Origin of the sequence: Vibrio sp. Vb1755 (assembly GCF_033338635.1) — a bacterium.
Lineage (GTDB): Bacteria > Pseudomonadota > Gammaproteobacteria > Enterobacterales > Vibrionaceae > Vibrio > Vibrio alginolyticus.
On the sequence record NZ_JAWOTA010000017.1, the window covers coordinates 1 to 99241 of the forward strand.

The 99241-nt window shown below is 45.5% G+C and carries 96 protein-coding genes and 2 pseudogenes; 45 read left to right on the forward strand and 53 right to left on the reverse strand.

What is annotated here, in order from left to right; genetic code table 11:
* Positions 1–161 precede the first annotated feature (161 nt).
* Positions 162–710 (forward strand): gamma carbonic anhydrase family protein, encoded by a 549-nt coding sequence (locus R7E00_RS15065; RefSeq protein WP_005379096.1) that lies wholly within the window; start codon positions 162–164, stop codon positions 708–710.
* 7 nt (positions 711–717) lie between these two features.
* Here R7E00_RS15065 and R7E00_RS15070 read toward each other — a convergent pair whose 3' ends face one another.
* The 4 genes from R7E00_RS15070 to R7E00_RS15085 form a co-directional block, all read right to left on the reverse strand.
* Positions 718–981 (reverse strand): DUF1488 domain-containing protein, encoded by a 264-nt coding sequence (locus R7E00_RS15070; protein WP_005379090.1) that lies wholly within the window; start codon positions 979–981, stop codon positions 718–720.
* A 3-nt stretch (positions 982–984) separates the two neighbouring features.
* Positions 985–1818, reverse strand: coding sequence for a shikimate dehydrogenase (gene aroE, locus R7E00_RS15075; protein WP_213906207.1), 834 nt, complete (start codon positions 1816–1818; stop codon positions 985–987).
* A gap of 101 nt (positions 1819–1919) precedes the next feature.
* Positions 1920–2837: an oxygen-dependent coproporphyrinogen oxidase gene (gene hemF / locus R7E00_RS15080; RefSeq protein ID WP_158157066.1), complete on the reverse strand. Its 918-nt coding sequence runs from the start codon at positions 2835–2837 to the stop codon at positions 1920–1922.
* A 47-nt stretch (positions 2838–2884) separates the two neighbouring features.
* On the reverse strand, positions 2885–3442 hold the full coding sequence (locus tag R7E00_RS15085) for an L-threonylcarbamoyladenylate synthase (RefSeq protein ID WP_005379084.1): 558 nt from the start codon (positions 3440–3442) through the stop codon (positions 2885–2887).
* A gap of 199 nt (positions 3443–3641) precedes the next feature.
* Here R7E00_RS15085 and purE point away from each other — a divergent pair, with 199 nt between their 5' ends.
* Positions 3642–4127 (forward strand): 5-(carboxyamino)imidazole ribonucleotide mutase, encoded by a 486-nt coding sequence (purE, locus tag R7E00_RS15090; protein ID WP_005379082.1) that lies wholly within the window; start codon positions 3642–3644, stop codon positions 4125–4127.
* 4 nt (positions 4128–4131) lie between these two features.
* Positions 4132–5265 carry a 5-(carboxyamino)imidazole ribonucleotide synthase gene (locus R7E00_RS15095; RefSeq protein ID WP_186584568.1) on the forward strand — a complete coding sequence of 378 codons (1134 nt, stop codon included), beginning with the start codon at positions 4132–4134 and terminating at the stop codon, positions 5263–5265.
* A gap of 66 nt (positions 5266–5331) precedes the next feature.
* Here the strand turns inward: R7E00_RS15095 and R7E00_RS15100 are convergent, their stop codons facing one another.
* From R7E00_RS15100 to R7E00_RS15115, 4 genes are all read right to left on the reverse strand, one after another.
* Entirely contained in the window at positions 5332–5901 is a 570-nt protein-coding gene (locus tag R7E00_RS15100) for a type I DNA topoisomerase (protein ID WP_262606374.1), read from the reverse strand.
* Between the two features lie 76 nt (positions 5902–5977).
* The gene (locus R7E00_RS15105) at positions 5978–6457 is read right to left on the reverse strand and encodes a DUF494 family protein (RefSeq protein WP_005379074.1); all 480 of its coding nucleotides are present in this window, start codon (positions 6455–6457) and stop codon (positions 5978–5980) included.
* A 2-nt stretch (positions 6458–6459) separates the two neighbouring features.
* A complete protein-coding gene (dprA, locus tag R7E00_RS15110; RefSeq protein WP_053350676.1) occupies positions 6460–7569 on the reverse strand; it encodes a DNA-processing protein DprA in 1110 nt (369 codons plus the stop codon).
* The gene (locus R7E00_RS15115; RefSeq protein ID WP_258474640.1) at positions 7553–8647 is read right to left on the reverse strand and encodes a LysM peptidoglycan-binding domain-containing protein; all 1095 of its coding nucleotides are present in this window, start codon (positions 8645–8647) and stop codon (positions 7553–7555) included. The genes dprA and R7E00_RS15115 overlap by 17 nt, the downstream gene beginning before the upstream one ends.
* Positions 8648–8785: 138 nt before the next feature.
* On the opposite strand from R7E00_RS15115, the gene def reads away from it, so the two are divergent.
* The 6 genes from def (at position 8786) to R7E00_RS15145 (ending at position 15155) form a co-directional block, all read left to right on the forward strand.
* Positions 8786–9304 carry a peptide deformylase gene (gene def / locus R7E00_RS15120; RefSeq protein WP_005379068.1) on the forward strand — a complete coding sequence of 173 codons (519 nt, stop codon included), beginning with the start codon at positions 8786–8788 and terminating at the stop codon, positions 9302–9304.
* A gap of 33 nt (positions 9305–9337) precedes the next feature.
* On the forward strand, positions 9338–10285 hold the full coding sequence (fmt, locus tag R7E00_RS15125) for a methionyl-tRNA formyltransferase (protein WP_054579447.1): 948 nt from the start codon (positions 9338–9340) through the stop codon (positions 10283–10285).
* Positions 10286–10365: 80 nt separating this feature from the next.
* Positions 10366–11649, forward strand: a complete 1284-nt coding sequence (rsmB, locus tag R7E00_RS15130) for a 16S rRNA (cytosine(967)-C(5))-methyltransferase RsmB (RefSeq protein ID WP_206949716.1) — start codon at positions 10366–10368, stop codon at positions 11647–11649.
* 63 nt (positions 11650–11712) lie between these two features.
* Positions 11713–13089 (forward strand): Trk system potassium transporter TrkA, encoded by a 1377-nt coding sequence (gene trkA, locus R7E00_RS15135; protein WP_005379062.1) that lies wholly within the window; start codon positions 11713–11715, stop codon positions 13087–13089.
* A gap of 9 nt (positions 13090–13098) precedes the next feature.
* Entirely contained in the window at positions 13099–14544 is a 1446-nt protein-coding gene (locus R7E00_RS15140) for a TrkH family potassium uptake protein (RefSeq protein WP_017821575.1), read from the forward strand.
* Between the two features lie 26 nt (positions 14545–14570).
* The gene (locus R7E00_RS15145; protein ID WP_132937259.1) at positions 14571–15155 is read left to right on the forward strand and encodes a DUF3157 family protein; all 585 of its coding nucleotides are present in this window, start codon (positions 14571–14573) and stop codon (positions 15153–15155) included.
* Positions 15156–15188: 33 nt separating this feature from the next.
* On the opposite strand, the gene trhA is transcribed toward R7E00_RS15145, so the two are convergent.
* Both trhA and R7E00_RS15155 read right to left on the reverse strand, forming a co-directional pair.
* Positions 15189–15842, reverse strand: a complete 654-nt coding sequence (trhA, locus tag R7E00_RS15150; RefSeq protein WP_005379047.1) for a PAQR family membrane homeostasis protein TrhA — start codon at positions 15840–15842, stop codon at positions 15189–15191.
* 70 nt (positions 15843–15912) lie between these two features.
* Positions 15913–16719 (reverse strand): sporulation protein, encoded by an 807-nt coding sequence (locus R7E00_RS15155; protein ID WP_005379045.1) that lies wholly within the window; start codon positions 16717–16719, stop codon positions 15913–15915.
* 296 nt (positions 16720–17015) lie between these two features.
* On the opposite strand from R7E00_RS15155, the gene R7E00_RS15160 reads away from it, so the two are divergent.
* From R7E00_RS15160 to R7E00_RS15180, 5 genes are all read left to right on the forward strand, one after another.
* A complete protein-coding gene (locus R7E00_RS15160; RefSeq protein WP_005379043.1) occupies positions 17016–17183 on the forward strand; it encodes a hypothetical protein in 168 nt (55 codons plus the stop codon).
* Positions 17184–17349: 166 nt separating this feature from the next.
* On the forward strand, positions 17350–17616 hold the full coding sequence (locus R7E00_RS15165) for a YihD family protein (RefSeq protein WP_005379040.1): 267 nt from the start codon (positions 17350–17352) through the stop codon (positions 17614–17616).
* A 308-nt stretch (positions 17617–17924) separates the two neighbouring features.
* Positions 17925–19346 carry a cytochrome c oxidase accessory protein CcoG gene (gene ccoG, locus R7E00_RS15170; RefSeq protein ID WP_005379038.1) on the forward strand — a complete coding sequence of 474 codons (1422 nt, stop codon included), beginning with the start codon at positions 17925–17927 and terminating at the stop codon, positions 19344–19346.
* 48 nt (positions 19347–19394) lie between these two features.
* The gene (locus tag R7E00_RS15175; protein WP_182016927.1) at positions 19395–20381 is read left to right on the forward strand and encodes a serine/threonine protein kinase; all 987 of its coding nucleotides are present in this window, start codon (positions 19395–19397) and stop codon (positions 20379–20381) included.
* Between the two features lie 34 nt (positions 20382–20415).
* Entirely contained in the window at positions 20416–21018 is a 603-nt protein-coding gene (locus R7E00_RS15180; protein ID WP_005379036.1) for a thiol:disulfide interchange protein DsbA/DsbL, read from the forward strand.
* A gap of 46 nt (positions 21019–21064) precedes the next feature.
* On the opposite strand, the gene R7E00_RS15185 is transcribed toward R7E00_RS15180, so the two are convergent.
* A complete protein-coding gene (locus tag R7E00_RS15185; protein WP_005379035.1) occupies positions 21065–21943 on the reverse strand; it encodes an acyltransferase in 879 nt (292 codons plus the stop codon).
* A 149-nt stretch (positions 21944–22092) separates the two neighbouring features.
* Between R7E00_RS15185 and R7E00_RS15190 the strand changes: the two genes are divergently transcribed.
* Complete coding sequence (locus tag R7E00_RS15190) at positions 22093–23049, forward strand: DUF2860 domain-containing protein (protein ID WP_005379034.1); 957 nt, start codon at positions 22093–22095, stop codon at positions 23047–23049.
* A 55-nt stretch (positions 23050–23104) separates the two neighbouring features.
* On the opposite strand, the pseudogene R7E00_RS15195 reads toward R7E00_RS15190, so the two are convergent.
* Positions 23105–23743 (reverse strand): annotated as a pseudogene (locus R7E00_RS15195) (ATP-binding protein); the annotation flags it as partial.
* Between the two features lie 336 nt (positions 23744–24079).
* On the opposite strand from R7E00_RS15195, the gene R7E00_RS15200 reads away from it, so the two are divergent.
* Together R7E00_RS15200 and R7E00_RS15205 are read left to right on the forward strand one after the other, a co-directional pair.
* Positions 24080–24334, forward strand: coding sequence for a hypothetical protein (locus tag R7E00_RS15200; protein ID WP_318124441.1), 255 nt, complete (start codon positions 24080–24082; stop codon positions 24332–24334).
* 109 nt (positions 24335–24443) lie between these two features.
* On the forward strand, positions 24444–24656 hold the full coding sequence (locus R7E00_RS15205; protein WP_262659215.1) for a hypothetical protein: 213 nt from the start codon (positions 24444–24446) through the stop codon (positions 24654–24656).
* A gap of 27 nt (positions 24657–24683) precedes the next feature.
* Here the strand turns inward: R7E00_RS15205 and R7E00_RS15210 are convergent, their stop codons facing one another.
* Positions 24684–25676, reverse strand: a complete 993-nt coding sequence (locus tag R7E00_RS15210) for a hypothetical protein (RefSeq protein ID WP_318124442.1) — start codon at positions 25674–25676, stop codon at positions 24684–24686.
* 246 nt (positions 25677–25922) lie between these two features.
* Between R7E00_RS15210 and R7E00_RS15215 the strand changes: the two genes are divergently transcribed.
* The 5 genes from R7E00_RS15215 to R7E00_RS15235 all read left to right on the forward strand — a co-directional run bounded on the left by R7E00_RS15215 (position 25923) and on the right by R7E00_RS15235 (position 30518).
* Positions 25923–26249, forward strand: a complete 327-nt coding sequence (locus R7E00_RS15215) for a hypothetical protein (RefSeq protein WP_262658701.1) — start codon at positions 25923–25925, stop codon at positions 26247–26249.
* A gap of 275 nt (positions 26250–26524) precedes the next feature.
* Positions 26525–27331, forward strand: a complete 807-nt coding sequence (locus tag R7E00_RS15220) for an SEL1-like repeat protein (RefSeq protein ID WP_318124443.1) — start codon at positions 26525–26527, stop codon at positions 27329–27331.
* 373 nt (positions 27332–27704) lie between these two features.
* Positions 27705–28169 carry a DUF6932 family protein gene (locus tag R7E00_RS15225; protein ID WP_023624310.1) on the forward strand — a complete coding sequence of 155 codons (465 nt, stop codon included), beginning with the start codon at positions 27705–27707 and terminating at the stop codon, positions 28167–28169.
* 10 nt (positions 28170–28179) lie between these two features.
* Positions 28180–29412, forward strand: coding sequence for an ImmA/IrrE family metallo-endopeptidase (locus R7E00_RS15230; protein ID WP_318124444.1), 1233 nt, complete (start codon positions 28180–28182; stop codon positions 29410–29412).
* Entirely contained in the window at positions 29412–30518 is a 1107-nt protein-coding gene (locus R7E00_RS15235; RefSeq protein WP_023624312.1) for a beta family protein, read from the forward strand. Before R7E00_RS15230 ends, R7E00_RS15235 begins: the two co-directional genes overlap by 1 nt.
* Here the strand turns inward: R7E00_RS15235 and R7E00_RS15240 are convergent.
* A complete protein-coding gene (locus R7E00_RS15240; RefSeq protein WP_023624313.1) occupies positions 30463–31053 on the reverse strand; it encodes a sce7726 family protein in 591 nt (196 codons plus the stop codon). The two genes, R7E00_RS15235 and R7E00_RS15240, sit on opposite strands and share 56 nt — an antisense overlap.
* Positions 31054–31609: 556 nt before the next feature.
* On the opposite strand from R7E00_RS15240, the gene R7E00_RS25445 reads away from it, so the two are divergent.
* The 3 genes from R7E00_RS25445 to R7E00_RS15250 all read left to right on the forward strand — a co-directional run bounded on the left by R7E00_RS25445 (position 31610) and on the right by R7E00_RS15250 (position 33708).
* On the forward strand, positions 31610–31810 hold the full coding sequence (locus R7E00_RS25445; RefSeq protein WP_411978688.1) for a DNA cytosine methyltransferase: 201 nt from the start codon (positions 31610–31612) through the stop codon (positions 31808–31810).
* A 142-nt stretch (positions 31811–31952) separates the two neighbouring features.
* A complete protein-coding gene (locus tag R7E00_RS15245) occupies positions 31953–32216 on the forward strand; it encodes a hypothetical protein (RefSeq protein WP_318124445.1) in 264 nt (87 codons plus the stop codon).
* Positions 32217–32550: 334 nt separating this feature from the next.
* Positions 32551–33708: a hypothetical protein gene (locus R7E00_RS15250; protein WP_318124446.1), complete on the forward strand. Its 1158-nt coding sequence runs from the start codon at positions 32551–32553 to the stop codon at positions 33706–33708.
* A 71-nt stretch (positions 33709–33779) separates the two neighbouring features.
* Here R7E00_RS15250 and R7E00_RS15255 read toward each other — a convergent pair whose 3' ends face one another.
* From R7E00_RS15255 to R7E00_RS15280, 6 genes and pseudogenes are all read right to left on the reverse strand, one after another.
* Positions 33780–34013 carry a hypothetical protein gene (locus R7E00_RS15255; RefSeq protein WP_318124447.1) on the reverse strand — a complete coding sequence of 78 codons (234 nt, stop codon included), beginning with the start codon at positions 34011–34013 and terminating at the stop codon, positions 33780–33782.
* A 411-nt stretch (positions 34014–34424) separates the two neighbouring features.
* Positions 34425–35789, reverse strand: coding sequence for a tyrosine-type recombinase/integrase (locus R7E00_RS15260; protein WP_318124448.1), 1365 nt, complete (start codon positions 35787–35789; stop codon positions 34425–34427).
* Positions 35789–36319 (reverse strand): hypothetical protein, encoded by a 531-nt coding sequence (locus R7E00_RS15265; protein WP_029802061.1) that lies wholly within the window; start codon positions 36317–36319, stop codon positions 35789–35791. Before R7E00_RS15265 ends, R7E00_RS15260 begins: the two co-directional genes overlap by 1 nt.
* Positions 36320–36330: 11 nt before the next feature.
* Positions 36331–38742: a hypothetical protein gene (locus tag R7E00_RS15270; protein WP_029802062.1), complete on the reverse strand. Its 2412-nt coding sequence runs from the start codon at positions 38740–38742 to the stop codon at positions 36331–36333.
* Positions 38736–41078, reverse strand: coding sequence for a hypothetical protein (locus tag R7E00_RS15275; protein WP_318124449.1), 2343 nt, complete (start codon positions 41076–41078; stop codon positions 38736–38738). Before R7E00_RS15275 ends, R7E00_RS15270 begins: the two co-directional genes overlap by 7 nt.
* Before the next feature lie 150 nt (positions 41079–41228).
* Positions 41229–42140 (reverse strand): annotated as a pseudogene (locus tag R7E00_RS15280) (YifB family Mg chelatase-like AAA ATPase); the annotation flags it as partial.
* A gap of 465 nt (positions 42141–42605) precedes the next feature.
* On the opposite strand from R7E00_RS15280, the gene ilvG reads away from it, so the two are divergent.
* From ilvG to ilvA, 5 genes are read left to right on the forward strand one after another with little or no spacing between them, the layout of a single operon-like run.
* Positions 42606–44252 carry an acetolactate synthase 2 catalytic subunit gene (gene ilvG / locus R7E00_RS15285; protein WP_005378960.1) on the forward strand — a complete coding sequence of 549 codons (1647 nt, stop codon included), beginning with the start codon at positions 42606–42608 and terminating at the stop codon, positions 44250–44252.
* An 11-nt stretch (positions 44253–44263) separates the two neighbouring features.
* Positions 44264–44548, forward strand: coding sequence for an acetolactate synthase 2 small subunit (gene ilvM, locus R7E00_RS15290; protein WP_005378958.1), 285 nt, complete (start codon positions 44264–44266; stop codon positions 44546–44548).
* Positions 44549–44560: 12 nt separating this feature from the next.
* A complete protein-coding gene (gene ilvE / locus R7E00_RS15295) occupies positions 44561–45499 on the forward strand; it encodes a branched-chain-amino-acid transaminase (RefSeq protein ID WP_005378953.1) in 939 nt (312 codons plus the stop codon).
* 13 nt (positions 45500–45512) lie between these two features.
* The gene (ilvD, locus tag R7E00_RS15300) at positions 45513–47354 is read left to right on the forward strand and encodes a dihydroxy-acid dehydratase (protein ID WP_053308105.1); all 1842 of its coding nucleotides are present in this window, start codon (positions 45513–45515) and stop codon (positions 47352–47354) included.
* Between the two features lie 2 nt (positions 47355–47356).
* Positions 47357–48904 carry a threonine ammonia-lyase, biosynthetic gene (gene ilvA, locus R7E00_RS15305; protein WP_215810514.1) on the forward strand — a complete coding sequence of 516 codons (1548 nt, stop codon included), beginning with the start codon at positions 47357–47359 and terminating at the stop codon, positions 48902–48904.
* 54 nt (positions 48905–48958) lie between these two features.
* Here the strand turns inward: ilvA and punR are convergent, their stop codons facing one another.
* Complete coding sequence (punR, locus tag R7E00_RS15310) at positions 48959–49861, reverse strand: DNA-binding transcriptional activator PunR (protein ID WP_005378948.1); 903 nt, start codon at positions 49859–49861, stop codon at positions 48959–48961.
* 152 nt (positions 49862–50013) lie between these two features.
* On the opposite strand from punR, the gene punC reads away from it, so the two are divergent.
* On the forward strand, positions 50014–51219 hold the full coding sequence (gene punC, locus R7E00_RS15315; protein WP_054579443.1) for a purine nucleoside transporter PunC: 1206 nt from the start codon (positions 50014–50016) through the stop codon (positions 51217–51219).
* 44 nt (positions 51220–51263) lie between these two features.
* On the opposite strand, the gene R7E00_RS15320 is transcribed toward punC, so the two are convergent.
* A complete protein-coding gene (locus R7E00_RS15320; RefSeq protein ID WP_170890920.1) occupies positions 51264–52040 on the reverse strand; it encodes a transporter substrate-binding domain-containing protein in 777 nt (258 codons plus the stop codon).
* 115 nt (positions 52041–52155) lie between these two features.
* Here R7E00_RS15320 and R7E00_RS15325 point away from each other — a divergent pair, with 115 nt between their 5' ends.
* On the forward strand, positions 52156–52896 hold the full coding sequence (locus R7E00_RS15325; protein ID WP_005383852.1) for an amino acid ABC transporter permease: 741 nt from the start codon (positions 52156–52158) through the stop codon (positions 52894–52896).
* Between the two features lie 80 nt (positions 52897–52976).
* Here R7E00_RS15325 and glmU read toward each other — a convergent pair whose 3' ends face one another.
* From glmU to R7E00_RS15440, 23 genes are all read right to left on the reverse strand, one after another.
* The gene (glmU, locus tag R7E00_RS15330; protein ID WP_047102566.1) at positions 52977–54338 is read right to left on the reverse strand and encodes a bifunctional UDP-N-acetylglucosamine diphosphorylase/glucosamine-1-phosphate N-acetyltransferase GlmU; all 1362 of its coding nucleotides are present in this window, start codon (positions 54336–54338) and stop codon (positions 52977–52979) included.
* Positions 54339–54487: 149 nt separating this feature from the next.
* Entirely contained in the window at positions 54488–54910 is a 423-nt protein-coding gene (locus R7E00_RS15335) for a F0F1 ATP synthase subunit epsilon (RefSeq protein WP_005378937.1), read from the reverse strand.
* Between the two features lie 18 nt (positions 54911–54928).
* Complete coding sequence (gene atpD, locus R7E00_RS15340) at positions 54929–56332, reverse strand: F0F1 ATP synthase subunit beta (RefSeq protein WP_005378933.1); 1404 nt, start codon at positions 56330–56332, stop codon at positions 54929–54931.
* A gap of 35 nt (positions 56333–56367) precedes the next feature.
* Positions 56368–57234 carry a F0F1 ATP synthase subunit gamma gene (gene atpG, locus R7E00_RS15345; protein ID WP_005378932.1) on the reverse strand — a complete coding sequence of 289 codons (867 nt, stop codon included), beginning with the start codon at positions 57232–57234 and terminating at the stop codon, positions 56368–56370.
* A 44-nt stretch (positions 57235–57278) separates the two neighbouring features.
* The gene (atpA, locus tag R7E00_RS15350; RefSeq protein WP_005378931.1) at positions 57279–58820 is read right to left on the reverse strand and encodes a F0F1 ATP synthase subunit alpha; all 1542 of its coding nucleotides are present in this window, start codon (positions 58818–58820) and stop codon (positions 57279–57281) included.
* A gap of 13 nt (positions 58821–58833) precedes the next feature.
* A complete protein-coding gene (gene atpH / locus R7E00_RS15355) occupies positions 58834–59367 on the reverse strand; it encodes a F0F1 ATP synthase subunit delta (RefSeq protein WP_017635596.1) in 534 nt (177 codons plus the stop codon).
* A gap of 14 nt (positions 59368–59381) precedes the next feature.
* On the reverse strand, positions 59382–59852 hold the full coding sequence (atpF, locus tag R7E00_RS15360; RefSeq protein ID WP_005378929.1) for a F0F1 ATP synthase subunit B: 471 nt from the start codon (positions 59850–59852) through the stop codon (positions 59382–59384).
* A 74-nt stretch (positions 59853–59926) separates the two neighbouring features.
* On the reverse strand, positions 59927–60181 hold the full coding sequence (atpE, locus tag R7E00_RS15365) for a F0F1 ATP synthase subunit C (protein ID WP_002540812.1): 255 nt from the start codon (positions 60179–60181) through the stop codon (positions 59927–59929).
* A 56-nt stretch (positions 60182–60237) separates the two neighbouring features.
* The gene (gene atpB / locus R7E00_RS15370) at positions 60238–61050 is read right to left on the reverse strand and encodes a F0F1 ATP synthase subunit A (RefSeq protein WP_005378922.1); all 813 of its coding nucleotides are present in this window, start codon (positions 61048–61050) and stop codon (positions 60238–60240) included.
* 8 nt (positions 61051–61058) lie between these two features.
* The gene (locus tag R7E00_RS15375) at positions 61059–61448 is read right to left on the reverse strand and encodes a F0F1 ATP synthase subunit I (RefSeq protein ID WP_005378921.1); all 390 of its coding nucleotides are present in this window, start codon (positions 61446–61448) and stop codon (positions 61059–61061) included.
* Between the two features lie 189 nt (positions 61449–61637).
* On the reverse strand, positions 61638–62519 hold the full coding sequence (locus R7E00_RS15380) for a ParB/RepB/Spo0J family partition protein (protein WP_005383840.1): 882 nt from the start codon (positions 62517–62519) through the stop codon (positions 61638–61640).
* Between the two features lie 24 nt (positions 62520–62543).
* Positions 62544–63317, reverse strand: a complete 774-nt coding sequence (locus R7E00_RS15385; RefSeq protein ID WP_005383838.1) for a ParA family protein — start codon at positions 63315–63317, stop codon at positions 62544–62546.
* Positions 63318–63327: 10 nt separating this feature from the next.
* Positions 63328–63963, reverse strand: a complete 636-nt coding sequence (gene rsmG / locus R7E00_RS15390) for a 16S rRNA (guanine(527)-N(7))-methyltransferase RsmG (protein ID WP_130546159.1) — start codon at positions 63961–63963, stop codon at positions 63328–63330.
* A complete protein-coding gene (mnmG, locus tag R7E00_RS15395) occupies positions 63963–65858 on the reverse strand; it encodes a tRNA uridine-5-carboxymethylaminomethyl(34) synthesis enzyme MnmG (protein ID WP_318124450.1) in 1896 nt (631 codons plus the stop codon). Before mnmG ends, rsmG begins: the two co-directional genes overlap by 1 nt.
* A gap of 477 nt (positions 65859–66335) precedes the next feature.
* On the reverse strand, positions 66336–66770 hold the full coding sequence (mioC, locus tag R7E00_RS15400) for an FMN-binding protein MioC (RefSeq protein WP_005378900.1): 435 nt from the start codon (positions 66768–66770) through the stop codon (positions 66336–66338).
* Positions 66771–66870: 100 nt separating this feature from the next.
* The gene (gene mnmE, locus R7E00_RS15405; RefSeq protein WP_005383836.1) at positions 66871–68232 is read right to left on the reverse strand and encodes a tRNA uridine-5-carboxymethylaminomethyl(34) synthesis GTPase MnmE; all 1362 of its coding nucleotides are present in this window, start codon (positions 68230–68232) and stop codon (positions 66871–66873) included.
* Positions 68233–68362: 130 nt separating this feature from the next.
* A complete protein-coding gene (yidC, locus tag R7E00_RS15410) occupies positions 68363–69985 on the reverse strand; it encodes a membrane protein insertase YidC (protein ID WP_053350669.1) in 1623 nt (540 codons plus the stop codon).
* Positions 69986–69987: 2 nt separating this feature from the next.
* Complete coding sequence (gene yidD / locus R7E00_RS15415; RefSeq protein ID WP_005378822.1) at positions 69988–70245, reverse strand: membrane protein insertion efficiency factor YidD; 258 nt, start codon at positions 70243–70245, stop codon at positions 69988–69990.
* Complete coding sequence (rnpA, locus tag R7E00_RS15420) at positions 70212–70535, reverse strand: ribonuclease P protein component (RefSeq protein WP_005394102.1); 324 nt, start codon at positions 70533–70535, stop codon at positions 70212–70214. The genes yidD and rnpA overlap by 34 nt, the downstream gene beginning before the upstream one ends.
* A 46-nt stretch (positions 70536–70581) precedes the next feature.
* Positions 70582–70716 (reverse strand): 50S ribosomal protein L34, encoded by a 135-nt coding sequence (gene rpmH / locus R7E00_RS15425; RefSeq protein ID WP_005378825.1) that lies wholly within the window; start codon positions 70714–70716, stop codon positions 70582–70584.
* Positions 70717–70958: 242 nt separating this feature from the next.
* Positions 70959–71696 carry an amino acid ABC transporter ATP-binding protein gene (locus tag R7E00_RS15430; protein WP_053350668.1) on the reverse strand — a complete coding sequence of 246 codons (738 nt, stop codon included), beginning with the start codon at positions 71694–71696 and terminating at the stop codon, positions 70959–70961.
* Complete coding sequence (locus tag R7E00_RS15435) at positions 71693–72364, reverse strand: amino acid ABC transporter permease (protein WP_005378829.1); 672 nt, start codon at positions 72362–72364, stop codon at positions 71693–71695. Before R7E00_RS15435 ends, R7E00_RS15430 begins: the two co-directional genes overlap by 4 nt.
* 114 nt (positions 72365–72478) lie before the next feature.
* Complete coding sequence (locus R7E00_RS15440; protein WP_005378831.1) at positions 72479–73225, reverse strand: amino acid ABC transporter substrate-binding protein; 747 nt, start codon at positions 73223–73225, stop codon at positions 72479–72481.
* 412 nt (positions 73226–73637) lie between these two features.
* Between R7E00_RS15440 and dnaA the strand changes: the two genes are divergently transcribed.
* The 6 genes from dnaA to R7E00_RS15470 all read left to right on the forward strand — a co-directional run bounded on the left by dnaA (position 73638) and on the right by R7E00_RS15470 (position 81459).
* Positions 73638–75044 carry a chromosomal replication initiator protein DnaA gene (dnaA, locus tag R7E00_RS15445; RefSeq protein WP_005378835.1) on the forward strand — a complete coding sequence of 469 codons (1407 nt, stop codon included), beginning with the start codon at positions 73638–73640 and terminating at the stop codon, positions 75042–75044.
* Between the two features lie 63 nt (positions 75045–75107).
* Positions 75108–76208, forward strand: a complete 1101-nt coding sequence (gene dnaN, locus R7E00_RS15450) for a DNA polymerase III subunit beta (protein WP_005394106.1) — start codon at positions 75108–75110, stop codon at positions 76206–76208.
* 9 nt (positions 76209–76217) lie between these two features.
* Positions 76218–77297, forward strand: a complete 1080-nt coding sequence (gene recF / locus R7E00_RS15455; RefSeq protein WP_005378839.1) for a DNA replication/repair protein RecF — start codon at positions 76218–76220, stop codon at positions 77295–77297.
* 13 nt (positions 77298–77310) lie between these two features.
* Complete coding sequence (gene gyrB / locus R7E00_RS15460) at positions 77311–79728, forward strand: DNA topoisomerase (ATP-hydrolyzing) subunit B (RefSeq protein ID WP_005378841.1); 2418 nt, start codon at positions 77311–77313, stop codon at positions 79726–79728.
* A 343-nt stretch (positions 79729–80071) separates the two neighbouring features.
* A complete protein-coding gene (locus R7E00_RS15465) occupies positions 80072–80488 on the forward strand; it encodes a GreA/GreB family elongation factor (protein WP_025768940.1) in 417 nt (138 codons plus the stop codon).
* A 533-nt stretch (positions 80489–81021) separates the two neighbouring features.
* The gene (locus R7E00_RS15470; RefSeq protein WP_005378857.1) at positions 81022–81459 is read left to right on the forward strand and encodes an Hsp20 family protein; all 438 of its coding nucleotides are present in this window, start codon (positions 81022–81024) and stop codon (positions 81457–81459) included.
* A gap of 127 nt (positions 81460–81586) precedes the next feature.
* On the opposite strand, the gene R7E00_RS15475 is transcribed toward R7E00_RS15470, so the two are convergent.
* The 4 genes from R7E00_RS15475 to glyQ all read right to left on the reverse strand — a co-directional run bounded on the left by R7E00_RS15475 (position 81587) and on the right by glyQ (position 88369).
* Entirely contained in the window at positions 81587–82840 is a 1254-nt protein-coding gene (locus tag R7E00_RS15475) for a valine--pyruvate transaminase (RefSeq protein WP_025768941.1), read from the reverse strand.
* 229 nt (positions 82841–83069) lie between these two features.
* Positions 83070–85154: an alpha-amylase gene (locus R7E00_RS15480; protein WP_053350667.1), complete on the reverse strand. Its 2085-nt coding sequence runs from the start codon at positions 85152–85154 to the stop codon at positions 83070–83072.
* 217 nt (positions 85155–85371) lie between these two features.
* Positions 85372–87438, reverse strand: coding sequence for a glycine--tRNA ligase subunit beta (glyS, locus tag R7E00_RS15485; RefSeq protein WP_171345100.1), 2067 nt, complete (start codon positions 87436–87438; stop codon positions 85372–85374).
* 13 nt (positions 87439–87451) lie between these two features.
* Positions 87452–88369, reverse strand: coding sequence for a glycine--tRNA ligase subunit alpha (glyQ, locus tag R7E00_RS15490; RefSeq protein ID WP_005383818.1), 918 nt, complete (start codon positions 88367–88369; stop codon positions 87452–87454).
* Positions 88370–88853: 484 nt separating this feature from the next.
* Here glyQ and R7E00_RS15495 point away from each other — a divergent pair, with 484 nt between their 5' ends.
* Together R7E00_RS15495 and R7E00_RS15500 are read left to right on the forward strand one after the other, a co-directional pair.
* Positions 88854–89408: a TMEM165/GDT1 family protein gene (locus R7E00_RS15495; RefSeq protein ID WP_005378877.1), complete on the forward strand. Its 555-nt coding sequence runs from the start codon at positions 88854–88856 to the stop codon at positions 89406–89408.
* A gap of 160 nt (positions 89409–89568) precedes the next feature.
* The gene (locus tag R7E00_RS15500) at positions 89569–89829 is read left to right on the forward strand and encodes a hypothetical protein (RefSeq protein ID WP_005378878.1); all 261 of its coding nucleotides are present in this window, start codon (positions 89569–89571) and stop codon (positions 89827–89829) included.
* Positions 89830–89873: 44 nt separating this feature from the next.
* On the opposite strand, the gene tusA is transcribed toward R7E00_RS15500, so the two are convergent.
* Complete coding sequence (gene tusA / locus R7E00_RS15505) at positions 89874–90122, reverse strand: sulfurtransferase TusA (RefSeq protein WP_005378879.1); 249 nt, start codon at positions 90120–90122, stop codon at positions 89874–89876.
* 133 nt (positions 90123–90255) lie between these two features.
* On the opposite strand from tusA, the gene R7E00_RS15510 reads away from it, so the two are divergent.
* Both R7E00_RS15510 and R7E00_RS15515 read left to right on the forward strand, forming a co-directional pair.
* Positions 90256–90438, forward strand: a complete 183-nt coding sequence (locus R7E00_RS15510) for a hypothetical protein (RefSeq protein ID WP_005378880.1) — start codon at positions 90256–90258, stop codon at positions 90436–90438.
* A gap of 167 nt (positions 90439–90605) precedes the next feature.
* Positions 90606–91550: a LysR family transcriptional regulator gene (locus tag R7E00_RS15515; RefSeq protein WP_005378881.1), complete on the forward strand. Its 945-nt coding sequence runs from the start codon at positions 90606–90608 to the stop codon at positions 91548–91550.
* A 52-nt stretch (positions 91551–91602) separates the two neighbouring features.
* Here the strand turns inward: R7E00_RS15515 and R7E00_RS15520 are convergent, their stop codons facing one another.
* The 3 genes from R7E00_RS15520 to fadB all read right to left on the reverse strand — a co-directional run bounded on the left by R7E00_RS15520 (position 91603) and on the right by fadB (position 96195).
* The gene (locus R7E00_RS15520) at positions 91603–92583 is read right to left on the reverse strand and encodes an MDR family oxidoreductase (protein WP_262606375.1); all 981 of its coding nucleotides are present in this window, start codon (positions 92581–92583) and stop codon (positions 91603–91605) included.
* A gap of 250 nt (positions 92584–92833) precedes the next feature.
* A complete protein-coding gene (gene fadA / locus R7E00_RS15525; protein WP_006743176.1) occupies positions 92834–94009 on the reverse strand; it encodes an acetyl-CoA C-acyltransferase FadA in 1176 nt (391 codons plus the stop codon).
* Between the two features lie 14 nt (positions 94010–94023).
* Positions 94024–96195 (reverse strand): fatty acid oxidation complex subunit alpha FadB, encoded by a 2172-nt coding sequence (gene fadB / locus R7E00_RS15530; protein ID WP_054579435.1) that lies wholly within the window; start codon positions 96193–96195, stop codon positions 94024–94026.
* A gap of 261 nt (positions 96196–96456) precedes the next feature.
* Between fadB and R7E00_RS15535 the strand changes: the two genes are divergently transcribed.
* The 3 genes from R7E00_RS15535 to hemG are packed head-to-tail and all read left to right on the forward strand — an operon-like array spanning position 96457 to position 99121.
* Positions 96457–97080 (forward strand): YigZ family protein, encoded by a 624-nt coding sequence (locus R7E00_RS15535; RefSeq protein ID WP_005378891.1) that lies wholly within the window; start codon positions 96457–96459, stop codon positions 97078–97080.
* Between the two features lie 46 nt (positions 97081–97126).
* Positions 97127–98584 carry a TrkH family potassium uptake protein gene (locus R7E00_RS15540; protein WP_005378893.1) on the forward strand — a complete coding sequence of 486 codons (1458 nt, stop codon included), beginning with the start codon at positions 97127–97129 and terminating at the stop codon, positions 98582–98584.
* Between the two features lie 9 nt (positions 98585–98593).
* Entirely contained in the window at positions 98594–99121 is a 528-nt protein-coding gene (hemG, locus tag R7E00_RS15545) for a menaquinone-dependent protoporphyrinogen IX dehydrogenase (protein WP_005378894.1), read from the forward strand.
* Positions 99122–99241 lie beyond the last annotated feature (120 nt).

Consider the following 99241-nt stretch of genomic DNA (forward strand, 5'->3'; position numbering starts at 1 on the left):
TCAGCGAGGTGGCATTATAGAGATTGCGATCACATTGGCAAGCCCTTTTTCTCGTTTTTTTTGATTTTTTTATCGTTTGGGTGTTTTTTATTCTAAAAGGCGAGTTTTCACTACTATTCTACCTCCATACACCCTGTAATCGCCCTGAATAAGGAAAAAAGATGAGCTCAATGAGAAGCTACAAAGGTATAAAGCCTGAACTTGGTGAGCGTGTTTACGTTGACCCAACCTCTGTTTTAGTCGGTGATATCCGAATTGGCGATGATTCTAGCATTTGGCCACTGGTAGCAGCGCGAGGTGATGTAAACCACATTCACATTGGTGATCGAACGAATATTCAAGATGGCAGTGTTTTGCATGTCACCCATAAGAACGCCGAAAACCCAAACGGCTACCCATTGATTATTGGTAATGACGTTACGATTGGCCACAAAGTGATGCTGCACGGTTGTGAGATCCACGATCGTGTTTTGGTTGGTATGGGAGCTATTGTTTTAGATGCTGTTGTAATTGAGTCAGAGGTGATGATCGGAGCAGGCAGTTTAGTGCCACCTGGGAAAGTATTAGAAAGTGGCTACTTATATGTTGGAAGCCCAGTAAAACAAGCTCGCCCTCTATCAGAAAAAGAACGAGCTTTCTTGCAAAAGTCTGCCAACAACTATGTGCAGAACAAAAACGACTACTTAAATGAAGTAAAAGACTTGAACTAAAACCCTGTTAACCGATGATGATATGGCCTTCTTCGTTGAAGGCTTCATCTTCTATTAGCTCTTCAGCCATTTCTTCTAGGTCGAATCGGTAATCAGTAAACACTTTAATTGCCGCTTGCTCAGTTTCAATCAGTGAACCACTGAGCTTTTCTAACTTTTGTTTCGTCACAAAGCACTCTATTAGTGCGCCTGATTGTTGCGCCGAAAAGTTTACCGATTGTGATACTTCATCCCATGATTGAATATCTGGGAATAAGATGGATTGATTCATCGCTTATTGACCTTCAAGGTTCTTTCTTAGTTCTCTGAGAATTTGTTTGGCACCAGGACGTAAGCCACGCCAGAGCATAAAGCTTTCCGCAGCCTGCCCAACTAACATTCCAAGACCGTCATACGCATGAGCGGCACCATTCTCTTTTGCCCATAAGTTAAAGCTCGTCACCCCTTTGCCATAAATCATGTCATAGCTTGTACTGTTAGCGGCAAAGATGGAGGATGAAATAGTCGGCAGTTCACCACTAAGAGAAGCGGATGTGGAGTTAATGATGACATCATACTCTTCATCAATACTTGCCATCTCTTTGACGCGGATAGGACCGTGAGAGACAAACAGCTCTGCAAGCTCCTGTGCTTTACTAAAGGTACGGTTGGTAATGGTTAAAGAGGTCGGCTTTTGATCGAGTAGTGGCTTAATAACACCACGAGCTGCACCACCAGCGCCAATAATTAGGATTCGCGCGCCTTCCAATACAACCTGATGCTGAAGCAAATCTTGCACTAAACCTGCACCATCAGTGTTGTCACCGATGATTTCACCATCGTCTAACTTCTTGAGGGTATTTACCGCGCCTGCTAACTGAGCCCGTTCTGTCAATCGACTAGCAAATTGATAAGCATCTTCTTTAAATGGCATAGTGATGTTGCACCCCTTGCCACCTTCAGCAAAAAACACCTTCGCCGCGTCAATAAAACCATCAACAGGTGCACTTTCTGCGGTATACACCAAAGATTGATTAGTTTGACGAGCAAACAAAGTGTGAATGAATGGCGACTTACTGTGTCCGATAGGATTACCAAACACGGCATAGCGATCGATTTGCTGGGTCATTTCCTTACCTTTGTTCCTTACTTAGATATAGAGAAAACAGGGCCACCTGATTACAGATGACCCTATCACTATCTATCTATATAGAAAAGGAGATTCCGTGCTTACCACTCTCGTGGCGTTAGGTATCGCTCGTAAAGTTCAGCTTCTGGCGATCCCGCTTCTGGCTCGTAGCAGTACTCCCAGCGAGCGAGCGGCGGCATTGACATCAGAATCGACTCAGTACGCCCACCACTTTGTAAACCAAATAAGGTGCCACGGTCATACACTAAGTTGAACTCTACGTAACGGCCGCGACGATATAGTTGGAATTCACGCTCACGCTCACCATACTCGATCTCTTTACGACGAGAAACGATCGGCAAATAAGCCTGGCAATAGCCTTCACCGACTGCTTTGATGTAAGCAAAACACTTATCAAATTCCCACTGGTTTAGATCATCAAAGAACAAACCGCCAACACCGCGAGTTTCATTACGATGTGGTAGGAAGAAGTATTTGTCACACCATGCTTTATGCTCTTGGTAAACATCGTCACCAAATGGTGCACAAAGCTGTTTTGCAGTGTCGTGCCATGATTGGCAATCTTCTTCAAATGGATAGAACGGCGTTAGGTCAAAACCACCACCAAACCACCAAATTGGGTCTTCGCCATCTTTTTCTGCAATAAAGAAGCGGACATTGGCGTGTGAAGTCGGTACATAAGGGTTTTTAGGGTGAATAACCAAAGAAACACCCATCGCTTCAAAACGACGACCCGCTAGCTCTGGACGATGCGCTGTCGCAGATGCTGGCATTTCTTTCCCTTCCACATGCGAGAAGTTCACGCCTCCCTGCTCGAAAACAAGGCCATCACGCATAACACGTGAGCGCCCACCGCCACCAAGACGTTCGCCCGGTTCACGATGCCATGCATCCTCGACAAAGACGGCCTTTCCATCTTCTTGTTCTAACTGCTGACAAATGGAGTCCTGAAGTGACATCAAGAACTGCTTTACGGCGTGCTTATCGATCGCTGACATACGTTATTACCTATTACGTGAAACCTAATGATGGCTGGCTAGCAGGGTTAACCCTGTCTTAATATTTGTGAAGTTTTGGCGTCACGAATCTCGCTGGGTTTATCACGACCGCTGGTCTCGCCACGAAGAATGGCGACCAGCTTATCACCCAACTGCTCTTCGACTTCTTCCGTGGTCATACACGGTGGTAAGCCGGAAAGATTCGCGCTGGTAGAGGTTAACGGCTTTCCGAATGCATTACACATTTTTTGCACCAAAGGATGATCAGTCACACGAACCGCAATTGAATCAAACTGCCCTGAAACCCAGTTGGATACTTTATCGCTCGCTGGCATGATCCAAGTGTATGGGCCTGGCCAAGTGGCATGAACAGTCTGTAATTGTTCTTCAGTCAACTGAGATTCATCAATATAAGGCAAGAGCTGATCATAACTTGCCGCGATGAGAATCAGCCCTTTTTCTACCGGACGCTGCTTGAGCTCTAATAGCTTTTGAATTGCTTCTGGGTTATCTGGATCACATCCGACACCAAAAACCCCTTCTGTTGGATAGGCAATCACTTCGCCTTGCTTGAGTGCGTTGAGCACTTGTTCAAAGTTATCCACCGATTACTTCCTATTTGTTTGACTGTGTTGTTTTCACTAAGTGTACAAATATTCATTCTCAGACACTAAAGCAATTTTTTTATAAAATGTATCAATAGCGCCAACAACAAGACGCAAACGTTTGCTTGAGATAAAAATCCCCGTATAATGCGCACAAATTTATAGCTCACCTAATTTTTGCAGCTTAAAGGAGTTTGAGATGAAAGTCGGTATCATCATGGGTTCTAAATCCGATTGGCCAACCATGAAACTAGCAGCGGACATGCTAGATCAATTTGGCGTGCCTTACGAAACAAAAGTCGTGTCAGCACACCGAACTCCTCAATTACTGGCTGACTACGCTAGTGGCGCAAAAGAACGCGGCATCAAAGTTATCATCGCAGGCGCTGGTGGTGCAGCCCACCTACCAGGTATGGCGGCGGCGTTTACTAGTTTGCCAGTGCTTGGGGTTCCCGTTCAGTCTCGTGCACTGAAAGGTATGGATTCACTGCTTTCTATTGTACAGATGCCAAAGGGAATTGCGGTTGGTACATTGGCGATTGGCGAAGCGGGCGCAGCAAACGCCGGTATCCTAGCTGCGCAAATCCTAGGCACTCATGATGAAAACATCATGGCGAAGGTAGAAGCATTCCGTAATGAGCAAACGGAAACAGTTCTCGCAAATCCAAACCCTGCAGAGGATTAATCAGATGCATGTACTGGTTCTTGGTGCGGGTCAGTTGGCTCGTATGATGTCTCTGGCTGGTGCGCCACTGAATATTCAAATTTCAGCTTACGATGTCAGCAGCGGTGATGTCGTTCACCCTTTAACTCAACAGGTACTTGGCCATGGCTTGGAAAATGCGATTACGCAAGTTGATGTGATTACTGCCGAGTTCGAGCATATTCCACATGACGTGCTCAAGGTTTGCGAAGCGAGCGGCAAGTTCCTACCAAGTACGCAAGCCATCAAAGCAGGTGGTGATCGCCGTATTGAAAAAGCACTGCTTGATGATGCCGGCGTGCGCAACGCGAAATACTACGTCATTGAAACTCGTGAAGACTTTGACCGCGCAATTGAACACGTTGGTATGCCAATGGTTCTGAAAAGTGCATTAGGTGGTTACGATGGTAAAGGCCAATGGCGCTTAAAAGAAGCTTCTCAAGTCGACGACATTTGGACTGAGATGTCGGAGTGCATCGCGGCAACACCAACTCAAGCGATTGTTGCTGAAGAGTTTGTTCCTTTTAACCGCGAAGTATCACTGGTTGGTGCTCGAAGCAAAGATGGCAGTGTGGAAGTGTATCCTCTGGCAGAGAACGTCCACACCAACGGTGTATTGAGTCTTTCTACTGCGATTGATGCGCCAGGGTTACAGGAACAAGCAAAGCAAATGTTCACGGCAGTCGCAGATAGCCTAGATTACGTTGGCGTATTAGCGCTTGAGTTCTTTGATGTCGATGGGGCACTTTTAGTGAATGAGATTGCTCCACGCGTGCACAACTCTGGTCACTGGACACAGCAAGGTGCAGAAACGTGTCAGTTTGAAAACCATCTGCGCGCAGTGTGCGGCTTACCATTAGGCAGTACGAAATTGGTTCGTGAAACCTCAATGATTAATATTCTTGGTGAAGACACACTACCAGAAGCATTGTTATTAATGGATGGTTGCCACATTCATTGGTATGGCAAAGAGAAACGTGCAGGTCGCAAGATGGGACACATCAACGTGTGTGGCGACTACCCAGGAGAATTGCACCGTAGGTTGTGCGCTCTGGCAGACATCTTAGACCCAATAGCTTTCCCAGCCGTGCAAGCGTTCGCTAAACAGCCTCAACACTAACGTTTGGCAGCAAAAAAATAAAAAAAGGGTCGCACGATGCGACCCTTTTTAATTCCTTTGATGTATTTACCCTTGTTGGGTGTGCTGGCACTTACGGTTGGCACATTGCAATTTCACACCACTGGCGAGTTTCTTCTCCACCAACAAAGTAAAACCACATTCTTCGCATCGCCCCTTGACCGGAGCAAGGTTCACAGCAAATTTGCATTTAGGGTAGTTGTCACACGCGTAGAATGTTTTGCCAAATCGGGTTTTACGCTCAACCAAATGTCCTTTGCCACATTCAGGGCAAGCGTGTTGCTCTTGTGACTGCGCCTCTGGCTCTGGTTGATTAATCGACTTAATATGATGACAAGCCGGGTAATGGCTACAACCAACGAACATACCGTAGCGCCCTTGGCGGAGAACCAACTCATTGCCACACTCAGGACAAGGCACACCCAACTCTTTCACGATGTGACCATCATTGCTGTGTAGCGGTTTAATGTAATCACAGCTTGGGTAATGGTTACAGCCGAGAAATGGGCCATGTTTTCCGTGCTTGAGAGTCAGCTCACCACCACATTTTGGACACGGCTCGTGTTCCAAAGCGTGTTCATGGGCAGAGAAAAGGGTGTTGTCGATTTTACTACTCATACTTACCGTTTCGTGAAAAACACACAAAAAGACAAGCTCGCGTTTATTCTAGTTAAACTCGAACTTGCCCAGATGGTTAGTGAAGAATCCCTTGTTCCTTGGTGTACAACAGCTCTTCCATTAGCGTGTAAGCGTTTTCGTTGCCAGGCACATTAAACAGCACCATCAGAATGATCCATTTGAGATCTTCAAGCTCAAACTCACTCGTTTCTAATCCCATCACTCGGTCAATCACCATTTCGCGAGTTTCTGTGGTTAACACATTGATTTGCTCGAGAAACAATAGAAAACCTCGGCATTCCAAATCTAAACGCTGCATCTCTTTCGCTGTGTAGATACGAGTTGATGACGAAGCCATGCAAGTCGAGATTGCAGAAGAGGTGTCACTTTGCTGCAATGCGGCAAGCTCTTCTAACCAGACAAGGGCTTTGTAGATATCTTTTTGTTGGAAGCCTGCACGAAGCAACTCTTCTTCCAACTCGTCTTGTTCGACCTGTAACTCTGCATCGCTATGGATGTAGGTTTCGAATAGATACATCAGTATATCCATCATCATAGCTAGCCCCTCCCCTTTCGAATATAGCCACCTGAAACCGCAACGACATGCCCAGAGAGTTCTAACTCTAAGAGCTGCATCATGACTTCTTGGACAGGTATATTGGTCCTGTTTGCAAGAATATCAACCGGTGTAGCTTCACTTCCTACGTTAGCTAACAGCTGAGGAAATGGCAATTCTTCTTCATCATTTAACGTAGAAAATAAATCGGTACTCTGATTAATAGACCAATCAAGCAAGGACTGTATTTCATCTAAGACATCTTTCGTCTTTTCTACGAGGCAAGCGCCATGACGTATCAACTGGTTTCCACCGCAGGCATTGGGGGCATTGATTGACGCTGGCAGCGCAAATACTTCTCGACCTTGCTCAAGCGCGTAACGAGCTGTAATTAACGAGCCGCTCTTTTTCGCCGCCTCGACGACCAGTACACCAAGCGATAATCCACTAATAATACGATTACGACGCGGGAAGTTTTCTGGACGCGGCTTGGCATTAGGCCGAAACTCAGACACCAAGGCCCCATGTTCAATAACACGTTGCGCTAAACCACGATGACGTGCCGGATAAATATTTTCTAAGCCAGATCCTAGCACCGCAATCGTCTTACCACCCGCTTGCAACGCACCATCATGCGCATGACCATCAATGCCTAAAGCGAGACCACTGGTGACAATAAAATCGTGCTGAACAAACTCTGCAGCAAACTGACGTGCATGCTGTAATCCATCAATACTCGCATTTCGACTGCCAACCATCGCGATTTGTGGCTGAGAGAGACAAGTAGGGTTTCCTTGAACAAAAAGTAGAGGTGGCGGTGCAACGATTTGTTTGAGTTGAGGTGGATAACGCGGGTCAGTCAGTGTCAGGATATGATGATTTGTAGAAGCCTCAAGCCAGCTTAAACAAGCATCGACTTCTTTATCTGTTGAAGCCCAAGCTTGAATTTGCTTAGTTGTTAACCCAAGTTGTTGTAGCTGTTCAGGAGAGAAGTTTACGATGTTACGTGGCGTGTCTCTTGCCAGTAGCTTATTCATTTTGACGCCGCCAATGCCTGGTAAACAACTCAGTTTTAACCAGGCAGCGAGATCATCGTTATTTCGTCGATTCATCGATGGTTAATTCGTCCGCCAACGGTGACACCACCGAAATATCTTGGTTAATGGGTTTAGTACTGTTAGTGATCAGTGCCAAGCTAAAGTACTCATAAGGACGAATGACCAGCAACTCACCAACTTTGCTTTGAGGCAAAGTAATTTTCTTATCAAGCACGCCAAACTCTTTCTTGAACTCATCGCCGTCTTTGTAAACTGGGTGCGCGTCTTCTTTTAAATCAAACACACTGCCTTGCTTCAGATTGTCTGACGTGCCTTTATCAATCACCACGACTTGGTTAGTTGAACTAAAGCGAATACCTTCGGTATTACCTAGCAACTTTGCCGAACTGCCTTGTGGCGACGGCAGCGGGTAGAACGTAGTCGTGAAGTCAGTATTCTCAACCGATTGATTTGGCAACGCGATATCGTTACGTAGAATTTCTTGCATCTGCGATGTAAGCTTCAAACCTGAATAATCACTCGAAGCTTCAACGAGCTCGCCTTTGGCAATCAAACGCAGCGCGGTAATCTCTTCGGACACATCGTCACGCGAAAAGGTAGCTACTGGTCGGTAAATAGCCCAACCTGTCGCGGTCTGATTACCATTGATATACAGCACATCTTCTGCAGTCAGATACTTACTGCCTTTGCTGCTACCCATCACTTTTGCTGCACTGTTCAACGCATCTTGATCCAGCAACCGATCCGATTTGAGGTACGGCATCACCAAACCTTCCGCGACCGTTGGTACCGCTTTCTTTTCCGTGATACGTGCTTTCGGGCTCAGCTTCTTAACCGGTTTTAGGCTCAATACGGGCTGACCGTTAATCCACACCAAAGACAGCTTGTCACCGGGATAAATTAAATGAGGGTTGTCGATTTCCGGGTTTACTTGCCATAAACGAGGCCACAACCACGGGCTATCCAAGTACATGGCCGAAATATCCCATAGCGTATCGCCCTTCACGACTACATATGTTTGTGGCGCATCATCTTTAACAGTCAGTGGGTTTGCATCCACATTTGCTACAGCGTTGAAAGAGAAAAGTAACGGCAACGTAACACTGGCAACGTTGCGGAAAATTCGATTCATGACCCTCGTCCTTGGTCTATTAAGCAGGAACCAGAATGGAAATTGGTGCAAGGATGCTGTCATTTAGGCTATAAAATGTCTAGAATTGAGCCAACAAGGTTTGTGCTGTTTCGGCACAGTTCAATATTTCGAGTGAATATGTCTGTATTACAAGTATTAACATTCCCGGATGATCGCCTGCGCACAGTCGCAAAGCCTGTTGAAGCGGTGACACCTGAGATTCAAAAAATCGTCGATGACATGATTGAAACCATGTACGACGAAGAAGGTATTGGCCTTGCTGCAACGCAGGTTGATATCCACAAACGTATCGTAGTGATTGATATTTCAGAAACTCGCGATGAGCCGATGGTGCTAATCAACCCTGAGATTCTGGAAAAGCGTGGCGAAGATGGCATCGAAGAAGGCTGTCTGTCGGTACCAGGTGCACGCGCACTTGTGCCTCGCGCTGCAGAAGTTACCGTTAAAGCACTGGATCGTGATGGCAAAGAGTTCACCTTTGAAGCCGACGACCTGCTAGCGATTTGTGTTCAACACGAGCTTGATCACCTACAAGGTAAGCTGTTCGTGGATTACCTATCGCCACTGAAACGCAAACGCATTCAGGACAAGCTAGCAAAAATCAAACGCTTTAACGAGAAGCAGCAAAACGCTTAATCTCGAACCATACCAATTAGAAGGAAGTCTACCTTGAGTCAGTCTTTACGAATTGTCTTTGCAGGTACTCCGGATTTCGCCGCCCGTCACTTGGCGGCGTTGTTGTCTTCGGAGCATGAAGTCATCGCGGTTTACACAAACCCAGATCGTCCAGCGGGTCGTGGCAAAAAAATGGCTGCGCCACCGGTAAAACAACTGGCGCTAGAACACAATATCCCGGTTTACCAACCTGAAAGCTTTAAGTCCGACGAAGCCAAACAAGAACTTGCCGATCTGAACGCCGACCTCATGGTTGTCGTGGCGTACGGTATGCTGCTGCCACAAGCGGTTCTTGATACCCCTAAACTGGGTTGTATCAACGTACATGGTTCTATCCTACCTCGTTGGCGTGGTGCGGCTCCAATCCAACGCTCTATTTGGGCGGGCGATGCAGAAACTGGCGTGACCATCATGCAGATGGACATCGGTCTCGACACTGGTGATATGCTGAAGATTGCAACTCTGCCAATCGAAGCGACAGATACCAGCGCTTCAATGTACGAAAAATTGGCTGAGCTTGGCCCAGAAGCCCTGATTGACTGCCTAGCAGACATTGCTGCGGGTAAAGCAGTGCCAGTGAAGCAAGACGATGAGCTCGCGAACTACGCGAAAAAGCTCAGCAAAGAAGAAGCACGCATCAACTGGAACGACGATGCGGCGCACATTGAGCGCTGCGTTCGTGCATTTAACCCATGGCCAATGAGCCACTTTGAGGCGGCAGAAAACAGCATCAAAGTATGGCAAAGCCGTGTGGCAGAGCAAACCAGTGACAAGCCAGCCGGCACCATCGTACAAGCAGATAAAACCGGTATTTATGTTGCGACAGGCAACGGCGTACTGGTGCTAGAGCAACTGCAAGTTCCTGGCAAAAAAGCCATGTCAGTTCAGGATATTCTGAATTCGCGTGCGGCTTGGTTTGAAGTTGGCACTCTGCTGGTTTAAGCCATACTAGGGGTTATTATCCCCAATTATACGAACTTTTAGAGGGCAGAGATGCCCTCCTTTACTTTAAGGTACTCATCATGAATGTTCGCGCTGCGGCTGCTAACGTCCTGTATCTTGTCGTCGACAAGGGCCACTCACTTTCAAGCGCTCTTCCAGCGGCTCAACAAACGGTACGACCTCGTGACCACGCTCTGTTACAAGAGATCTGTTACGGTGCGCTACGTTACCTACCTCGCCTAGAAATGATCGCAAACCAATTGATGGATAAGCCGCTAAAAGGCAAACAACGTGTATTCCATCACCTAATTCTGGTTGGTATTTACCAACTGAGCTTCATGCGCATTCCTGCGCACGCAGCTGTCGGTGAAACGGTTGAAGGCACTAAAGAGCTGAAAGGTCCTCGTCTGCGTGGTTTGATTAACGCTGTATTGCGTAACTACCAGCGCAACCAAGAAGAACTCGACCAAATGGCCGTCAGCAACAACGCTGGCAAGTACGGTCACCCAAGCTGGTTACTAAAACTGCTGCAAGAGGCCTACCCACAGCAATGGGAAAGCATAGTTGAAGCGAACAACCAAAAAGCACCAATGTGGCTCCGTGTAAATCACCAACACCACACTCGAAATGAATACCTTGCGCTGCTCAAAAATGAAAACATTGATAGCACGCCACACACAGAAGCAATGGACGCCATAAAATTGGCCGCGCCATGTGACGTGATGAAGCTACCTGGTTTTGAAAAAGGTTGGGTTTCGGTCCAAGATGCGGCGGCGCAGCTCTCGATCAACTACCTAAAACCACAAGACGGCGAACTGATTTTAGATTGCTGTGCAGCGCCAGGTGGCAAGACGGCGCACATTCTAGAGCGCACGTCAGGCAGTGAAGTGGTCGCGATTGACTGCGACGACACACGCTTGAAACGTGTGCATGAAAACCTGAAGCGTCTCAACCTTCAGGCAAAAGTGGTTTGCGGTGATGCGCGTAATCCACAAGAATGGTGGCAAGGCGAGCAATTTGATCGCATTTTGCTGGATGCCCCATGTTCTGCGACTGGCGTGATTCGTCGTCACCCAGACATCAAATGGCTACGTCGTGCAGACGACATCGCCGCATTAGCAGAGCTGCAAAGTGAAATTTTTGATGCCATGTGGACGCAACTGAAGCCCGGCGGCACAATGGTTTACGCGACTTGTTCAATCACACCGCAAGAAAACGTGGAGCAAGTAAAAGCGTTTTTAGCACGTACCGCGGATGCGCAACTGCTGGATTCTGATCCCGACCAGCCTGGTCGTCAAATTCTACCAGGCGAAGAAGATATGGATGGTTTCTACTACGCAGTGCTAACTAAAACACACGCGTAACAGCATGCTAAATAGGGCGATTGAAGCGATTTCAATCGCCTTTTTCAGATACGAGAAAAGAGTATGAAGATCATTATTCTTGGTGCAGGTCAGGTTGGCGGCACACTGGCAGAAAACCTAGTGGGTGAAAACAACGACATCACCATCGTCGACAATAATGCCGACCGACTGCGTGAATTGCAGGACAAATACGACCTACGTGTGGTCAATGGCCATGCGAGCCATCCAGACGTGCTACACGAAGCTGGCGCGCAAGACGCCGATATGCTCGTCGCAGTAACCAACACTGATGAAACCAACATGGCCGCCTGTCAGGTCGCGTTCACTCTATTCAATACCCCAAACCGCGTTGCGCGTATTCGCTCTCCAGAATACTTGGCAGAAAAAGAAGCCCTGTTTAAATCTGGCGCCATTCCTGTTGATCACCTTATCGCACCAGAAGAACTCGTCACGAGCTACATCGAACGTCTGATCCAATACCCAGGCGCGCTGCAAGTGGTGAGCTTTGCTGAACAGAAAGTCAGCCTAGTGGCGGTGAAAGCCTACTATGGTGGCCCGCTGGTGGGTAATGCGTTGTCTGCTTTGCGTGAGCACATGCCGCACATTGATACCCGTGTGGCGGCGATTTTCCGTCAAGGCCGTCCGATTCGCCCACAAGGTACCACCATCATTGAAGCCGACGATGAAGTGTTCTTCGTCGCCGCAAGCAACCACATTCGCTCAGTGATGAGTGAGCTTCAGCGCCTAGAAAAACCGTACCGCCGCATCATGATTGTTGGCGGGGGTAACATCGGCGCAAGCTTGGCAAAACGCCTAGAGCAAACTTACAGCGTGAAGCTGATTGAGCGTAACTACCAGCGTGCAGAAAAGCTCTCTGAGCAACTAGAAAACACCATCGTGTTCTGCGGTGATGCGGCAGACCAAGAGCTTCTCTCGGAAGAGAACATCGACCAAGTCGACGTCTTCATCGCGCTGACCAACGAAGATGAAACCAACATCATGTCTGCAATGTTGGCAAAACGCATGGGCGCTAAAAAAGTGATGGTGCTGATCCAACGTGGCGCTTATGTAGACCTGGTACAAGGCGGCGTAATTGATGTAGCAATCTCACCTCAGCAAGCCACTATTTCAGCCTTGCTAACGCACGTTCGTCGCGCTGATATCGTAAACGTGTCCTCACTTCGCCGCGGCGCTGCGGAAGCGATTGAAGCCGTCGCTCACGGTGATGAAAGTACATCTAAAGTGGTTGGACGTGCGATTGGAGATATAAAGCTTCCACCTGGGACCACCATTGGTGCTATCGTTCGTGGCGAAGAAGTTCTTATTGCCCACGACCGTACGGTCATCGAACAGGATGACCATGTGGTGATGTTCCTGGTCAACAAAAAATACGTATCAGACGTCGAAGCGCTATTCCAGCCGAGTCCATTCTTCCTCTAGGATTTTCCTATGGTCAACTTACGTCCCGTACTGTTTGTTATCGGGCTAGTTTTATCCAAACTGGCCCTGTTTATGTACGTGCCGACTTTGGTCGCTTTCTTTACCGGTACGGGGGGATTCCTCGATTTCGCCCAAGCCGTTGTGATCACGCACCTTGCCGCCTTCATCTGCCTAACGATAGGTCGAACCGCCAAGTTCAAACTCAGCGTACGCGATATGTTCCTCATCACCAGTTTGGTTTGGACCATCGCGAGTGCGTTTGCCGCCTTGCCATTTGTGTTTATCAACCACATCAGCTTCACCGACGCCTACTTCGAAACGATGTCGGGTATCACCACGACGGGCTCAACGGTGCTCAGTGGCCTAGACAACATGGCGCCGAGCATCTTGCTGTGGCGCTCTATTTTACAATGGCTTGGTGGCATTGGTTTTATCGTGATGGCGGTAGCAGTGTTACCTATGCTGAATGTCGGTGGTATGAAGCTATTCCAAACCGAATCATCAGATTGGTCGGATAAAAGTAGTCCAAGAGCGAAAACGGTCGCCAAAAACATCGTAGCGGTATATTTAATGCTAACGGGCCTATGTATTTTGGGCTACTTGATCACCGGCATGAACCTGTTCGAAGCAATCAACCATGCCTTTACTACGCTATCGACGGGTGGATACTCTACATCTGATGGGTCAATGAACCACTTCTCTAATGGCGCACATTGGGTGGCCACTACCTTTATGTTCTTAGGTGGTTTGCCGTTTTTGCTCTTTATCGCCGCGTTACGTAAACGCCGTATTGATGTGTTGGTTAACGACGCTCAAGTTAGAGGATTTGCGTACCTGTTCGTATTCTCAAGCTTAGTGATTTCAGCTTGGTTAGTGATTCGAGATGGGTACACCATTTTGGATGCCCTGCGAGTGTCGATGTTTAATATTGTCTCTGTCGTCACCACAACTGGCTTTGGCTTAGAAGACTTCACCGCATGGGGCGCATTACCCACCACTCTTTTCGCATTCTTAATGATGGCGGGGGCATGCTCAGGATCAACGTCTGGCGGGATCAAAATCTTCCGCTTCCAAATTGCGATGACGCTGCTAAACAAACAAATGATGAAGTTGATTCACCCTTCAGGGGTGTTTGTACAGCGTTATAACCAGCGACCGGTGAATGATGATATTGTTCGCTCAGTGGTGGCATTTGGCTTGATGTTTTTTATCACCATTATCTTTATCGCAGGTTGTTTAAGTGCTCTTGGCCTCGACCCTGTGACCAGTATTTCTGGCTCAATCACCGCCGTTGCCAATGTTGGCCCTGGTATGGGCAGTGTGATTGGCCCGACAGGCAACTTCGCGCCTCTGCCCGATACTGCCAAATGGCTCTTAAGCTTTGGGATGTTAATGGGCCGCTTGGAAATTCTGACTATTCTTGTACTGTTCTTTCCTGCGTTTTGGCGCCGCTAAGCAGACTCTAATTAAAAGGTATAACAATGAAAACATGGATTACTCTGGCGACCCTACTTGCCGCCTCATCCACATACGCCGCCGAGGTCATCACTTTAGCCGATGGTCGAGAAGTGAAGTTGAACGATGACTTTACCTGGGAATACGTCATGAAAAAACCGGCGCAGCAAGCGACGGAGACACAAACAACAGCAAGCGTAGTTGAAACAATCGCAGCTCCTGCGATTGCGACAATCCCAGTGATAACGAAAACCGTTGGCACGACCGTGGTGGTAAACGCCAAAAAGCCAACCATGCAGCTATCAGATTCAGGTGTGGATGTATTGATTGGTTCAGCAAGCTATCAAAGCGGTGAGCTTATTTTGCCTACATCAATCACTAACCAAAGCTCTCAATCTGTCATTCAAGTGGAAGTTGAGGTGCAAGTGTTTGATATGTCTGGTCAGCAACTGGCAAAAGAAAACGTGACTGTTTGGCAATCCATCAAGCGCATGGCGGATACCTACCTGAGACCTCAGCAAGCGGAGCAAGGTAAGAGCATAAAACTGGCTGTACCGCAATCACAGCAATACCAGTTTTCTGCCAAAGTGCTAGAGGTAAAAACTCGCTAATACGTGTTTAATATTCTTTGTTGAGCCTATCGGCTAGATAGGCTCAACAAAGTAATAAATAGCAAAGAAATGGCACACGCAGCCAGCCAAAACAAAGCCGTGCCAAATCGCATGGTTAAAGGGAATGCGCTTCGCAACGTAGAAAATCACGCCCAGTGAATACACAATTCCACCAGCGGCAAGCAGTGTAAGTCCGCCGACATCCAAGTTGATCGCCAACTGATAAATCACAATCAACGATAACCATCCCATCACCAAATACGTCATCAAAGAAAGCTTTTTAAATCGATAGACGAACGCAACTTTCATGATGATGCCGATCAACGCAATGCTCCAAATAACGATCATCAACCCAAATGCTAGAGGTGTTCTTAAGCTGACTAACAAGAAAGGGGTATAGCTGCCTGCTATCAAAAGATAAATAGCACAGTGGTCGAAGGTTTTTAGCCAACGTTTCGCTTTGGGATGAGGGATCGCATGATAGAGCGTCGAGGCCAAAAATAGCACGATAATACTCGCACCATAAATCGCCATACTGGTAAGCGTTAAAGTGTCAGCTTGATGGTCTATGGCTTTAACTAACAGCAGTATCAAGCCAACAATACCAAAAATCATCCCTATACCGTGGGTGATGGTATTGGCCAGTTCTTCACGTTGACTGTATTGAGGTTTCTGCAGCTCGGACATCAATGCGCCTATACTAGAGTTTGAAATTTGCTCTAGTATGGCACATTAGGCTTACACGTGTAAGCTTAAATTAAGACTCATGAACGGCAGTAGTTTGATCGAGATAATTGAGTACCAGTTCGCCAACTTGATCTGGCTTAGTCGTGGCAGGGATGGTCAGCTCTCGCTTGAGTTTGCCACTACCCAGTAAGCTCGCGAGCATGCCACCTTGCCCCTTGCGTGTGCGGTCAACTTCAAACCACAACTTGAGCTCTTGCTCACTGCGGTGGGCAACAAATTCTAATTCGCGCCACACGCCGTGGTAAGGTCCGTCGGTTGGCACCAGTTCAAACTCTTGCACAAATGGTAGATCGAATCCTTTCACTTCCTCGCATTCCACCTGGCGAATTCGTAAACCTTGCGCTTCAAATGCAGATAGTACCGCATCCATCAGTGGATCAGGTCGGACGGTGAGGATGTCTTTATCAGTCGGATCCAAAGCAGCAGCAACGTCTAAGCCAGTTTCTAACCATACTTTGGCATCACCAATGGTGACAGGCGTGTTCCAAGGCACATCGAGCTTAACATCGAAGGTACGCTCTTCGCCGGAATGGATGGTAAATGCGTAAGGGAGACTCCACTTAGCAAGCACATGAGTTTGAGGTACTCGGCGCATGCTGTGTCCTTCTCGCGCACCACGGTCATCAGGGGCTTCTGCGATGTAGCGGCAACAGAGTTTTAAATCAATGTTGTCGATCGCTTGTTCAGTCGCACCACCATATACATGGATCGACACATCCACACTTTGACCTGGGTATAGCACGTCTTGGTTTAAGATTGAGTCGACCTTCGCGCTCCCAATCCCAAAACTGGCAAGTGTCTTCTTCAAAAATGACATAGGCACCTCCTTCATCGAGATCTCATACTACTACTGCTGATCGTGGGATCAAACAAAAATTGCCTCGAACATCGCGACAAAATGACAAAATCTAAACAATTCAATTGCTCAACTATCGACCAATTATTACAAGGATGCTAATCTTACACTTGATATGCATGCATATCGGTATTCCTGACTCATTAACTGGATTGGCGAGAGCCAGAAGAGTGATTCTTCAATCTTGTTGGAGCCTAGCTCATAATGATTCAGGCCATTACATCGGCAATGGATATGCCTGACAGTTAGGTAAATTAATGCGCCCAACAACAGTCAGGTTCGCACACACTAATACTAGTGCAATGCGCCGCCGCAGTGGCTTTACTACTGCACCAAAGGCAAAGCAAGTTGCGCCAGCAATGACATTGGTTGAGAAGACAGCAATGATGTCGAGTGTTCCGGCCAAAGTTATCAAAGCAGCTTAATCAAAAGCGCGGCGCCAGCTGCGCTTTTTTCTTTGCGCGCTATTCATAAAACTTCAAAGACATAAAACAAACTACAGAGAAAGAGATAGTTTTTCCTATTTGGTCTTCGCAAAGCAATTTGGTACCTTTACTGCTAATTACACCTATAAATTCTGTGGAGAAAGAAATGAAGTGTCATCGCATTGAAGAGCTGCTTGAGCTACTAGAGCCTGAATGGCATAAAGATCAAGAGCTGAACCTCTTGCAGTTCATCGTTAAGCTGGCAAAAGAAGCAGGCTATAAAGGAAAGCTAGAAGATCTGACCGACGATGTACTGATCTACCACCTTAAAATGCGTAATAGCAGCAAAGATGAAATGATCCCTGGACTCAAAAAAGACCAAGAGGACGATTTTAAAACGGCGATCCTACGCGCTCGTGGCATCATCAAATAACCAGCTCAACAGCCAGTATTCTTTAAGCGACTCTCTCTGTGAGTCGCTTTTTTATAACCAAAGTTTTTAGTCCCACAATTGGTTATAACTGTTCAGCCAATTATCAGGTTAACTGTACTGATTTTTGTTGTTAAACATTGACTGCGTTAAAGAAACGGAATTGTTATTGATTGTATAATCGCCGTTCATCAGTATTTACTAAAATAATTATGTTCGGTCATCTTTATGACGGAACGAGCAGCAATGTCATCGAGCGACATCAATAGAAATGACGCCGTACATTATAAAAGCCTAAGAAGGATGAGTGCATGAGTCAGGACAAGATCGATATCAAAGATGTGACTCCTAAAACCTATAATCCCAAAACCCATAAAGGAAACGGGGATCGGTTCAACCCAAGTAATCGCATCTATGTACGCGAAAGCAAAGGGACTTACCAGAAACTGCGTCGTTACGGTGGTTGGTTCTTACTGCTTCTCTTCGCTTTGATACCGTGGATCCCTTACGGTGAACGTCAAGCGATCTTGCTTGATATTGGCAACCAGCAGTTCAACTTTTTCGGTACCACCCTGTACCCACAAGATCTTACCCTACTCGCCTTGCTGTTTGTGATCGCGGCGTTTGGGTTGTTCTTTATTACCACCTTCTTAGGTCGGGTTTGGTGTGGCTATCTCTGCCCACAAACCGTCTGGACCTTCATGTATATCTGGTTTGAAGAGAAGCTCGAAGGTAGTGCCAATAAACGCCGTAAACAAGACTCCAATAAGCTGACGGCGAATTTAGCGATGCGTAAAGCCGTCAAACATATAGCTTGGTTTGCCATTGCACTCGCCACTGGTTTTACTTTTGTTGGCTACTTCGTACCAATGAAGCAATTGGTTATCGACTTTTTCACCTTTAACGCCAACTTCTGGCCCGTCTTTTGGGTAATGTTCTTTGCCATTTGTACTTATGGTAATGCTGGTTGGATGCGTTCCATCATGTGTATTCACATGTGTCCTTACGCGCGCTTCCAATCTGCCATGTTTGATAAAGACACCTTCATCGTTGGCTACGATGCAAAACGTGGGGAAAAACGTGGCCCACGTCCGCGTAAAGCCGATCCAAAGCAGCTTGGTTTGGGTGATTGTATTGATTGTGATTTGTGTGTGCAGGTGTGCCCAACAGGTATCGATATTCGTGACGGCTTGCAGTATGAATGTATCAACTGTGGCGCCTGTATTGATGCGTGTGACAACACCATGGATCGCATGGGCTACGAGAAAGGCCTAATTAGTTACACCACCGAACATCGCTTATCGGGTAAGAGTACCAAAGTCATGCGTCCGAAGCTGCTAGGCTATGGTGCCGTACTACTCGTCATGGTCGGTCTTTTCTTTGCCCAAATTGCAGCGGTAGACCCAGCCGGCATGAGTGTTATTCGCGACCGTAACCAACTGTTCCGCGTTAATAGCTCGGGAGAAGTAGAAAACACCTACACCCTCAAAGTGATCAACAAAACTCAGCAAGTGCAAGAGTACTCGTTGGATGTTGAAGGGCTATCCGATGTAAGCTGGTATGGTAAGCAGACAATTCAGGTCCAGCCAGGTGAGGTATTAAACCTGCCAATGAGTCTTGGTGCCGATCCTGACAAGCTAAACTCTGCGATTACGACAATTCAGTTTATACTCACCGATAAGAGCAACGAATTCACCATTGAAGTGGAAAGCCGATTTATCAAGAAGCTATAACTTCGATGACTAATGGAAAAAGGCTCAGTAATGAGCCTTTTTGTTTATATGTCCCAAAGTATGTTTAACTTTGACGCCCTTACCCCAGACTTTATGTGGTACGCGTTAGAAAGCATCGGCGTTCGCGCAGAATCAGGCTTTGTTCCCCTCAATAGCTACGAAAACCGTGTTTATCAATTTACTGACGAAGAGCGTCGTCGTTATGTCGTCAAGTTTTACCGTCCTGAACGTTGGAGCAATGAACAGATCCAAGAGGAGCACGACTTTACTTTAGAGCTGATTGGCAATGAGATCCCCGTCGCACCACCTGTGCGCATCAACGGTGAAACCCTGCATCACTATCAAGGCTATGCTTTTGCGCTGTTTGATAGCGTGGGTGGTCGCCAATACGAGGTTGACAATTTAGATCAGCTCGAAGGTGTAGGGCGTTTCCTTGGCCGAATCCATAAAGTCGGCAGCCGCCAAGCCTTCCAACATCGCCCTACGATCGGCTTACAAGAATACCTGTATCAACCAAGAGAGATTCTGCAAAACGCCAATATGATTCCAATGCACTTGGAGAACAGCTTCTTCAATGACTTGGATATGCTGATCAAATCAATTGAAAGCCACTGGCAAGAAGGCTTCAATATGATTCGTTTGCATGGCGATTGCCACCCAGGCAATATTTTGTGGCGAGATGGCCCTATGTTTGTTGATTTGGATGACGCTCGTAACGGCCCTGCAGTACAAGACTTATGGATGCTACTGAACGGTGAACGCCAAGACAAACTGATGCAGTTGGATATTGTTTTAGAGGCTTACCAAGAGTTTTGCGATTTTAATCCTGCAGAATTGAAACTAATCGAGCCACTTCGCGGTCTACGAATGGTGCACTATATGGCATGGCTAGCAAAACGTTGGCATGACCCTGCATTTCCTCTCGCTTTTCCATGGTTTAATGAGCCAAAATACTGGGAAGGTCAGGTCCTTGCATTTAAAGAGCAGATCGCCGCTTTAGAAGAAGCACCGCTGTCTTTAATGCCTCAATGGTAAGTCAGGCCAAAAATTCAAAAATGGAGATATTTCGATGAAAAAACTGTTCGCACTGTTTTCTATGCTGATGTTAAGCCTGTCGGCACATGCAGCGCAATTCAAAGAAGGTGAACATTACAAAGTATTGGATCTTGAGGCATCAAAAAAACCTCTTGTGACGGAGTTTTTCTCTTTCTACTGCCCGCACTGTAATAGCTTTGAACCGGTTATCCAGCAACTGAAAAAGCAGTTGCCAGAAGGTACTAAGCTATTAAAAAACCACGTTTCTTTCATGGGTGGCAACATGGGCCCATCAATGAGCAAAGCCTACGCAACGATGGTTGCATTAAAAGTGGAAGACAAAATGGTGCCAGTGATGTTTAACCGCATCCACAATCTAAAGAAGGCGCCACGTAATGATGAAGAACTTCGTCAAATCTTCCTTGATGAAGGTGTAGACGCGAAAAAATTCGATTCTGCATTCAAAGGCTTCGCGGTTGATTCAATGGTTCGCCGTATGGACAAGCAATTTGAAAACAGCGGTCTAACCGGCGTTCCTGCGGTTATCGTTAACAACAAATACCTAGTTCAAGCACAAAGCATCAAAACGATGGATGAGTACTTCTCTCTGGTGAACTACTTGCTGACACTAAAATAAGCACATCGATATCAATCAAAAGGGGAACACGTCGCTCCCCTTTTGTTTATTTGTAAATCTCTTGTAGCAACCGATCTTTTTCTTGCCACACATCCCCCAACCATTGCTGAAATTGTCGCTTATAGGGCTTATCGTTGAAGTAATCACCAAGCACTCTTTCATCAACGGGTAACACATTTACACGCACAACCACCTTGCTCATGCGGCCCATCAATAAATCCTTGAACGGTTTATGCGTATTTTCTGGGTACGCCAACGTAACGTCGATAATGCTCTCGAACTGCTCCCCCATCGCCGCTAACGTGTACGCAATCCCGCCCGACTTTGGTTGCAGCAAATATTGATAGTTTGCTTTACTCTTACGCTGCTTTTCTTCGGTAAATCGGGTTCCTTCGACATAGTTAACCACTGTGGTTGGAGTGTGTTTGAATTTAGCGCACGAGCGACGTGTCGTCTCTAAATCTTGACCTCGCTTATGAGGATTGCGGATCAGATACTCTCGCGAATAGCGACGCATAAATGGCATATCGAGCGCCCAACACGCCATCCCGATGAAAGGCACATACAGCAGTTGTTGCTTGAGGAAAAACTTCGGCATGGGAATACGGTCTTTAAACACGCAGCAAAGCACAACAATATCTGTCCAACTGAGATGATTACTGATCAGCAGATACCACCCGTCTTTTTTAAGCGCTTCACCGCCCTGAACATCCCACTCAACACGGTTAGATACCGCCAGAATGCACGCATTAACGGTAGCCCATAACCACATCACCTTATTGGCACAAGCGGTCGCTATCGCTTTTAGCTTTACGCCAGGAAGCAATATTTTAAATACAGCGATAACACAAATTGCGAGTGAACAAACCGCAGAATTGAGAATCACAAAAGAAGCGTTAAAAAAAAATAACAAATATGCCAACATGATAGTCAAACAACAGTGATAATGTGTGAAGAATAAAACAGCGTGTAATTATACTGCGCCTTTGCCACATTGGAACATGCGTGGGAATGGTCAGATTTGTTACCGCAACCAATATGTGCACCACTCATTCGACAACAAGGAGATAACGAATGAAACCAAGGCTACTTCTCTTGCCTTTGGCCTTTGTCGTCAGTTCTGCTCAGGCTCAACTCGCTGAAACCGCAGGTTTTGGCGGTGAAATTTCGCTGAATGCCGGATTCATATCATCAGAATCCAATTTCAATACAGAAAATAGTAACACCATCGATTCTCTCGATAAGCGTGCCGATAGTGACAGTTCCGTTATCGCTGCACCGCTAGGGAGTGTGACATACACCTTTGGTAGCCGACTCAACCACCAAGTTTACGCCGGTACCACACGCTCAGATGTCGCGGTAGGTACACTCGCTTTTCAGTTGGGCTATCAACACGAGCTACAATCTGGCACCGTGCTCGATGTTTCCTATCTGCCGACGGTACTCAAAGGCGAAACTTGGCGCAACCCTTATCAAGTAGGAACCGCACGTAAAGAGACGGATGTTGACGGCAATGCGTATCGCTTTCAGATCAAAGGGTTGATTGATAAGAACTTCAACCTTGATCTTGCTTATGCTGATAAAGACATCGAGCAGGAGGAAGTGACAGACCGCTCACTTGCTCGCGATGCTAACCTTTACTATGTCAAAGGCGACTATCGCATTCCACTCAACCAAACATCTATGTTGCAACCCGCTTTCACCTACATCAATCAAGATGCCGACGGTAAGGCGGAGTCATTTGATTCGTACGGATTTGACATTAGCTGGTTTAAATTTATCAACCGTCATCGATTGGCCCTCACCGCGGGTTATGCATGGAAAGACTATCAAGCAGCTAGCCAAACTTTTGCTAAAACACGAAATGACGACACCATCAGCCTATTTGCGGCCTACGAATATCAAAACGTATTTGACTGGCAAGACTGGTCGTTCATTTCTTTAGCCGGCTATAGCCAAACTGACTCGAATATCACGTTTTATGAGGAGAAAGAGTACCTATTGTCGCTTGGTCTCAACTACACCTTCTAACGTCCTTCATCGCAACAAGGTGCTTACAACACTTGTTGCGATGACACTTTGCTGTCTATACCGCTTGCGCCGTAAGCTGTTTCAGCAAACGGTCCATCGCTCGATACCCAAGCGCCTCGGCCAAGTGCGTTCGTTCAATTTGCTCCGCCCCATCCAGATCGGCGATTGTTCGCGCCACTTTGATAATACGATGATATGCACGAATCGAGAGCCCTAAACGATGCAAAGCGGTTTCAAGAAACTCAGCATCACTCTTATGCAAGGGACAAAACGCCTCAATTTCTCGACTACCTAGCAGTGCATTGACCTTACCACTGCGGTTTAGCATATTGTTACGCGCATGGCTCACACGCGCTTTTACGATAGCAGTCGGCTCACCGCGATCACCACCTTCTGCTAATGTCCCTTTGGGCAAAGCTGGGATTTCTAAAGACATATCAAAGCGATCTAACAGTGGTCCAGATAATCGACCAAGGTAGCGCAAAATAGCTTGTGGATTGGTGCGCGCTTGATTGCCTTCGTAATATCCTGTCGGGCTTGGATTCAAGGCTCCGACTAATTGGAAACGAGCCGGAAAGCGTGTTTTACCTTGCGCTCGAGAGATAATGATCTCTCCAGATTCGAGCGGTTCGCGTAACGAGTCCAGAACTTTACGATCAAATTCGGGCATTTTCCTAATATCAAGTTTGAGTAATAAATGTTGTCAATTTGAGGCTTTGAGTGTTGTCCGAGTTAGTGGAACGCATCGCTTCAGATGCTAGCGGAACGGTAGGTCATTTTTTTCTATTTAGTCGAGAAAGTAGCTATGTTATCCGTTCAATCTGACGTCTTCATCTAGCCCCTCCTCATGAATGAATATTCACTTAGTCGTTAGGTGCAACTACTGATTTAGTCACAAAGTTCAGATAGAGAGCAAAACTACCAGCTAAAACAGTTATGTCCCTAAGTGTGTTCGAACTCATGGTTGCAACATTTGCGAAAGTTCTCTTTTGACTCAATCTATCTAATACACTTAATATGCAACTATTCATTGTTTGAAGTCGGTAAACTCGCTTCTAAACACCTTACTATTTTGGCTAGTCTACAGATTTTACTACTCTTGGCACTATTTAACCTAAATGCTAAAGAAGTTATAGCTATTCCCGTAGTAGGGGGCTCTATGGAGCGTTTAGATACTCTTTCTATTCTGTTGGTTGTTGCTGGTATATTTGGCTCTATGGAAGTTCATGTCGTGTTTGTTTTGCCAAATGAAGCTTGTTTTAAACTTCAGCAATATTTCATGTGAGAATTCAGATCTAGGAGCGGTCTATCACTATGTATATCCCAGCGCTCTAAATTATCTCATTTTTCATCACGATATGGACTCGGGAAAGCCCTTACGAATTGATATGTTGATGGCTCTATTACTAGTGATTACGTTTATAGCATTTCCTTTTATTAGCACTGTTTACCTGAGCGGTTCTTGGGTGCTTGAAATGTTTGAGCACGGCATTGAAGTTTCGAATGTACTCTTTTTAGCTATTTCATTCTTTAGCGTTGCGATTGTTTCTTGGATTCTAGAGCACGTTCGCTGGTTCAAAAGCGAGATGCCGAAACAAGAACAATAAAAAGGCTTCCAGTAGGAAGCCTTATTATTAATTAGTTGAGCCAAACTTATGAACTTTACCTGTTGCTAGGTCAGTAATGATAGGTTCGTCGGTGAACATGCCTTTCTCCCAAAACCCTAGAAGCGCCTCCATGTCGTTTATAGCGTAGTCTTGAATATTGCGAGAGTTCATCCAATAGAAAGTTGGTTGATACAAAAGAACTCCTTTATTCTCTGAGGTCATCTGAATGTCGTAAACGGGAAATACATCAGGTAGAACTGTTGTAACAACTATAAATGACTCAGAGGTTGGCAGTAATGGATTTTGGGTTTTAATTGATGAATGTTCGTAAAGGTAAGGAACCGGATTTGTTATAGCAAAACATTCGAAATATTCAGATGCATAAACCCCTTGATCCTTGATCTCACTGAAAATATCAGGGTTTTGGCAAAGTTGTACTTTTTCCATGTTGTCACCCATTGGAACCATTGCAGTTCTAGGGAACATTCTCGACCATTGCACTTCAACTCCAGAGCGAACCTTTTGAGTTTTGAATCCTCCTTTTTGATAAACTTTTCTGGCTACCTCAAGTTGCTTTGATTGGTAATGTTCAATGATATTTCCAATTTCATTAGCATCGTTGGTGTCATTGACAGCGATTACTGAGATTAGTGTGTTAGTTCGGTACTTATCATCAATACTTGATTTTGTTGCCTCGAGACCAATAAATCTAGTTGCTAACTGAAATGGATTAATAGAGCCAGCTAAAGCTGCGCCTACAGCAACACCTTGAGTAGCTGCTAAAAATTTGTTGTGATTTTGATTAGTAAAGCTATCAATATTGTTAGCGTTCGCTATAGCTCGGCGAGAATGTAAATGCATAACTTGCATAGCTTCGCTATGGTTCGTTTCAGACAGATCATAGCCAGTAAATGATTGTTTGTAGTCTTGAGCAGTCACTGCCGGTTCATTTGGTGTCATTGAGCAACCAGCCAAAATTGCTAGTAGTGAAAATGCGATAGATTTTTTTAAAAATGTCATTGGATTTACTATCCTGTGAGAATTACGTGCAGGGAAAGAATAAATCACAATTATATCATGTGGTTAGCTTTTAGTCTGGTAGAATAATGTAGGATTCTATCGAAATAATATTTTCTATTTTCTTTTTGGAATATTCCTACAATAGAAGTCGTATTGTATTGAATTATAATGACCTTTAAGTTGTTGGATGTATGATTGTTCCAAGTAATAAGATTAGGCTACTGAAGTAAATTAAGGTTCGATTTTATGACATGTAAATATTGTGGTTTACCAACATTACCAGGATGGGATAGTAAGCCGATGGACATTTGTAACGTATGTTCAGACAAAAAAGCTCAGCACTGGCAAGAGGAAACTCAAGGTAGTCAAAATCCAAAAGGTGCTGATGGAACGGAGTATTTTACTCATGTTTGTAAATCTTGTTTTTCTCCTACATTTGAAAATAAAAGCTCCTTTTTTGGATTCGCCACGATAGCAACATACTGTAAAAAGTGCGATCGAAAGGCTCTGATACCTATTGATACTCCCAAAGGCAAAGAGATCATGAAAAGAAATGGGTATGTTGAAAGTTAAGCTGAAACGGTACTTTTACGATTAGGTGCATACTGATGGTGGGTAATTGCTAGTTCAATCGGAGTTAGTCGAAATCTTAAAACTTTAAATGAGCTTTCAAATTGGGGGGGCCTATTGACATTTGAACGATAGTATTCGCTTCTATAATGTGGCGTGATCTACCCCCTCAATATCTAGCATTCATTAACCTCATTCTTCCATATCTGTAGTTATTAACAAACTGCTAATTTAGTAAAGTCGACAGCAAACTTGAGGGGAGATACAACTTAACTAGCATGCACATTCTTTCTCTAACCTCCAAATCGAGTGTTCGCAAAGGTATAGAACTCTATCAAAGTGCAGCGGAATCAGGACATGTTAATTCTCAAGTCGAGTTAGGCAACATCTATTACGAAGATATTTACCGCAGGCCCAACCTAAAGAAAGCCAAACACTGGTTTGAACTCGCTGCGAGCGCTAGTAATCCAGAGGCTCAATTAAACCTAGCTCTTATCTTGCTCGACAAACCTGACTGCTATCAACGGATCTTCGACTTGCTCTCAAAATCCTCAGAACAAGGTAACGCTAAAGCGAAATTCTGGCTAGCCCTCATGCATCACGATGGGCTAGCAGTTGAGCCGAGCATAGAGCAATATTTCAAATTACTTAAAGAGTCGGCCAAACAAGGGGACGTTCGTGCGCAAATAGGCCTTGCTAAACATTACTCAAAGGGAGATGGGATCAGGAAGAACCTTAAAAGTTCATTCAACTGGTACCTAGCGGCCGCAGAGCAAGGTGACGCTGAAGCGCAATACGAAGTCTCTGATTGTTATAAATTTGGCTATGGTGTTGACGCTGACGAAAGCGAAAGATTTAAATGGCTATATAGTGCCGCAGAATTAGGTCACATTGATGCAATGTTTGATGCAGGTCTTACCATGCTTGAGACGGATAAAGATAAAGGCATTGAGTATATACGTTGCTCGGCAGAGAACCATAATGCCGAAGCGCAATACACGCTTTTTGAGTTTTATCGTGATGGTGAGTATGTTCAGAAGAACATCAAGAAAGCCAATTATTGGTTCAACAAATCCCAACACTAAAGGGTTAAAAAGTTCAGTTCGGGTCCTTAACGTTTAAGTTCTTCTTGTATCATTTGACTTATAATTTCATATGTCAGTAGCGTCGTTTCAGAAAGAAATAATGATATTGTTTTGCTCTAATATGACAACATGTTTCGGCGATGATAACAGGTGATAGTTGTCCTTAGGTAGGAGTTGCATGAATACTAAAACAAAGAATCCAACTGTCAATCCAGCATAAATAGTCGTAAGAACCACCAGTTACAGAAACAATTTCAGTATTTTCGTGTTTTTTAACGCTCACCTCACATAATGATTAATATATGAACGAATTCTCGTGACTCTCGTGATATACATCCATTTATATACAACTAGTTTAATTTGATGGTTGGTAATGTCAGTCACTTTTATAAAGCCTCCGAAGGCGCCTTGGCCAGTATTAGAAGAAGGCATACATACGTTAAGCATAAAAGAATTTAGCGATATTTTTGTCTTTAATCCTCATAGGCGTAAACAATTTGATGGTTTATTAGACGCAATAAAATCATTAAAACAAGCTGGTTGCACTAACCTATTTATAGATGGCAGTTACGTCACCCAAAAGCCCCTTCCCGGCGATTATGATGCCTGTTGGGACGTAAATAACGTTGATTTAGATAAGCTTGATTCGGTTTTCTTAACATTTGAAAATGGTAGAAAAGCTCAAAAAGATAAATATGAAGGTGAATTTTTCCCTGCCCAAGGTTTTGCAGATCATGCCCAGACCGTACAATACATACACTTTTTCCAACGTGAAAAGCACTCGGGCACTCAAAAAGGCATTGTTTTGCTAAAACTTGATGATGTAGTAGATAGTTAGGGCAAGTGACATGATACTTAATGACTTAGAATTACAATCTTCGCTAAAAGCTGCCTCAGAATTGCAAGAAGCATTAGATTCTTTCAAAGATGACGGTGACTGGTTGAATGCTATTCAAAAAGAATCAATGCGTCATCAACTTCAGGATCTGAACTATGACATAAAGCTCTACGGGGACCTTCAGCACGGCAATTTTAAAACCAAAAATCACTTAAAACTGGCTGAACTGCCGAATTACCTTATCTGTGCTCGAATTTCAAAGAACATCACGCAAGACCAAGTAGCCGCTTATTTAAATATTCAGCCAGAAGAATTTACAAAAATTGAAGCATCTCAATATGCTGGCGTTAACCTATCCAGAATTATCAACGTATCTCATTACCTCAACCTAGATATTAAGAAAATTGTAAACTCCGATGGTAAAACCGTTTTTGAAGAAAATGAAGATGATCTTATAGATTGGAGTGCATTGCCAATTAACGAAATGCAAAAACGAGGATGGATAGATAAAGGAACAAATACGCTAGAGTCCGCAAAGCAGTTCATTAAGGGTTCATTTGGATTTGGCCTGCAACCAGCCCTAAATAGAAAAACCTCGTTTACCGGAAAAACCTCAAAGAAAGCATCTCTACTTGCGTGGCAGGCTCAAGTTTTATCTTCTGCAAACAAAATCATTCGCTCCAAAGAAATACCTTCTTTTGAGTTAAATGACTCTTGGATTCCGGAACTCGTTCAATTGAGTAAGCATGAAAACGGCCCAGTATTAGCCATAGAACTACTTGAAAGAAAAGGAATTATTTGGATTTACGAACCCCATCTCGAAGGTACTTATTTAGATGGTGGCGCTATGCTTGCGGAAAATGGCACCCCGATCATAGGCATGACTCTTCGCCATGATCGTATAGATAATTTTTGGTTTGTTTTACTACATGAGCTAGGACATGTTTTTCTTCATCTATCAAATATTGGAAATGAGTTTGTTGATGAAAAAGTTGGAGAAGACCAAGACGGGGAAGATCTTGAGGATGAAGCAGATTTATTTGCACTGGATAGTTTAATTCCACCAGACCTATGGAAAACGGCAGTCTCAAGAGTTATGCCAACAAACACGGCTATTGAGGGTGATGCTAAAAAAATGGGAATTCATCCAGCGATCATTGCTGGCAGATGGCGTAAAGAAAAAGACAACTACCGAAAGTTTAGTGATTTGGTTGGATATGGAAAAGTTAGGGAGATGTTTTAATGGCAGTAGAGCTAGGTACCTATAAAAAATACTTACCTATTCTCAAATGGAGACAGGGAGAATATCAAGCATTACTCCGATTAGATAGCTCAATAAAAAGAAATCTTTACCCTTTATTTGTAATTCCCCCAGTAGAATACGATTTTGAAGAAGAGAAGCCTAAAAAAACTGCCGAAGAACATGTAGAGAAACTTGCAAAAAGATATAAAGAGAAGTGGGGAAAACTCCCTTCATTGATAGATATCGATAATACTCTCCACCTAGATAATGTTAGTGATGGTAGAACCATACCAGAGTTCATTTTTGATGAAATAGCTTCTGTTACAAAAAACTTTTCTCCAGTCACCCGATTAGATTATGACCATAGCTATGTAAATGCAGTGAAGAAATGCGTTAGCTCATACGCGACAGGGCTTGGAATAAGAGTCGCTTTAGATCAACTCGCCAACCCTAGTAATATAACGAAAATACAAACTCTAATGTCCTTTATAGGATGCATACCTGAACATACAGATCTGATAGTTGATTTTCAAAAAGGTAGCACATACGAACCAAATGAAGATGTCATCTTAATTGTATCAAGCCTTTTGAATAGCATTCCACAAATCAAAGAGTATCGATCAATATATATTGCAGGCACTTCCTTGGATCTAAACACAGTAAAAAAGCCGGGAGCAATACAAGATCGAAATGACTGGATATTCTATCAAGCATTGTATGCTTCACTGGGCAAGGCCTACACTAATCTTGGCTTTGGTGACTACACCATTGAAACACCTGAATTTAGCTCTTTTGATATGCGATTAATGAATCCCGCAGCTAAATTAGTATATTCATACGAAGATAAATGGGTAATTTATAAAGGTTCAGCATTTAGGGATGATACATCCCAAATGAAGGGGCTATGCAAGAAACTAGTAACTTCCAAAAACAATTATTTCTATGGAGCAAAATACTCCAAAGGGGATACTAAAATTTATGAATGTTCTCAAGGGGTTGGGAGTTATGGTAACCTTGGCACATGGAAAGAAGTAGCAGTTAGCCACCACCTTACACTAGTTGTTTATCAGAACGCCAGTTTGCTCGGGTTTCAAACATTACCTTAATATTCTTTACCAGATCGTCAAGGTTAACCTTACTAACCAAAGTCTTATAGAGCTCGGCTCTCGTCCCCCTTCGAGCTCTCAATGGAACTCCCAGTTTTTCTAATAACTCTTGAGTTTCCTGCTTCCATAGCAAATGAGCTACATGAAGCGCATCTACATTCGGATTTTTCTTGGCTTTTCTAACCGTAGAAAAATGTATGGCTCCTTTACTACCCTTTTGAGCTAGGACTATTCCAACCCAATCAGGGGCTAGCTCTAAGACTTCTGAGACATGATTTGGAGCAACTACTAATGTTAGCTTCTGAAGTGTTTTAATATATGTATCTAGCTGATCGTTAAACCGTAATAAATTGTCTTTTGAGCTTTTTATTTCATATCCGTGAATACACCCATTAACAACAGCAATATCAATCCTGTTTGAACCATGCATTAGCCCAAGCTCGTCAATAACTAAAGTTTGTGAATCAGAATGTTGCCTTTTAAGCTTCTTACGATGGAAAGCTTCTCGAATCTCCGAATCTTTTGTTGCAAACATAAATTTCTATCTCTATCGGGGTACGGGTATCTGAAACGCCGACCATTCTACAATAATTTTGGTATTGCTTCATTCTGATATCAGCGAACTTACCATCCGTATTTCTTCATTAAGTACTCTATATCGCTAGCATCAATGACATCTAACAAGGATAACAGATAAATCAATGTTTATTTCAGAGTTCAACCCATAAGTGTTCTGCACCAATGATACTGGACAATCGACGAAGTGAGTTGCCATACTTCAGTTAATTTATACGTTGCTAAATTGGCAAAAAAAGTAACTCAAAATTGTCCAATTCCTGTCACGGCGACCACCGTTATAAATGGTGGTCATTGTCGTTTTGGGATACTAAAACTTATCGATAGAGTAGAAATCGTCCTATCGTCGTAAATTGAAAATGTCCACCTTCGTTTCAGTGTTATCTGGCTGAAACATTTTCGCCCCAAACTAAGTTAGTAGGTTCAGTTTGAATGGTTTACTAATTTAGTTTTGCCATACCAAAACTTATGGCTCGGCGAAATCCGGGCGCTCGATAGACAAGCCGCTAGGGACTGTGACGACTGTCAACAAGCACAGTCTCGTTATCGAGGACAAAATCCGCCCATTGAGTATTCGAGAACAAGCGGCAGCGCAGACATTCGATGAATCGTATATTTGGCCAGATTCAGCTGTGGCAACCAAAATGATGATAGGCAATGCGGTCCCACCTCTCATGGCACAGAAGGTAACTGAAGCTGTTTTAAAGGCTATTTAAGAGGGAGTTTAAAGGGAATCAGAACTTACTATTCAACCTTGATGATATATAAAAACACTATAGAATTATCATTAACCTATTGATTTTTCTATTGCGTACTGATTGACCATGATATAGGAATATAAAATTAAGGATCAACAAAATGAACGCTGAAAGTGTAGTTTATGGAATAGTTCTTATCGGCCTGTTTGGTTTCGCTATGAAATGGGCTTTTACAGCTAAAACAAACGGCTTTGATGAACGCTTGAAAAGCCTGTTAGAAAATGATGCAAAACCTGAGGCACATAAAGCGCCCATGTCTAAAATCCACCGGGAAAGACTACGCAAGCAAACTCTGACGAATACTGCGAATTCGGGAAGCATCCACTACCGAATGAAGAACGATCCTCTCCGTACTCGTAGATAGGCAAACAAGTATATCTTTCGATTGTGTTACCAGGTCGATTGTTTAGCGGAGCTGGTGGTAGGTTGGGATACCCACAATAGCCGGGATATTTTTCACCCGACCTTCACATACAACGTAATTCGATGCCAGTCATCTGTTTACAGGCTGTTTAAGCAGGAGTTTAAAGGTAATCAAAACTTACTGTTCAATCTTGATGATGTATTATAACACTGTAAAATCAGCGGCATGGGTGCATTTGTCCAGCTAGGAAAAAGTATTCAATACCGCGTGTTTTCCAAGAAAGCATCTCAATAAAAATACAGGGACGCTCATATCCCTTAATCACAAATCAATCATGTATCATTTCGAAAAAAACAACTCATTGGCTACCATACCGGTAATCGGCTTTTTTGCTGGTTTATTACTTTCAATTAAGAATAAAGAATATCGTAGAGTGGGCTGTACCATAGTCGCCACGTTAGGCTTTGCTATTTACGGTTATTTCACTTTTGGCGAAGAACTATGGGGACATTTGTATAATTGTGCCGAGTATTATCTCCACGAGTTCCATTTTATATATAAATATTTACTAGAATACGTCGCCTCTATATGCTTAATCGGTCTATTGCTACGACTCACATCGAAAGGCGTGAAACAGAGCCTTAATGATGGCAAATTTAAGTTTATGCCGTTACTGGTATATCCATTTATGGCACTACCTACAGTGGCCATTGGAGTGGATTATTTCAATTTGGGAAACCACGTATATTTTTCGACTGTGTTTTCTACGATTTCATTCTTTGTTTTATTCAAACCAATTGGAACCGGGATTTTATTTGGTTGGTATTGGCTTTGGTACTGGCTCACGAATTCCGTCGATGGTTATGCATCAGGTGAAATTCAAAAGAAAAGAGCAGAAAGGAAAGCTGGTCAATCAGTAAACAATGGCTATGCCGATAGTGGCCTAAATATTGGGCTTATTGTCACCATAATTCTCTGTATCGCGGGTATTATCTGGAGTATTTATTACTTTGCTTACGCAGGGAAAAGTGCCCGAGGGTTTACTGGCGTATTCGTACTTTTCAATATTGTTTTCTGTGGCATTCTCGCTTTTGTAATTGGTCGCGAACCAGATGGTAAAGAGAAAAGATGGGACGAAAAACGACTAGAATATGTCACCGTATATCTATGGAGAAGGCTAAGTAAGGAAGAAGAGGAAAGAGCCAGGCATAACCTTGTTATACCTACTTGGGTGTATGGTTGTAACATCGGCGCATTAGTCTCTATCAGTATGTTTAAGCTCCAAATTAGCTTTGACAATTTTATCGTTGGCTTTTTGGCTTTTGCCATTTCGATTATTGTTGCTTCTCTCATCATCTTGCTAATTGCGGAATCCGCAAAAGCAGAGATGGATAATGGTGCCGAGGGGGGCGGCGTTGCTTTGCTGCCTTTACTTTACATGGCTCCTGTCATCACAGTGATTTGGGCAGTGTGTAACCTTTTTAATCTCTGAGGGGCACCACTTTCACTTTGAATAGAGTGCAGGCCCAAAGTTAAGGCTGACATCAACCACCAGCACGATTGTTAGCGGTGCTGGTGGTTGGTTGGGATGCCCACAATAGCTGGGATATTTTTTCGCCCTGCCTTCAGATACAACGCAATTCGATGCCAGCCATCTGCAATGTGTAATCGTTCATTTTCATAGCAAGGTTGATACGCTAACGCAATTTGCACACGAGTGTGTATATCATTTCCTTTTTGCAATTCCGTCCAGATACCTTCCCAACTCTCTGGGTCGGCGTTAGAAATTCCGTCCAAATTGGTCTCCCTTTAAATCCAGTTCACCAAATGCGCTTTAAACTCAGCATCTCCAATGTTTTGTAGGTCGAAATCAACTTCGCACCATGTGAACTGCTCAGTTTCCATGTATAGGTCTAAGTCAGGGTGATAAGCATCGTCGTGATCCCAAATGATGGTTTCCGGGGCAACATAGCCAGTTCCCAGCTTTAAACTCTCACTGATGGCTCTATTTAAATTTATACGATAGAACTCTCATTCAATACGGATGAGAGTTCTAGTATTAAACTAAGCTATCTGAACAACCACACTGTCAGCCGAGCTATGGTTTTTCCATACCTGACTTAATCCGTATTTTCCTAAATTAAGTAGAAACTCTAACAAAGTTCTGTCCAAAGACGTGTTACATGACCGCTTGGTGATGAACTTTTACTATGACGAAGGGACAATGCTTTTGTCTATATCAGATTGAAAAACTCCCAATAGTTTCTTCATCTCACCGAGCGCTGCGGTAGGCGTTAACTCCTTCCTCGCTATCTGTTCTTCTAACAACTCAATCTGACGTTTTGCCAAGTCAACACTTGACTTTAGAGATACTGCATTATAAACCTCTGTGTAGCCGTGGATATCTGCAAATGCGAGGTCAATATAGATATCTAATGAACTAAGCATTGTGTGACCTGTCCACTGCTGAAGCTGCATTTTAAATGTTTGTGTATGAAGCAGATGTTTTCGGAAATCATCTTTGTCATTCACTTCTTTAGTGGCAAGAATAAGTTCCTTAAGCTTGTCTGTAATGAATGCGTGCCTCCACAGGTGTGGATGCAACTCACTCTCGATGCCAAGCTCTTTTTTCCAAGCGTTCATGTACGTTGTCCATGAGTCAGCAGATAAGGGTTGACCTGTGGTTAAACTGATAAAGAGGTAGTCATGCTGAACCTTTTTTTTCCTCATCGCTTTCTTACGAACTTTGACGTAATCCGCAATCATTGATAACAAAAGGTGTGGCACGGGAATCTTTCGAGTGGTGTTATCGTCCTTACGCTTTAAAGTGGTAAGGGTAAGCATACCTGTCCGTCTAGCATCCTCATAATCGCTCATTTTAATCAGATGAAGCTCCGACACACGACCGCCTAGTTGCTCCATTGCGGTGTATAGCGCCATGTCCCTTCTACGCTTATCTTTGTTTTTCTGAGTCTTGATAAACACCCACACACGTAAGGCATCATCTTCCGAAACAGGGTGGCGTTTCTTGATTTCATCTTTTGTTGGCACAGCAGAGTGCGTAATTTTAGTGCCTTCAATGAACCCTTTGCGTCCTTCCTGTTTACGTTTGTAATACTTTTCAAGTATCTGTATTGAGTTGCTTTTATCTTTGCCAATAAAAGCACTCAAGTCATGAAACTCTTGGATAAACTGCAAAAAATCCAGACAGGTATGTGCAATCTTTATAACTGAGTTATTCTTGCGCTTTAGTTCGCCAAGCGGCGTTCTCTCTGCCTGTAGTGACTGGATGAAAAGGGTGAATGTTGCGTCTGTAAGCTGGCTAAATTGGCTCAATATCGGCTGTTTTTCAATAAAATGCACCAAGTGAATAATATCGTGTGCATACCCCCGAATCGTGTCACTTTTTAAGTTTCTCACCATCAAACTATGGATGTAGGCATTGGCTTCATAGCAAGGCACATGATTGCTGTAAGTAACGAAAGGGATGTCTAAAGGCTTACGAAAGATAAGTTTTCCATCAAGTCCAAGGTGGCTCCATTGTTCAAAGCCTTTAAGCTTACGAACCGCCATCAAATCTCTCCATTCAATGTGTAATTCATCTGTGCTTCAATCTTCCGATTATGCTCTCGGTAAAGCTCCTGTCGCTCTTCTACTGTGCCCTCATGCTGCGCTAGTTGCTTTAGCCTAGAACGCAACTCAGAGACCATAACGGTCAGTAAAGAATTGCTGCGCTGCGCTGCATCCAACTCAGACTCTAGCTCTGTGACTTTATGCTTTAAACCTACGACTGTTTGTTTGTTACCTTTGGAAGCTTTCTCATCGTGATGTGCAGCCTCAATCGCCAGTTTTGCATTAATGCGTAGTTCATCTAAAGATACGAAGCCTCTCTCTAAAAGTGCTTCTGAGATGCTTTTAACCGTGTTTAATGAGCATGATGTGATATTACGCTCCTGATCCTGATACTTAGCGATGCCAGATTGTGATTTAAGAGCCTTAATAAGCTCTTCATCATCTTTAAACTCAGCGGGAGATGTGATTATTTCTCTCAAAAACTTTTCTGTTTCAAGCACCTTGGTTTGGTTTTTCTCTAAAACTTTCATTAGCCCAATCCTTAATCAAGATCTTTGATTTTTAAAATGAGGTTAAATGTTTGAGTGACATTACCATCGCTATCCTCTATGGTAAAAAACTCTGGCTCCAGAGTGATCCGCCCCTCTTCCAGAAGGTGAATAACCTCTGTTTCAATGTCCTGCTCTTTTTGAATTTGGCTAATATGAGGAACGGTTAGGTAAGACTCATCATCGTAATCTTCTGCCGCTTCGCTCACAGACTCTATGGTGATCGGCGTTGAACTATCGCCAGTCAGGCGCTCTGCAATAATTTTTCGAACGTCTTCTACTCCATCGAGCTTGGCAAGCTCAGAAGTGGAATCGACGACACCACGAACAATCACGCTCGCCTTCGCTCCATTGAGTACCGCCCCTGTCTCTGACTCAGAGATGTAATGGTATAGATGTTCCAAATCTGAGTGACCTAGCATCCAACGTAGGGCGTCCATCCCATCAGTCCCCTTAGACCAAAAGAATGCCATCGCAAAGAAGCGTCTTAATTGGTGCTGACGAACGTAATTACGGCGGTATTCACCGTTGTCATACTCTACCAAGTCCGTTTCGACGTAATCGCACAGCGCATCGAGGTGTGCATTATAGGTTGTGTGATGTACCTGACTTAACTGGCACTTCTTTGAGTCTAAATTATTAAACAGAGACAACTTTCCTTTGTCTAAATTTAAATCACTTGCCTTGATGTTAAATTGCTCAAGTTGCCAAATGAGCTTAGCGATAGATAAGGGGATTGGTCTTTCTATGGTCGCATTTACCCCCTTTGAGCCTGTTTTCTTTACCCTGAATATCAAACTGTACTCTGTCTTTGACCCTTCTTCTGAAAAAGGGTCTACATTGGAAGATAAGTTGCCATGTGACTTCAGTTTGACTAACTCATCTTGTCGCCGCGCCATGATGGCTCCCACCAAGACCTGTATGGCGCCTTGCAGCACCGAGAACAGTTCAAACAAACTCTCGTTGGCTCTAATTCGTTCGTGGCGATTTTCGACACCTTCTGTAAAACCCTGAACCTGTTTTATTCCTTTTCTTAGGTACTCACTGCTCAGGCAATTGATGGCTTCCGTTTGAAACCAGTAACCTCGTTCCGAACTAGACATCTCTCGATGTAATTTTTCATCCCATGCTGAACTATTTTGATGTGGACGATGAGGGTTAGATTTTTTCCCAGTAGATATGCTTCTTGCTTTAGACAGCAGAGTTAGCATTTCGTCTAGTAAGGTAACAGCACCTTTGTCAGTCGGCAGATGCTCTTTGGCAAACTCATAGCATTGACGAATTAGGTTAAACACAAACTTAGGCGGCAAGGTGCGGGTTCGTCCTAACTTTTTTAGGTCAACTAACTCACCAATGCTACCCGCACTGACACACTCAGATAGGATTAAAGGTCTTGCGACATCCTCACGTTCAAGGTTGGTGTGAATTAATCGAATGGCTTCAATGTATTGTGATATTGTCTTTTGATTCGTGCCTATTGAGGTATCCCTATTCTCAACAGCACGATATTCCGAGTCTCGACTTGGCTCTTTGAGGCGAAGCTCTGGATACCTGGGAGCATTAATGCCTTGGTAAAGAATCTTGCCATCAAATAACAACTTGCTTAATACTGCAGTACTGCCATCGTAAAGAATGCTTGTTCTTACTTGATAGTAACCTTGCTCAAAAAGCCAAGCACACGCTTTGTCTCTCGCTTCTAAAGATAAGAAAACCTCATCTTGGGCAATATCTCGCCCAATGTAGGGGTATTTTTCTCTAAACCTTTGAGCATCTGCATCTGAAATCCCCAGAGAAACATCGTCCAGTAATGCTTTGGTGCGTTTATCAAACTCGTATACCCCATAAAAATTTCCGTGCTCAGCGAATTTCATCAAGATATTCAACCAGAAGTCATCATTCACATTTTGCAGGTGATATTTTGCAAGCTTCAATTCCTTTGAATGCAGCAGGATGGCATTTATTAGGGCGATAACTCTATTAACCTTTATAGAAGCCATTGTTGGGCTGATAATTTTGCCACCATTTTCAAGCGGGTTATCTGTCGCCGTGATCCAGTATTTAAAGCTGTTTAGTAACTTGCGATGCGTTGTGTCCGTGAGCTTCTTTCCATCATTCAGGTACACGCTATCCCAGTGGATTTTTTTTGGGATTTTACCGAATGTTAGTGTCCATTTAGGTGCGTCAAAACTGGATTCTAACCACTCGGGTTGCCTTTCATCGTAGCCGTAGATGCCAGTGTGGAGATGAGTGATGATGTCTAATGCTCGATAATCATTATTGGCTACTGAGAAATTTATAATTTGCTCAAGCGTTTCTATGCTAAGACCATTCAGAGTCGAGTGGTCTAGCACGATGTCTTCAATGAGACTAGCAATGGAGGTATTGTCGATAGCGACACTTAACATAGCAACGCTCCTTTAATTAAATCAGCATCAAGCTTGTTATTAATCGCAATATCAAGCATCTCCATTAAATCAGTATCAGCACTATGCTTGCCTGAATTTAGGGTATCTAGGATAAACACCGCCGACTGATACCAATGGAAAACAATATCTAAATATGAAGACTCATCATCTCTACTCTCAACAATAAAGCGTATCGCCATCAATAGCTGCAAAAGAGAGGTGGAAATAGTGTACGTCAACTGGTCGAACGCTAAGAATTCAGATGTTTCATTGTCAGTAGCGGCCTGTTGATTAAAACCGTGGTCGAAATGCTCTGGAATATTACTGATGCCGTGATTGTTTAGGAATTCCTCAATGTCCTCGGCGCTCATGTTAACGGCATCAAGGCAATGTACTGAGTCTTTCATGGCTTCAAGCAAAATGGCATTCTGGAACTGACGCACCCAGCGATCATTAAAAAAGTCCATCAATGGTTTAGGTAGATAGGAGGTCAGTAGTCTGGCATCTTTTTTTTCATGACCCAGCGCCTCGGCAACCGCATCCATTGAACGTGTTTTCAGATAAATTTGGAGGCCTCGGTGTCGCCTAATCGATCGCAACGTATGTATATCAGAAATGGCTTGGGCATCTTTTAGCGTGATACCGCTCCTGTTATCAAAGAGCGATTTATCCTGAAGCCAATCATAAAAATCATTTGCCGAGTGAAGGGTTTGATTAAGTTTGCTTGGGCACACCACGTTGGAAGCGGTTGCGGTCAAAATCATCTTTCGCCAATTGATACTTCCGTTCTTTTTTAGGTATTCACGCGCCATGTGAGTATGTTGTATCAAAAACTCAACGACAGATTTAGAAAGCTCATTAAGCACAACCTCTTGCTGCGCATTGGTTGGTCCTTTGCGGGATTTATAGCTTACTGCAATATACTGATTACCAACCTGCTTGTAGCCCACTATATTGCCATTGACATCAAATAGCTCCCATCTTGCTAGCCAAGAGGGTGTTATTTTGGGGTGTTCCATGACAAGTAGTGTTAAAAGAGCACTTAGTGTTGATTTAGAGGGCAAGTTTAACTCAGTGCAAAGTTGGTTGGCATTACCAAAAAATCCCAAAAATGATAGATAGTGATCTTTCGCAGCTATGCCGTGTGCGTAAAAGGTTGCTACCGTATTGTCTAGCTTATCTGCACCGACAAAGTGGTTATATTGAAGGTGGCCTAAAGTGCCACTCAGTGGTTTAACCAGACCTGTTTTGAGGAATGCTTTATTTCTTTCTTCTCGTTCTAAAAGTTCCTCAAACTTCAGGAGACATACATGTTTTATGTGTGCAATATCTCGCTCTAGGCGTTGCTGAATGATTGAAACAGCCTCTTCATCTTTAATTTTGAGTGGGATGTCGGCAAACCATCGATAGCTTTCTTTCTCCGTTGCGTCACCGCCAATCGAAAATGTGGGCGCTGCATCTTTCGGGTCTTTCCAGGCTGGAACGATGAAAGGCTTGTGTGGTTCAGAGAAAACACCAGTGTTGATAAAGCAGTCTGTATAATAGTTAATTGTATTTCGCCATTTAACATGAAAACTCTTTGGGCAATGCTGAGCGGCTTGGGAGCGAACAAATAACACCTTAAAAATCTTGTGGAAAAAGTGCTGCACATGATTGCGGCTCAGGAGGGCTTCTATTGTTAGTCCGTCCTTTTCGTCATAAACAGTGGACATGCCGATAAAAAGCTGTTTGAGTATTATTGATACTTGAACTAAAGTTGTTGATTTTTGTGTATAAGCATAGTTTTTTAGAGCAAGATGAACCCTGTTTGTAAACGCTTCGCCAAAATTCACATAAAGAGTATCAAGATGAGCCTCAACGCCTTTGCCTTCCTTTGATACTACCTGCCAACCATTTAAGTAGTCAGCTCTTGTCTTACCTATCTTAAGCTTAAGAAATTGCGCTAGACAGCTCGAAGCGTCCTCTGAAATTTTGGCGTTCGACAGCTGCACTTCATCAAGCGTTAACTGTTTATCCTGTGCAATGTGGCGAAAAAGGCGTTTTAGCTCGCGGCATATACCATATCTATGTTTGATAGTGATACCATCGAAGCGGTCATAAATGAAACCGATAAGCGACTGGAAGTGCGCATTGAGTTGGTTTGAGTCATTCAATATTTCAAATGCTGTGTAGTTACCTTGTCCAATCAAATAGCAATAAGCTGCATAAATATTCAACAATGACTGTCTTGTTTTTTCTGCGACTGAAGATGTAGCAGCAAATGTTATGTACTTAGAGTATTCGGCTGACAGTGCAGTATCTAATAAAGAAAGCTCATTTAGAGTTTTAACATTCACAATCAAACCCTCAGATTGATAAATAATAAACACCTTAGTTGTCAGGATGATTATTGTCAGTGTTGAAATAGTGGGCTTATATTACCTATAAACCCTACAATTCAGGCAATTAACTTTACATTGATAAATTTTAATTATTGGGATAACGCAAATTTCATCGAGAAACAATAACCCGTTGTGGGCTAAAGAGATCTCCCCTGGTCTGGGTACCGAACCACCGCCGACTAATGCCGCCATTGAACTTGAATGATGCGGAGAACGAAACGGACGCGACTTCCAGTTATGCTCATTAATTTCACTCTGAGTCAACGATGCCACCGAAGCGGTTTCCATTGCTTCTTCGTCACTCATTTCCGGTAATAAGTCACACAAACGCGAAGCCAACATCGTTTTTCCAGTACCTGGCGGGCCAAGGAAAAGTAAGTTGTGGTTTCCAGCGGCAGCAATCTCCAGTGCTCGCTTACCTTGTTGTTGGCCAATAATATCTTGTAAGTCTCGACCATGTTTTTCGATCGTTTTTCGCTTAGGCGTTTGAAAAAGATTCAGTCGATGTTGACCACAAAGCTCGGCACATACTTCCAGTAATGATTGGGCCGATTTATGTTGTTCCTTCCCCACCAGCGCCGCCTGATCGCCATTCACATGTGGGACGACCAAATGACGTTGAATCTTACTGGCTTCCAGCGCAGCAGGCAGCACACCTTTTACAGGTCTCAGACCACCAGATAACGCTAACTCACCAACAAATTCGTAGTTTTTGAGCTTATCTGTCGCGATTTGCTCCGAAGCGGCCAAAATTCCCAATGCAATAGGAAGATCAAAACGCCCTCCCTCCTTGGGTAGATCTGCCGGAGCCAAGTTCACGGTGATCCGCTTAGCAGGAAATTGAAAGTTAGAATTAATGATCGCACTGCGTACGCGATCTTTGGACTCTTTTACCGTTGTCTCTGGCAAGCCTACTAAGGTAAACCCTGGCATGCCGTTGCTGATATGAACTTCTACACTAACCGATGGCGCTTGCACCCCGACGCTTGCTCGACTATGAATGATTGCCAGCCCCATACGTTCCTCAATTTTTTTGAACACTCTGTAAACAAATGTTTTATCTGGTTGGTTATGTTATATACCGCGTCCCAATTGAGAGTTAATGTGAAAAAAGAATGACTTTTTGCTTGTCATGCAGCGGAATTGTGTGATACCACTAATGACGCAAACAATTTCGTAGAACATTACACAACATTTTTTAACGAAAAAAGAACGACAGACAGATGAACCTTTTCGCTCATATCAACGCACTGCTAGCCCTGATTATCGTGGTCATTATTGGCACCGCGCGGGGTATTGTGGGCGAAAGGTAACCACAAATTACAAAAAACCCCCGCACTGAAAAGTCCGGGGGTTTTTTTACAACTACAAGTTGTCATCTGTCTAACCCTCGGACAGTTTAACGGGAAGAATGGGAGTGCACATGAAGTGCAATAAATATGGCAATCGCTACGAGCCACAACGTAGCAAAGGAGGTTTACGATGACTGGTGCACAACTTGTCGTAGCCGCTTTAAGACAGCAAGGCATCGAAACCGTTTTTGGCTACCCCGGCGGGGCCATCATGCCAATCTATGATGCTTTGTATGACGGTGGGGTGGAACACATCCTATGCCGTCACGAGCAAGGGGCCGCTATGGCAGCTATCGGGATGGCTCGTTCCACTCAAGACGTTGCTGTGTGCATGGCAACTTCTGGCCCAGGAGCCACTAACCTTGTTACCGGCCTTGCCGACGCTTTCCTTGACTCCGTACCTCTAGTTGCCATCACAGGCCAGGTTGCTAGCTCTCATATCGGTACCGATGCATTCCAAGAAATGGATGTGATCGGAATGTCCCTAGCCTGTACTAAGCACAGCTATCTCGTGACCGAAATTGAAGATCTAGCTCCGACACTTGCCGAAGCCTTTGAGGTCGCAAAAACCGGTCGTCCGGGTCCAGTCATTGTCGATATCGCCAAAGACGTTCAACTCGCTCAAGCACCCACAGACCTTCTTCCTCCATACATAGCACCAGCAATCGAAGATGTCAGCGCTGAAGATATCAAACGTGCGCAAGATGTGCTGGCAGCATCTACTCGCCCAGTGTTGTATGTTGGTGGTGGCGTGCAACTTGCGAAAGCAACCGATGCAGTACGCGAATTTCTTCGCTTAAACCCAATGCCTGCAGTTAGCACATTAAAAGGCCTCGGTACCATTGAACGCCATGATCCCCACTATCTTGGTATGTTGGGTATGCATGGCACCAAAGCCGCCAACCTAGTGGTTCAAGAAGCTGATCTATTGATTGTGGTTGGCGCGCGTTTTGATGACCGTGTGACGGGTAAGCTCGATACGTTTGCACCAAATGCGAAAGTGATTCACATCGACATTGATGCTGCGGAGATTCATAAACTGCGCCACGCCAACGCACCATTACGTGGCGACATCAACACCATTCTCCCTCAGCTAGAACTGACTCAAGATATCTCACCGTGGGTTCATCACAGTGAAAGTCTGCGCAGCGGCTTTAAGTGGCGTTACGACCACCCGGGCGAGTTAATCTACGCACCGCTATTGCTTAAACAGCTGTCTGACATGATGCCAGATAGCTCAATTGTCTCGACCGACGTCGGTCAGCACCAGATGTGGGCAGCGCAACATATCCAGCCACGCGAACCACAAAATTTCATCACTTCTGCTGGCCTTGGCACCATGGGCTTTGGCTTGCCAGCGGCGATGGGTGCTGCAGTCGCACGTCCTGATGATCAGTCTATCCTTATTACAGGTGACGGTTCATTTATGATGAACGTTCAGGAATTGGGCACGCTGAAGCGTCGTCAGATTCCAGTGAAGATTGTCCTTCTTAATAACCAACGTCTTGGCATGGTTCGCCAATGGCAGTCATTGTTCTTTGACGGTCGCCACAGTGAAACCATTCTTGATGACAACCCAGATTTCGTGATGTTAGCAAAAGCGTTCGATATCCCGGGCAAAACCATCACCAAGAAAGAAGAAGTCGAACCTGCTCTCAAAGAGATGCTAGCGAGTGAAACTTCTTACATGCTTCACGTTTTGATTGATGAAGAAGAAAACGTGTGGCCATTGGTGCCACCTGGCGCATCAAACAGTGATATGTTGGAAAATACATAGGAGACAATCGCATGGACAGATATTTACTCGACATCAAAGCCGATGACAAACCGGTACTGTTGGAGCGCGTTCTACGTGTGATTCGTCACCGAGGCTTCGTGATCAAACAAGTCGCTGCTACGCAAAACCACGAAAGCAAAGTAGCCAGCGTCGAGATCATCGTCGACAGCGATCGACCAATCTCGTTTTTGATCAATCAAATAGAGAAGTTGTGGGACGTTCGTAAGGTTGAGGTGCTAAAAATCCGCAACGATGAACTGCCAAATCACAACTTACAACAACACGTAAGTGCATAAGGAAGGCAACAAATGGCAACGAAAACTGCAGATTTCATTTGGTTTAATGGTGAGATGGTTCCATGGGCAGAGGCGAACGTTCACGTTCTGACTCACGCAATGCACTATGGTACATCCGTGTTTGAAGGCGTGCGCTGTTACAACACACCAAAAGGCCCAATTGTCTTCCGTCACCGTGAGCATGCACAACGTCTAAAAGATTCTGCCAAGATTTACCGCTTTCCGATCCCTTTCTCTGTAGAAGAAATCATGGAAGCGACCCGCGAAACACTGCGCCAAAACAAACTCGACAGCGCTTACATTCGTCCATTGGGTTTTGTCGGTAATGTTGGCTTAGGCGTATGTCCACCAGTTGGCACTGAGATGGATCTAATCATTGCAGCATTTCCTTGGGGCTCTTACTTAGGCGAAGAAGCGCTAGAAAAAGGTGTCGATGCGATGATTTCAAGCTGGAACCGCGCTGCGCCAAACACCATCCCAACTGCAGCTAAAGCAGGCGGTAACTACCTATCTTCACTACTGGTTGGTGGTGAAGCGCGTCGTCACGGTTACGACGAAGGTATTGCGCTAAGCGTAGATGGTTACCTATCGGAAGGGGCTGGTGAAAACATCTTCGTTATCAAAGATGGCGTAATCACCACACCACCAGCAACTAGCGCGATTCTACCGGGCATCACTCGCGACTCGATCATGACAATTGCACGCGATAAAGGCTACGAAGTCCGTGAAGCGAACATTGCTCGTGAAGCCCTTTACCTTGCCGATGAAGTCTTCATGACAGGTACTGCGGCTGAGATTGTACCAGTGGCAACCATCGACAAGATTGAAGTGGGCACTGGTAAGCGCGGCCCTATCACTAAAGAACTACAAGCAGCCTACTTTGGCCTATTTGACGGCACCACGGAAGATAAGTGGGGCTGGTTAGACTATGTGTACCCAGAACAGAAGTAAGAAGGATTAGGAAATGCCAAAATATAGATCAGCTACCACCACACATGGTCGTAACATGGCGGGTGCACGAGCACTGTGGCGTGCAACGGGTGTGAAAGAAGAAGACTTCGGTAAACCAATCATCGCCGTTGTAAACTCGTTTACTCAATTTGTTCCGGGTCACGTACACCTGAAAGACATGGGTCAGCTTGTAGCACGCGAAATCGAAAAAGCTGGCGGTATTGCGAAAGAATTCAACACCATCGCGGTTGATGATGGTATCGCAATGGGTCACGGCGGCATGCTGTACTCACTGCCTTCACGCGAACTGATCGCAGACTCTGTGGAGTACATGGTCAACGCGCACTGTGCCGATGCCATGGTATGTATCTCTAACTGTGACAAAATCACTCCGGGAATGTTGATGGCATCTATGCGTCTCAACATCCCGGTTATCTTTGTTTCTGGTGGTCCAATGGAAGCGGGTAAAACCAAGCTTTCTGATCAGATCATCAAACTAGACCTTGTAGATGCGATGATCCAAGGCGCGGATCCAAAAGTGTCTGATGAGCAAAGTGAGCAGATCGAACGTAGCGCATGTCCAACGTGTGGATCGTGTTCAGGCATGTTCACCGCAAACTCGATGAACTGTCTAACAGAAGCCCTGGGTCTTTCTCAGCCGGGCAACGGTTCTATGCTGGCGACGCACGCAGACCGTGAACAGCTGTTCCTTAATGCAGGTCGTCGCATCGTTGAACTGACTCGTCGTTACTACGAGCAAGATGACGAATCAGCACTGCCTCGCAACATCGCTACGTTTGATGCCTTCGAAAACGCAATGGCACTGGATATTGCAATGGGTGGCTCAACCAACACCATTTTGCACCTACTTGCCGCGGCGCAAGAAGGTGAAGTGGATTTCGATATGGAAGATATCGATCGCCTATCACGCCAAGTACCACACCTATGTAAAGTGGCACCATCTACCCAGAAATATCACATGGAAGACGTGCACCGCGCTGGTGGTGTAATGGCTATCCTTGGTGAGCTTGACCGTGCAGGTCTTCTACACAATGATGCGCGCACCGTGCTTGGCCTTTCGATGAAAGAGCAGCTGGCGAAATACGACATCATCCAAACTGAAGACGAAGAAGTACTCAAGTTCTACCGCGCAGGTCCTGCAGGTATTCGTACTACACAAGCATTCTCACAAGATTGTCGCTGGGATCGACTTGATGATGATCGCGCTGAAGGTTGTATTCGTGCCAAAGACAATGCTTTCAGCCAAGAAGGTGGCCTAGCCGTTCTATCAGGCAATATCGCATTAGATGGTTGTATCGTTAAGACTGCTGGTGTGGATGAGAGCATTCATAAATTCACTGGCCCAGCCGTAGTATTTGAAAGCCAAGAAGACGCCGTAGAAGGCATCTTGGGTGGCAAAGTAAAAGCTGGCGACGTGGTAATTATCCGTTACGAAGGCCCTAAAGGTGGTCCGGGCATGCAAGAAATGCTTTACCCAACCACTTATCTAAAATCGATGGGCCTTGGCAAAGAGTGTGCACTTCTGACTGACGGCCGTTTCTCTGGCGGCACATCAGGTCTGTCAATCGGTCACGCCTCTCCTGAAGCAGCAAACGGCGGTGCAATTGGTCTGGTAAAAGAAGGCGATATGATCGCAATTGATATTCCAAACCGTTCAATTTCACTCCAAGTGTCTGAACAAGAACTTGCTGAGCGCCGTGCAAAACAAGACGAACTAGGCTGGAAACCAGTTGACCGCCAACGTGAAGTTTCATTTGCACTCAAAGCGTACGCGAGTATGGCAACCAGTGCTGACAAGGGTGCAGTACGAGACAAGTCGAAGCTAGAGGGCTAGCAATGATGGAAGCTCAACCCGAAAAACAAGTGAACCAAACTGGCGCAGATTATCTGCGCCAAATCCTTCGCGCACCTGTTTATGAAGTAGCAACAGTGACGCCACTGCAAGAAATGCCTCGTTTATCTGCACGTATCGGGAATAATGTGCAGATCAAGCGTGAAGATCGCCAACCCGTACACTCGTTCAAATTGCGCGGTGCATACAACATGGTGGCGAGTTTATCTGAAGCACAGAAAGCCGCTGGTGTCATTGCAGCATCGGCAGGTAACCACGCTCAAGGCATGGCGCTCTCTGGTACTAAGCTAGGCATCAAGACCACCATCGTGATGCCCAAAACCACACCAGACATCAAAGTCGATGCGGTACGTGGCTTCGGTGGCAATGTAGTGCTGCACGGCAGCAACTTTGATGAGGCAAAAGCCGAGGCAGAGCGTCTATCCGAGTTAAACGGGTACACCTTTGTCCCTCCTTTCGATCACCCACTGGTGATTGCAGGTCAAGGCACCATCGGCATGGAAATGCTGCAGCAAAATGGTCATCTTGATTACATTTTCGTCCCTGTCGGTGGTGGCGGTTTGGCTGCGGGTGTTGCGGTACTTGTGAAGCAACTGATGCCAGAAATCAAAGTGATTGCAGTTGAGCCAGAAGATTCGTCATGCCTCAAAGCGGCATTGGATGCAGGTGAACCAGTAGTATTAGACCAGGTCAGCATGTTTGCCGATGGCGTTGCAGTAAAACGCATTGGTGAAGAGACGTTTCGTCTATGCCAAAAGTACATTGATGGCCATATTGCAGTCTCTAGCGATGAAATCTGCGCAGCAGTAAAAGACATCTTTGAAGACACCCGTGCGATTGCAGAGCCTTCTGGCGCGCTTGCTCTGGCGGGTTTGAAGAAGTTTGCTGAACAGAACAAGCTGAAAGACAAAAACCTAGGTACGGTATTGTCTGGCGCAAACACCAACTTCCACGGTCTGCGTTATGTTTCTGAACGCTGCGAGCTTGGTGAAAAACGTGAAGGTCTGCTTGCCGTCACCATCCCTGAGCGTCAAGGTGCTTTCTTTGAGTTCTGTAATCTCATTGGCGGCCGTGCCGTGACAGAGTTTAACTACCGCTACAACGATGACGCATTGGCAAATATCTTTGTCGGTGTGCGTTTGCAAGGCGGTCAGGAAGAGCTAGAACATATCATTCACGACTTACGTGATGGTGGCTACCCAGTGGTTGACCTGTCTGATGATGAAATGGCGAAACTGCACGTGCGCTACATGATTGGTGGTAAGCCGTCTAAGCCGCTTAAAGAGCGCCTCTACAGCTTTGAATTCCCAGAGTACCCTGGGGCGCTACTTAAGTTCTTAAGCACACTCGGCACACACTGGAATATCAGTTTGTTCAACTACCGTAACCACGGCGCTGACTACGGACGTGTTTTATGTGGTTTCGAGTTAGATGAAAGCGATTTAGCTCAGTTTTCTGCACATTTACGTGAACTTGGCTATCAATGCAAAGACGAGACAGACAACCCATCGTATAAGTTTTTCTTGTCATAAAACGCCACATTTTAAACATATCAATGAAAACACCTCGCTAATGCGAGGTGTTTTTTATGACTGTAACCAATCTTTATGTAGCTGATTAGGCGACCCAAGATAGTCCACCATCCACTGGATCAATTTATGATTATCATCTTTGCGCCATACTAAGCAGCAGTGACTGAGCGGTTTATCATCCGGCATGACCTTCTCCACCAGCACACCATCATTGATTAAGGGTGTTGCAATATGACGTGGCATGTAACCCACGCCCACCCCATTTTTTAAACATTCAATCGCACTATACCAATTGGGCAATAATAATCGGCGCTGTTGCGGATAATGGCCAGTATGGCGTTTTGGCAGCACGTTCGAAGTATCATCAAGACAGATCGCCGGAAATTGACTCACAAACGCTTCAGTAAGCACTTGTTGTCGAACGCAAGGATGAGCGGGTGACATTACAAATGCCCAATCTAATACGCCCATATCTTTGACTTCAAAATCTCCCCCAACGGGAACCGCAGATGTCGCGCCAACGACAATGTCGGCTCGACCTTGTGCTATGGCTTCCCAAGAACCATTGAAGACCTCCATATTGATCTGCAATTCAGCAAATTCAAACTCGCGATAGAAATCTTCCACCAAAGGTTTGAGTTTTTCTAACTTCACCACGTTATCTAAGGTCAGCTTTAACGTGCTTTTCCATCCTTGAGCCGCTCGCCGCGTTTGTGCTTTCACCTCTTCCATTTGACGCAGCAAAGAGCGCGCCTCGGCCATAAAAAGTTCACCCGCTGGAGTTAGCTCGACTTTCCTTGGTAAACGTCGAAACAGCACCACATCTAAATCTTGCTCGACCTGCCTTACTCCATAGCTGATGGCTGAGGGGACTTTATGCAATACCTCAGCCGCAGCGGTGAAACTGCCTAAACGGGCAACCGTATCCAGCATTTCCAAAGACGCTTTAGAGAACATGATTTAACCTTTCAAAAAATTTGATTGATAACCAACAATTTTAGCGTTTTATTTTCTCAAAATCGAAAAATAGAATAATAAAGTAAATAAATCAGGGTTGGCGCCAACTGATGTTGATTAAAAAATGATTAAATAATTTGACTGGTTGAATCATGAAAATCTCAAAACTACAGCTCATTTATCTGGCAGCATTATCGATGCTTGGCTTCGTTGCTACCGATATGTATCTGCCAGCATTCAAAGCGATGGAAATCGACTTTGCAACAGGCCCTGAGCAAATTGCGCTCTCTTTAACGGTATTCCTCGTTGGTATGGCGATTGGCCAGCTAATGTGGGGATTGGCATCCGATAAATTTGGCCATCGTAATACACTCGCAGCCGGGTTGGTGCTATTTACTATCGCGTCATTCGGTTTGGCTTTCTGTGATCAAGTATGGCAACTACTCACACTGCGCTTTATCCAAGCTATCGGTGTGTGTGCACCAGCCGTGATCTGGCAGGCTATGGTCATTAAACGCTACTCAAGCAGTAGCCAACAAATTTTTGCGACAATCATGCCACTCGTCGCGCTATCACCAGCACTAGCACCTCAATTAGGGGTTGTGTTGGCAGATAACTTCGGCTGGCACAGTATCTTTATTACGCTAACACTGGTTGGTGTCTTTTTGGTCTTTGCGACCATGGCACAAAAAGACGAGAAAGCAGAAATCAAACAAACCAGTATGTCTGCCGACATCAAAGCGCTGCTGAGTTCTAAAAAATACCTTGGCAACGTGTTTATGTTTGCGACGGCTTCAGCTGCATTCTTTGCTTACCTAACTGGGATGCCAGAAATCATGGCGCAACTGGGCTACGAAGCAAAAGATATTGGTTTGAGCTTTATCCCACAAACCATCGCGTTTATGGCTGGTGGCTACTTAGGTAAAGTAGGCGTTCGAAAATTTGGTGATGAAAAGGTTCTGCGCCAACTGATTGGCCTATTTAGTGTCGCGGCATTAATGATTTTCATTGCTTCACAGTGGGATCTGTCATCGATTTGGCCTATTCTTGCGCCATTCTGTTTGATTGCCGTTGCTAACGGCGCGCTGTACCCAATCGTGGTAAACCGTGCATTGGCCAGCGCACAACAGAGCCCTGCAACAGCAGCAGGTCTGCAAAACAGCCTGCAAATCTGTGTAAGTAGCTTCTCAAGTGCATTGGTAGCCGCAATGGCAAGCCAAGCTCAGATGGTTACTGGCATCGCAATCATCATCTGTATGGGTGGGCTGTGGATGGGATACATTCTGTCGAATCGCGAATTATCCAAGCACTTTACGACTCCTGACAACGCCCGAGTCGTGAGTGAAGACGAACTTTAATCGTTCAGATAATAAAAAGAGCCGCGCAATGCGGCTCTTTCTGTTTATAAGCTTTTCAACCCCCATTTCCTGGCAGTCTGCTTAAAAAAGCCTTGAGTCTTTTTCAACTCTACCCAGTGATTGATGTAATTAATCCATACTTGATCGTCTTGCGGCAACAACATAGCAATTGGGGTTGGTTTACGCGGTGCGGTCACTGGCACTATCGCCAATTGTTTAAACTTATCCACCAACGTCGCAGCTTCCACATTGGACGTCACCGATACATCGGCCCTGCGAGCTAGTAGTTCTTGGAAGTCGCGCGCTGGCGCTTCAATAACAATATGCTGAGCAGACGGGAAGAACTCTTTCACCATTTTTTCTTGTACCGTACCTAACGTCGCCGCGACTTTTACTTCTGGTTTATTAAAATCCGCCCAATCAGAGAATTTGGCGAGATCTTTCTTTTGCACCACAGGTACAAAGGCAAGGTAGAAATATGGCTGGCTGTATCCAGCTACTTTCGCGCGCGACATGTTCAGAGATGCGCTGCCAGTAATATCGTACTTGTTGGCGGTAATGCCATTAACTAGCGTCTTCCAATCCGTGGGAACATACTCCACTTTTACACCGAGATCTTTAGCAAGTTCTGTTGTTACATCGATATCGAAGCCACGATAACTGTTTGTCGCGGGGTCTTTCATCGTCATCGGATTCCAATCTCCCGTCGTTCCAACTCGGAGTACGCCATTGTCTAAAATAGATTGAAGACGGCTTTCAGCGTGAGCGACTTGAGTCGCAGCAAGCAAACACATTCCTAGCACTAGTAAAATCTTTCTCATTTTTATTCCCTTAAAAATAATGACCTTATACGGTTTAATAATTAACCTTTATTAGAGCTCTACTGATAACATAGCAGCAACAAAGGAAGTTTTTTAGTTAATTCAGGGAGTAAATGTGACGTTTCGAACTCTATGGCTGTTTTCACTGCTATTACTCACTGGTTGTTCAGATTATCAATGGGGCTGGTATGTACTTGACCCTTCGACGGATCAAGGGCTCACCAATCTAAAGTTTTTAATCGCTGGGTTTAATGACACCATTCAGGTATCACTCCTCAGTATGTTATTTGCGATGAGCTTGGGTCTGATCGTTGCGTTACCCGCTCTGTCGGACTCTGCCTCTCTGAAGTGGATAAACCGTATTTATGTCGAGGTGATCCGTTCAGTGCCAGTTTTAGTCTTACTACTTTGGGTGTATTACGGCATGCCTACGCTATTGGATGTCTCACTCAATCACTTTTGGGCGGGTGTTATTGCACTGACTATCGCTGAGAGTGCGTTTATGGCGGAAGTGTTTCGCGGTGGGATACAAGCTATCAGCCGTGGCCAGCATGAAGCAGCTGAGTCTTTGGGCTTAAGCTATTGGCAAAAGATGCGCTTGGTAATTCTTCCCCAAGCGTTTCGGCAAATTCTCCCACCACTGGGTAATCAATTTGTCTACATTCTCAAGATGAGTTCTTTAGTCAGCGTGATTGGTTTAAGCGATCTCACTCGCCGTGCTAATGAGCTGGTGGTGAATGAGTACTTACCCTTAGAGATTTATACCTTCCTCGTTTTGGAGTACTTGTTGCTCATCCTATTTGTATCTCAAGCCGTTCGTTGGCTCGAAAAACGTATTGCCATTCCTAGCTACTAGCGATGAAGCATTAGCTAGAAACAACAAAGCCGCACTTGTTGAGCGGCTTTGACAATATAGCGATAGAGTGCAGGTATTGCTTATTTCTGTTTTACAGGACGCTGCCAGCCAGTAATTTTGCGCTCTTTGACGCGAGTAATTACTAACTCACCTTCTTCAACATCTTTTGTTAGTGTCGTGCCAGCACCGATGGTTGCGCCATCAGCGATAGTGACAGGCGCCACCAGCTGGCTATCAGAACCAACAAAAACATCATTACCGATGATGGTTTTAAACTTGTTCGCACCATCGTAGTTACAAGTGATAGTACCTGCACCGATGTTAGTACGTTGACCGATCTCTGCATCACCTAAGTAAGTTAGGTGGTTCGCTTTTGAACCTTCTCCGATGCGCGCATTTTTCACTTCAACGAAGTTACCCACATGGGAATCGTTACGCATTTCAGCACCAGGACGAAGGCGAGTAAATGGACCAACCGTACATTCTTCACCAACCGTTGCACCTTCAATCACACTGTAAGGGCGAACGATGGTGTTGTCGTCGATTTCACAATCTTTCAGTACACAACCCGCACCGATAACCACGTTATCACCCAGTGAAACTTTACCTTCGACGATAACATTCACGTCGATTTCACAGTCCATACCGCACTGTAACTCACCACGCAAATCAAAGCGTGCTGGATCGCGTAGCATGACACCTTGCTCTAGCAGCTTCTGAGCTTGCATTGACTGGAAAGCACGCTCTAGACGAGCAAGCTGTGCGCGGTCGTTGACCCCTTCCACCTCAATGGCATTGACTGGGTGTACTGCCTCAACGGCACGACCTTCATCGTGTGCAGCTGCAATAACGTCAGTTAGGTAGTATTCGCCTTGTGCGTTGTTGTTGTTTAAGCCAGACAACCAACGCTTAAGATCCCCACCAGTCGCAACCATCACGCCAGTATTGATCTCTTTAATTTGTTTTTGTTCTTCTGTTGCATCTTTTTGCTCAACGATCGCCACAACAGGACCATTCTTACGGATAATACGACCGTAGCCTGTCGGGTTATCTAGAATCACTGTTAGTAGTGCAATACCGCCTGTTGGCTGTGCATCTAATAGGTTTTCAATCGTTTCAGCTGAAATCAGTGGAACATCACCGTAAAGCACCAGTACTTTTTCATCGTCTTCAAACTTCGGAGACGCTTGATCAACCGCATGACCTGTCCCTAACTGCTCCGCTTGAAGCACCCAATTTACAGGCTCTTCTGCAAGAGTGGTTTGCATTTGATCACCACCGTGGCCAAAGACCAAGTGGATATTTTGTGCACCTAGACCTGTACATGTATCAATCACATGTTTTGCCATTGGCTTACCTGCCAAAGTGTGTAGCACCTTAGGCATGTTCGAATGCATACGGGTACCTTTACCCGCTGCAAGAATCACAGCACTGAATTTCATTGATAACCTATTGACGTTTTATGTTAATTGGCCGTTATTTTAAACAGCTCTTTTAAAATAGTTAATGGAGTAAGGTAAATTTCCAACTAAAATTAATCAAAAAGGCGACCAATTGGCCGCCTTTTTTCATGCAACGTTGCTAATTGAGCTTAGCGACGCTTTTTTGTCAGCTCGATAACTCGTAGCTGAGCAATGGCTTTAGCCAGTTCACTGGCCGCTTGTGCGAAGTCCATGTCACCATGCTGATTCTGGATTTGCTCCTCAGCGCGGCGTTTGGCTTCTTCTGCCTTCGCTGCGTCTAGCTCTTCACCACGGATAGCTGTATCAGCTAGTACAGTCGCTGTACCAGGCTGAATCTCTACCATACCACCAGAAACATAAATAATTTCTTCGTGGCCGTGCTGTTTCACAATACGCACCATACCAGGCTTGATAGCGGTCAGCAGCGGTGTGTGACCATGGAAAATACCAAGTTCACCTTCGCTACCGGTCACCTGAAACGTTTCAACACGACCAGAGAAGATTTTCTTCTCGGCGCTTACCACGTCTAGGTGAAAGGTTATTGCTGCCATATCGCCTCCTAGTTAGCCTTATAGCTTCTTCGCATTCTCAATAGCATCGTCGATGCTACCGCAGTACATAAATGCCTGCTCAGGAATGTCGTCGTATTCACCAGCTAGTAGACCTTTAAAGCCACGTAGAGTCTCTTTTAGAGGTACGTAAATACCAGGGTCACCTGTAAATACTTCTGCTACGTGGTAAGGCTGAGTTAAGAAACGCTCAATCTTACGTGCACGAGATACAACTTGCTTATCTTCTTCAGATAGCTCGTCCATACCTAGGATAGCAATGATATCTTTCAGCTCTTTGTAGCGCTGAAGAGTCTGCTGAACACCACGAGCAACTTCGTAGTGATCTTGACCTACTACTAGTGGATCAAGCATACGAGATGTTGAATCTAGCGGGTCGATCGCAGGGTATAGACCCATTGCAGCGATGTTACGGTTAAGTACAACCGTTGCATCCAAGTGCGCGAACGTTGTTGCTGGAGACGGGTCAGTCAAGTCATCCGCTGGTACGTATACCGCCTGTACAGACGTGATAGAACCTGATTTCGTTGACGTGATACGCTCCTGAAGTACACCCATCTCTTCTGCAAGAGTTGGCTGGTAACCTACCGCAGAAGGCATACGACCTAGTAGTGCTGATACCTCTGTACCTGCAAGTGTGTAACGGTAGATGTTATCAATGAACAGTAGTACGTCACGACCTTCGTCACGGAAACGCTCTGCCATTGTTAGACCAGTCAGTGCAACACGTAGACGGTTACCTGGTGGCTCGTTCATCTGACCGTAAACCATCGCTACTTTTGATTCTTCAGGCTTCTCAACGTTTACAACGCCCGCTTCCTGCATCTCGTAGTAGAAATCGTTACCTTCACGAGTACGCTCACCAACACCAGCAAATACTGATAGACCTGAGTGCTGTAGTGCGATGTTGTTGATAAGTTCCATCATGTTAACGGTCTTACCTACACCTGCACCACCGAATAGACCGATTTTACCACCCTTAGCGAATGGACAAATTAGGTCGATTACTTTAACGCCCGTTTCTAGAAGTGCAATTTCGTTTGATTGCTCTTCGTAGCTTGGTGCACTACGGTGGATAGAGTAAACCTCTTCCGCACCCACTTCACCACGCTCGTCAATCGCGTCACCTAGGACGTTCATGATACGACCTAGAGTTTTAGTACCTACTGGTACTGAAATTGGAGCGCCAGTGTTAACCACTTCTACTCCACGACGTAAACCATCAGAGCTACCCATTACGATACAACGAACTACGCCACCGCCTAGCTGTTGTTGAACTTCAAGAACTAGACGCTCTTTTGAGTCCGTTACGTTTAGAGCGTCATATACACTAGGTACATCGCTCTGTGGGAACTCTACGTCGACTACCGCACCGATGATCTGTACGATCTTACCTGTAGCCATCGTTAATCCTCTAAACTATTTCGTTTTACCTAAGCTTAAACCGCAGCTGCACCACCAACGATTTCTGATAGTTCTTGTGTAATCGCAGCCTGACGGGCTTTGTTGTACACAAGTTCCAAATCGTCAATCAAACTGGTTGCGTTATCCGTTGCAGCCTTCATCGCAATCATTCGAGCCGCTTGCTCACAAGCAAGGTTCTCAACCACACCTTGGTATACCTGAGACTCTACGTAACGCACTAATAGCGTATCCAGTAGAGGTTTTGGTTCAGGCTCATAGATGTAGTCCCATGAATGCTCACGCTGCATCTCTTCGCTGTCCGATTTAGGCAAAGGTAGCAATTGATCGATCGTTGGTTGCTGAACCATAGTATTTACAAACTTGTTGAATACTACATATAGACGGTCCAGTTCACCTTCATCGTATTTCTTCAGCATTACGCCAACAGAGCCGATTAGGTCTTGTAGGCTTGGATTATCTCCAAGACCAGAAACCTGTGCCGCAACTTTTGCGCCACCATGTTTAAAGAAAGCTGTTGCTTTTGAGCCAACAACGGCTAGCTCAATCTCAGCACCTTTCTCTCTCCATGCTTGCATATCTGTAACGGCTTTTTTGAACACGTTAATGTTCAAACCACCACACAGACCACGGTCTGTCGAAACGATGATGTAACCAACACGTTTAGCTTCACGCTCTTCTAGGTACGGATGACGGTACTCTAGGTTTGCGTTAGCCACATGACCGATCACTTTACGCATTGTTTCAGCGTATGGACGAGAAGCTTCCATTGCATCTTGAGAACGACGCATTTTTGAAGCTGCTACCATTTCCATCGCTTTCGTAATTTTCTGAGTGCTTTTAACACTACCGATTTTATTACGTATCTCTTTTGCGCCGGCCATCGTTACTCTCCGTTAGTTGGTGGCAGAAACTGCCACCGACCTAATTACCAAGTTTGGGTTGCTTTGAAGTCGTCAGTCAGTTTCTTCAACTGAGCTTCGATTTCATCGTTGTAAGCGCCAGACTTGTCGATCTCAGCTGCTAGTTCAGCGTATTGACCGCGAGCGTACGATAGTAGAGCCGCCTCGAAATCTAGAACTTTGTTAAGTTCTACATCATCAAGGTAACCGCGCTCTGCCGCGAAGATAGTTAGAGCTTGGTCAAATACAGACATTGGAGCGTACTGCTTCTGCTTCATTAGTTCTGTAACTTTTTGACCATGGTCTAGCTGTTTCTTCGTTGCGTCATCAAGGTCAGAAGAGAACTGAGCAAATGCCGCTAGTTCACGGTATGCAGCTAGTGCTGTACGGATACCACCTGATAGTTTCTTGATGATTTTCGTCTGAGCTGAACCACCTACACGAGATACTGAGATACCAGGGTCAACAGCAGGACGAACACCAGCGTTGAATAGCTCAGTTTGTAGGAAGATCTGACCATCGGTAATCGAGATTACGTTAGTCGGTACGAATGCTGAAACGTCACCTGCTTGAGTTTCGATGATAGGAAGAGCAGTCAAAGAACCAGTCTTACCTTTCACTTCACCGTTAGTGAAACGCTCTACGTACTCTTCGTTTACACGAGCTGCACGCTCTAGTAGACGCGAGTGTAAGTAGAATACGTCACCTGGGAATGCCTCACGGCCTGGTGGACGTTTAAGTAGTAGAGAGATCTGACGGTAAGCTACCGCTTGCTTAGATAGATCATCGTAAACAATCAGTGCGTCTTCACCGCGATCGCGGAAGTATTCACCCATCGCACAACCTGCGTAAGGCGCTAGGTATTGAAGCGCTGCAGATTCAGAAGCTGATGCAACTACAACGATAGTATTTTGTAGTGCGCCGTGCTCTTCTAGTTTGCGAACAACGTTAGCGATAGTCGATGCTTTCTGACCGATTGCTACGTAGATAGAGAAAATACCAGAGTCTTTCTGGTTGATGATCGCGTCGATCGCCAGTGCTGTTTTACCAATCTGACGGTCACCGATGATAAGCTCACGCTGACCACGACCGATTGGGATCATTGAGTCAACTGACTTATAACCAGTTTGCACAGGTTGGTCTACCGATTTACGGTCGATTACACCTGGTGCGATCACTTCTACAGGCGAAGTCATTTTCGCTTCGATTGGACCTTTACCATCGATAGGCTCACCCAGCGTGTTTACTACGCGGCCTAGTAGTTCTGGACCAACTGGCACTTCAAGAATGCGGCCAGTACCTGTAACTTTCATGCCTTCCTTAAGGTCAGCATATGGGCCCATTACAACCGCACCAACCGAGTCACGCTCAAGGTTAAGTGCCAGTGCATAACGGCCACCCGGTAATTCAATCATTTCACCTTGCATCACGTCCGCTAGGCCGTGGATGCGGATGATACCATCGCTTACCGATACGATAGTACCCTCGTTGCGAGCTTCACTAACAACTTCGAAAGATTCGATACGTTGTTTGATCAGATCGCTAATTTCCGTGGAATTAAGTTGCATGCTCCAATCCCCATTAAGACTGCAATGCATCGCTCAGGCGGTTCAAACGACCACGCGCTGAGTCATCGATGACTAGGTCTCCGGCTCGAATAATAACCCCACCAAGTAGGGTCTCATCTACACTGCAATTCAGCTTCACTTTGCGTTCAAGACGCTTTTCAAGTTTGCTGCCAATGTTTGCAAGTTGTTCATCAGAAAGCTCTGTTGCTGAAATTACTTCAACATCAATTTCTTTCTCATGTTCTTTTTTCAGAGTAAAAAACTCCGTGCAAACATCAGGAAGGGCCGCTAAACGACCATTCTCAGCCATTACCTTCAAAAGGTTTTGACCGTGCGCATCAACTTGTTCGCCGCAAACTGCAACAAAAATTTCTGCCATTTTGTCAGCAGAAACCGAACCCGTTAGTAGTTCGTTCATTTGTTCGTTTTTGGCCACTTCAGCAGCAAAAGATAACATTTGGCCCCATTGGTCCAACTGGTCTTTCTCTAAAGCAAAGTCGAAGGCTGCTTTAGCATAGGGGCGTGCGATAGTAGTCAAATCAGACATATGCGCCCCCAGACTTAAAGTTTTGCAGTAATGTTGTCGAGAATATCTTTTTGCGCATCTTTATCGATAGAACGCTCAAGGATTTTCTCAGCACCAGCTACAGCCAGAGTAGCAACTTGTTTGCGCAGCTCATCGCGTGCACGATTGCGTTCAGCTTCAAGTTCTGCTTCTGCTTGCGCTAGGATTTTCTGGCGTTCTGCCTGAGCTTCCTCGCGAGCTTCATCAAGAATTTGAGACTTACGTTTGTTCGCTTGTTCGATGATCTCAGTTGCTGTGCGCTTCGCTTCTTTCAATTGATCAGAAGCGTTGGCTTGTGCTAGATCCAAGTCTTTCGCAGCACGTTCTGCTGCTTGAAGACCATCAGCAATTTTCTTCTGACGCTCTTCGATCGCTTGCATCAATGGTGGCCATACATACTTCATGCAGAACCACACAAATAGTGCGAACGAGATTGCTTGACCTAGCAGAGTTGCGTTTATGTTCACAACAGCTACCCCTCTATTTGGACTTAGTGTTAATCAGTGACAAGCGATAATCGCCCGTCCCGAGTTAAAGGTGATTAACCTAGTTGACCAACGAATGGGTTTGCGAAAGTGAATAGTAGCGCGATTACGATACCGATCATTGGAACCGCATCAAGTAGACCCGCGATGATGAACATCTTAACTTGTAGCATAGGAGCCATTTCTGGTTGACGTGCAGCACCTTCTAGGAATTTACCACCTAGCAGTGCGAAACCAATCGCTGTACCAAGAGAAGCAAGACCGACGATAATACCTACGGCGATTGCAGAAAAGCTCAGTAAAGTTTCCATTACTATCTCCAATTTATAGTTGTTGGCTTAGTGCCCAAATAAAAAGCTTTAAAAAATTAATGATCAGGATCTTCGTGTGCCATTGACAGGTAAACAATTGTCAACATCATGAATACGAAGGCTTGAATCGTAATAACCAAGATATGGAAGATTGCCCACGGTAGTGAACCCATCCATTGTAAGTACCATGGTAGCATTGCCGCACAAAGAATGAATACAACCTCACCCGCGAACATGTTACCGAATAGACGCATACCAAGTGATAGAGGTTTCGCTAATAGCGATACCACTTCAATTAGTAGGTTAAACGGAATCATCAGTGGGTGATTGAATGGATGTAGTGCAAGTTCTTTTGCGAATCCACCTAGACCTTTTACTTTGATGCTGTAGTAAATCATCAATGCAAAAACGCCTAGAGCCATAGCCATGGTGATATTCACATCAGCAGACGGTACAACCTTAAGGTAAGGAATACCTAGCCAATGCTCTGCTGGGTATGGTAAGAAGTCGATAGGAACTAAGTCCATCACGTTCATCAAAAATACCCAACAAAAGATAGTCAGTGCTAAAGGCGCGATCAGTGGGTTGCGTCCATGGAACGTGTCTTTGACGTTATCGGCGACAAATTCAACGATCATTTCTACAGCACACTGAAGCTTACCCGGTACACCCGCTGTTGTTCTCTTTGCTACTTTGTAAAAAATTCCGAGGAAAATTAAACCAGTAAACCAAGAAAAAAACAGGCTATCGATATGTACGTTCCAGAAACTTGTCTCCGACCCTACTAAACCCAACTTGTATAGCGATAGGTTAGAAAGGTGGTGGGCAATGTAACCGGACGATGTTAGCGCTTCACCTGGCGCAGCCATAACTCATCCTATTTTTTGTTGTTAATGAATAGCACTGGTGCACAGATATTAATACCTAGTACCAGCAAATAGGTTAGTTTGAGGGGAACAAGTTCCACCTGCATATACATGTAGGCAACATAGAACAGTGCAACCGTGATGAGAATTTTCAGTACTTCACCCGTATAGAAGGAAGCAGCGATGCGCTTGGCAGCGCGAGCTCCACTAAACATGAAAGCACACAGCGCGAATACTGCATTGGCAACAACAAAAATGCCTCCGCCAATCAGCGCTGAAAATCCCCAGTCAGGATTTATGGCTACCGCCATTCCTGCTGCCACAAAAATAACCGCGCCAGACTGGATCATTAACAATTGCCTTGCGAGCTCTCGTCCTGGTCTAGCTAACGCAGCTACCATGTATTCGTACCTCTAGTAATATCCACTTCGCACTTAACTCTCTGTGCTGGGAAATTGGCGAAAATTATACGTTCAGTTCAACGTAAAGCAATTCGATTGCATCAAAAACTTACAGTTTTGTTTACAAAACGACAACTTTCGCACAAAATTCGATTAATTAGATTAATTGACCTAAATCAATTATCTCATCTAGGCCTCAAGCTTGGCAATTAGTTGGTCCAATTTGTGAGGCTCATCAAGACTTATCGTCAATTTCGCTTTTCCGTTTGCAGAACGGGTAAGAGAAACTTTTGCATCAAGCAGCTGACTCAATTTATGCGACATTTGCTCGGCTTCGGTATCCTCTTGTTGCCCTTTTTGCTCATTTTGTGGGGCTAAGCACTTTTTTACTAACTGTTCGGTTTGGCGAACAGTCATTTGCTTCTTAGCCACTTGTTGAGCTACTTCGACTTGCTGTTCGCCTTCTAACGCTAACAGAGCTCGAGCATGACCCATTTCCAATTTTTTATCTGCAACCAGACCTTTTACATCAACTTCCAACTGATTCAGACGTAATAGGTTACTCACCGTCGTTCTTGATTTACCAATCACATCGGCCACTTGCTGATGTGTCAGCGTGAATTCATCTTGTAGACGTTCAAGCGCTTGGGCTTCCTCAATCACATTCAAGTCTTCACGTTGAATGTTTTCAATCAACGCCATGGCGATGGCGGCACGATCTTCAACTTTTTTCACCAAACACGGCACGCGTTTTAAACCCGCCTGCCTTGCAGCACGCCAGCGGCGCTCACCTGCGATGATCTCAAACTGACCATTTTCGACCTGGCGAACCACGATTGGTTGAATAATGCCTTGTGATTGAATCGAAGCCGCTAGTTCTTCTAGCGCTTCAGGCGCCATATCTTTACGCGGTTGGTATACGCCCGGCTGCAATTGACCAATCGCTAAATCGGTTAACTCACCGTCTGCCGATAATTCTTGGCTATGCGATGCAATATGCTGTTTTTCACGAGCAAACGAACTGGTCGACAATAACGCATCCAGTCCTTTTCCGAGACCACGCTTAGACATGGGATTGAATTCCTTAGGTTAGAGTTAAACTGGGATTTCTTCGCGGCGGAGCATTTCGCCCGCTAGAGCAAGATACGCTTTGGCACCTGCGGAGTACTTATCGTAGTACATTGCAGGCTTACCGTGACTTGGCGCTTCAGCCAAACGAACATTACGTGGAATGACAGTACGGTAAACTTTATTCCCAAAGTGTTTTTTAAGTTGATCGGATACTTCATTCGATAAGCGGTTGCGTGGGTCGTACATGGTACGTAGTAAGCCCTCAATTTTGAGGTTCTCATTGACCACGGCCGCTAACTTGCTGATTGTATCCATAAGAGCAGTTAAACCTTCTAACGCAAAGTATTCACATTGCATCGGCACCAGCACAGAGTCAGCTGCCGCCATCGCATTGATTGTAAGAAGGTTTAGAGAAGGAGGACAATCAATAAAGATGAAATCATAGTTATCGCGAACTGACGACAATGCATTTTTTAGACGCACTTCACGAGCGAAAACTTCCATCAATTTGATTTCTGCCGCGGTCACGTCTCCGTTCGCCGCGATCAAATCATACTTCCCTGTTGTTTGGGTACAAACGACTTGATCGAACGGTGTATCTTCAACCAAAAGATCGTATGCGGTGGCGTCGACCATATACTTATCCACGCCACTGGCCATCGTAGCATTGCCTTGCGGGTCGAGATCGATCACCAAAACCTTGCGCTTTGTTGCCGCCATCGAAGCCGCTAAGTTAATGCACGTTGTTGTTTTGCCGACCCCACCTTTCTGGTTGGCGATTGCTACAATTTTACCCACGATTACCTCGCTAATTTTCCTTGCGCGATAAGATTACTAGATGACGATCACCTTCCAACTCAGGAACAGCCAAAGATATGATCTCTGTCACACTGCACCATTCAGGAAGCTGATCCATTTCATCTTTAGGGTGCTGTCCTTTCAGCGCTAGAAACACCCCGTGCTCTTGTTTCGGCAAATGGTGGCACCATTCCACCATGTCTATCATTGAAGCAAAAGCTCGACTCAAAACGCCATCAAATTTTTCTTCAGGTTGGAATTCTTCGACACGACTTTGAATTGGTGTCACGTTTTTCAGCCCTAATGTGTGCACAACTTGCTTGATAAAACGGATGCGTTTGCCAAGACTGTCGAGCAAAAAGAAGGTTTTCTCAGGGTTCATGATTGCCAAAGGGATACCCGGTAACCCCGGACCAGTACCAACATCAATGAAGCGCTCACCGGGCAGGTGTGCGCTTACAACGATACTATCAAGAATATGTTTCACTAACATATCAAGCGGATCACGTACCGATGTTAAATTGTACGCTTTGTTCCATTTGTCGAGCAGTTCGACATAACCAACTAACTGCTCTCGTTGCTGTTCTGACACTTCCAAATCGGTTTTCGCGATCAGTGAATCCAGCTTTGTTCGCAATGCGCTCATTATTCTTCCTCACCTTTCTTCAGCAAACCATGCTTTTTCAAGTGAACAAGTAGAATAGAAATTGCAGCAGGCGTAATACCAGAAATGCGTGATGCAATACCGATGCTCTCTGGTTTGGCCTCGCTCAGTTTAGCAACGACTTCGTTTGATAAACCTTTTACATCGCGGTAATCCAAATCAGCAGGTAACTTGGTATTTTCGTGACGCAGTGATTTTTCGATCTCTTCCTGCTGACGCTTGATGTAACCATCGTATTTCACTTGAATTTCAACTTGCTCAGCCGCTTGCTGATCTTCAAGAGCAGGAGCAAACGCTTCAAGTTGCGTCAGTTGCGAATAAGTGATCTCTGGACGACGCAGAAGATCCTCACCACTCGCTTCACGGGCCATTGGGGTTTTCAGCAGCTTGTTCAACTCATCAACACCCTCTGACTTCGGATTCATCCACGTTGCTTTCAAACGCTGACGCTCCGTTTCCATATTGTTGATTTTCTCGTTAAAGCGAGCCCAACGAACATCATCAATCAAGCCTAGCTCGCGCGCTTTTTCCGTTAAACGTAAATCGGCGTTATCTTCACGAAGTAGCAGGCGGTATTCCGCACGAGAAGTGAACATGCGGTACGGCTCTTTGGTACCCATGGTCGATAAGTCATCAATCAACACGCCCATGTAAGCTTGGTCACGACGTGGGCTCCAGCCTTCTTTGTCTTGGCTAAACAAGCTTGCGTTTAGGCCCGCCATCAAGCCTTGCGCTGCGGCTTCTTCGTAGCCAGTCGTACCATTAATCTGGCCAGCAAAGAACAAACCATGGATGAACTTCGTCTCGTACGTTTGCTTCAAATCACGTGGATCGAAGAAATCGTATTCAATCGCATAACCTGGGCGAACGATGTGTGCATTTTCAAACCCTTTCATTGAGCGCACGATTTGTACTTGCACATCAAATGGCAAGCTGGTCGAGATACCATTAGGGTATAACTCGTGCGTGGTTAGGCCTTCTGGCTCAATGAAGATTTGGTGGCTGTTTTTGTCAGCGAAACGCATCACTTTGTCTTCAATAGACGGACAGTAACGAGGACCAATACCTTCAATCACACCTGCGTACATTGGACTGCGATCCAAGTTACTGCGGATCACATCGTGAGTTTGTTCATTGGTGTGGGTGATGAAACATGGAATCTGACGCGGATGCTGTTCACGTTTGCCCATGAACGAGAATACAGGCGTTGGGTTATCACCGTGCTGAGCTTCTAGCACTGAAAAATCAACAGTACGAGCATCAATGCGCGGTGGAGTACCTGTTTTTAAACGATCCACACGGAACGGCAGTTCACGCAGTCGATCCGCTAATGCGATCGATGGTGGATCCCCGGCACGACCACCAGACGAGCTTTCCATACCTATGTGGATCTTACCACCAAGGAAGGTACCCACGGTTAGCACAACGGCTTTCGCATGGAAGCGAAGTCCCATTTGAGTTACCACACCAACTGCGCGATCTTGTTCAACAATCAGATCATCAACTGATTGCTGGAACAACGTTAAGTTAGGCGCATTTTCTAATGCATTACGAACGTACGCTTTGTACAGAGCGCGATCGGCTTGAGCTCGAGTTGCTCGTACTGCAGGACCTTTGGAGGCATTTAGTGTACGAAACTGAATACCTGCATGGTCGATGGCTTCAGCCATCAAACCGCCCATAGCATCTACTTCTTTTACTAAGTGACCTTTACCAATACCACCGATCGCCGGATTACAAGACATCTGGCCTAATGTATCGATGTTATGGGTAAGGAGAAGCGTTTTTTGTCCTGTGCGTGCAGATGCGAGCGCGGCTTCCGTTCCTGCGTGTCCGCCACCGACAACAATGGCGTCAAAGTTTTCGTGATAAAGCATGAACTGACCTCAGGTATTCAAAGGGATTTAATGGACAGATAAAGGAGCCGTATTTTACCTGCTTTATGCCAGAGAGAAAAACGTTTTCTCGTTTTATCCGTTTTAAGCTTCAAGATAAATATATATAAGATCTATATATATGATCTTTTATTAGATCTATTATTAGGATCGACCGTTTCTGTGGATAACCTAAAAATGATCAACAAGATCATGGATCTTCTTTGGATCATATCTTGTGATCATGATTGGATCAGATCGAGGATTACCTGGGATCAAAAGTGGTGGTTATACACAGGGGGTGAAATTGATCAAAGTTGTTATTGGGATAACTAAAGGAAAATCACTGGATCTTATTGTAGTTATCCACAGTCTGTTTGGTTGGTTTTTGAGCGGTTAAACAAAATAATTTGGTGGGAGTTATTCACATGGGAGAAAACAGAGCCGAATTTCGACTCTGTTGAAGGGAAAGTCGTGAGTTTAAAAACGTTCGATATTCTCTTTTAACCACATTTCTGCGGCGTCTTCTGGCACATCATGGCTCAGTACATCGATTTTAAAGCAATCTGCGAGAGGGGTTGCACCAATATCCTCTAATAAATCATAAGCGTGTTGACCAGCGGCACAGAACGTATCGTAGCTAGAGTCACCAATCGCAATCACCGCAAATTTTACATCAGTCATTTTTGGCGGTGTATTTTGTAATGCTGCGATAAAAGGTTGGATATTATCAGGATACTCACCAGCTCCATGTGTAGAGGTGATCACCAACCACGTACCTTGATTTTCGATATCACTGAGGGAAGGCTGGTTGTGGATCGTTGTTTCAAATCCATTCTCGTTGAGTAGATCACTCAGGTGATCCCCTACGTATTCTGCGCCACCTAACGTGCTGCCTGTAATAATGTGGATCATACTTCTTCCTTATTGAATGCGACGGCTAAAGCTCATGGATGGCTTGCCGTACAAAAAGAAACGCGGTGTGAGTTAAGCTCAGCACCGCGCGTTCGATTATTTACTTCCCGATACAGAATGAAGAGAAGATTCGTCCCAGTAAGTCGTCAGAACTGAACTCACCGGTAATCTCATTGAGATGTTGTTGGGTGATACGTAGCTCTTCAGCCAATATTTCACCTGCCATATAGCCTTCAAGCTGCTCCTGGCCTATTTGAAGGTGCTGTGCGGCACGTTCTAATGCATCGAGATGACGACGACGAGCCATAAACCCACCTTCACTGTTGCCAGAGAAGCCCATACACTCCTTGAGATGATCGCGCAGAGCTTCAACCCCTGCACCAGTCTTCGCTGACAAACGGATAAGAGTAGGGTTATTGACGTGGCAGATCCCCATATCTTCACCCGTTTGATCCGCTTTATTACGGATCACAGTTATGCCAATGTTGTCTGGTAGGCGATCCACAAAATCTGGCCAGATATCTTTCGGATCGGTGGCATCGGTTGTCGTGCCATCCACCATGAACAACACGCGGTCTGCTTGGGCTATTTCATCCCACGCGCGTTCGATACCGATTTTCTCTACTTCATCGGAAGCATCACGCAAACCTGCTGTATCAATGATGTGTAGTGGCATGCCATCAATATGGATATGCTCACGCAGTACATCACGCGTGGTTCCTGCGATGTCGGTTACGATTGCAGATTCTTTACCCGATAGCGCGTTCAGTAGGCTTGATTTGCCCGCATTTGGGCGACCCGCAATCACGACTTTCATCCCTTCACGCATAATAGCGCCTTGGTTAGCTTCTTTGCGCACCGCATCTAGGTTGTCGATGATGGCTTGTAGGTCACCAGCCACTTTACCGTCGGCCAAAAAGTCGATCTCTTCTTCAGGGAAGTCGATGGCTGCTTCAACATAGATACGCAAATGAATCAGCGACTCAACTAAGGTATTAATACGGCCTGAAAATGCGCCCTGTAAGGATTGCAGCGCCGATTTTGCTGCTTCTTCAGAGCTGGCATCAATGAGGTCTGCAATCGCTTCGGCTTGAGCTAGGTCGAGCTTATCGTTCAGAAATGCGCGTTCAGAGAACTCACCAGGGCGAGCAGCTCGAATACCATCTATACCTAGAATGCGTTTTATCAGCATATCCATCACGACAGGGCCGCCATGGCCTTGCAGCTCAAGTACGTCTTCACCGGTAAATGAGTGTGGGTTAGGGAAGTACAGTGCGATGCCCTGATCAAGCACAGTGCCATCTTCTGACTTAAACGGCAGGTACTCTGCGTAGCGGGGCTTTAGTGTTTTGCCAGTGACTTCTAACGCCACTTGGTTGGCTTTAGGGCCAGAAACTCGAATAATACCGACACCGCCACGACCAGGCGCGGTCGCTTGAGCGACAATCGTATCTGTAGTCATAATTTTGCCTTTTGAGCTGGGCTATAGGGAAGATACCTAGGGAGCCATCACAATTAATTAGCTGAATTGTAATCAGCCAAAAACAAAAAGGCGACCTTTTGGCCGCCTTTCTCAATCATTTCCTAAAAGGTTACTTGCTGTGTAAGCCTTTTTTCTCTAATCCTTTGTAGATCAGAGTTTGCTGGATAAGCGTTACGATGTTCGACACCAACCAGTACAGAACGAGACCTGATGGGAAGAACAAGAAGAAGAAGGTAAACATAACCGGCATAAAGGTCATGATCTTCTGCTGCATTGGATCCGTTACTGTTGTCGGGCTCATCTTCTGGATTAGGAACATTGACGCACCCATCAGTAGAGGCAGGATGTAGTAAGGGTCCTGCGCTGAAAGGTCATGAATCCAACCGAAGAATGGAGAGTGACGTAGCTCAACCGATTCCATTAGTGCCCAGTAAAGCGCGATGAAAATAGGCATCTGTAGTATAAGAGGTAGACAACCACCTAGTGGGTTCACTTTCTCTTTCTTGTACAGTTCCATCATTTCTTGGCTCATGCGCTGACGGTCATCACCGATACGCTCACGCATTGCTTGCAGCTTAGGCTGAAGCATACGCATTTTCGCCATAGACGTGTATTGCGCTTTTGTTAGTGGGTACATTGCACCACGAACGATGAAGGTCAGACAGATGATTGCCACACCCCAGTTACCAACAAAGCTCTGGATGAATGAAAGCAACATATGAAGAGGCTTCGCAATGAACCATAACCAGCCGTAGTCCACTACTAGGTCTAGGTTAGGTGCCACTTCTGCCATTTCATCTTGCAGTTTTGGACCAACCCAAAGTGTTGCTTCAAACTTAGCCTGATCGCCTGTTGCGATAGTTTTGTTCGGCATACGAACGCCGATGTCGCCTAGGTTGCCAATTACACGAGTGTATAGGTTAGTACCTGGTTCGTTACGTGGGATCCAAGCTGCGGCAAAGTAGTGCTGAATCATTGCTGCCCAACCTTGGCCATCGGCTAGGTTAAGAGACAGGTTGCGATCCTGCATATCATCAAAGCTGTACTTCTTGTAACGCGTATCTTCTGTTGAGTATGCGCCACCACGGTAAGTAGGCATTGTGATGCTACCACCATCGTCCATTAGGTTTTGACGTAGATGAGCGTACATACCAAATGTTGCGTTGTTGCCTGAGTTGTTCACTACATCGTATTCAACATTAAGCGCGTAGCTGCCGCGTTTAAAGATGTAAGTTTTGGTGTATTCGATGCCGTTTGCAGTGAATGTCATCGGAACGCGAAGTTCATCTTGACCGTCAGCCATTGTGAAGCTGTCTGCACTTACGTTGTAGTGAGGGCGATTTGTGCTGCTCAAGTCGATACCTTGAGGGCCCACTAGACCGCTTTGAGCGATAAATTGGTGACCTTGAGCGTCTTTAAGCAGAACAAAGGAATCTGATGAATCTAACTCAGCAGAGTATTCGTTAAGGTTGGCATGTACCACATCGCCACCAACGGTGTCGATCGACAGAGTTAAAACATCAGTCGTTACTGTGATAGTTTTTGCAGAAGCTTGCTGTTGAGCAGGAACTGGGTCAAGTTCATCAGCAAAAGATGGTGCAGGTAGAGTGCTGCTTGATTGAGCCTGTTCAACTGCTTGAGGTTCTGGATTCTTTGCAACTTGCCATTGTTGAAACAGCAAAAAAGAAACCAGGGCCAAACCGATGAGCAGGATATTACGTTGAGAATCCATCGTTAGTTATCTCTGTCTTGTTTTTGGACTGGTGGAACGGGGTCATACCCCCCTTCATTCAAAGGGTGGCATTTTAATAGACGTTTGCCTGATAACCAACATCCTTTTACAAAACCGTGAGCTCTCAAAGCTTCTAGCGCGTAAGTGGAACAGGTTGGTGTGAACCGGCAACGAGGACCAATCAAAGGGCTGATAAACCAGCGATACAGATAAACGAGCCCAATGGCTATCCACGTGAAGGGCGAGACAGGCGTTGCCATAGCTTATCAAACAACTTAAAAATTTCCTCATTGCTTAAATCTTGCGCGCTTTTCTTCGCAATCACAACAAAATCTTTGTTTGGAAGCTGATGTTGATTGTTACGAAAGCTTTCACGAGCCAAACGCTTAAATCGGTTACGACCGACAGCCGTTTTGATTTGCTTTTTGGGAACCGCTAAACCTAATCGTGGGTGAGAAAGTTTGTTATTGCGAGCAATGATGGTGAAATGAGGCGAGCCAGCTCGATGAGCTTGCTGGAAGACGTTTTGATAATGCTCGGGAGTTAACAAACGTAACTCCCGATTAAACGCGTACGTGTTCAAAATAAACTAGCGATTATTTTGATAGGCGCGCACGGCCTTTTGCACGACGTGCGTTGATAACTTTACGACCGTTCTTAGTTGCCATGCGAGCACGGAAGCCGTGAGTACGCTTGCGCTTTAGAACTGTAGGTTGAAAAGTGCGTTTCATGATAATTACCTTTACTGATCAGTAGTTTTAGGTTCTTGTTAAACCCAGCGTGGGTATTTGCTTTCTTATATAAAGAAGCTCTTTATATAGAGAAGGACAACCGACGCCTCTCAACAAAGAGGCGGAATTGTAATCACACTCACATAATGTGTCAATGACTCAATGAGTACGAAATTCCGGCCGGGCGATTATACGTAGTGTGAGTAAAATCTCAAGGATCAATCGTTCCTGATGCTTGATCGTTACTCTATTCCTACTTGGTTAAGGAATTTTTTCAAACGAGGATCTTGTGGATTATCGAAGATATCCTGTGGAGAACCTTGCTCAACGATATTGCCTTCCGCCATGAAGATCACTCTATCAGCGACTTCTTTCGCGAATTGCATCTCGTGCGTCACCACCAGCATGGTTTGATGCTGATTAGCTAACTTCTTCATTAATGAGAGAACTTCACCAACCCATTCAGGATCCAGCGCAGAAGTTGGTTCGTCAAACAACAGCAGTTCTGGTTGCAGCGCCATCGCTCGGCCGATACCCACACGTTGTTGTTGGCCGCCAGACAATGCCGCTGGATAACTCTCACCTTTATCCCCAAGGCCGATGTCATCCAGAATTTGTTGCGCTCGTTTGAGAGCATCGGCTTTTTTCCAACCTCGAACGGTCACTAGACCTTCGGCAATGTTCTGGCGCGCATTCATGTGGGCAAACAGGGCATAGTTTTGGAACACAAAGCCAGTTCGACGACGCAGCGCTAATACTTCGGCTTTAGTGTGTTTTTGAGTATCAACGGAGATGTCATCTATCGTGATACGACCTTCATCTGCTTGTTCTAGAAAGTTCACCGTACGCAGCAAGGTTGATTTACCCGTACCACTTGAGCCGATAATCACGATGATCTCACCTTGCTTAATATCGAGGTCGATGCCTTTCAGCACTTCAGTCTCACCAAAACGTTTGTGAATATTTTCTAACTTAATCATCGTACGTACGCCTTATTCAGTTTTGCTTCTGCCCAGATTTGTACGCGAGTCAGAATTACCACCACGCCCCAGTAAATAAGAGCAACCGCAAGGAAAGCTTCAAAGAAACGGAAACTTGATGAGGCTTCCATCTGTGCTTTCGCCATGATTTCGGCCACACCAAGCGTGAAAGCGAGAGACGTTGACTTGATCATATCGATGAAATAGTTCATCAATGAAGGCAGTGCGACACGCGTTGCTTGAGGTAAAATCACTCGGCGCATTGCTTGGGATGTCGTCATACCGACCGATAAGCTCGCTTCCATTTGGCTGCGATCAATGCCAATAATGGCGGCACGAATACTTTCCGCCATATAAGCGGCAAAGTGCAGCGTTAAACCGATAACCGCTGCTGAAAAGGCGTCGATACCGACCATCAATGGAAAAATTTGCGGTAAGCCGTAATAAAGCAGGAAAAGCTGAACCAACAGTGGGGTGCCACGGAAGAAGCTGATGTACAGTTGGCTTAATTGATCCAGAACTGGCAGTTTAAATACGCGAATATTGGCTAAAATGACGGATAAAATCAGCGAAAACACCAATCCCCATGTCGCCATTTCCATGGTTGTGCCAAGATATTTCAGCAATATCGGCAGCAGTTCCAACATGTAATTAAAGTCAAATCCCATACGGCTTACCTAAAGGCTAGAGAAAAGAAAAGGTGGAAAACAAGTTCCACCTTTACGTAAGTTTATTTTAGTCCGAGAGTGATACCACTTTGCGGCCTAAAGTACAAAGAGTTCTTATTTCGTGATGTCAGCGCCAAACCACTTCACGGAAATTTTCTCTACTGTACCATCTGCGCGCATCTCAGCCAGTGCTTTGTTTACTTCTTCTTGCAGCTTACGACCTTTCTCGTTGTCAACGAAAGGCCATGCGTTTTGAATGGTCTCAAACGGTTCGCCTGCCAATTCCAGAGGAAGGCCAGTTTTCTTAATCAGCTCTAACGCAGAAAGACGATCCATTACAAACGCGTCTGCACGACCGAGCGCCACGTCATGTTCGATACCTGTGTCGTACGTTTTAATGTTGATCTTGCCGTCTTTGTCGTATTGACGCAGTAGTTGCTCAAAGTTAGAGCCTAGGTTGACCGCAACGGTTTTGCCCGCAAGATCGTCAACACCTTTGATGCTGTCGTTGCCTTTACGCACGGTAATTTGTGCGCCATCTACAACGTAAGGGTCAGCAAATAGGTATTTAGCTTTACGCTCATCAGTCATGGTGATTTGGTTGGAGATCGTATCGATACGACCAGTTTCTAAAAGACCAAATAAACCAGAGAAGTTGGCTGTTACGTATTCGATTTTGTAATCGTTACGTTTACCGATTTCATCCCACATGTCGACTTCAAAGCCTTGTAGCTTGTCTTGCTTTACAAAAGTAAACGGGAAGTAGCGACCTGACATACCAACTTTGACTTCAGTAGCGGCTTGTACGGTTGCTGCCGACAGTGCAATGGCTGCAACGGCAACCTTAATCCAGTTTTTCATAATACATCTCCATAATTTTATGGTTGGAAATACTACTGTTAGTTAGCTCAATTAAATAAATAACCAAGAGCAATAACCTAGACCTGTGAGTTATTAGATAATAGAAGAAGAATGTTAAATGTGACGAAAATGCGAACTGAACCTAGCGAAATGATCGACAAAATCAGCATTGGGAATAAAATAATACACAGACTTATCACCAATCGCTCGATCTTGTGAATTTTGCCCAATTGTGGATCGTTGTGTGGGCAAATTTGGGGCAAGGTGTGTTGATCTCATCAAGTTTGCAGAAATAATTGTGAATAACTTGGATCTTATTCACTGGATCGTCGATCAATCGCTGGCGATCTTGGTTATCAACAGGTAAAATTGCCAGTCTTTTCCGATAATTCAATTACTCAGTGGGGGCACCGTGTCATCTTCGCTTTGGCTGCAATGTTTGCAGCAGCTTCAAGAAGAGCTACCAGCTACAGAATTCAGCATGTGGGTTCGTCCGCTACAAGCGGAGCTCAATGACAATACTCTCACTCTATTCGCGCCAAACCGCTTTGTGTTGGACTGGGTGCGTGATAAGTATCTGAACAATATTACTCGCTTACTGCAGGAATACTGCGGTGGCGATATTCCTAACTTACGTTTTGAAGTGGGGAGCCGACCTGTCTCTGCTCCAAAACCAGCGCCGACACGTACGCCTGCAGATGTGGCTGCCGAGTCATCTGCACCTGCGCAATTACAGGCGCGTAAGCCAGTACACAAAACCTGGGATGACGACGCTCAAGCGATTGCGGCTATCAATCACCGCTCAAACATGAACCCAAAACACAAGTTCGACAACTTTGTTGAAGGTAAGTCGAACCAACTGGGTTTGGCTGCGGCGCGTCAGGTATCGGATAACCCAGGTGCAGCTTACAACCCACTATTCCTATACGGCGGCACGGGTTTGGGTAAAACCCACTTATTGCATGCGGTGGGTAACGCGATTGTGGATAACAACCCGAACGCAAAAGTGGTCTACATGCACTCAGAACGTTTTGTGCAAGACATGGTGAAAGCGCTTCAAAACAATGCGATTGAAGAATTCAAACGCTACTACCGCAGTGTGGATGCACTCCTTATCGATGACATCCAATTCTTTGCTAATAAAGAACGTTCACAAGAAGAATTCTTCCATACCTTCAACGCACTATTGGAAGGTAATCAGCAGATCATTCTAACGTCTGACCGTTATCCTAAAGAAATTAATGGCGTTGAAGATCGTCTTAAATCTCGCTTTGGTTGGGGTCTTACTGTTGCGATCGAGCCGCCTGAGCTTGAAACGCGTGTGGCGATCTTGATGAAAAAAGCCGAAGATCACCAAATCCACCTTGCTGATGAAGTGGCATTCTTTATTGCCAAGCGTCTGCGTTCGAACGTTCGTGAGCTCGAAGGTGCATTGAACCGTGTTATCGCGAACGCGAACTTTACTGGTCGTCCAATCACGATTGATTTTGTGCGTGAAGCGCTGCGCGATCTGCTTGCTCTACAAGAGAAGCTGGTGACGATCGATAACATTCAAAAGACCGTGGCGGAATACTACAAGATTAAAGTAGCGGACTTGCTGTCTAAGCGTCGTTCTCGTTCTGTAGCGCGTCCTCGTCAGCTGGCTATGGCGTTAGCAAAAGAACTAACCAACCATAGCTTGCCTGAAATTGGCGATGCGTTTGGGGGCCGCGATCATACGACCGTACTTCATGCTTGTCGCAAGATTGAGCAGCTGCGTGAAGAGAGCCACGACATTAAAGAAGATTACTCTAACTTGATTCGCACCCTGTCTTCGTAATCGGTTAGAATAACGGTATTCTAAGCAAATCATTTATTGAGCTGACAGCGTAAAGAGCCAAGCATGAAATTTACCATTGAACGTAGTCATTTAATCAAACCGCTACAGCAGGTTTCGGGCGCTTTAGGTGGCCGACCAACTCTGCCAATCCTGGGTAACCTACTTCTTAAAGTAGAAGAGAACGTATTGTCGATGACGGCAACCGATCTTGAAGTAGAGTTAGTAAGCAAAGTGACGCTAGAAGGTGATTTTGAAGCGGGCAGCATTACCGTTCCTTCGCGTAAGTTTCTCGATATCTGCCGTGGTTTACCGGACGATGCGATCATCACATTTGTATTAGAAGGTGATCGCGTACAAGTTCGCTCTGGTCGCAGCCGTTTCTCGTTGGCAACGCTTCCTGCGAACGATTTCCCTAATATTGAAGACTGGCAAAGCGAAGTGGAAGTATCACTGAGCCAAGCCGATCTACGTACGCTGATCGACAAAACTCAGTTCTCGATGGCGAATCAAGACGTTCGTTACTACCTCAACGGCATGTTGTTTGAAATTGACGGCACCACGCTACGCAGCGTGGCGACGGACGGCCACCGTATGGCGGTATCGCAAACTCAGCTAGGTGCGGACTTTGCGCAGAAGCAAATCATCGTGCCACGCAAAGGTGTGCAAGAATTAGTAAAGTTGATGGATGCGCCAGAGCAGCCCGTAGTACTTCAGATCGGTAGCTCCAATGTTCGTGCTGAGGTGAATAACTTTACTTTTACCTCTAAGTTGGTTGATGGTCGTTTCCCTGACTACCGCCGTGTATTGCCTCAGAGCACCAATAAGACACTAATAGCAAGTTGTGACGAGTTGCGCCAAGCCTTCTCTCGTGCTGCGATTCTTTCCAACGAAAAATTCCGTGGCGTGCGAGTGAATCTGGCTGATACTGAAATGCGCATAACCGCGAATAACCCAGAACAAGAAGAAGCGGAAGAGATGCTTGATGTAACCTTTGAAGGTGACGCCATCGAAATCGGCTTTAACGTAAGCTATGTGCTTGATGTTCTGAACACGTTGCGTTGTGAAAATGTACGTGTGTCGATGTCGGATGCTAACGCTAGCGCGTTGATTGAAAATGCCGACGATGACAGTGCCATGTACGTGGTGATGCCAATTCGTCTATAAGCCAACTGAATGCCTCTTTCTCGTCTCATCATTCAGCAGTTTCGAAACATTAAAGCCTGTGATATTGAGTTATCAGCAGGCTTTAACTTTCTTATCGGGCCGAACGGCAGCGGTAAAACCAGTGTCTTAGAAGCGGTTTATCTGCTCGGGCATGGCCGCTCATTCAAGAGCTCTCTCACCGGACGAGTGATACAAAATGAGTGTGACGAACTGTTTGTTCATGGTCGTTTTTTGAACTCGGATCAATTTGAGCTACCTATCGGCATTAATAAGCAGCGTGATGGCTCAACAGAGGTTAAAATAGGCGGTCAATCTGGACAAAAATTAGCGCAGTTGGCACAAGTTCTGCCTCTGCAGTTGATACACCCAGAAGGGTTTGATTTACTGACAGATGGCCCTAAACATCGTCGTGCGTTTATTGATTGGGGCGTGTTTCATACCGAGCCCGCTTTTTATCAAGCATGGGGAAGGTTCAAGCGCCTGAACAAGCAGCGCAACGCGTTGTTGAAAACCGCCAATAGTTATCGTGAGCTCAGTTATTGGGATCAGGAAATGGCAGGGTTGGCTGAAAACATCAGCCAATGGCGAGCAAGTTACATCGAGCAGATGAAAACCGTCGCAGAAACTATCTGTCAGACATTTTTGCCAGAATTTGAGATCCAATTGAAGTATTATCGTGGCTGGGATAAAGACACTCCATACCACGAGATACTAGAAAAGAATTTTGAGCGTGATCAGGCATTGGGATACACCTTTAGTGGCCCAAACAAAGCTGATTTGCGCATTAAAGTGAACGGAACGCCCGTTGAAGATGTTCTGTCACGCGGTCAATTAAAACTCATGGTGTGTGCATTGCGTGTAGCGCAAGGGCAACACCTGACAGAGATGGCCGGTAAACAATGCATTTACCTAATTGATGACTTCGCGTCGGAATTAGATAGCCAACGTCGCAAGCGTCTTGCTGACTGCTTAAAAGAGACGGGCGCACAAGTATTTGTAAGCTCTATCACTGAAAGCCAAATCGCCGATATGTTGGACGATAACGGTAAATTGTTTCATGTGGAACATGGCAGGATAGAGTCAAACTAGAAGAGAGAAACTCATGTCTGAAAATTACGATTCATCGAGTATTAAGGTACTGAAGGGTCTGGATGCGGTACGTAAGCGTCCAGGAATGTACATCGGCGATACGGACGACGGCACCGGCCTTCACCACATGGTTTTCGAGGTGGTGGATAACTCAATTGATGAAGCGTTGGCAGGTCACTGTAAAGACATCGTTGTGACAATTCATGAGGATAACTCGGTTTCCGTTAGCGATGATGGTCGTGGCATTCCAACAGAAATCCACTCAGAGGAAAATGTCTCTGCAGCAGAAGTAATCATGACGGTTCTTCACGCGGGTGGTAAGTTCGACGATAACTCATACAAAGTATCGGGTGGTCTTCACGGGGTAGGTGTTTCAGTAGTAAACGCACTATCAGAGAAAGTTGAGCTAACGATTCATCGTGGTGGCCATATCCATACGCAAACCTACCGCCATGGTGAGCCTCAAGCGCCACTAGCCGTTGTGGGTGATACGGATAAAACCGGTACACAAATTCGTTTCTGGCCAAGTGCCGAAACGTTCTCTAACACTGAGTTCCACTATGACATTCTGGCGAAACGCCTGCGTGAACTGTCATTCCTGAACTCTGGTGTGTCGATCAAATTGGTTGATGAACGTGAAGCGGACAAACATGATCACTTCATGTATGAAGGTGGTATTCAAGCGTTCGTTGATCACCTAAACACCAACAAAACGCCAATCATCGAAAAAATCTTCCACTTTAACTCTGAGCGTGAAGACGGCATTTCAGTTGAAGTGGCGATGCAATGGAACGATGGTTTCCAAGAGAACATCTTCTGCTTTACCAACAATATCCCACAGCGTGATGGTGGTACTCACCTTGCTGGTTTCCGTGCTGCGCTAACACGTACATTGAACAGCTTTATGGATAAAGAAGGTTTCTCGAAGAAAGCGAAAACAGCGACTTCAGGCGACGATGCGCGTGAAGGTCTAACTGCGGTTGTTTCGGTGAAAGTGCCTGATCCTAAGTTCTCAAGCCAAACAAAAGACAAACTAGTTTCTTCTGAAGTGAAATCAGCTGTTGAGTCTGCAATGGGTGAAAAACTGTCTGAGTTCCTGATTGAGAACCCGACAGAAGCGAAGATGGTTTGTTCGAAAATCATCGATGCAGCACGTGCACGTGAAGCTGCGCGTAAAGCTCGTGAAATGACGCGCCGTAAAGGTGCACTAGACCTAGCTGGTCTTCCAGGTAAACTTGCAGACTGTCAGGAAAAAGATCCGGCACTCTCTGAACTATACATAGTGGAGGGTGATTCGGCAGGCGGCTCCGCAAAACAAGGCCGTAACCGTAAGAACCAAGCAATCCTACCGCTAAAAGGTAAGATTCTTAACGTAGAGAAAGCACGTTTCGACAAGATGCTATCTTCTCAAGAAGTAGCAACACTGATCACCGCACTAGGTTGTGGTATCGGTCGTGACGAGTACAACCCGGACAAGCTTCGTTACCACAACATCATCATCATGACCGATGCCGATGTCGATGGTTCGCACATCCGTACGCTACTGTTGACCTTCTTCTACCGTCAAATGCCAGAGCTTATCGAGCGTGGCTATGTCTACATCGCTCAGCCACCACTATACAAAGTGAAAAAAGGCAAACAAGAGCAGTACATCAAAGATGAAGAAGCGATGAACCAATACCAAGTATCATTAGCTCTGGATAATGCATCGCTACACGTAAACGCAGAAGCACCTGCACTGGCTGGTGAAGCACTAGAGAAGCTTGTTCAACAGTACAATGCGGGTATTAAACTGGCGGAACGTATGAGCCGTCGCTACCCAAGTGCTTTGGTAAACGAGTTGATTTACACTCCTCGTCTAACGCCAGAGCAATGCCATGACGCATCAGTTGTGGAAGCGTGGACGAAGCAGCTTATTGAGCAGCTGAATGCGAAAGAAGTGGGTGCAAGTCAGTACAGCTACGAAGTTGAGCAGCACGAAGAGCTAGGCTTAAACTTGCCTAAGATTGTGGTTCGTACTCACGGTGTGACGCACGAACATGCAATTAGCATCGACTTCCTAAACTCGAAAGAGTACGGCAAGTTGGCTGATCTATCAGAAGCACTTGATGGACTTCTGGAAGAAGGCGCGTACATCAAACGTGGTGAGCGTACCATGCCAGTGGCAAACTTTGCAGAAGCGCTTGACTGGTTAGTGAAAGAGTCAATGCGTGGCTTAAGCCGTCAGCGCTACAAAGGTCTAGGTGAGATGAACCCAGACCAACTTTGGGAAACCACCATGGACCCAGAAACTCGTCGTATGATGCAGGTAACGATTGAAGATGCGGTAGGCGCAGATCAACTGTTCACTACGCTAATGGGTGACCAAGTAGAGCCTCGTCGTAACTTCATCGAAGAGAACGCACTGAAAGTAGCGAACCTAGACGTATAACGACACTTTTCGTGATAGTAAAAAGCAGCGAGAAATCGCTGCTTTTTTTGTTGTACCACCAGCTAAAATCGCCACTTTTTGCTAAAGCGGATGTTTTTCTGGTACTAAATGCCAACAACCCGATCAAGCCTGCCATTTTATATCTGTTTTCTTTTTTTCTCGCCATTTTGTTCGCTTGAGCGCTTTTGCTTTCTTTTTTCTGCTCGCTATAGTGCTGAAGAGCTGATGATTAAGGAGACTAAGAAAATGGTGATGACTTTCCTGAACTAAGCCGGAAGTGATGCACTTCCGGTTCAATGCACTGAATTTATTTGTAAGACAAGGCATTAAGAAGGAAATAATCATGTTTGAACGCTGGTTCTCAGCGTACTGCTTGGCGCTGCGAACTTGGTGGTTAACCAGTCGCTTTTTAACCTATCAATCACCACTAAGGTTGTTATCGCTATTTGAAACCTGCGAGCAACAAGCCCATTGCCGTAACCGAGCTCGTATTGCGGTTGGGGACACGGTTCGCTTAGTGGATGTTGAACGCGCCTATCAATATCGCATGACATTGGTCAGCTCGCGCAAGGGGCAACCCATGACAGGTATGCTCGCGGTCGATTCTTATTTGGGGTCTCGACTGTTAGGTCGAGCTAAAAATGATGCGCTCGAAGTGGAAATTTTTAATCAGCGACGCTGCTTTGTGATTACTGAAATTGTTCATCAATCGCAGCCACCAGCTCAGAAAATGCTGTGTGGTTGTCTGTTGTGCCAATAAATAGAGGTGAAGTCATGAGTAAGAAAGAAAAGAAACAACCGCAGTTGAGTCTAAAAGAAAAGCGCAAACTAAAGCAGGAAAAGGCGGCAGAAAAGGGCGTTGTAAAAGCGCGTAAATCCTCCCGCAAGTAAAGTGTAGATTGAGCCCTCCAGAACGGCGGGCTTTTTATCACTGATCGCGAAGTGATGAGGAACTAAGCTGTTCAAGGGGATAGTGGATGCTTTAAAAATTTTTTATTTTTTCCCTTGAAAGTCATTTTTGACGACCTTATATCTAGTTGTGAAGAGGGTGACTGGCTTGCTAGAGACTAGAAGACCAGCCCTCTGAAATCGCTAAAACGAGATCGCTCAGAAGAGGATATGGCGTTTTAGCACACAACTTAAACCTTTAGATTCAATATCATGTCTCCGAGCCAAACCAAGGCCAGTGGAATGATAAGAATCTCTTAGTTCGGCGTTGGTTTTTGCATAAACACGCCAGTAGGATGGAACTCATCTGAACTAAGACTATTGCTTAATTAAGAGGATAGATTTATGCGTAATGTAGATTTCTCACCACTATACCGTAATGCAATTGGCTTTGATCGTCTGCTAAACCTGATGGAAGCGAATACAGCGAAAAATACTTCTGGCGGTTACCCTCCATACAACATTGAGCAAAAAGACGAGCACAACTACCGTATTACTATGGCCGTTGCTGGCTTTGCTGAAGAACAGCTCGATCTGACTCAAAACGAAAACATGTTGATTGTGAAGGGCGAACGTAAAGCAGAAGAAGGCAAAAACTACGTTTACCAAGGTATTGCAGAACGTGATTTTGAACGTAAATTCCAGCTAGCGGATTACGTAAAAGTCGTGGGTGCATCAATGGAAAACGGTCTGCTTCATATCGATTTAGTTCGTGAAATCCCTGAAGCCATGCAACCACGTAAGATTGCTATCGGTGGCAACAACCTGATTGAGAACAACTAATCAGTTAACCACCCGGTTATAGAATGAGAAAGAGCGCCATATGGGCGCTCTTTTTAGTTTGGGTGCTTTCAAAACCGCTATTTCAAAGCCGTAATTTCAAAGAGAAGAACGGCTGAGTTCAATCCGTCTATTTACCTTCGCGGTAAGCCTTTTCCACTTCTTCAGCGATAATCGCAATGCCTTTTTGCATCATCTCATCATCTTGAACGTAGTTCATACGCAGGCATTGGTGCGCGTGATCCCACTCGTCTTGCTGACCAATAAAGAAATATTCACCAGGGACAATCAATACGCCACGCGCTTTCAAGCGTTGGTACAGTTCCATTGTTGTGATTGGCAGTTCATCAAACCATAACCACAAGAAGATAGCGCCTTCCGGCTTGTGGATGCGGAATCGCTCATCGGTAATTGCTTGTTGGAGCAGTTCAACCGCACGTTGTGATTTTTGCTTGTAGAACGGCTTAATCACCTCTGAACTCAGTTTAAGAAGATCGCCTTTGCCAATTATATGGTTTGCCAGCGCTGGACCAACACTGCCCGGCGCTAGGCTGATGATGCCGTTCATATTGGTTAATGCTTGCGTGATTTCTTCACTCGCAATCACAATGCCACAACGCACGCCCGGCAAGCCAAGTTTAGATAGGCTCATGCATAGGATGGTGTTTTCATTCCAGAACGGTTCGACATCTTCAAAGATGATGTTCGGGAAAGGTAGACCGTAGGCGTTATCGATGATCAGCGGGATGTTGTTCTCACGTGCTAGCTTGTCCAGCTTACGTACTTCTTCGTCTGTCAGTACATTACCCGTTGGGTTGGTTGGACGAGATGCACAGATTGCCGCAACAGAGTCGTCGACGGTTAGCTGCTCAAAATCGACGTGGTATTTAAACAGACCGTTATCTAACAGCTCGATTTCTGGGTGGTAAGAGATAAAGATATCTTCATCAATGCCAGCATCACCATAACCGATGTACTCAGGTGCGATAGGCAGTAGCACTTTCTTATGCGAACCATCTGGCTGTTTACCTGCCAACAAGTTGAACAAGTAGAAAAAGCCACTTTGGCTGCCGTTAGTTAGGCTGATGTTTTTTTCGGAAATATCCCAGCCGTAAGTTTCACGGAATAACTGAGCTAGCGCTTTGACGAACGCGTCTTTACCCTGCGGGCCATCGTAGTTGGCGAGGGCGGCGACGAGCTCCCCACTGGCGAGCATTTCCTCACTGGCTTGGTGAAAGTAATCGAGCATGGCAGGAATGGCGGCAGGATTACCTCCACCGAGCATGATGGCACCTGGTGTGCGCAGACCATCATTCAAATCGTCCATTAACTGCGTAATACCTGAATACTGATTAAATTTTTCACCAAACTTTGAGAACTGCATGCTGACTTATACCTAATTCATTGTGATTGCTTTGTGTATGTTTATGCCGATGTTTTATCGGCTTATCGAGTAATCCTTGACCTTACCTCAATGTGTAATTAACGCAAAGTGTGAATTAAGCCGAAAAAGAAAAAAGTGCGTCATCAGACCAGAGGGACGAGACTAAATGGCAAAAAGAACAATAAAAAAGGGAAGCTTATGCTTCCCTTGCTGGTGGAGAGAGTGTGATTTACTCACCGGTGTAAACAATCAGTACCTTGTCGTCTTGGTATTGGCGTTCGAACGCGTAGTAACCTTCTTGATTGCGAGTGATGTGCTTACCTTGAGCAACCGCTGGGTGGCGTTTACGGAATTCACCCAATTTTTGCCAATGTTGCAGCAGATCTTCACGCTCGCCATGAATCTTATCCCATGGCATATCTGAGCGTGTGCCTTGGTGGGCGTCTGAACCAGTAATGCCAAAATCACGAGCTATCTCATCACCGTAATAGATCTGTACTGCACCCGGAGCCAGCATCAGAGCATTTGCCGCACGTGCTTGGTCATCAAAGCTGCGGCTGCGAGCTGACCAAAACAGTTGTGTATCGTGTGAAGACAGGTAGCTCAACACATTGAACTCAGGATCGGTATTGATGCGCTCTGCATAGCGGCGGTAATCATTATCAAGTTGAGCGAAACACTTCAGCGCTTTTGGTGCTACATCAGATTGGAACTCGAAGTTGATGATGGAATCGAAGCCGTTATCGAAATACGGGCTCTTCACTACGCTGTGTGCCCACACTTCACCTGTCATCCAGAAAGGTAGGTCATCCAAGGCTTTGTCCGGGTTGTTTTGCTTCCATTGAGCAAGCGCTTGGGTGGTGCTGGCTTTCAGCTCTGCCCACGCTTCCATTTCAACGTGTTTTGCGGTGTCGACACGGAAGCCGTCAATGCCGTAGTCACGTACCCAATCGGATAACCAGGTAATCAGGTGTTCACGTGGGGTTTGCAGCTCATCTTGCGCATTGGTGTCTTTATTGCGGAAGAAGTTTGGTAATCCGGTTTTCTGAGTCGATTCGGTTTTGAGATCCGGTAGGTAGTTCAAAGACATGGTGATGTCGTTGTAGCCCGGAGCATCGTAGTCGCCAATGTCGGTGCGAATCCAGTCTTTGCCCCACCATTTATCCCACGCTTCGCTATCACCGTATTTGATGTAGTCGTTGAAGCTGTGCCAGCTTTGTCCTGATTTTGGCTGCCAGTCGGTCCATTTTTCACCAAGGACTTGTTTGGCTTCTTGGTCATCAAGGTAAAGCTGACCAAAGCCGAATTCCTGCATGTCTGCTAATGTCGCATAACCTGTGTGGTTCATGACTACATCCCAAATCACGCGGATACCTTTCTTGTGGGCGGTATCGACGAAGGTTCTGAGTTCATCTTCGGTACCCATGTTGGCATCAAGCTTGGTCCAGTCTTGATGGTAGTAGCCGTGGTAGCCGTAGTGCTTAAAGTCGCCTTTATCGCCGCCGCCAACCCAGCCGTGGATTTGTTCCAGTGGTGAGGTTATCCAGATAGCATTCACACCAAGTGATTCGATGTAATCGAGTTTTTTCGTCAGACCCGCTAAGTCACCACCGTGGAAGGTACCAATCTCATATTTTCCGTCTTTACTGCGACCGTAGCTGTTGTCGTTGTCAGGGTTGCCATTGTAGAAGCGGTCAGTCATGACGAAGTACACTGTTGCGTTATCCCAGCTGAACGGTTTGTCGGCTTGCTGTTCAACTTCTTCTAGCAGCAATAGACCTTGGCTCATAGGACCCGGCTGCATGGTGACGCTGCCATTGGCGACTGTGGCTTCTTGTCCGGTTAAGGCGTCACGAACCACAGTGCCATCATTAAAGGTTTGAGTAACGTTGATGGCTTTTGGCGCGTCAGTTGCGACAGGGCAAGAGTAGGTGATGTCCTGACTCTGTTTTGGTTTGATTTTTACCGTCAGCTCATTGGTGGTTGGATTGAGCGTAAATTGATAGGTATTGGCTTTGAAGATGCGCAGCGGCATTTGTGCATCAGTGGCGCAGTTATCCATTTTTAATGGACGATTGAATTTGATGCGATCTTCTTCTGCTAGAGCAAAGCTACTGCCACAGCTTTGCTTGCTGTCAGCAATGGTAAAGCTATAACTGCCTTTTTCGAGTTTTTGCTCGGCGACAAGTAAGCCTTGTGAGTTTTCCTCAAAAACAGCGGTATCATCACCAACGCTTAGTACGATGGCATTTTCTGGAATCTGGCTGCAGGCACTTAGTAGACCGATAGAGAGTGCGAGAATTGTTTTTTTCATTGTGTCCTTCCCCCGAATAAACAGTCCAGTTATAGCAAAACTGTGCCTCTACAATCCGAGCTCTACACCAACAAGTTAAACGCGTCTCACCCTACAAATTTTAGTCTTGTTCACAAAATGAATAATAAGCGTCACCTTCATCGGTTTGAAGGCAACAAAAAAGGGAAGCATCTGCTTCCCTTTTACTTATTTCTTAATCACTTCGAAGAGTAATGAATTACTTTTGAAGCAAAGAAATGTCTGCGATCTGTAGGAACAGGTTACGCAGGTTGTTCAGTAGTGTCAGACGGTTCTTCTTAAGTGCTTCGTCGTCTGCCATTACCATTACGTTATCAAAGAACGCATCAACTGGTTCACGTAGGTCAGCTAGCTTGCTTAGGGCTTCTTGGTAGTTACCTGTAGCAAATGCTGGCTCTAGCGCTTCCGTCATTACTTCAACGCTTTCTGCTAGTGCTTTCTCTGCGTCTTCTTGTAGAAGTGCTAGGTCGATGTCTGCTGCTAGTTCGCCGTCGAATTTCGCTAGGATATTACCTACACGTTTGTTCGCTGCTGCTAGAGACTCTGCTGCTTCTAGTTCACGGAAGTGAGAAACCGCTTTAACTCGTTGGTCGAAGTCTGCTGGTTTCGTCGGACGACGAGCTAGAACCGCTTGAATGATGTCTACGCTGAAGCCTTCGTCTTGGTACCAAGCACGGAAACGACCAAGCATGAACTCGATAACGTCTTGCTCAACGTTGTCGTTGGTTAGGCGATCGCCAAACAGTGACTTCGCTTTCGCTACTAGGTCAACAAGATCTAGGTTGTAGCCGTATTCAACGATGATACGTAGTACACCTAGAGATGCGCGGCGTAGTGCGAATGGGTCGCTGCCTTTAGGTGCTTGACCAATACCGAAGATACCTACGATAGTGTCTAGCTTGTCTGCCATTGCAACTGCAGTTGAAACACCGTTAGATGGCAGTTCATCACCTGCGAAACGAGGCATGTATTGCTCGTTCAGTGCTACTGCAACTTCTTCTGCTTCACCGTCGTGGCGAGCGTAGTGCATACCCATAACACCTTGAGTATCCGTGAATTCGAATACCATTGAGGTCATTAGGTCACATTTTGCTAGTAGACCAGCACGCTTTGATTTCTCAACGTCAGCACCGATTTGCTCAGCAATGTAGCCAGCAAGCTCTGTGATGCGGTCTGTTTTGTCTTTGATCGTACCCAGTTGCTTTTGGAAGATCGCTTGCTCTAGTTCAGGCAGACGGTCGATAAGCGGACGCTTACGGTCTGTGTTGAAGAAGAATTCTGCGTCAGCAAGACGAGGACGAACCACTTTCTCGTTACCTTCGATTACGTAACGAGGCTCTTTTGATTCGATGTTCGATACGAAGATGAAGTTAGGTAGTAGCTTCTTGTTTTCATCGTAAACAGGGAAGTACTTCTGGTCACCCTTCATGGTGTAAACCAACGCTTCAGAAGGCACTTTTAGGAACTCTTCTTCAAACTTCGCTGTTAGTACTACTGGCCATTCAACAAGAGACGTTACTTCTTCTACTAAGTCATCTTCTAGGTCAGCGATACCGCCAACCGCTGCTGCCGCTTTTTGTGCGTCAGCTAGGATGATTGCTTTACGCGCTTCGTAATCTGCCATTACTTTACCGCGCTCTTCTAGGATTGCAGGGTATTGCTCAGCAGAATCGATAGCGAACTCTTGCTCACCCATGAAGCGGTGACCACGGATAGTGCGGTCAGAAGCAACACCAAGGATCTCGCCTTCGATTAGGTCGCTGCCCATTAGCATGGTTAGCGTCTTAACTGGACGGATAAATTGAGTCGTTTTGTTACCCCAGCGCATTGGTTTTGCGATAGGTAGGTTTGCTAGTGCTTTCGCTGCAAGTTCAACGACGATCTCAGACGTTGGCTGACCTTTCACTTCTTGTTTGAACAGTAGCCATTCGCCTTTGTCTGTAACCATGCGCTCTGCTTGGTCAACCGTGATGCCACAACCGCGTGCCCAGCCTTGAGCCGCTTTTGTTGGGTTGCCTTCCGCGTCAAACGCTGCAGAAACCGCAGGACCACGTTTTTCAACAACTTTGTCATACTGGCTGTCTGCTAGTGCTGCGACTTTAAGTGCAAGACGACGAGGCGCCGCGAACCATTTCACGCCTTCGTGAGCAAGCTCAGCGCCTTTTAGTTCTGCTTCGAAGTTTGCTGCGAATGCTTCAGCTAGAGTGCGAAGTTGCGTTGGTGGTAGCTCTTCTGTACCTAGCTCGATTAGAAATTCTTTTGCCATGTTACTCTACCCCTTACGCTTGTTCTTTCTTACACATTGGGAAGCCAAGAGCTTCACGCGATGCGTAGTATGCTTCTGCAACTGCTTTAGTCAGGTTGCGGATGCGTAGGATGTAACGTTGGCGTTCAGTTACTGAGATCGCTTTACGTGCGTCTAGTAGGTTGAATGCGTGACCGGCTTTTAGGATGCGCTCGTAAGCAGGTAGTGGCAGTGGCTTTTCAAGCTCAAGTAGCTCTTTACACTCTTTTTCACACTGTTCGAAGAAGCCAAATAGGAATTCAACGTCTGCGTGCTCGAAGTTGTAAGTCGATTGCTCTACTTCATTTTGGTGGAAGATGTCACCGTAAGTCACTTTGCTGCCGTCTGGTGCGATGTTCCAAACTAGGTCGTAAACAGAGTCTACTTCTTGGATGTACATTGCTAGACGTTCGATACCGTAAGTGATCTCACCAGTTACTGGCTTACACTCAAGACCGCCAACTTGCTGGAAGTAAGTAAACTGAGTCACTTCCATGCCGTTTAGCCAAACTTCCCAGCCTAGACCCCATGCGCCTAGTGTTGGGTTTTCCCAGTTGTCTTCTACGAAACGGATGTCGTGTACAAGAGGGTCAATACCAAGAACTTCAAGGGAGCCAAGGTACAACTCTTGAATATTGTCAGGCGATGGTTTTAGCGCTACTTGGAATTGGTAGTAGTGCTGAAGACGGTTAGGGTTTTCACCGTAACGGCCATCAGTAGGACGACGTGAAGGTTGTACGTAAGCTGTCGACATTGGCTCTGGGCCAAGCGCTCGTAGACAGGTCATTGGGTGAGAGGTACCCGCACCCACTTCCATATCTAGCGGTTGAACAATGGTACAACCATTTTGAGCCCAATAATCCTGCAGCGCGAGGATCATTCCCTGGAAGGTTTTGATATCGTATTTTTGCATAAGTCAGGTTCGCGCGATTCTCTTGTTACTCGTTAATTCGTCATCTATGCCGAGTTTTTCAACTCTAACAACGGCGATAAAGAGTAATTACGGTTGAATAAATTAACAATCTAGTATAACCAGATATTGAGCATGGGAGTAGAGCTAATCTTGATTAATTCGTGGGCGATTTTCTCCTTTAATGAATTTTTACCGCGTTATCTGCTGTATTTTTCCTAAAAGGGAGTTTTTGCCTGCTTTGGCTCTTGAGAAGCGCAACAAAGGTGGCTAGAATTGCGCCTGTCTTTGGGGAGTAGCTTACCTGATGAAGTTTCTGTTTCATCTGGTTCGTCCGTCAACATAATTGGTGCAAAATCACCATGGCGTTCGAGACTTGAAGCCTTTCAAGTTTAGCAAGACCTTAGACAAATCATCACGAACCGGGGTAGGGGCGTGAGGTTTGTCTTCGGTTAAAAATAATAATCCCTGCCCCAATGAGCATGTCGTGAGCGTTTTAGCTATTTCAATTACTACTGTAGCGTTAGCAGAAATTGGCGATAAGACCCAATTGCTATCTCTATTACTCGCAAGTCGTTACCGAAAACCAATCCCAATTATTGCAGCAATCTTTTTGGCAACTATCGCCAACCACGCTTTGGCTGCATGGTTAGGTGTGGTTGTCGCAGACTATCTATCACCTGAGATTTTAAAGTGGGTGCTGGTGGTCAGTTTTGTCGCGATGGCGGCTTGGGTTCTGATCCCGGACAAACTGGATGATGACGAGCAGATTTCTAATCGAGGCCCATTTATTGCCAGCTTTATCGCGTTCTTCGTTGCGGAGATAGGCGATAAAACTCAGATCGCCACTTCCATCTTAGGGGCGCAATACGCGGATGCGTTAAGTTTGGTGATTATCGGTACCACAATCGGTATGCTGCTGGCGAATGTTCCTGTGGTCCTGATTGGTAAATTGTCGGCCGACAAGATGCCTTTAGGACTAATCCGTAAAATCACCGCATTTTTGTTTATTGCTCTGGCAATAGGGGCTGCACTGTTCTGATTTTTTACACGTGAAATGATGTGAGTTATCAATCATTAGTGGCGTGCTGCGCGAGTTCAAACTCTGACTCAAAATCGTTCCGTTGCGTGACGGATGACATATAAGTGTCATACTTGTCATGGTAGTTTAATGGTGTGAATGATAGCGAGAGGGCAAGTTTATGCTTACACGTTACATGGGGATGTCCCCGAAGAGTCAGAGTTATTTATTCACTTTTGGTTTAGCGCTGTGTTTACTAGCGATGGTGCTAACTGATATGTGGTTACCGATTGTAGCAGGATCGTTCGTTCTTACTGGATTGACAGTAGAAGCGTGGATTCGTGTCGCTCACATCATTCCTATGCATGAAGAGATGCGGGCAATGAAGAAACAACTTAACAAGCTCCAATCAGAAGTTCGCACACTTGAATACGACGAATAAACAAACGGCAGCCAATATTGGCTGCCGTTTTTAGTTCGACCAGATTATTCCAATCCTTTCTTGATCAGGTACTGATACGGAACTTGCTCCGTTTGTGCCGCAACTAATTGGTGGTCCATAAAGCGGCAGAAACTCGGAATGTCTCGAGTCGTGGATGGATCGTCTGCTTTGACCAGCAAAATCTCACCATCTTGCATGTTGCGAATTGTCTTCCTGACCATCATCACTGGCTCTGGGCAGCGCAGTCCTTCCGCCTCTAATGTCTTGTTTGCCAGTTCAGGATTAAAGCTCATAGTGTGATTCTCGTAACTAACTGAGCGTTGAATTTTACTTTCGTTGAAAAAATATTCAATAACCACTTGGCAAACCGAATTTTTTGTTTTACCTTGAATTAACAATTTGGTAACAACTGGCAAAGGAGAGGCAATGTTAACAGCGTTAGACAGACTTACGATTTACTCAGTGCTGTGTTTTATCTCGTTTTGTGCATTGGTACTCAGGACGCCAGCTGACACCTCTTTGACGCCTCTTGTAGGCATGGTTGCCACTATTATTGGGATTTGGATCGAGATGCGCAGATGGTCTGGCGCATCTGAGCAAGAAAATTAGCGCTTCTTGCTTGGATCAGAATGCTTTTAATAACGCTCACCTATTTTTACCGACACTTCATTCCGACACTATCCCCATTTTTCTTGGGCTTCCCCGCTGAAAGGCGGGATTTTTTTTGCCTAAAGAGTACAATTTACCCAAACACATACAAAATAAGTGGCTAATTCGTGGAACTGGAAGACATCTATCGCCGAGATTTAAATTTACTGGTTGCGTTGCGAGTACTGATAGAAGAAAACAGTGTCAGTAAGGCGGCAACACGTCTGAACCTGAGTCAATCGGCAATGAGTCGCGTGCTTGGTCGTCTGCGTGACTTATTGGGAGATCCGCTGTTTACTCGTCAGGGACAGCATTTGATCCCAACTCAGAAAGCGTTAGAGATCGATCGCTCATTGGGCGAACCATTAGAGTCTTTACGTCAGTTGTTATCTCCGGTTGAGTTTGACCCATTGCAATGCGTACAGACTTTCAACATCGTGACCACCGATTATGCCATGCAAACGATCTTACCGTTCGCTTTGCCGAGAATTTACCAAGAAGCACCAAACGTGTCTTTCAACTTCTTACCACTGCAACACGACCGTTTATCAGATCAGCTCACTTATGAAGGTGCAGACTTAGCGATTTGTCGCCCGACAGGTCCGGTGGAGCCTCTACGCAGTGAAGTGTTGGGGCGAGTGGGGGTGCTGTGTATGCTTTCAAAACAGCATCCATTAGCGGATAAAGAAATGAGCTTGGATGATTATCTGAGTCATCCACATGCCATGATCGCCATCAGTGATGGTGTTAAGGCACTGATCGAACAAGCTTTGATGGAGAAACCTAAGCGTAAAATGGTTCTGCGGGCTTATCATTTAGAAGCCGCATTGGCGATCATGGATACCTTGCCAATTATCATCACAGTGCCAGCGGACTTGGCGTATCTGGTTGCCGAGCGTTATGACTTGGTGGTGAAACCGTTACCATTCCAATTCACGCCGTTTGAATACTCGATGATTTGGCATGCGCGTTGCGAGCATTCTCCCGCTCAAGAATGGTTAAGAACGATTGTGCGTGAAGAGTGTAGCCGTCTGATAGCTAAACGTATCGAAGATATGGGACTGAACTGCTAACAAAAAAGAGCCAGCAATGCCGGCTCTTCGTCTGTTTACACTGAGTCAGTGTTTATAGCTTGATAACCACACGACCCGTTACTTGACCGTTGGTGATGTCTTCTGCATATTTCGGTGCTTCAGCAAGAGCAACTTCAGTACACGCTTGCTCGAAGTAGCTGTCTGGTAGTAGCTCGACCAGCTTTTCCCATGCTGCGATACGTTTCTCTGTTGGGCACATTACTGAGTCCACACCTTGTAGGCGAACATTACGTAGGATGAACGGCATCACTGTGGTTGGTAGATCAAAACCACCTGCAAGACCACAAGCTGCAACTGCACTGTTGTAATCCATTTGCGCCAATACTTTAGCCAGTACTTTGCTGCCTACAGTATCAACCGCACCTGCCCATACTTGCTTTTCAAGTGGACGTGCTGGTTCTTCAAATTCAGTACGGTCGATGATGCGGCTAGCACCTAGTTTTTCAAGTAGCGGGCCATTTTTTTCTACACGACCTGTCACTGCAGCAACTTTGTAGCCAAGCTGTGCTAGAAGCGTTACTGCGACTGAGCCTACACCGCCACTTGCGCCAGTTACAAGGATTTCACCATTTTCAGGTTTGATGCCTGCATCAAGCAGTGCTTGAACACATAGCATGCCTGTGAAACCAGCAGTACCAACCATCATTGCTTTCTTGCTGTCTAGACCTTTTGGTAGTGGTACTAGCCAATCTGCTTTTAGACGAGAACGCTGAGACATACCACCCCAGTGGTTTTCACCCACGCCCCAGCCAGTAAGGACAACTTTGTCACCAGCTTGGTAGCGGTCGTCTTCTGAGCTTACTACCGTACCTGCTAGGTCAATACCTGGCACCATCGGGAAGTTACGGATGATTTTACCTTTACCTGTGATCGCAAGACCGTCTTTGTAGTTTAACGATGAGTAATCAACGTCAATCAGAACGTCGCCTTCAGGCAGTTGTGTTTCATCGATTTGCTCGATGTTAGCGATAGTACGTTTGTCTTCTTGATTTAGAACTAGAGCATTAAACATAAGGTTCTCCGATTGTGCGGTAGCATGACTCTGGGTCACATGCAGCAAGATATCAACTGGTCTAAGTGTATGTCTTCTTTGTCTATGAATAAAATGAAACTTGAGCATTTAATGTATGCTCTTCATGCATGTTTGATGTAAAACAAAGGGCGACATCAATTGTCGCCCTTAAGTGTAATACTAAAAATTTTAGTACTAGTTCATTTGCTTATGATTGTTGGCTCGATCACTACAACAACGTCTTGAACTGTTATGGTCGTTCAAATACTGTCGCAATGCCCTGACCCAAACCGATACACATGGTGGCCAGACCGTATTTCGCGTCTTTCGCTTCCATTAGGTTGATCAACGTTGTTGAGATACGTGAACCAGAACAGCCGAGTGGATGACCCAATGCTATCGCACCACCGTTAAGGTTGACCTTCTCATCCATAACATCAAGCAGGCCTAAGTCTTTAGCACACGGCAGAGACTGCGCGGCAAATGCTTCGTTTAGCTCAACCACATCCATGTCTTCAATTGAAAGACCGGCACGCTTGAGCGCTTTTTTCGTCGCAGGTACAGGACCGTAACCCATGATAGAAGGATCGCAGCCCGCAATGGCCATACCTTTAATGCGTGCACGAATCTTCAAGCCAAGCTCATTGGCTTTCTCTTCACTCATGATCAACATCGCTGATGCACCATCGGACAGAGCCGATGATGTACCGGCTGTTACTGTACCGTTTGCTGGGTCGAACACTGGGCGAAGTTGAGATAGACCTTCAACGGATGTTTCAGGGCGAATCACTTCGTCGTAATCCAGAGTGAACAGTGTGCCGTCTGCTGCGTGGCCTTCAATTGGTAGAATTTCGTTTTTAAAACGACCCTCTACGGTTGCTGCGTGCGCACGAGCGTGAGAGCGAGCGGCAAACTCGTCTTGTTGCTCACGGCTAATACCATGTAATTTACCAAGCATTTCAGCCGTTAAGCCCATCATGCCCGCAGCTTTTGCTACGTTCTTTGACATACCTGGGTGAAAGTCTACACCGTGGTTCATTGGCACATGCCCCATGTGCTCAACACCACCAATTAGGCAGATTTCAGCATCGCCAGTCATGATGGCACGTGTACCGTCGTGAAGCGCTTGCATTGATGAGCCACACAAGCGGTTCACCGTCACGGCGCCAATTTCAATCGGCAGACCAGCAAGCAGCGCCGCATTACGTGCAACGTTAAAGCCTTGCTCTAGTGTTTGCTGTACACAGCCCCAGTAGATGTCTTCAATCTCGCTTGGGTTCACTTGTGGGTTACGCGCAAGAATGCCTTTCATTAGGCGCGCAGATAGATCTTCTGCTCGTGTATGACGGAAAGCACCACCTTTAGAGCGACCCATTGGAGTACGTAGACAATCGACTACGACAACATTTCTTGTTTGATTAGTCATTTTAGAATCCCTCCTTAGATAGAACCTTGCTGTTGTGCACCGTAAAAGCTTTCACCTTTCGCCGCCATATCAATCAGCATTTGCGGTACTTGGTACATCGCACCTAGCTCGGCGTGTTGTTTTGCCATTTCAACGTATTCAGCAATACCCACGCTGTCTAGATAGCGGAATACGCCACCGCGGAATGGAGGGAAACCAAGACCATAAACCAGTGCCATATCCGCTTCTTGTGGAGTGGCAATGATGCCTTCTTGTAGGCACAGCACCACTTCGTTGATCATTGGAATCATCATACGTTGAATGATGGTCTGATCGTCAAAGTCCTGCTTATCGGCACAAACGTCAGCAAGTACCGGTAAGATCGCTTCGGAGAAGGTTTTCTTCGGCTTACCTTTTTTATCTATGGTGTAGCTGTAGAAGCCATTACCATTTTTCTGACCATATTTGTCTGCTTCGAACAGTGCATCAATCGCATCACGACCTTGTTTACCCATACGCTCAGGGAAACCGTCAGCCATCACAGCTTGTGCGTGGTGCGCGGTATCAATGCCGACTACGTCAAGCAAGTACGCCGGTCCCATCGGCCAGCCAAACTTACGCTCCATGACTTTGTCGATTTTCGTAAAGTCAGCACCATCACGAAGTAGCATGCTGAAGCCGCCAAAGTATGGGAACAATACGCGGTTAACGAAGAACCCTGGGCAGTCATTAACGACAATTGGTGATTTGCCCATTTTCGCAGCATACGCCACAACACGATTGATGGTTTCATCAGAGGTGTGCTCACCACGGATGATCTCAACAAGAGGCATACGATGCACTGGGTTGAAGAAGTGCATACCACAGAAGTTTTCTGGGCGTTTTAGTGATTTTGCCAATAGGTTGATAGGAATCGTCGAGGTGTTTGAGGTGATAACGGTGTCGTCACCGACATGGGACTCAACTTCACTCAAAACTGCTGCTTTTACTTTCGGGTTTTCAACGACAGCTTCAACAATCACATCAGAGTTTTCAATACCTGCGTAATGTAAGCTCGGTGTGATTGATGCTAAAATACCCGCCATCTTAAAGCCATCAATGCGACCGCGAGATAAGCGTTTATTCAGCAGCTTAGATGCTTCAGTCATGCCTAGGTCGAGCGACGCTTGTGCGATGTCTTTCATCAAGACTGGCACACCTTTTAGCGCTGATTGGTAAGCAATGCCGCCACCCATGATACCTGCACCTAATACGGCTGCACGTTGCGTGTCTTTACTTGCTGACTTCGCTGCTTTTTTCGCAATGCCTTTGATGTATTGATCATTAAGGAAGAGGCCAACGAGTGATTTTGCTTCTTCCGATTTAGCCAATTTCACGAAGTGCTTACGTTCAATGTCTAACGCTTCATTACGTGCAAAGCGAGCACCTTCTTCAATCGTGATAACGGCTGTCATTGGGGCAGGGTAGTGAGGACCTGCTTTTTGTGCCACCAGACCCTTCGCCATGGTGAAGCTCATCATTGATTCAAGCTTACTCAGCGTTAGCGGAGATGTTTTCTGTGCTCGGCGTGCTTGCCAGTCAAGTTTCTCGTTAATTGCAGAGTTAAGAGTTTGTAGTGCTGATTCGTATAAAGCATCAGTCTCTACAACTGCATCGAGTAAGCCAATTTTCAATGCTTCATCAGCTCGGCATGCTTTACCTTGGGTGATGATTTCCATTGCGCTGTCTGCGCCAATAACGCGAGGTAAGCGTACACAACCACCAAAGCCTGGCATGATTCCCAGTTTCGTTTCTGGTAGGCCGATGCTGGTGGTTTTGTCACCAATACGCATGTCTGTTGCTAGCACACATTCACAACCGCCACCAAGAGCGTGGCCTTTGATCACTGAGATGGTCGGAACGGGTAAGTCTTCTAATTTGTTAAAGATGCTATTAGCAAATTGCAGCCATTGGTCGAGCTCGGCATCCGTTTTAGCAAACAGACCTAAAAACTCGGTAATGTCTGCGCCTACAATGAATGCGTCTTTATCTGAAGTGAGCAACAACCCCTTGAGGCCTTGATGGGCAATGAGCGCATCAAGAGCTTTATCTAGCGATTCCAATGTCGCTAGGTCGAGTTTGTTGACGGATTTTGGAGAGCAGAAGCTTAGCTCTGCAATACCATCTTGTATTTCCTTTACCTGTAGGGTTTCGGCTTGGTAAATCATTGTCTATCTCCATGACATACAATCGTGGATTGTCTGTATACCTATTTCAACGACGCCGTGTACCTCGGCAAATAGGTATCGAGGAAGTCGTTTTATTTTTGTTCTGGTTTGACCAGTAAAGTTAGTTTGGATCGTGGATTGTCTAATTTCAATACATTTTTTAAACAAGTGTTTAACATTGTGCGCTGTGGCAGATCTTATGCGACGGGTAAATCACACTCGTGATAGACTTCAGGCAAATAGACCTGAATCCATAATCCTATGAATGACAAGCCTTATCTGATTCCAGCAGAGCCCGCTCAATTTGAAGAAGAAATTAAAAAGAGCGTATTCATTACTTATTTAGCGCACACGCCAAGTATCGAAGCTGCAAAAGCATTTGTTGATCAAATCAAAGCTAAACACGCTGATGCTAGACATAACTGTTGGGGCTTTGTTGCTGGTCGCCCGGAAGATTCAATGAAATGGGGCTTTAGTGATGATGGGGAGCCGTCCGGAACAGCAGGCAAACCAATCCTGGCGCAGCTGTCTGGATCTGGGGTGGGGGAGATCACGGCTGTGGTCACGCGATACTCTGGTGGAATCAAGTTAGGTACAGGCGGCTTGGTTAAAGCGTATGGGGGTGGGGTTCAACAAGCGCTCAAGCTGCTTCAAACTATTGAGAAAAAAATAACCACAAAGCTCAGACTAACGTTAGACTATGGGTTTATGCCGATCGCACAATCAATCATGCCGCAATTTGGTGCGATAGAAGTCGAGGCTGAATACAGCGATCAGGTCGTATTAGTGGTGGAAATTGAGCTTCGAGAAGTGAGCGCGTTTACCCAAGCAATCATCAATAAAAGCGGGGCAAAGGCAATTGTCACTCCGCTAGACGGACAATAATGAAAAACAGGAAGCAACAGGGACAGCTTCGCTAGTCAATTTATCCATGCAATTTCGTTCAATTATTCGAATCGTCGGGCTACTGCTCGCACTCTTTAGTGTCACTATGCTTGCGCCAGCACTCGTTGCGCTGATCTATCGAGATGGTGCTGGTGTGCCTTTTGTCACGACATTTTTTGTTCTGCTGTTTTGTGGGGCCGTTTGTTGGTACCCAAACCGCAGGTATAAGCACGAGCTTAAAGCTCGAGATGGCTTTCTTATTGTCGTCTTATTCTGGACAGTACTTGGCAGTGCAGGCTCGATCCCCTTTCTCATTGCTGACAACCCGAACGTCTCAGTGACAGATGCGTTTTTTGAATCGTTTTCTGCTCTCACGACGACCGGGGCGACCGTTATTGTTGGTTTGGATGAGTTACCTAAAGCGATTCTATTCTATCGACAGTTACTGCAGTGGTTCGGCGGTATGGGAATCATCGTATTAGCGGTGGCGATTTTGCCAGTACTTGGCATCGGTGGTATGCAGCTTTACCGCGCCGAGATCCCAGGTCCAGTCAAGGATACTAAAGTGACGCCGCGTATAGCAGAAACTGCTAAGGCGCTTTGGTACATCTATTTGAGCCTGACTATCGCCTGTGCTTCGGCTTTTTGGTTAGCTGGTATGACGCCATTTGACGCCATCAGTCACAGCTTTTCCACCATTGCTATTGGCGGCTTCTCTACCCACGATGCCAGCATCGGATATTTTGATAGTTACGCGATTAACCTGATTACTGTGGTTTTTCTGCTTATATCTGCATGTAATTACACACTGCACTTTGCTGCATTTGCATCAGGTGGCGTACATCCCAAGTATTACTGGAAAGATCCTGAGTTTCGCGCCTTCTTGTTTATTCAAGTGCTGCTATTTATCATTTGCTTTCTATTATTACTGAAACATCACTCTTACACATCGACATACGATGCTTTCGATCAGGCTCTGTTCCAAACCGTATCAATATCCACAACAGCGGGCTTTACGACAACAGGTTTTGCGGATTGGCCGCTCTTCTTACCTGTGCTGTTATTGTTCTCTTCCTTTATAGGTGGTTGTGCTGGTTCAACAGGCGGCGGCATGAAAGTGATCCGTATCCTGCTTCTTACCTTACAAGGTGCGCGTGAACTAAAACGTTTAGTCCATCCACGCGCGGTTTACACCATCAAAGTAGGTGGCAGTGCCCTACCGCAACGTGTTGTCGATGCGGTTTGGGGTTTCTTCTCCGCATACGCATTGGTATTTGTGGTTTGTATGTTGGGGTTGATTGCAACAGGAATGGATGAGCTCAGTGCGTTCTCGGCGGTGGCTGCGACTCTGAACAACCTCGGTCCTGGCTTGGGAGAAGTGGCGCTTCACTTTGGTGATGTTAACGACAAAGCAAAATGGGTATTAATAGTTTCTATGCTGTTTGGTCGTTTGGAAATCTTTACCTTACTTATTCTACTTACGCCGACGTTTTGGCGTAGCTAAGGGGAAATCGTGGCAAAAGCATTATTTCTATACTCTTCCCGCGAAGGGCAGACTAAAAAAATTCTCCACTATATAGATGAACAACTTCCAGATTTCGATTGTGAGCTGGTGGATTTACATAATGTCGAGACGATTGACTTCAGCCAATACGACAGAGTATTGATAGGCGCCTCTATTCGCTATGGCCATCTTAATAAAAAGCTATACCAGTTTATTGAGCGAAACCTCAATCAATTGGAGCAAAATAAAGTGGCATTTTTCTGCGTAAACCTAACCGCTCGTAAAGAGGACCAAGGAAAGGATACACCTGAAGGTAGTGCCTACATTCGCAAGTTCCTAATTAAGTCGCCTTGGAAACCAACGCTAATCGGTGTTTTTGCTGGTGCACTTTATTACCCACGTTATAGCTGGTTCGACAGAACTATGATTAGGTTCATTATGTCGATGACGGGTGGCGAAACCGATACGACCAAAGAGGTGGAGTACACCAATTGGGAAAAAGTGGCTCTTTTCGCAGATAAATTTAGAGAACTGTAGAAATAACGTGCTCTTTTGACCGCTTTTGATGCAAATTTATCCGAACGATAAAAAAATCAAAAAAAACGAGAAAAAGGGCTTGCCAATGTGATCGCAATCTCTATAATGCCACCTCGCTGA

Coding starts and splice junctions, on each gene's coding strand:
- R7E00_RS15065 (WP_005379096.1), top strand. CDS start 162: ATGAGCTCAATGAGAAGCTACAAAGGTATAAAGCCTGAACTTGGTGAG.
- R7E00_RS15070 (WP_005379090.1), bottom strand. CDS start 981: ATGAATCAATCCATCTTATTCCCAGATATTCAATCATGGGATGAAGTA.
- aroE (WP_213906207.1), bottom strand. CDS start 1,818: ATGACCCAGCAAATCGATCGCTATGCCGTGTTTGGTAATCCTATCGGA.
- hemF (WP_158157066.1), bottom strand. CDS start 2,837: ATGTCAGCGATCGATAAGCACGCCGTAAAGCAGTTCTTGATGTCACTT.
- purE (WP_005379082.1), top strand. CDS start 3,642: ATGAAAGTCGGTATCATCATGGGTTCTAAATCCGATTGGCCAACCATG.
- R7E00_RS15095 (WP_186584568.1), top strand. CDS start 4,132: ATGCATGTACTGGTTCTTGGTGCGGGTCAGTTGGCTCGTATGATGTCT.
- R7E00_RS15100 (WP_262606374.1), bottom strand. CDS start 5,901: ATGAGTAGTAAAATCGACAACACCCTTTTCTCTGCCCATGAACACGCT.
- R7E00_RS15105 (WP_005379074.1), bottom strand. CDS start 6,457: ATGATGATGGATATACTGATGTATCTATTCGAAACCTACATCCATAGC.
- dprA (WP_053350676.1), bottom strand. CDS start 7,569: ATGAATCGACGAAATAACGATGATCTCGCTGCCTGGTTAAAACTGAGT.
- R7E00_RS15115 (WP_258474640.1), bottom strand. CDS start 8,647: ATGAATCGAATTTTCCGCAACGTTGCCAGTGTTACGTTGCCGTTACTT.
- def (WP_005379068.1), top strand. CDS start 8,786: ATGTCTGTATTACAAGTATTAACATTCCCGGATGATCGCCTGCGCACA.
- rsmB (WP_206949716.1), top strand. CDS start 10,366: ATGAATGTTCGCGCTGCGGCTGCTAACGTCCTGTATCTTGTCGTCGAC.
- trkA (WP_005379062.1), top strand. CDS start 11,713: ATGAAGATCATTATTCTTGGTGCAGGTCAGGTTGGCGGCACACTGGCA.
- R7E00_RS15140 (WP_017821575.1), top strand. CDS start 13,099: ATGGTCAACTTACGTCCCGTACTGTTTGTTATCGGGCTAGTTTTATCC.
- R7E00_RS15145 (WP_132937259.1), top strand. CDS start 14,571: ATGAAAACATGGATTACTCTGGCGACCCTACTTGCCGCCTCATCCACA.
- trhA (WP_005379047.1), bottom strand. CDS start 15,842: ATGTCCGAGCTGCAGAAACCTCAATACAGTCAACGTGAAGAACTGGCC.
- R7E00_RS15155 (WP_005379045.1), bottom strand. CDS start 16,719: ATGTCATTTTTGAAGAAGACACTTGCCAGTTTTGGGATTGGGAGCGCG.
- R7E00_RS15160 (WP_005379043.1), top strand. CDS start 17,016: ATGCGCCCAACAACAGTCAGGTTCGCACACACTAATACTAGTGCAATG.
- R7E00_RS15165 (WP_005379040.1), top strand. CDS start 17,350: ATGAAGTGTCATCGCATTGAAGAGCTGCTTGAGCTACTAGAGCCTGAA.
- ccoG (WP_005379038.1), top strand. CDS start 17,925: ATGAGTCAGGACAAGATCGATATCAAAGATGTGACTCCTAAAACCTAT.
- R7E00_RS15175 (WP_182016927.1), top strand. CDS start 19,395: ATGTCCCAAAGTATGTTTAACTTTGACGCCCTTACCCCAGACTTTATG.
- R7E00_RS15180 (WP_005379036.1), top strand. CDS start 20,416: ATGAAAAAACTGTTCGCACTGTTTTCTATGCTGATGTTAAGCCTGTCG.
- R7E00_RS15185 (WP_005379035.1), bottom strand. CDS start 21,943: ATGTTGGCATATTTGTTATTTTTTTTTAACGCTTCTTTTGTGATTCTC.
- R7E00_RS15190 (WP_005379034.1), top strand. CDS start 22,093: ATGAAACCAAGGCTACTTCTCTTGCCTTTGGCCTTTGTCGTCAGTTCT.
- R7E00_RS15205 (WP_262659215.1), top strand. CDS start 24,444: ATGGCTCTATTACTAGTGATTACGTTTATAGCATTTCCTTTTATTAGC.
- R7E00_RS15210 (WP_318124442.1), bottom strand. CDS start 25,676: ATGACATTTTTAAAAAAATCTATCGCATTTTCACTACTAGCAATTTTG.
- R7E00_RS15215 (WP_262658701.1), top strand. CDS start 25,923: ATGACATGTAAATATTGTGGTTTACCAACATTACCAGGATGGGATAGT.
- R7E00_RS15220 (WP_318124443.1), top strand. CDS start 26,525: ATGCACATTCTTTCTCTAACCTCCAAATCGAGTGTTCGCAAAGGTATA.
- R7E00_RS15225 (WP_023624310.1), top strand. CDS start 27,705: ATGTCAGTCACTTTTATAAAGCCTCCGAAGGCGCCTTGGCCAGTATTA.
- R7E00_RS15230 (WP_318124444.1), top strand. CDS start 28,180: ATGATACTTAATGACTTAGAATTACAATCTTCGCTAAAAGCTGCCTCA.
- R7E00_RS15235 (WP_023624312.1), top strand. CDS start 29,412: ATGGCAGTAGAGCTAGGTACCTATAAAAAATACTTACCTATTCTCAAA.
- R7E00_RS15240 (WP_023624313.1), bottom strand. CDS start 31,053: ATGTTTGCAACAAAAGATTCGGAGATTCGAGAAGCTTTCCATCGTAAG.
- R7E00_RS15245 (WP_318124445.1), top strand. CDS start 31,953: ATGAACGCTGAAAGTGTAGTTTATGGAATAGTTCTTATCGGCCTGTTT.
- R7E00_RS15250 (WP_318124446.1), top strand. CDS start 32,551: ATGTATCATTTCGAAAAAAACAACTCATTGGCTACCATACCGGTAATC.
- R7E00_RS15260 (WP_318124448.1), bottom strand. CDS start 35,789: ATGGCGGTTCGTAAGCTTAAAGGCTTTGAACAATGGAGCCACCTTGGA.
- R7E00_RS15265 (WP_029802061.1), bottom strand. CDS start 36,319: ATGAAAGTTTTAGAGAAAAACCAAACCAAGGTGCTTGAAACAGAAAAG.
- R7E00_RS15270 (WP_029802062.1), bottom strand. CDS start 38,742: ATGTTAAGTGTCGCTATCGACAATACCTCCATTGCTAGTCTCATTGAA.
- ilvG (WP_005378960.1), top strand. CDS start 42,606: ATGACTGGTGCACAACTTGTCGTAGCCGCTTTAAGACAGCAAGGCATC.
- ilvM (WP_005378958.1), top strand. CDS start 44,264: ATGGACAGATATTTACTCGACATCAAAGCCGATGACAAACCGGTACTG.
- ilvE (WP_005378953.1), top strand. CDS start 44,561: ATGGCAACGAAAACTGCAGATTTCATTTGGTTTAATGGTGAGATGGTT.
- ilvD (WP_053308105.1), top strand. CDS start 45,513: ATGCCAAAATATAGATCAGCTACCACCACACATGGTCGTAACATGGCG.
- ilvA (WP_215810514.1), top strand. CDS start 47,357: ATGATGGAAGCTCAACCCGAAAAACAAGTGAACCAAACTGGCGCAGAT.
- punR (WP_005378948.1), bottom strand. CDS start 49,861: ATGTTCTCTAAAGCGTCTTTGGAAATGCTGGATACGGTTGCCCGTTTA.
- punC (WP_054579443.1), top strand. CDS start 50,014: ATGAAAATCTCAAAACTACAGCTCATTTATCTGGCAGCATTATCGATG.
- R7E00_RS15320 (WP_170890920.1), bottom strand. CDS start 52,040: ATGAGAAAGATTTTACTAGTGCTAGGAATGTGTTTGCTTGCTGCGACT.
- glmU (WP_047102566.1), bottom strand. CDS start 54,338: ATGAAATTCAGTGCTGTGATTCTTGCAGCGGGTAAAGGTACCCGTATG.
- R7E00_RS15335 (WP_005378937.1), bottom strand. CDS start 54,910: ATGGCAGCAATAACCTTTCACCTAGACGTGGTAAGCGCCGAGAAGAAA.
- atpD (WP_005378933.1), bottom strand. CDS start 56,332: ATGGCTACAGGTAAGATCGTACAGATCATCGGTGCGGTAGTCGACGTA.
- atpG (WP_005378932.1), bottom strand. CDS start 57,234: ATGGCCGGCGCAAAAGAGATACGTAATAAAATCGGTAGTGTTAAAAGC.
- atpA (WP_005378931.1), bottom strand. CDS start 58,820: ATGCAACTTAATTCCACGGAAATTAGCGATCTGATCAAACAACGTATC.
- atpH (WP_017635596.1), bottom strand. CDS start 59,367: ATGTCTGATTTGACTACTATCGCACGCCCCTATGCTAAAGCAGCCTTC.
- atpE (WP_002540812.1), bottom strand. CDS start 60,181: ATGGAAACTTTACTGAGCTTTTCTGCAATCGCCGTAGGTATTATCGTC.
- atpB (WP_005378922.1), bottom strand. CDS start 61,050: ATGGCTGCGCCAGGTGAAGCGCTAACATCGTCCGGTTACATTGCCCAC.
- R7E00_RS15375 (WP_005378921.1), bottom strand. CDS start 61,448: ATGGTAGCTGCGTTAGCTAGACCAGGACGAGAGCTCGCAAGGCAATTG.
- R7E00_RS15380 (WP_005383840.1), bottom strand. CDS start 62,519: ATGTCTAAGCGTGGTCTCGGAAAAGGACTGGATGCGTTATTGTCGACC.
- rsmG (WP_130546159.1), bottom strand. CDS start 63,963: ATGAGCGCATTGCGAACAAAGCTGGATTCACTGATCGCGAAAACCGAT.
- mnmG (WP_318124450.1), bottom strand. CDS start 65,858: ATGCTTTATCACGAAAACTTTGACGCCATTGTTGTCGGTGGCGGACAC.
- mioC (WP_005378900.1), bottom strand. CDS start 66,770: ATGATCCACATTATTACAGGCAGCACGTTAGGTGGCGCAGAATACGTA.
- mnmE (WP_005383836.1), bottom strand. CDS start 68,232: ATGACTACAGATACGATTGTCGCTCAAGCGACCGCGCCTGGTCGTGGC.
- yidC (WP_053350669.1), bottom strand. CDS start 69,985: ATGGATTCTCAACGTAATATCCTGCTCATCGGTTTGGCCCTGGTTTCT.
- yidD (WP_005378822.1), bottom strand. CDS start 70,245: ATGGCAACGCCTGTCTCGCCCTTCACGTGGATAGCCATTGGGCTCGTT.
- rpmH (WP_005378825.1), bottom strand. CDS start 70,716: ATGAAACGCACTTTTCAACCTACAGTTCTAAAGCGCAAGCGTACTCAC.
- R7E00_RS15430 (WP_053350668.1), bottom strand. CDS start 71,696: ATGATTAAGTTAGAAAATATTCACAAACGTTTTGGTGAGACTGAAGTG.
- R7E00_RS15435 (WP_005378829.1), bottom strand. CDS start 72,364: ATGGGATTTGACTTTAATTACATGTTGGAACTGCTGCCGATATTGCTG.
- R7E00_RS15440 (WP_005378831.1), bottom strand. CDS start 73,225: ATGAAAAACTGGATTAAGGTTGCCGTTGCAGCCATTGCACTGTCGGCA.
- dnaN (WP_005394106.1), top strand. CDS start 75,108: ATGAAATTTACCATTGAACGTAGTCATTTAATCAAACCGCTACAGCAG.
- recF (WP_005378839.1), top strand. CDS start 76,218: ATGCCTCTTTCTCGTCTCATCATTCAGCAGTTTCGAAACATTAAAGCC.
- gyrB (WP_005378841.1), top strand. CDS start 77,311: ATGTCTGAAAATTACGATTCATCGAGTATTAAGGTACTGAAGGGTCTG.
- R7E00_RS15465 (WP_025768940.1), top strand. CDS start 80,072: ATGTTTGAACGCTGGTTCTCAGCGTACTGCTTGGCGCTGCGAACTTGG.
- R7E00_RS15470 (WP_005378857.1), top strand. CDS start 81,022: ATGCGTAATGTAGATTTCTCACCACTATACCGTAATGCAATTGGCTTT.
- R7E00_RS15475 (WP_025768941.1), bottom strand. CDS start 82,840: ATGCAGTTCTCAAAGTTTGGTGAAAAATTTAATCAGTATTCAGGTATT.
- R7E00_RS15480 (WP_053350667.1), bottom strand. CDS start 85,154: ATGAAAAAAACAATTCTCGCACTCTCTATCGGTCTACTAAGTGCCTGC.
- glyS (WP_171345100.1), bottom strand. CDS start 87,438: ATGGCAAAAGAATTTCTAATCGAGCTAGGTACAGAAGAGCTACCACCA.
- glyQ (WP_005383818.1), bottom strand. CDS start 88,369: ATGCAAAAATACGATATCAAAACCTTCCAGGGAATGATCCTCGCGCTG.
- R7E00_RS15500 (WP_005378878.1), top strand. CDS start 89,569: ATGCTTACACGTTACATGGGGATGTCCCCGAAGAGTCAGAGTTATTTA.
- tusA (WP_005378879.1), bottom strand. CDS start 90,122: ATGAGCTTTAATCCTGAACTGGCAAACAAGACATTAGAGGCGGAAGGA.
- R7E00_RS15510 (WP_005378880.1), top strand. CDS start 90,256: ATGTTAACAGCGTTAGACAGACTTACGATTTACTCAGTGCTGTGTTTT.
- R7E00_RS15520 (WP_262606375.1), bottom strand. CDS start 92,583: ATGTTTAATGCTCTAGTTCTAAATCAAGAAGACAAACGTACTATCGCT.
- fadA (WP_006743176.1), bottom strand. CDS start 94,009: ATGACTAATCAAACAAGAAATGTTGTCGTAGTCGATTGTCTACGTACT.
- fadB (WP_054579435.1), bottom strand. CDS start 96,195: ATGATTTACCAAGCCGAAACCCTACAGGTAAAGGAAATACAAGATGGT.
- R7E00_RS15535 (WP_005378891.1), top strand. CDS start 96,457: ATGAATGACAAGCCTTATCTGATTCCAGCAGAGCCCGCTCAATTTGAA.
- R7E00_RS15540 (WP_005378893.1), top strand. CDS start 97,127: ATGCAATTTCGTTCAATTATTCGAATCGTCGGGCTACTGCTCGCACTC.